Below are 114,136 nucleotides of genomic sequence, written 5' to 3' on the forward strand. Positions count from 1 at the left end.
CCGCTGCCCGGTGGCGGCAAGAACCCGGAACGCTCGGCGATCAAGCAGGTCGCCTCGGGCCGGTTCGGCGTGACGGCCGATATCTGGTCAACTCCGATGTCATGCAGATCAAGGTCGCGCAGGGAGCCAAGCCCGGCGAGGGCGGCCAGTTGCCCGGCCACAAGGTCGACGCGACCATCGCCAAGGTCCGGCATTCGACGCCGGGCGTCGGCCTGATCTCGCCGCCGCCGCATCACGACATCTATTCGATCGAGGATCTGGCGCAGCTGATCTACGATCTGAAGAACGTCAATCCGGCGGCCGACGTGTCGGTCAAGCTGGTGTCGGAAGTCGGGGTCGGCACGGTCGCGGCTGGCGTCGCCAAGGCGCGTGCCGACCACATCACCATCTCGGGTTACGACGGCGGCACGGGTGCCTCGCCGCTGACCTCGCTCAAGCATGCCGGTTCCCCATGGGAAATGGGCCTGGCCGAGACGCACCAGACGCTGGTGCTGAACGGCCTGCGTTCGCGCGTGGCGCTGCAGGTCGATGGCGGTTTGCGCACCGGGCGTGACGTCATCATCGGCGCGCTGCTCGGTGCCGATGAGTTCGGCTTCTCCACCGCACCTTTGATCGCGGCCGGCTGCATCATGATGCGCAAGTGCCATTTGAACACCTGTCCGGTCGGTGTCGCCACCCAGGACCCGGTGCTGCGCAAGCGCTTCAAGGGCACGCCTGAGCATGTCATCAACTTCTTCTTCTACGTGGCGGAAGAGGTTAGGGCGCTGCTCGCCGAGATGGGCTACACCCATATCGACCAGATCATCGGCGATACCGACCTTCTGGAAAAGCGCGAGATGATCCAGCACTGGAAGGCGCGCGGGCTCGACTTTTCAAAGATGTTCTACAAGCCCGATGCGCCGCACGAAGCGGTGCACAGGACCGAGCGGCAGAAGCACCCGATCGATGACGTGCTCGATCGCAAGCTGATCGAACTGGCCAAGCCCGCGCTGGAGGCCAAGCAGCCGGTCAAGATCGAAGTCGACATCCGCAATGTCGACCGTTCGACGGGGGCCATGCTGTCGGGTGAAGTCGCCAAGCGCTTCAAGCACAAGGGCCTGCGTGAGGACACGATCCAGGTGAAGCTGACCGGCACCGCCGGCCAGTCCTTCGGCGCCTTCCTGGCGCGCGGCGTCTCGTTCGAGCTCGTCGGCGCCGGCAACGACTATGTCGGCAAGGGCCTGTCGGGCGGGCGCATCGTCATCCGGCCGCCGGAAGAGGCCAGGATCGTCGCGGCCGACTCCATCATCGTCGGCAATACGGTGCTTTACGGCGCGACCGAGGGCGAAGCCTATTTCGCCGGTGTCGCCGGCGAGCGCTTCGCGGTGCGCAATTCGGGCGTCGCGGCCGTCGTCGAAGGCGTCGGCGACCATGGCTGCGAATACATGACCGGCGGTGTCGTCGTCGTCATCGGCAAGACCGGCCGCAACTTCGCCGCCGGCATGTCGGGCGGCGTCGCCTATGTGCTGGACGAGGCCGGCGATTTCGCCGAGCGCTGCAACATGGCGATGGTCGAGCTGGAGCCGGTTCCGGAAGAAGACGACCTGATGGAGAGGCTGCTGCACCATGGCGGCGACCTCGACCACAAGGGCCGTGTCGACGTGTCGGGTGACATGACCAGCCATGACGAGGAACGGCTATACCAGCTGATCTCGAACCACGTGCACTATACGGGTTCGGTGCGCGGCCGCGAGATCCTCGACGACTGGACGACGTTCCGGCCGAAATTCCGCAAGATCATGCCGGTCGAATACCGCCGTGCGCTGATCGAGATGGAACGCATGCGCATGGGCGTCGCGGCCGAATAGACTTGTGAGAATTGCCGGGGAGCCCGGGCTTCCCGGCCCCCTTCATCGACAGTTTGACCTCGGGCGCAAGCTTGCCATGGCTGCCTCAAGAGGTTAACGGGTGCGGCGAAAACCGCACCATCTGGACAGCAGGAACTGGACTATGGGCAAGGTAACAGGCTTTCTCGAAATCGACCGGCAGGTGCACAAGTACCAGCCGGCCTCCGACCGCATCCGGCACTTCCGCGAGTTCACGCTGCCTATGTCGGACAAGGAGGTCGAGAAACAGGCCGCGCGCTGCATGGATTGCGGCATCCCGTTCTGTCACGGGCCGACAGGCTGCCCGATCCACAACCAGATCCCCGACTGGAACGACCTCGTCTATAACAGGGACTGGGACAACGCGATCCGCAACCTGCACTCGACCAACAATTTCCCGGAGTTCACCGGCCGCATCTGCCCCGCGCCCTGCGAGGAAGCCTGCACGCTGAACCTCGAGGACATTCCGGTCGCCATCAAGACGGTCGAGCAGGCGATTGCCGACAAGGCTTACGAGACCGGCCATATCAGGCCCTATCCGCCGGAGAAGAAGACCGGAAAGCGGGTCGCCATCATCGGCTCCGGCCCGGCCGGCATGGCCGCCGCCCAGCAGCTCGGCCGCGCCGGCCACGACGTCCACGTCTATGAGCGCGAGAGCCGCCCGGGCGGGCTGATGCGTTACGGCATCCCCGACTTCAAGATCGAAAAGCACTATATCGACCGGCGCATCGAGCAGATGCAGGGCGAGGGCGTGACCTTCCATTGCGGCGTCAATGTCGGTGTCGACAAGCCCGTCGCCGAACTGCTCGCCGAACATGATGCCGTGCTCTATTGCGGCGGCTCGGAGACGCCGCGCGCGGCCAACATTCCGGGCGACGATCTCGGCGGCGTGCATGACGCCATGCCCTATCTGGTGCAGCAGAACCGCCGCGTCGGCGGCGAGCCGATCCAGTCGGTGGCGTGGCCGTCGCATCCGATCATTGCCGGCGGGCAGCATGTCGTCGTCGTCGGTGGCGGCGATACCGCCTCCGACTGCGTCGGCACCGCCTTCCGCCAGGGTGCGGTGCGCGTCACCCAGCTCGACATCCGCCCGCAGCCGCCCGAGAAGGAAGACAAGCTCGCCGTCTGGCCCTATTGGGCGACCAAGATGCGCACCTCGTCCTCGCAGGCCGAGGGTGCGGAGCGCGAATTCCAGGTGGCGACGCTCGAATTCATCGGCGAAGAAGGCCAGCTGACCGGCGTCAAGTGCTGCGAGGTCGACGAGAAGCGCAAGCCGATCGCCGGCACCGAATTCGTCATCCGTGCCGATCTCGCCTTCATCGCCATCGGCTTTGCCGGACCGGCCGCAGCCGGCGTGGCGAAGGAACTTGAGGGTGAGATGAAAATCACCACCGACAGCCGCCGCTCCCGGAATGTCGAGGCCAATGACCGCGACTACAAGACCAGCGTCGACAGGCTCTATGCGGCGGGCGACGTGCGCCGTGGCCAGTCGCTGGTTGTCTGGGCGATCCGCGAAGGCCGCCAGGCGGCACGCTCGATCGACGAGGCGTTGATGGGGACGAGCGTCCTGCCGCGTTAAGGGGTGATCGCCGTCGTCGTGTCGGTCGCTGCGGCTGTCGCCGGCGGCTCGGCCTTCGGTGGCCAGGAGAAATCGTCGGCGCGTCCGGGTGAAGCCTCCGGCGCCTTGCCTTCGATCACCAGTTTTTCCCCAGGGAGAGCCGGATTGGCTTTTACCGGCGGGGCGGCGCCGAGCAGTTCGGTGCCACCGTCGAGTGCCGGATCGCTGAGCAGCATCGGTACGGTGCGGTCGATGACAATGGGTGCGGCGGCAGGCGCCGGCGCTTCGACCGGCGCGCCTGCCGGTGCTGTGGCCGGGGCCACGCTGCCGGGCGCGGCCAGGCCCAGTATCTTCATCAGCGGCTTTTCGGTGTAGAAGGCAAGCTTGCGCTTGCCGGCCTTCGAGACGTTGATGCCGTCATCGGCGCGCAGCCGCACCGGCTGGCCGTTCATGTCGGGGCCGGTGGTGATGAAGGCGCCGTTCTCGTCGACGAAGCCGTCCCAGACATCGACGAATTCGCCGCCATGGCTTTCGGCGGCTTTGTGGTAGATGTCGTTGAAGGCCAGCATGTCGGACGTCATCTTCGGCACCCGGAATGCCGGCATGCCGACCCACAGGAAAGGCACCTTCGCGGTGGCGATGGCCTTGCCGAGTTCGTCGGTGCGGCGCTCATATTCCTTGGTCCAGTTCTCCGACCGGGGCTGCTCGCGCACATCGCCCACTTTCATCTGCTGGCGATCGTTGGAGCCGAGCATGACGACCACAGCGGCCGGTTTCTCGGTCTCGATCAGCGATTTGATCTGTTCTGGCCAGTTGTAGAAATCATCGCGCACAAAGCCGGATGAACCATTGGAGCGGACGACGATCCTGACGGCCGGGTTGTCGGCAAAGGCGGTGTCCAGGCCTTCGGCGAGACCGGACGCCATGAAGTCGCCGACCACCAGGACAGTGCGGGCGTCCGGCGCCTTCTCAACTATCGGCACTTGTGGTTCGACCGGCGCACGTGGCACCCGGGGTTTGCGAGGCTTCGGCTTTGCCTTCTGAATGTCGAGCGGCGGCTCGACGCGTTCGCTGCGGCGCGGGAATAGAAGATCGCGCAAAGACCAGCCACGATTTTGCTGCGGCTGCTCCTGCGCCATGGCCGGCACCTGGAAGGTGCCCGCCACGGCAATAGCGAGCACGGCGATGGCCAGGACAAGCACCGGCATGCGACGAACGAACGTCCCAATGCGCCTAGCCCAGACCAAACATTCCTCCCTAGTCCATAACAGGCTCTATTTTTGTCTGAGCCATTTGAGCACTTCCATGCTCGGATAGCCGTCCTGGGTCAAGCCGACCTTTGCCTGGTAGGTCATGATGGCGGTTTTCGTGCCGTCACCGATCTTGCCGTCGAACTTGCCGTCATAAAGCCCGTGCTGTGAAAGCCGCTTCTGCAGCTCCTGCCTTTCCTCGAAGGTCAGCTTGGTGAAAGGCCGCTGCCAATCCTGGACAAGGCCGCTGCCACCGGCGATCTCGTCGGCAAGAAGGCCAACCGCCAGCGCATATTTGTCGGCATTGTTGTAGGCCTTGATGACCGAGAAATTCCTGACCATCAGGAAGGCCGGCCCGCCACGGCCATCCGGCACTTTCAGCGTCGCCTTGTCAGTGAGGGTCTTGAACGGCTTGCCGCTGGCTCTGACGACGCCGAGCGCCTGCCATTGTGCCAGCGTCTTCGATCCGGCGGGCAGTTTGCCGGCCGGCAGCGTGACCTCGTAACCCCAGGTCTTGCCGGCCTGCCAGCCGTTCTTCTTCAACAGATTGGCTGATGTCGCCAGCGCATCGGGAATGGAATTCCAGATGTCGCGCTTGCCATTGCCATCCATGTCGACGGCATAGTGCTGGTAGCTGGTGGGGATGAACTGGGTCTGGCCCATGGCGCCGGCCCAGGAGCCCATCAGGTGGCTTTCATCGATGTCGCCGGTCTGCAGGATCTTCAGGGCCGCGACCAGCTGGGTGCGGGCATATTTGGACCGCTTCGGGTCGCCATAGCCCAAAGTGGCCAGCGAACGGATGACGTTGCGCATGATGTCGTCGCGCTTGAGGATCTCGCCATAGTTCGATTCCATCGACCAGATGGCGAGCAGAATGTAGCGGTCGACGCCGAAGCGCGCCTCGATCTTGTCCAGCCACGGCTTCCACTTTTTCGCCATCTGCTGCCCGACGGCGACGGACTGGTCATGGACGCGGTTGTCGAAATAGTCCCAGGCGGGTGCGGTGAATTCGGGCTGCGTGCGTGCCTTTTCCAGCACCACCGGATCGGGCTCTTTGATGTCCCGGAAAGCCTGGTCGTAGACAGCGCCGGAAACGCCGCCCGCGACAGCGGTGGCGCGGAAGCCTGCGACCCATTGCCGGAAACCGGCGTCGGCGAAGGCGGGTCCGGCAGGCATCAGCAGAGCGAGCGAGAGGCTGGCGGCCGTCATGACGCTGGTGAAACGTTTTGCGGCATTGCGAACGGACATGTTTTCCTCCTTCTCTGTCTCAGGAAAGACCATTCATCGCCGAACCGGGTTAGGAATTAGTTTACCATAGGTGTCGCCTGGAACGAAAAGACACCCTCGATGCTTTAACCGGTGGAAGTTTCCCTCGCCCGCCCCAGTAATCTTCAATTCCGGCGTGAAAATGTCGCGAGACGGGGATTGCGGAGCCGGCCAGCAAACGGATAATTGAAAGCATGAAGAGAGTTCGCAAAGCAGTTTTCCCGGTCGCCGGTCTCGGCACGCGGTTCCTCCCGGCCACCAAGGCTGTTCCCAAGGAAATGCTGACCGTCGTCGACCGGCCGGTCATCCAGTATGTGGTGGATGAGGCGCGCGAGGCCGGTATCGAGCATTTCATTTTCGTGACCGGCCGCAACAAGGCGGTCATCGAGGACCATTTCGATATCCAGTTCGAGCTCTATGACACGCTGGCACAGCGCGGTAAGGACGAGCAGCTTGCCCGCCTGCAGCGGCTGCAGCCGGCGCCGGGACAGACCAGCTTCACCCGCCAGCAGGTGCCGATGGGGCTCGGCCATGCCGTCTGGTGCGCGCGCGAACTGGTCGGCGACGAGCCGTTCGCGCTTCTGCTGCCCGACATGATCATGCAGTCGGAAAAGAGCTGCATGAAGTCGATGGTCGAGCTCTACGAGGAAACCGGCAACAACATCATTGCCGTGCAGGAATGCGACCCGGCAGAGGCTCACAAATACGGCATTGTCGGCCGCGGCGAGGACACGCATCACGGCTTCCGCATCACCGAGATGGTGGAGAAGCCGAAGACCGGCACGGCGCCCTCCAACCTCTACATCAACGGCCGCTACATCCTGCAGCCCGAGATCTTCAAGATACTCGAAGGCCAGGAAAAGGGCGCCGGCAATGAGATCCAGCTCACCGACGCGATGCTGAAGCTGGAAAAGCAGCAGGCTTTTTACGGCTACCACTATCAGGGCCGCACCTTCGACTGCGGTTCGCCCGAAGGCTTCGTCGAGGCCAATGTCGCTTTCGCGCTGTGGCGCAGCGACATGAACGAGAACATGGCCGGTGTCATCCGAACGCTTCTCGACGAGATGAAGCCGTCACAGCGCCGCGGCGCGGCTTTTTAGGATATGCCGATATTCAGGTGAGGCCGGCCTGCGAATGCCGGCTTCCTGCGCTTCCGGTGCTCACGTACTTTAAGTACGCTCCGCTCCGGTTCTCGGAACCCACCATTCTCGGCGCGGCCTGACCTGAATCTCAACATATCCTTGGTGTTGGTGCGCAAGCACCTCAGCGCTGCACTTTCAGGCCGAGATAGATGCTGTTGGCGGTGTAGTCGCGGCCGGGCAGATTGCTGGTCAGCTTCTCGGTTCTCACCCTTGTGGTGAGGCCGGCATAGCGGTTCAGCCACCAGGTCAGCCCGGTCTCGGCGCTCAAGATCCTGTCATGGCCATCGATGCCGACATAGTGGCGCCAGTCGAGGCCGAGCGCCGCATTTGCGGTAAGATTGGCGCGGATCTGGCGTTCACCGGTCAGGCGGCCGGAATAGAGGATGTCGCCGCTTTCCCCTGATGTGGTCGTGGTCTCGACGGTGGTCTTGCCGGTCAGGCCGATCGTGGTGCCGCGCTCCGGCGACCATTTGAGGTCGGCGTTGACGGTGGCGCCTGAAATCGCCTCCAGGCTCTTGTCATCGATCGCTTCCCGCAGCCAGCCGGCCGAGAATTCACCCGACAGTTTCTCGCCCATGTCGAGTTGCACGCCGGCGCGAGCGCCGAGCCGCGTCGAGGAGCGCTCGAAGCCTTCATTGTCGATGCGCTGATCATAGGCCCGGCGGCCGACCTCGATTTCGGTGAACGGGGTGAGGGCCGGGGAGATTTCGTAGCCGGTGCGCAATGTCGCTGTGTAAAGTGTGTTGTCCTGATCCTTCTGCGACAGCGTGGTGCCGTCCGAAAGCTCGGCGTCGCCATAGAAGTCGTGCGAGACCGCGCCGGTCAGCGTGTACTGCATCTTGCCGATGTGCTTTTCGACGCCGAGGCTGCCGTCGATCGTCTGCCGCAGCGGCTGCGTGCTGACGCCGGCAATGGCATTGGGTGATGACGCCGTCTCCGGTACGGCTTCATAGCCGAGCTTGGCGATGGCGCGCAGCTCGTTGTCGAGGTCGACATTGAGCTGGCCTTCGATGCGGCCCTGCGCATTGTGAACCCGGTAGCCCGACAGGGTTTCGCGGAACAGGCCATAGCCGTCGATGGTGGCCGAGTTTTCGCGCCAGTCGGAAACGGCGGTAAAGCGAAGCGCTGTCTCCGACAGCAGCGCCGATGTCCCGGCACTGCTCGAATCGCCATTCGTGGTGGCGGTCAGCCCTTGTTCGATCGACGGCCGGATGACGAAGGAGCCCCATTTGACGCCGTTGGGCGCGAACGGATCCTCTTCGGCCTTCTTGTTCTGGCCTTCGATGGCGGCGGTGCGCTCGGCGCCGGGGTCGAGCTTCTGCCTGTCGGCGCTGTCGACGGTGAGGGCACGGCGGTTGGCCGTCTCCTCATCCGTATCGGTCGTAGCGGCAGCGTCCGTCGTGGAGGCCGTCGTTGAAGCGGTGGTGTCGGTGGTTGCAGCCGTCGTTTTTCTCTTCTTTTTCGATTTGTCGGCCGTCTTGGTGCCCGCTTTGGCCTTGTCCTGATCCGTCGCGTTCTGCCCGGCGCTCGATGGGCGGCGGCGAGGCTTGGGCGGCGTCGGAGTGTCGGTGGAGGTGTCGTCGGTCGCCTGCGGTGGATCGAAGATGCTGCCAGTGGCGGCATCGGTGCCCGTGTCGTCGGGGACGGCGCCGGCGCTGGCCGGCAAATAGGTGCGCGCCGGCGTATCGTCCTGCGCGGCATTACCCGGCGCCTGCTGGCCCTGGGCGGCAAGAGCGAGCTGCCTTGCCTTGCGCTGCTGGTCGGACAGGATCGCCGATTCGGACACTTCTCCGCGCAGCTCCGTTTCCTGGGCATGGAGCGGCATCGGGCGCGCCAGCGCAAAGATGCTGGTCGCCAGCAGCAAGGCACATACTGCCTTGCCCTGTCGTCCTCTTGATTTTTCTGGCTGGGCCCCGGACATCGCCACCACTGCTTGCGCGGCGCTGTGCGCGCCATACTTACCGAACCGTAAATGGGGATGGTTAACGGAGGGTTGAGGCGTCGATCGTTCGCCCGGTTAAAGAGCTGCTGTTTGCGGGATCGAGTGGCGCGTCCGAGGTCTCTGCCCACTGGGCGTCACAGCCATTTCTGTTGGACAGGCGGGCGGCAAAGCGCTAATCGCATCACCCATGCACGCGAAATCCCTCGATAAGAAGCCCCTGGACAGGCAAGCGTCGATTGATTCGGCACTGAGAACGGTGGCAACCGAGCAGGCCGGGATCGCCGCCCTGGCCGAAGCCCTCGAGAACGGACTGGCCGCGCCTTTCGCGCAGGCCGTCGACATGATCTCGAACATCGAAGGCCGGCTGATCGTCACCGGCGTCGGCAAAAGCGGCCATATCGGCTCGAAGATCGCAGCGACGCTGGCTTCGACCGGCACACCGGCCTTCTTCGTCCATCCCGTCGAGGCCAACCATGGCGATCTCGGCATGATCGCCAAGGACGATGCCATCATCGCCATGTCGTGGTCGGGCGAAAGCCTCGAGCTCAAGGGCATCATCGCCTATTCCAGGCGCTTCTCCATTCCGCTTATCGCCATAACCGCTGGGGAGACATCGGCGCTGGCGCGTGCGGCCGACGTCGTGCTGCTTTTGCCGCGCACCCCGGAGGCCTGCCCGCACGGCCTGGCGCCGACGACATCGACATTACTGCAGCTGGTCATCGGCGATGCGCTGGCGATCGCGCTGCTCGAGGCGCGCGGCTTCACGCCGGACCATTTCCGCACCTTCCATCCCGGCGGCCAGCTCGGCGCCAACCTGACGCTGGTCTCCGAGATCATGCGGGTCGGCGACCAGATTCCGCTGGCGCTTCTCGGCACCAAGATGCCGGAAGCGGTGATGACGCTGTCACAGAAGAAGGTCGGCTGCGTTCTGATCGTCGACACAAATGGCGAATTGGCCGGCATTATCACCGACGGCGATGTCGCGCGCAATTTGCACCGCCACCTGGCCGACGTCATCGTCGACGAGGTGATGACCCGCACGCCCAAGACGGTCGACCCGCAGACGCTTGCCGGCACGGCGATCGCGCTGCTCAACGAGCACAATATCGGCGCGCTGGTGGTGACCAGGAACAATGTGCCGCTCGGCGTGGTGCATTTCCATGACCTGCTGCGCATCGGCGCAGCCTGAGGTGCATTGATATTCAGGTGAGGCCGGCCTGCGAACGGCGGCTTTCTGCGCCTCCCCGTTCTATTGCGTCGCAATAGAACTGTGCTCACGTACTTAAGTACGCTCCGCTCGTCGCAAGGGCGACCCCATCGCTTTCGGCTCGGCCTGACCTGAATCTCAATACACCTCGCCGCCGTGCAGTGTGTGCTGTGAAAATTCAGACCCGTTCCACCGTCAGTTCCAGATCGGTATCCGCCGCACTCGTCACGCGCACCTGCGTGCCTGCCGGCAGGTCCGGCCGGAGACGCGCCATAGCGTGTCGCCGAGCTTGATGCGGCCGCGGCCGTTGGCGATCGGTTCGGCAAGTGTCGCCATGCGGCCGACCATCTGGGCGCCGCGCCGGTTGAGCAGCGGCTGGTCGGTCGGATCATTGCGGCTGCCGACCAATCTCTTGCCGACATAGGCCGAGACCAGCGACAGCGCCAGGAAAGCGAGAACCTGGACCTGCCAGGTCCAGATCGCCGCGTCCCAGATCAGCAGCGACACCGCGCCGATGATGAGCGCGGCGATGCCGATCCACAGCATGAAGATGCCGGGGGCGATGATTTCCATCACCAGCAGGACAAAGCCCAGAACCATCCAGCTCCACGGGCCGAGTTCGGAAATGACACGATCGATCATGGTGTTCTCCTCTGTTGGAGACTTCAATTATCGGTCGGACGCACGACCGGCGGGCGGGCGGACTGGCGCTGCGCACCGGTCGTGCCTTCGCTGCGGAAGACCTCCTTGGCGATTTCGCCGATGCCGCCGAGCGAGCCGATCAGCGACGATGCCTCGAACGGCATCAGCACGATCTTGCTGTTGGTGGCGGTGCCGATCCTGCCAAGAGCTTCGGTGTATTTCAGCGCGACGAAGTAGTTCAGCGCCTGCACGTCGCCCTTGGAAATCGCTTCCGACACCACCTGGGTCGCGCGGGCTTCGGCCTCAGCGGAGCGTTCGCGTGCCTCGGCGTCGCGGAAGGCGGCTTCCTTGCGGCCCTCGGCTTCGAGGATCTGCGACTGCTTGAGGCCTTCGGCGGCCAGGATCTGCGCACGCTTGTTGCGCTCGGCGGTCATCTGGCGGCCCATCGATTCGATGAGGTTGGCCGGCGGGTTGATGTCCTTGATCTCGACGCGGGTGATCTTGATGCCCCACGGATGCGCCGCCTCGTCGACGACGCGCAGCAGACGCTCATTGATGGCGTCGCGGTTGGACAACAGCTCATCGAGGTCCATCGAACCCATCACGGTACGGATGTTGGTCATCGTCAGGTTGAGGATGGCGTTCTGCAGGCCGGCAACCTGATAGGCGGCCTGTGCCGCATTGAGGATCTGGTAGAAGGCGATGCCGTCGACACCGACGATGGCGTTGTCGCGGGTGATGATCTCCTGGCTCGGAACGTCGAGCACCTGTTCCATCATGTTCATCTTGGCGCCGATGCGGTCGACGAAGGGCGTAATGATGTTGAGACCGGGGCTCAGTGTCCTGGTGTAACGACCAAAGCGTTCGACGGTATAGTTGTAGCCTTGCGGAACTGTCTTGATGCCTTTGAAAAGCACCAGTACGACAAGCGCGACAAGAACAATGACCGCAATATCGAAACCACTGAAATCCATTTGGCTCTCCCTCAGAAGCAGGCCGCGAGAGCCATTCCCGCGCAGCCGACTTCACCAAAGACTTAAGTGTGTTTCAGATGCGTTACAATCAGGTGATGATGGATTGTTTCTGGGTCTGCACTCAGCGGTTGAAAGTGAAGATCTCTGCATCCGCGTCGGCGAGTCCTTTTATCGAGGCCGAAATAATTTCGGAAGCGACACGCGAGAAGGTGATGCCATTGCCACCGTAACCCATGACTGCATGAATGCGCGGGTGCCTGGGAATGGCGCCGATATAGGGCAGTCCGGTGGACGTGGTGCCGAAGGAACCGGTCCAGGCGAACTCAGGACTGACGTCGAGATGTGGGAATAGCCGGCCGAGTTTTTCGGCAATACGGGCACTCTTGTCGGCGATCAGCTCGTCGCGCCTTGTCTCGTCGACAAAATCCTCGTCCTCGCCGCCGCAGATGACGCGGCCGTCGGCCGTCGCGCGCATGTACAGGTAGGGGTCTGACGCCTCCCAGATAAACGCAGCACCCGGCCAGAGTTTTCGCGGTTGCGGGCGTGTCGCGATCGCCCAGGTCGAGATGATCCGGTGGGCGGTGGCCGGCACGATGTCGACCAGTTCGTAGCCGGTGGCCAGGACAACATGCCGTGCCACGATGGTCGGGCCATCCTTCGTTGTCACGACCACCTCGTCGGCACTGTCCTTGATCCCTGTCGCTTCAACGGGCGTGTAAAAACGCGCCTTGCGTTCCAGCGCCTTGAGCAGCAGTCCGGCCGTCAGCTTGCGCGGGTCGAGCGCTATATTGTCATGGCTGAGGATGCCGCCGCCGCGGTCGATGCCGAATGTCTCCGCCAGCGGCTGCGGCGTCAGATAGGCGGCGGCAATGCCCGCTTGACGCCGCGCTTCGGCTTCATCGCGCAGTTCCGCCGGGCCGAGCACCGTGCCGGCCAGATAAAGCGACTGGGTGGGGCGCAGGCGACACTCGATTGCGAGATCCTCGATCCGGCCAGCCAGGTTGGAAACGGCGAGCCGTGAGCGTCGCCAGGCCTGCTGTGCCTTGGTCTTGCCGATCATCTTTGAGAGCGTTGAAAGCGGCTGGTCGATTTCGAATTGCACCAGCGCCGTGGTCGCGGCGGTCGAGCCTTTCAGCGGCCCGCGCCGGTCGATGCAGATCACGGCATGACCGTCCGCTGTCAGCGCCTCTGCCATCATGGCGCCGCTGATGCCCATGCCGATGATCAGCACGTCGGTCTTGACGTCCCGGGTCAGGCTATCCGTCGGCACGGCAGGGGCGCGATAGGCGGACCAGACGGGCCGGCCAGTTCTGAGGTCGAGTTTGCGGGGCATCAAGTTCTCCGGAAGGTGCGCCTCAACGCCCCGGAGTGGCCGTTGTTCCGGTGTCAGACCCAACCTAACAGTTCGCGCCGCACCATCGCCTCGATCACCGCCATGCCCTCGGCGCTGTCGTTCAGGCAAGGGATGTGGGCGAAGTTCTTGCCGCCAGCGTGATGAAAAGTCTCGGCCGCCTCGCGACCGATTTCGTCCAGCGTCTCGATGCAGTCGACGGAAAAACCGGGATTGACGATGGCTATGGATTTCACCCCGTCCTTGCCCAGTTTTTCGACGGTCTTGTCGGTGTAAGGCTGCAGCCATTCCTGCGCGCCGAAGCGCGACTGGAAGGTGGTGATCAGCTTCTTCTCGTCCCAGCCGAGCCTGTCGCGCAACAGCCGCGTCGTCTTGAGGCAGTGGCAATGATAGGGATCGCCCTTTTCGAAGTAGGGCCTTGGGATGCCGTGGTATGAGGCGAGGACCACTTCCGGCTCGAAATCCAGCGTTACGAGGTTCTGCTCGATCGAACGCGCCAGCGCCTCGATATAGACGGGCTCGTCATAGTAAGGCGGCACGCTGCGGATAGCCGGTGCGGCCCGCATCTTCATCAAGGCGCGAAACAGCTGGTCGTTGGCGGTTGCCGTGGTGGTCGCCGAATATTGCGGATAGAGAGGGAACGAAAGAATGCGGTCGCAGCCTTGCGCGACCAGTCTTTCGGCGACGCTCGCGGTCGAAGGGTTGCCGTAGCGCATCGCCCAGTCGACGACGACATCGGCAGGTCGCGCAGCGCCTCGGCCAGCTTCTCGCTCTGTGCGCGCGTGTAGGTGCGCAGCGGCGACTCGTTCTTCTCCCGGTTCCAGATCCGGGCGTAGTTGGCGCCGGACTTCTTCGGCCGCGTGGTGAGCACCAGGCCGTACAGAATCGGATACCAGACCGCCCTGTTGAGCTCGATGACGCGCGGATCGGACAGGAATTCCCTGAGATACCGCCACATCGGCTTGAAGTCGGTGCCGTCAGGCGTGCCGAGATTGACCAGCATGACACCGACCTTGCCGGACTTGACCGGCGGGTGCCCGGCCGGCCGTGGGCCGAGGGCCTTCGCGGCTTTGAGATCGACAGGAGTGGAAAGCGTCATAAGGGTTCTCCGGACACGGCGTGAAACTAGCGATGGCGCGCCGGTTTTCAATGCAGCGTCTGGCCGCACCTTAGCTTGAAAATGCAAAGCCCGCCCGGTTTCCCGGACGGGCTTGATGTCGAAACAGACGAAGTGACTTTACTTCGCCGGGATGGTCAGCGTCGCGCCAGGCATAAGCCGATGCGGCCGTTGACCCTTGTTGGCTTCATAGATCAGCTTCCACTTGGTCGCGTCGCCATAGGCCCTCTTGGCCAGATCCCAGTAGGTATCGCCGGTGACGATGACATGACTGCCCGTGGCGGGTGCGGTTTCAGCGGGCTTTGCCGGTTCGGCAGGCTTGGCGGGTTCTGCCGGCGCAGGTGCTGCTTCTGCGGGCTTTGCCGGTTCTGCGGGCTTGGCGGGTTCTGCCGGCGCAGGTGCTGGTTCGGCGGGCTTTGCCGGTTCTGCAGGCTTCGCGGGTTCGGCTGGTGCAGGTGCTGGTTCAGCGGGCTTCGCCGGTTCAGCCGGTTTGGCTGCCTCGGCCGGTGCGGGCGTCGGGGTTGCCGGCGCTGTCTCGGCCGGCTTTGCCGGTTCGGTCGGTTTGGCGGGCTCGGCGGCGGGGGCCGCCGCGACAGTCGCGGCGATCTCGGTGATGCGGCCGTCGAGCTTCGGCGTGTAGGGCCGGTGGGCGCCGAGATAGTCGGCGACGACCTGTTCGAGACCGGGGCCGTAGTCGTAAGCGTTCTTGGCCTTTTCGGCGAAGATCTTGTAGCCGTCGCCGCCCTGGCGGACATAATTGTTGGTGGCGACGAGATAGTCCTTGTCGGGCTTGATCGGCGCCCAGGCTCCGTTCTCCATCACCTCGACCGACTTGACGCGGCCGGCATTGGGCGCGACCGACTTGTCGAAGGCGTACTTCAGGCCGGCGACTTGCGGGAAGCGGCCGGCGCCGTCCTCGATCTGGCTGAGACCGCCCTCGAGACCGGCGACCAGGTCCTTGCCGGAAATCTGGAAGGTCGCCAGCGTGTTCTGGAACGGGAGCACGGTCAGCACCTCACCCATGGTGACGGTGCCCTTGTCGATCGAGGCGCGCAGGCCGCCGCCATTGGAGATGACGATCTCGACGCCCTGTCCCTTGACGCGGTCGAGTATGGCGTCGGAGACGAGGTTGCCCATCGCGCATTCCCTGGCGCGGCAATTCTCGCGGCTGCCGTCGATGACATCGGTGGTCTCGGCCACTTCCTTGTTCTTCAGAGCCTCGATCGGCGCGCCGAGTTCCTTGATGCGGGCGAGCACGGCAGGATCCGGCGTGATCGACTTGTCGAGAAAGATCGGGTCGCCGCTCGCCGATTTGACGACGCCATTGTCGTCGAACACCACCTTGAACTCGCCGAGATATTTCGAATAGGAGGCCGCCTGCACCACCGGTACCTTGTAGCCGCCGGGATTGTCGACCATCGTCGGATAAGGCCCCGCCGCCTTTGGATCGGTGTTCGACAAGAGCGTATGGCTGTGGCCGCCGACGACGACGTCGATGCCCGGGATCTTGGCGATGATATCGCGCTCCCTGTTATAGCCGATATGGGTCACCGCGATGATCTTGTTGACGCCTTGCGCCTTGAGCTTCTCGACTTCCGCGGTGATCGACTTGACGTCGTCCGCGATGGCGATGTTGGGGCCGGGTGAAGCGAGTTCGGGCGTGTCGTTGGTGACGGCGCCGACAATGCCGATCTTCTGTCCGCCGACTTCCACGACGATCGACGGCTTGATCTTGCCGGCTGCGCCGGACTTGTCGTTGGGCACGACATTGGCACTGACGATCGGGAACTTCGCCTTGTCGAGGTAAGGCACCAGCGCGCTCTCGCCGTCGTCGAACTCGTGGTTGCCGAGCGTCACCGCGTCGGGTTTGATCTGATTGAGGAATTCCTCTTCCACGGTGCCCTTGTAGGTGGTGTAGAACAGCGAGCCCTGGAAGCTGTCGCCCGCATTGAGCAGCAGCACGTTCTGCCCTTCGAACTTCTTGCGTTCCTGGGCGATCGCCGTGATCAACCGGCCGGCGCCACCGATGCATTCGCCCTTGGTCTCCTCGTCGGCCGAACAGGTCGACTCGTATTTGTTGTTGCCCTCGATGCGGCTGTGCCAATCGTTGAAATGCAAAATGTTCAATGTGTAGTCGGCAAAGGATGCGCCGGCCGACAGGCCAAGCGTCGATACGGACAGGGCGGCAATAGCGGCAAGCTTCTTCATCTTCGTCTCCCGGTAGGCTGATCAGAGGCGTTTAATGCCTGTGCTTGACTGGGATATAACAGCCAGCGTTTTGACCATGTTCCCATCGCGTTCCGGCTGACGCAAGCGGAAATGCCACCTGTATGTGCAAGGGCAAAACCGGGGATATTTGCGAGTGCAAAATCCGGGGTATTTCTGACGAAGAACCCGGGGGATTTGCCGGCGCAAAAAGGACGGCGGCCTGTGGCCGCCGTCCTTGATGAGTCCGATGTTCGCCGGTTCAGGCGCGTCGCGTCAGGACAAAATTCTGGCCGGACGAACTGGTGCAGTTCAGCTGGCTGGTGGAGATCAGCAGGCAGTTGAAGCTGACCGGTGTCTGGCGGATCAGCGACGTCCCGTTGATCTCGACCGATGTGGCGCCGGTCATCGTGTAGCTGCCGTCGGCAAGCTTCTGGCCGGTGTCGGTGGCGACGGTCGTGAACTTTCCACCGGTGAAGGTCGACAGGCCGGTGCCCTTGGCATCGATCCACGAGCCCTCGACGCCTTTCGGCGCGGCTGCCATCGGCGGCTGGTCAGGACCGCTGGTCGTGCAGGCAGCGAGCATCATGGCAAAGGAACCCGCCACGCCCATCGAAAGAACTTTGCGCGCAATAGTCATCTGAAATCCTCTCCAAACGCATCGGCCCAAAAATCGGTTTCGATTTTGGCAGGCACGAGGCGAACGTCCAAAGTGCTGGAACGGGCGGACGTCCCGCAAGACGCACGCTGCCCCAGGCCGCATCTCTTCAATCGCCCGATTTCCGGGCGATTGCAAGGCAATGGCGCATGGTGCGCAGGGTGCTATCGGACGAGGATGTTGCGGAATTGCCACGGGTCGCTGCGGTCGAGGTCCTCCGGGAAGAGCCCCGGGCGCCTGTCGAGCGGCGTCCAGTCGGTGTAATGGCCTTCGACCGGTCCGAGATAGGGCGACTGCACTTCCAGGCAGCGCTTGTAGTCCATCTCGTCGGCCTCGACGATGCCGGCATCCGGGTTTTCCAGAGCCCAGACCATGCCGGCCAGAACCGCCGAGGTGACCTGCATACCGGTGGCGTTCTGATAGGGCGCCAGCTTGCGCGCCTCGGCGAGCGAGAGGTGCGAGCCGTACCAGTAGGCATTCTTGTCGTGGCCGTAGAGCAGGACGCCGAGCTCGTCGACGCCGTCGACGAGTTCATTCTCGTCGAGCACGTGGTGCACCGGCTGAGGCTTGCCGGCAGCGCCGAACATCTCATCCAGCGACAGCATCGCGTCGTTGCAGGGATGGTAGGCATAGTGGCAGGTTGGCCGGTACTGCACCTTGCCCTTCTTGGAGCGCACGGTGAAGAAATCGGCGATCGAGATCGCCTCGTTATGCGTCACCAGCAGGCCGTATTGCGGGCCCGGCGTCGGGCACCATGAGCGCACGCGCGTGTTGGCGCCGGGTTGCTCCAGATAGATCGCGGCCTTGGAGCCGTGCTTGTGCTTCTTGGCGTTCTTCGGCATCCACTTCTCATGCGTGCCCCAGCCGAGTTCGGCCGGCTGCAGGCCCTCGGAGATGAAGCCCTCGACCGACCAGGTGTTCCAGAACACATCCATCGGCTTCGGCTTCTTGGTACGCTGGGTGTCGCGCTCGGCGATATGGATGCCCTTGACGCCGGCCTTCTTCATCAGTTTCGCCCAGCCCTCGCGGTCTTCCTGCGCCGGCTCCGAGAACTCAAGGCCAAGATCTGTGGCGAGGTTGACCAGCGCCTGCTTGACGAACCACGAGACCATGCCGGGATTGGCACCGCAGGTGGAGACGGCGGTGGCGCCGCCTGGTTTGTCGTGCTTCTCCTTGATCATCGCCTCGCGCAGCGCATAGTTGGTGCGGCTGGCATTGTCGGCCTTGGCGTCGAAATAGAAGCCGAGCCAGGGCTCGACGACGGTATCGATGTAGAGCACGCCGAGCTTGCGGCAGAGCCGCATCAGGTCCACCGAGCCGGTATCGACCGACAAATTGACGCAAAAGCCCTGGCCGCCGCCATTGGTCAAAAGCGGCGTCAGAAGCTTCTTGTAGTTCTTCTCGGTCACCGCTTCCTGGACGAAGGCGATGCCGCGCTCGTCGAGCAGCTTGCGGTCGGTGTCGCGTGGGTCGAGGACCGTCATGCGCGACTTGTCGAACTTGAAATGGCGTTCGATGAGCGGCAGCGTTCCCCGTCCGATCGAGCCGAAGCCGATCATCACCACAGGGCCGGTGATCTCACCGTAAACGGGCCAGTTTTCATTCGCCATTTTATCGAGCACTCCTCAAAAAACACTCCGGAACAGCCGCTTGGCCGCGGCGCGACAAACCATAGATCATTGTCACAATAAAGGGAAAAGCAGCGAAACGCCTGGGAACGCCGCTGTTGAGGTGCTCGGCGATGCCACCGGGAGGCCATGGCCTGCCCGATGGCGGATGTTGAGCCGGCGTCGTATCAGCGAGCGCCGCCGGACGCGCTGATGCGCTCGCCGGTCAGCCACGCCGCCTCGTCCGAGGCGAGGAAGGCCACTGTCGGGGCGATGTCATCCGGCTTGCCGAAGCGCTGGCCAAGCGGGACACCGGCGATCAGCATATTGCCGAAATCGGTGCCAACCATGCCCTCGGTCATTTCGGTATGGGTATAGCCAGGCGCCACGATGTTGACACGGATGTTGCGGGCTCCGAGTTCTCTCGACAAGCTAAGCGTCAGCGTGTCGATCGCCGCCTTGCTGGCGGAATAGAGGCTGGTGTTTGGCACCGGGTTCCAGCTCGAGATCGTGCCGATGTTGACGATGCTGCCGCCGCTCTCGGGAAAGTGCCGCATCGCCGCCTTGGTGGTCAGGATGGTGCCCAGCACGTTGGTGTCGAACAACCGGCGATAGTCCGCCTCGCTCGCTTCCTCGAAGGTGCCGAAGACTGCCGTGGCAGCGTTGTTGACCAGAATGCTTGGCTTGCCGAATGTGATCCTCGCAGCCTCGAACATCTTTTCGACATCGGCGGCCTCGGCCACGTCGCCCTGAACCGCGGTCGCCTTGCCGCCGCTGGCGACGATCTCCTTCACCGTGCGTTCGGCGGCCTCATGGCTGGTGGCGTAGTTGACGACGACGGCGGCGCCTTCCGCCGCCAGCCGCTTGGCGATGCCCGCACCGATGCCGCGCGCGGCGCCGGTGACGATGGCGACCTTGTTGTTGAGCTTGCCCATTTTGGTTCTCCGAATGGCTGGATGGATATGACAATCCGCCAATTGGCTATTCCCAAACGGGTCAGGTAGAGTGAATATCACCATATAACTAATTCCGAGGTGGAATAGATGGACAGGCTCATGGCGATGAGCACCTTTATAAGGGTCATCGAAACCGGCTCGTTCTCGGCGGCCGCGCGGCATTTGCGCGTCGGGCAGCCAGCCGTCTCGAAGGCCATCGCGCAACTTGAGGAACGGCTCGGCGTTCGCCTGCTGTCGCGCACCACCCGAGGTCTATCACCGACCGATGCCGGCCTCAGCTTCTATGAAGGCGCCAAACGCGCGGTCGACGAAGCGGACGAAGCCGAGAACGCGGCGCGGGGCGCGGCGGCGGCACTCACCGGCCTGCTGCGCATAGGTACGTCGGTAACCTTCGGCCGCCTGCATGTCGTGCCGAGGCTGAAAGCCTTCCTGGACGCTCACCCGAGGCTCGACGTCGAGGTGGCTATGGACGACAGGAATGTCGACCTCGTCGAGGAAGGGGTGGATGTCATGCTGCGTTTGGGTGAAAGCTTCGCCGCCGCCCATGTCGGGCGCAAGATCGCCACCTGTCGTCGTCTCGTGGTGGCGACACCCTCCTACCTTGCGCGCGAGGGCGAACCCATGGCGCCGGATGAGCTGTCGCGGCACGAGGCGATCCTTTTCGTCCAGTCAGGTGTTTCCAATCGCTGGACGTTCCGGCGAGGCGCCGAAGAGGTTTCGCTTGCCGGGCAGGGGCGGTTGCGCGTGACTTCCGCCGAAGGGGTGCGTGAGGCAGTCGTTGCCGGCATCGGCTTCACGGTCGGCTCCGAATGGATGTTCGACGCGGAACTGCGCAGCGGCGCCGTGCGGCCGATCCTGGTCGACTGGGCGCTGCCGCCTGTTGAACTGTGGGCGCTGTTTCCGGCCGGACGCAAGGCCAGCGTCAGGGCAAGGACATTCGTCGATTTCCTGGCGGGCAGCCTGTAGGCGCTTCAGCCGGCCATTGTCTTCAATCGTTTGATCAGCCGGTCGCGGTCCGATGTCAGGCCCTTGTAGTCGAGCTGGTCGAGATCGAGCGCTTCGAGTTGGGCAGCGAAAGACATTGCGAGCTTCGCCCGGTCAGGGTGCAGCTCCAGCACGGCGAGCGGGTCGAGATGGATGCGGATGGTGAACAGGATGTCGCGTGAGGACGGCAGCTTGCGGAGCGTCTGGCGTTCGACGCGGATAAAGGCATGCGTGTTGACGTCGCCGTCGGGGAAGCGTGTCGGCCGGTTGGTGGCGCGGTCGATGCGCTCGACATTGGACAGTGGATGATAGAGCGCATTGTCGGCCTGGATCGACCAGTTGAAGCGCTCGACCGCCTGGCCCTGCAGGCCGTCGAACATGCGGTTGATCAGTTCGGCGGGACGCGTGCCCGGACCGAAGCCCGGCACGGGCTCGTGGATCTGCTGCAGCGGCTTGCCGAACTTTTCGGTGAGCGACCAGGACGAGGGAAAGCACAGCGAACCGGCGGCCAGCCGCCAGCCGCTGTCGTCGCGGCGCATCAGGATCAGGTCTTCCTGGACCAGCAGCGAGGCCGCGACCAGCGGCGCGTCGGCAAGACCCGGAGGCAAAGCAGGGTGGTTCGCGGCGCCCACCACCTCGTTGCCCACATCGGTGCGGTGATGGGTGTCCGGAAATCGCTCCGGAAGATAGGCGCCGAGCAAGTCGAGCACTTCCCGCTGGGCGTCGCGCGTGCCATCTTCCTCGACGAAAACCCGCTCCGGGATTTCGCCGTAGAGTCGACGCTTCTCGGCCAGATAGGGCAGCAGATGGCCGTCGACCTCGATCCAGTTCGCCGGCTCAAGCGGCTTCAGCCCGATGTTGAACAGCTTCGACGAGCCATCATAAGGGGTGTGGGTGGGCAGGGCCTTGGCCAAGCTCATGCTTCCTTGAAAGCGTCGAGACCGGTGGCGGTCATTCTGGCCAGGAATTCGGTGACTTCGTAGTCCGCGGCGCCTGCCTTGGCGAAGGGGTCGGCAGCCAGCCTGGCGTCGAGGATCTCGCGCGGGCATTGCGCGATTATGAGGCCGCCGGTCCGCGGTTTCTTCGGCCCGGAGGCGATGAAGACGCCCTCCGCATAGCAGGCCTTCAGCCATTCGATATGCGCCGCCTGCAAGCGGTCGATCTCGGTCAGAGGCACCTTGTAATTCAGCGAAACGACGAACATGGCGTTCTCCTGGTCACACCAGCCTTGCGGGAATCAGGCCGCGCAGCGAATTGCCGACAAAGAGTGCCTTGGCCGACTTCAGATCGTCATACCTGTAGATCGCTTCCTGGGCGCGGCCTTCATCCAGAAGCGCGGCGCGCAATACGCCAGGCAGCAGGCCGCAATCGAGCCGGGGCGTTGCCAGCACGCCGTTGCCGAAATCGGCGAAGATATTGGTGATGGTGCCTTCGCAGATTTCGCCGCGCTCATTGGCCAGGATCACCTCGTCGGCCTGGGTGACGAGATATTCGGAACGGGCATGGGTGTAGAGCTGGCGCCGGCTGGTCTTGTGGCGCAGCAGCATATTGCCCGAATCGAGCCGCGTCCGCGCCAGCCGCAATATCCAGACCTTGTCGGCGGCGAGCGGTTCGTAGGGTTGTGCCGAGGCCGTCGCTTCGCCGTTGCGCGCCAAAGCGAGCCGCGTGCGCATGGCGGTTCGACAGCCATCGACCGCCTTGCCCAGCAAGGCGCCCACTCTCTGCGGATCGCAGGCAAAGCCAAGCTCCGCCGCCGAGCCATAGAGGCGTGCAAGGTGACGATCGAAGCGCAGGAAGCCCGTCTCGGGCTGCCAGCGCATGGTCTCGATCAACTCGAAATCGGCGGTGTCCCCGTCGCGAAGCGGGCTTTGAGCAGACACTCCTGATACTCCTCCTCAGGCGTCGAATCGAAGACGATGCCGCCGCCGACATTGTAGACGGCCTCGCCGCTGGCAAAGAGCGAGATGGTGCGGATCGCCACGGAAAAGCGCATCGTGCCGCCGGGTGCGATCCAGCCGATGGCGCCGCAATAGACGTCGCGCGGCGTGCCCTCCAGATCGTGCAGGATCTCCATGGCGCGGATCTTTGGCGCGCCGGTGATCGAGCCGCAGGGAAACAGCGCGGCAAAGACCTGGCGGATGGTGAGGCCCGGCAGCAGCTTCGCCCTGACGTCGCTCACCATCTGGTGGACGGTCGGGTAGCTCTCGATGCGAAACAGTTCCGGCACTTCCAGCGTGCCGACCTCGCTGATCAGCGAGATGTCGTTGCGCAGGAGGTCGACGATCATCCGGTTCTCGGCTTGGTTCTTCTCGTCATTGCGCAGGAAATTCTTCTGCCGCTCGTCCTCTGCCTTGGTCGCGCCGCGCGGTGCAGTGCCTTTCATCGGATGCGTCTCGATCATCCCCGCGGCATTGATCTCGAAGAACAGTTCGGGCGAGCGCGACAGCACGATCGGGTCACCGAGCGCGACCAGCGCGCCGTACTTCACCGGTTGGCGCTCGGTCAGCGCGTCGAAAGCGGCAAGCGGATCGCCGGACCATTGCGCCTGCACCGGAAAGGTCAGGTTGCCCTGGTAGCAATCGCCTTGCCTGATGTGTTGGTGCAGTCGCGAGAAGCGTTTTTCGTAGTCCTCGAACGACCAGGCTGCCCTTGCATCGAAGATCGGGCCGTTGGTCGCCGCTGCATTGCGCGGCGGCACCGCTTCTTCGGCCGGAGCATCGAAGACGCCGAGGCAGATGAGCGGCGCGCGACGTCCCTTCGGCAGCAAGGGAACGAGTTTCGGTTCGAGCAGATAACCGGCCTCGTAGGAGAAATAGCCGGCCAGCCACTTGCCGGCGTCGTGCGCGGCCTGCGCTGCCTCCAGCGCCGGCCGGAAATCCCGGGCCCCATGCGCCACGATGATGTCGGCCGGCCGCTCGAAAACCAGCTGGCGCGCGCTTTCGTCGTTGCGGAAAATTGCGGCGGGCAGGGACATGGGACTCGGGTGCTGCGGTCAATGAAGCCGTTGATCGCTCTATATGGGGGGCCGCCCGCGCGCAATCGAGGGAACGGCACCTTGCCCCTCAAAGCCGACCTTTGGGCCGACCTTTGGGCCGACCTTTGGGCCGACCTCTGGGTCAACCTTGCCGGCAAAACAAACCGGCGGCGCCATGGCGCCGCCGGCTGTGGTCCTGGTTCACCGTTCAGGTGTTGCTGGAGGTTCCCGCGCTCGGAAATTGCTTGGCGAACTCCGCTTCATTGCCTGCAGCCAGCAGCTTCGCCTGTTCGACCCAGCGCTCACGCTCGACGCGTCCGCCGAATTGCAGGGCGTGCTCGATCCGCTCGATGTCGGCAGGGGTCCAGGCGGCGATCTGGGCGAAGGTGGTCACGCCTTGCCCCTTGAGCAGTTTCTCGTTGACCGGGCCGATGCCGATCAGCCGGCGCAGATTGTCGGGCTTGCCCGCCGCTGGCTTGGCTGCAGCCGGTGCGGCCGTCTTGGCGGCTGCCGGCTTGGGCGCGGCGGAACTCTTGGCTGCCGAGGCTGTGGAGGCCGCTGGTTTGCTCGCGGCGGTTTTGGCTGGAGCCGCTGCCTTTGTCGCGGCGGTTTTGGCCGCGGCGGGTTTGGCGGCGGTGGTTTTCGCCGGCGCTGCCTTCGCGGCGGGTTTGGCAGGCGTAGCCTTGGTTGCCGCCGGAGCGGACTTGGCCGCGGCCGGCGTCGACAACAGGGCTGCCGGCGGCTGACTGGCGGCCTTTGCTCCGCCACCCGTGGAGGCCTGCGCCTCGCGCAACTGGCGCTCGAGGTCGGTGCGGGTCTTGCCGCATGCACTGAGTTCGCCGGTCAACCGGTCACTGTCGGCACGCAGCCTGTCGCGCTCGCTGCGGGTGCGGTCGAGGTCGCCGCGCAGACTGTCGAGTTCACCGCGCAGGCGACCCCAGATGAACCAGCCAACCAACACGCCTACCAGGAACGCCAGGACCACGTAGAAAAAAGTGCCCATTGTCTCTCTCCAGTCAGATCCGTCTGCCGTGGGTCATGACCTTCGGCGATGGACTACTCGATGATGGTTCCGCGGGTTCGCAGAACAGCCGGCTTCGGTTCGAGCTGTCGGCGATCGGCTTTGCTTGCCCAAGGCCAACGGCCGTTGTCGCGTTCGCCTGAGCGTCACGGCCGGCTGAGATTTTCCCTCGCCGATCCGCATGCGCTCCGGCTGAGCTTGAGCGAAGGCTATCATAGAGCTTGTGGAAAGCTATGGGAAAAACTTCTGCCTAGAGTTCTTCAAGAACAAATATTTAGCGCAAGAATAGTGCGATCCCAACATGCATTCCGGCTAAACTGTTCTGCCCATGCGAGAGGCATCTAAGCTGTCGAGGGATTCCAGTTCGTCGATCAGGCCACTGATCACGCCGAGCCCGATCTGCCAGAAGGCGGGATCGGTAGCGTCGAGCCCGAAGGGCGCCAGAAGCTGCGAATGATGCTTGGTGCCGCCGGCGCGCAGCATCTCGAAATACTTGTCCTGAAAACCGCGCTCGGCGTTCTGGTAGACAGCGTAGAGCGAGTTCACCAGGCAGTCGCCGAAAGCATAGGCATAGACGTAGAAGGGCGAGTGGATGAAGTGCGGGATGTAGGTCCAGAACACTTCGTAGCCCTCGCGCAATTTGATCGCAGGTCCAAGGCTTTCGGCCTGCACTTCCAGCCAGAACTGGCCGAGCCTGTCGGATGTCAGTTCGCCGTTGCGGCGCTCGGCATGCACCTTGCGCTCGAATTCGTAGAAGGCGATCTGGCGGACCACCGTGTTGATCATGTCCTCGACCTTCTGGGCGAGCATGGCCTTGCGCTCGCGTCGGTCTGTGGTTTGCTCCAGCAGCGAGCGGAAGGTCAGCATCTCGCCGAAGACGGACGCCGTCTCGGCCAGCGTCAGCGGCGTCGAGGCCATCAGCGCGCCCTGGCCGGCGGCCAGCACCTGATGCACGCCGTGGCCAAGCTCATGCGCCAGCGTCATCACGTCGCGCGGCTTGCCCATGTAGTTGAGTAGCACATAGGGGTGGGCCGACGGCACGGTCGGATGGGCAAAGGCGCCGGGCGATTTGCCCGGGCGCACCGGCGCGTCGATCCAGTTGCGGTCGAAGAAGGTGCGCGCGATCTCGGCCATCTCGGGCGAGAAGCGCTGATAGGCGGACAGCACCGTGTTCCGGGCCTCATCCCAGCCGATCACCGCCTGCGGCGTCTCCGGCAGCGGTGCGTTGCGGTCCCAGTGGTTCATCACCTCCATGCCGAGCCAGCGCGCCTTCATCGCGTAATAGCGATGCGACAGCCGCGGATAGGCCTCGCGCACCGCGGTGGCGAGGGCATCGACCACGCCGCGTTCGACACGGTTGGCGAGATGGCGGGAATCGGCAATGTCCTCGAAGCCGCGCCAGCGGTCGGAAATTTCCTTGTCCTTGGCCAGCGTGTTGGTGATTAGCGTGAAGGTGCGCAGGCTCTTGCGGAAGGTCGCGGCTAAGGCTTCGGAGGCGCGGCGGCGCACTTCGCCATCGGCATCTTGCAGGCGGTTGAGGGCCGGCTCCAGCGTCAATTCCTCGCCATCGATGTGGAAGCGAAGGTCGGTCATCGTCTCGTCGAACAGGCGGTTCCAGGCGCCGCGTCCGGTGATCGACTTCTCGTGGAAAAGTTGCTCGACGCGGTCCTCGAGCTGGTATGGCTTGTCCATTCTGAGGTCGAGCACCCAGGGCCGGTAGTGGCCGAAAGCGGAATCGGCGGCCAGCGCACTTTCGATCGCGGCGTCCTCGATCAGGTTCAGTTCGAGCGCGAAGAACAGAAGATGTGCACTGGCGTCGGTCATCTTCTCCTGGATGTCGCCATAGAGCTTGGCGCGCTGCGGATCGGCAGTGTTGCCGGCATAGACCAGGCCGGCATAGGAGACGATGCGGCCGATCAGTTCCTCCAGCCTCTCGTAAGCGACCAGCGCCTCGCCCAGCCGGCCGGCGCCGCCGCGCCCGGCCTCGGCGGCGAGCGTGCCCTTCCAACGGGTCTCGAAAGCGATCGCGTCAGCGGCGGCCTTGGCGATGTCACGCTTCAGTTCCGGAGCTTCCATGCCGGCATAGAGGTCGGCAAGGTTCCATTCCGGCAGATCGCCAAGCTCGGCCGCGCCCTGACCGGACGCCGGTGCCGCAAGCCGCCGACCAAACATCATGCGCATCGACAATACCTTCTGTGAATTATGGGGTCAGAATCAAGCAGCAGAATCAGGGGGAACAGGGAAGCCGGTCAAATCCTAAGGAATTCGTTCACCGGGTTTTTTGAAACCTTATTTAGAACCCTGTGCCAAGATGATCCATGGGGATTTCGAGCGCGGGCAGTTCAAGACAGTCATGACAGGTTCCATACTCATAGTCGATGACGATCCCGTGCAGCGCCGGCTGCTCGAGGCGGCGGTGACGCGGTTCGGCCACACGGCAATCGTCGTCGACGGCGGTGCCGCCGGCCTCGAAGTGCTTGACGGGACTGGTGCCCGCGACGTCTGCGTGGTCATCCTCGACCTGGTCATGCCCGGTCTCGACGGCATCGGCGTGCTGAAGGCGATGCGTGAACGCGACATCACCGTTCCGGTCATCGTCCAGACCGCCCAGGGTGGCATCGAAACCGTGGTGTCGGCGATGCGCTACGGTGCCTTCGATTTCGTCGTCAAGCCGGCTTCACCCGACAGGCTGCAGGCGTCGATCGCCAATGCGCTCAAGGTCGAGGCGGTCGAGGGCGAGGTCAAACGCACGTCGCGCAAGCGCGGCGGCCTTTTGACCTTCAAGGATATGATCACCCACAGTCCGGCCATGGACAGGGTGATCCGCCTCGGCCAGAAAGCGGCCGGATCCAACATCCCGATCCTGATCGAAGGCGAATCCGGCGTCGGCAAGGAGCTGGTGGCGCGCGCCATCCAGGGCAGCGGCGACCGCCGCTCGAAACCCTTCGTCACCGTCAATTGCGGCGCGATTCCCGACAATCTGGTCGAATCGATCCTGTTCGGCCATGAGAAAGGCTCGTTCACCGGCGCCACCGACAAGCACACCGGCAAGTTCGTCGAGGCGCATTCGGGCACGCTGTTTCTGGACGAGATCGGTGATCTGCCGCTCGACGTCCAGGTCAAGCTGCTGCGCGCCGTGCAGGACGGCGAGGTCGATCCGGTCGGCGGCCGCGCCACCGTCAGGGTCGACATCAGGTTGATTTCGGCGACGCACCGCAACCTGCTGCAGCAGGTCAAGGACGGCAAGTTCCGCGAGGATCTGTTCTACCGGCTCAACGTCTACCCGATCTTCGTGCCGCCGTTGCGCGACCGCCGCGACGACATTCCGCATCTGGTCACGCATTTCATGGAGAAGGTGGCGCCTGCCGATCCGCGCCATCGCCTGCAAGGCATTTCGGCGGCAGCGCTTGGCGTGCTGCAGGCCTATGACTGGCCCGGCAACATAAGGCAGCTCGAAAACGCCGTCTTCCGCGCCTCGGTGCTGTGTGACGGCGATGTGCTCGACGTCGATGACTTTCCGCAGATCCGGGCGCAGGTGGAAGGCACCGTCAATCTCGAAACGGACGACACAGCACCTCATTTTGTGTCGCCTCCAGGGCTCCGCGATGAGGAGGTCCCAGCCGGCGATACCGCTCCGCTGGCCGAGCCGGATCGGCCGGCCGTGCTCCAGCCCAGATTCGGCACGCTGCGGGCGCTCGACGAACGCGGCAATGTGCGGGCGCTGGCCGACGTCGAACTCGAGATGATCAAGCTCGCCATCGATCACTACAATGGCCAGATGAGCGAAGTCGCGCGCCGCCTCGGCATCGGCCGCTCGACGCTTTACCGCAAGCTCAAGGAATACGGTATCGATCCGGAAACCGGCCGCGTCGATCGTCTCGCCTCCTAAGGTGTGTTGATATTCAGGTGAGGCCGGCCTGCAAACGGCGGTTCCCTGCGCTTCCGGTGCTCACGTACTTCAAGTACGCTCCGCTCCGGTTCTCGGAACCCACCATTTTCGACTCGGCCTGACCTGAATCTCAACACACCTTGGGAGCGTTTGATCTCTTCCGAAAATCGGGATCACGCTCCCGCCGCAAGGCCCGGACCAGCTTGCAATGCCAGATTTGGCCCTGTATCGGGGGTTTCGGTTGGAATATGGCAAGCCTGTGGACAGCTCTGTTCACGCATTAAGGCTAACGGTAACAGATCGTGTTCGGCCAAAGCCGGAATCCTGATCTAAACCAGCGGTTTACCAAGAAGTCTTGTGAACAATTTTTGACGGGATATCGCCATGGTGTTACCGCATTTCGGCTTCAATAAGCGATGATTAACCATTAGGATCGATATTCGGATGTGAAAACGACACATCCGTTTGGGCAAATCCGGGGACAAACGGCAGCCTGCAAGGCCTTTTGATTTGAACAGAATCGAACGACTCAGAAACGGGCGTCATGATCATTTGAGCGTCTGGCCGAGATGGCTGGCAGCGATGATTGTCGCTTTTGGTTTTGTTGCCGCGGCCGCCACCGGCGCCCAGGCCGAAGTTCGTTCGCTGAAGCTCTACCACCTCCACACGCATGAGAAGGCGGAGATCGTGTACAAGCGCAATGGCCGCTACGATCCCGAGGGCCTGCGCAAGATCAACATCATCCTACGTGACTGGCGCCGCAACGAGCCGACCAAGATGGATCCGCGCCTGCTAGACCTGGTCTGGGAGGCCTATCGTGAAAGCGGCGCCACCGACTATATCCAGGTCGTCTGCGGTTACCGTTCGCCGGCGACCAACTCGATGCTGCGCAGCCGCAGCCGGGGCGTCGCCGAGAAGAGCCAGCATATGCTCGGCAAGGCGATGGATTTCTATATTCCCGGCGTGCCGCTGAAGAAGCTGCGCAACATCGGCCTCAAGATGCAGGGCGGTGGCGTCGGCTACTATCCGACCTCCGGTTCGCCTTTCGTCCATATGGATGTCGGCAATGTGCGCCATTGGCCCGGCATCAGCCGCCAGGAACTGGTCAGCCTGTTCCCCAGTGGCAAGACGCTGCATGTGCCGAGCGACGGCCGGCCGCTGCCCGGCTATGAACAGGCAATGGCCGCCTACAAGGCACGCAAGGGTTCGGGCACGCCCAATGTCGAGATGGCCAGTGTCGGCGGCGGTAAGAAGTCGGGTGGGTTCCTGTCTGCTCTCTTCGGTGGCGGCGGCTCCGACGAAGCCGACGACAGCGCCGATGTCGAGACCGCTTCCGCCGAGCCCGCGCCCAAGCCGAGAAGCCTGAAGCCGGCCGCGACCGCTAAGAGCAGCAACCTGCCGGGCATCGCCATCGTCGCGCCGGAGAAGGCGCAGCGCGCCAACATTCCGCAGATTGCCGACGAGCAGACTCCGGAGCCGGAACAGGATACGCCGGAAACGATCATTGCGGCGCTGCCGGCCAAGGAGATTCCGCTGCCCGATTTCGCACCGCGGCCGAAGGTCGATGTCGGCGCGCAGCCTGAGAATGTTCCGTTCGCCACGGCGGACGCGACGTCGACCACCGAACAGGCCGTGGCGACCGCGCAGGCGCCGGCGAACATGCCTTTCGGCAAGGCTGACCCCGTGGCGGTAACGGCGGCTGCCGCGGCCGATCCGGCACAGGTTGCCGTCAACAACATCCCCGTGCCGACATGGCGTCCCGAACGCACGCTGCCGGCGGAACTCGCGCCGCCGCCCAGCAAGGATGTGCTGATGGCGCTGGCGGATACGGCCGAACAGGGCAAGACCGCGACCGATGCGTTCTCGGTCCTGCCTTCGGCGCGGCCCGAGCCGGCCAAGCCGGACGCCGTCAAGGCCGTGCTCGACGAGGCCAACGCCCAGGTCGGCAATGCCGTCGAGTACAAGCAGGTCGGCAATGCCGACGAATACAAGGTTGCGTCGCTGGCCGAAGAGCCGCGCTCGGCCTTCAACGACCCGTCTGATGTCAATGCCGCGTCGCCGCGCCAGGCGGTTGCCGCCCGTCCGGCGGGTTCCGATCCGGCCGCCGCGATTGGCGCCGGTGTGAAGACGACCCGCAAGGAAGCCAGGGCCACCGCCCGCGATCAGAAACCCGGCCCCAGGGCCATGGTGGTTGCCGCGGCACCCCAGGCCGCCCGCTGGGCGCTGACCAGCGGCGATAACGTCGCCACCGTTTCGAGCGCGACGACGGCGCCGGGCTACGCCTACAATATCGTGCATACGCCGCCGAGCGAGGTCTATACGGCCGGTTTCCAGACCGACGCCCAGGCGCCAGACCCCAGCCGCTTCACCGGCAACGCCGTCAAGTTCCTGTCGGTTGCCCGCTTCCAGACGAAGTAGCCGGCTGTCCAGATAAAGCAGAAGCCGCGCAGCGCAACCGGCGCGGCTTTTTGCTTTTCAGGGTACGGCAGATGCGATGCCGCGATCCTGCGGATCACACGCGGCTGAACTTCTCGTGAAGCCGGAACGGCTCCCTCATTTCCGGGTTAGTGTGCGTACGTTCCAACCTGGGGATATTCATGAAGAAGATTCTACTGGCATCCGTTCTGGCATTGGTTGCAGCATCGGCCGCGATCGCTCCATCGCAAGCCGAAACCGTGATCATCAAGAATGGCCGGCATCATTGCAGGACCAGGCTGGTCACGCATTGGGTTCACCATCATCGGGTGACCGAGCAGGTCAAGGTCTGCCACTGATCCGGAACCGAAAGGATCCGGAGAATGGCCCGGTCGGCGAGAGTCGGCCGGGCTTTTCATTGGTAGCGTGTAGCCACTTTTGGGCGATATGCATCAGTCGATTTCCAGGGTGGCGGCTTCGCCCCTGGCCAGAAGCCGCGCGGCGTCACGCGCCGGCGGCAGTCCGAAATGGCGGGCATATTCCCGGCTGAACTGGGATGCGCTTTCATAGCCGACGGCAAAGGCGACACGCGCGGCGCTGCCCGGCTCCGCGATCAGCAGATGACGCGCCTCCAGCAGACGGACCTGCTTCTGGTACTGGATCGGGCTCATCGCGGTCGCCGCCTTGAAGTGGCGGTGAAACGAAGCGTTGCTCATATGCGCGAGCGCGGCCAGCTCCGTCACATCGATAAGCTCGTTGTAGTGCGATCGTATCCAGGCGGTGGCGCGGCGGATCTGTGACAGGCGGCCATCGGCGCGCGCGAGCTGGCGCAGCTTCGCGCCTTGCGGACCTTGCAGCAGGCGGAATGCGATCTCGCGTTCGAGCATGGGCGCGAGCACGGGAATCTCGGTTGGCCGGTCGAGCAGCCGCAGCATGCGGCGCCAGGCATCGAGCAGTTCGTCATCAGCCCGGTTGGTCACGAAGCTGTCGCCGTCGACCGCCGGTCTGTGGTCGATAAGCAGGCTGGCGATCAGCTCGATATCGAGGGCGAAGGCGATGGCCATGTAAGGGCAGGCGGTGCTCGCCTCGATCAGCTGGCTGGTGGCGGGCGTCTCCACCGCATAGACGAAATAGCTGCCGGCGCCATAGCGCAGCGTGCGGTCGCCGATCAGCACTGTCTTGGTCCCCTGCAACACGAACAGCGCCGTCGGTTGGCAAAGCTCGGGCAGCGGCGGGGTCGCAACCTCGCTGCGGCCGATGGTGACACGCGGGATGGCCGTTTTGGTGCGCCGCCCATGCGCATGGCGGCCGGCGATCGAGATCAATTCCTGCAAGGCTTCTTCCATGTCTTCAGCATTGCCGATCCATGCACGGCGCGCAACCGGTTGAGAGGATTAGGCAAGAGGACGCGAGTATCCGGCGTGCGAAACTGGCCGGCGCACGTCATATCCAGGTCACCAAGAAGGAGACACGGACATGACGCCGAAAATGAATGCGCTGGTCACCGGCGCCAACAAGGGCATCGGCCTTGAAACCGCTCGCCGGCTGGGGACAAAAGGCTTCAAGGTCTGGCTCGGTGCCCGCGATGCCGAGCGCGGGGAGGCCGCGGCAAAGGCGTTGCGCAACGAAGGGCTCGATGTCGAATGGCTCGAGCTCGACGTCAGCAGCGATGACAGCGTGGCGGCCGCGGCCAGAAGCTTGACGACGCGGCTATCCAGCCTCGACGTGCTGGTCAACAATGCCGGCATTGCGCCTGGCTATGTCGACGCGCTCGGACCCGACGGTCGTTATGAACGGCCGCCGAGCCGCGAGAACATCGCTGACATGAAGGCCACTTATGACGTCAACGTCTTCGGCCCGGTTCGCGTCACCCAGGCCTTCCTGCCGCTGCTCCTGGCGTCGCCCGCCGCCCGCATCGTCATGGTCAGCAGCTCTCTCGGCTCGATCGCGCGCGCCGCTGATAACAGCCAGTCGCCCAATGTCATGGGCTATGGCAGTTCGAAAACAGCGCTCAATGCCATCACCGTGGCCTTCGCCCGGGAGCTTTCGCCGCGCGGCATCATGGTCAACGCCGCCGCACCCGGCTACACCGCGACGGACCTCAATGCGCACAAGGGTGGCCGCACCGTGCAGCAGGCCGCCGGGGTCATCGTGCAGCTGGCAACGCTGAAGGCCGGCGGCCCCACCGGCGGTTATTTCGACGAGAACGGTCCGTTGCCCTGGTGAGCGAAGACCCGATTATTTCCGGAGCTGGCTGGCAGCGCATGCGAGCGCTTCGATCTCGTCCCATTTGCCGGCCTTGACCATGTCGTCGGGCGCAACCCAGGAGCCGCCGACACAGATGACGTTGGGCAGGCTGAGATACTCGGCGGCGTTCTTGCCGGTGATGCCGCCGGTCGGGCAGAATTTGACGTCGGCCAGCGGTGAGGCGAAAGCCTTCAGCGAGGCGATGCCGCCGGACTGCTCGGCCGGGAAGAATTTCAGGAAGCGCAGGCCGGCCTCGCGCGCGGCCATGATCTCGCCGGGCGTGATGGCGCCGGGCAGCAGCGGAACCTCGCTGTCGGCGGCGGCGGCCAGAAGCTCACGCGTGATGCCGGGGCTGACGATGAAGCGCGAACCGGCGCTGGCTGCTTCATCGAACTGCTTGCTGTCGAGAATGGTGCCGGCGCCGACAATGGCTTCCTCGACCTCGGCCGCAACGCGCCGGATCGCTTCCAGCGCGTCGGCGGTCCGCAGCGTGATCTCGATCGCCGGCAGGCCGCCGCGCGCCAGGGCGCGGGCCAACGGCACGGCGTTGGCGACATCAGTGATCTTCAGCACCGGAATGACCGGCTGGCCGTTGAGGAGGGACAGGAGTTTTTCGGTCTTGCTGGGCATCTGTCTCTCCATAGCTAAGGGTGATTTCAACCGATTAGCAGACGGGTGTTTGCCTGTCCACGAAACCAAGCGTGTCGCGATGTCACGCGTTGCGGGGTTACCATACCAGCCATTACTATCAAACAGGGTGACGGGCTGATGAAACCCGCTCCGCCTTGAATCGGCGGCCATGAGCGTCTAGTTGCTCTGGTGATGACACCGTCCGCTCCATCCCAGCCTGTCCGCGTCGCCGCGCTTTACCAGTTTGCCAGGCTCGATGCCTTTGACGAATTGCGCGCGCCGCTCGCAGCCTTCTGCTGTGGACGCGGCATCAAGGGCACGCTGCTTCTGGCACATGAAGGCATCAACGGCACCGTCGCCGGCAACGAAGCAGCGATCGCCGAACTCATCGACTACATCGAGGCCATCGACGGGGTGGCGGGCCTTGAAGTCAAGTACAGCACAGCCGCGGATATGCCGTTCCACCGCATGAAGGTGCGGCTGAAACGCGAGATCGTCACCATGGGCGTCGGGGACATCGACCCGGTGGCGAGCGCCGGCACCTATGTCGTGCCTGCGGATTGGAACGCGCTGATCTCGCAGCCCGATACGATCGTCATCGACACGCGCAACGCCTACGAGGTCTCGATCGGCACGTTCAAGGGCGCGGTCGATCCGGCGACGGCGAGCTTTCGCGAATTCCCGGCCTGGGTGGAAGCGCACCGGGCTGAGCTCGAAGGCCGCAAGGTGGCGATGTTCTGCACCGGCGGCATTCGCTGCGAAAAGGCGACCGCCTATGTCAGGTCGCTCGGCTTCGAGGATGTGTTCCACCTCAAGGGCGGCATCCTCAAATATCTCGAAGAGGTCCCGGCCGAACAGAGCTTGTGGCAAGGCGAGTGCTTCGTCTTCGACGAGCGGGTTTCGGTGTCGCACGGTCTCGCCGAGGGCGATGCGGAACTGTGCCGTGCCTGTCGCCATCCACTGACGCCCGGCGGGCTGGCGTCGCCGAAATATGCCGCCGGCGTCTCTTGCCCGCATTGTTTTGACGCCCGTACCGACGAGGACCGCCAGCGCTATGCCGAGCGCCAGCGGCAGGTCGAGCTTGCGCAAGCGCGGGGCAAGGGGCCGCATATCGGATCCTGATCCAGGCTACGGAACCCCGGCAAAGCGGCGTCCTGTCATTGCAATGTCAAGTTTCGGGACCTACGTCTTCGGCGTTCGAAACCTGCCCGTTCGGCCGGGCACATGCTGGAGGCACTGAATGTTCGATCCCAAGAAGCTTCTCGACGATCTGCTCGGCTCGCAAATTCCCGGCACCAGCGGCACCGTCCGCGACAAGGCGGGTCAGGCGGTGCAGATGGCCAAGGACAATCCGCTGGCCGCCGGCGCGCTTGCGGCGGTGCTGCTTGGAACAGGGGCTGGCCGCGAAGTGACCGGTGCAGCGGTGAAGCTTGGCGGATTGGCCGCGATCGGCGGCCTCGCCTACAAGGCCTACCAGAACTATAAGGCCGGCAATCCGCCGGAGCCGGCGCCCGCCGCTGGTGAACCGGAATTGCTGCCGCCGCCCAAGGACACCGCCTTCCATCCGTCACAGGCGCCGCAGGGCGAAGACGAATTCACGCTGACGCTCGTTCGCGCGATGATCTCGGCGGCCAAGGCTGACGGCCATGTCGACGACGAGGAGCGCAAGAAGATCGCCGGCAAGCTCAGCCTTGCGGGGATCGGGACCGATGCCGAGAAATTCCTGATGGCGGAGCTGGAAAGCCCGCTCGATCTCGACACGCTGGTGGCGGAGGCCAAGACCGATGCGCAGAAGCTCGAACTCTACACGGCGTCGCGCCTCACCATCGATCCCGACACGCGCGCCGAACGCGGCTATCTCGACCTGCTTGCCGGCCGGCTTGGCCTGCCGGACGCGCTGGTCGACCATGTCGAGGCGACGGTTTCGGCGGCCAAGGTGCCGGCCAAAGCAGGGACCTCGCCCAATCCGCGCTGGTAGCGTCAGATCGGGACAGGCCGTCTTTCCCGCGTTAACCTTTCGTTAACTCAGGAAGCGCATGGTTCTACACAGTCGGATCGGCTTTTCCTCCTCCCAAGCCCGGTTCAGATCAGGGCGGTCGCCAATGACCGCCCTTTTTGTCGGCCCTTTGCTGGGGCTTTATCCGAAAACCGGATTCCACTTTTTGAGGCATGCCCTGGCGGCTAAGCTTGCCATCGCTGCCGTCATTTGCGATGCCTTCTGCCGAGCCAAATCCCTGAAAATCAGTCGGGCACGCGCGGCGCTGCCGGAGGATATCTGCCATGACCGAGGAAAGAACCGCCATCGTCACCGGCGCCGGCACGGGCATCGGCAAGAGCGTTGCCACGGCGCTGCTCAAGGCCGGCTGGAACACGGTGTTCTGCGGCCGCCGCAAATCGGTGCTGGACGCCGCGGTCGCCGAGGCCGGTCCGGCCGAGGCCAAGGCATTGGCGGTGGCCTGCGACATCAGCAAGGCCGGCGAGGTCGATGATCTGTTCGAGACTGTGGCGGAAGCCTTTGGCCGCGTCGACCTGCTCTTCAACAATGCCGGCATGGGTTACAAGTCGACGCCGATCGACGAGATCCCGGTCGAGGTCTGGAACGATATCGTCGGCGTCAATCTCACCGGTTCGTTCCTGTGTGCCCGCGCCGCCTTCGGCGCCATGCGCAAGCAGCGGCCGATGGGCGGGCGCATCATCAACAACGGCTCGGTGTCGGCCTATGCGCCGCGCCCGGGCTCGGTGCCCTATACTGCGACCAAGCATGCCATTACCGGGCTGACCAAGACGCTGGCGCTCGACGGCCGGCCCTATGACATCGCCTGCGGCCAGATCGACATCGGCAACGCGCTGACCGACATGGCCCAGCCGATGACCGTCGGCGTGCCGCAGGCCAATGGCTCGATCGCCGCCGAAGCGGTGATGGACGTCCAGCATGTTGCCGATGCCGTCGTCCACATGGCCAGCCTGCCGCTGGATGCCAATGTGCTGTTCATGACCGTCATGGCGACCAAGATGCCGTTCGTCGGGCGTGGATGAGCAGCGGACACTGGCGAGGCTTTCGCCGCTGGCTCATTTGCCTGCCAGCGGCACGCCGGGCTTGAACAGCAGGATGGGCCTGATCTCGTAAACCGCGGTCGGATTGACGCGGCGAAGGTCGCGGGCGATCGCGATGGCCTCGTCCCGCGTGACGCAGTCGACGACATAGAGGCCGAGCAATTGTTCCTTGGTCTCGGCGAAAGGACCGTCGATGATCACGCCGTCGCCCGGGCCGCGCAGCGTGAAGGCATCCTGTGTCGCCCCCAGACGCGCGGACGGTCCAAGCGTGCCTTCCTCGTGAAGCCGTGTGTTGATCTTCAGCAGCTCGGCCATCAATGCCGCATCTTCCTGCGGCGTCAGCGCCTTGATCGCATCTTCCACGTGATAGGCAAGGATTGCATAGAACATCTAGGGCACCCCGGTTCGATCCCAATCTCCGGATCGTAACCGGTCCCGACATGGAGGCACAGTCTTGCCCGCGAGCCTCCCGACGGATCATGACACCGACATGGTGGCTGGCCGCTAATTATCCGGAAAGGTTCCGGCCTGCCTTGATGTCTATTTGGCCAGGAACGCCCCGATCCGTTCCAGCGCGCGCAAAATGTTTTCCTCGGAGTTGGCGTAGGAGAGCCTGACATAGCCTTCGCCGAGAATGCCGAAATCGGGGCCGCCGATCAGCGCCACGCCGGCCTCGTCGAGCAGTGCTGAGGCAAGCTTCTTTGCCTTCCAGCCGGTCTTCGAGACATTGGGGAAGGCGTAGAACGCGCCCTTGGGCGTGATGCAGGAAATGTTGGGCAGAGCGTTCAAGCCCTCGACCACGACCTTCCGGCGGCGGTCGAAGGCGCGCATCATGGTGTCGACGTCGTCCTGCGGGCCATCGATGGCCGCGATGCCGGCGAACTGGCTCGGCGCGTTGACGCAGGACCAGCAATTGACCGCCAGCTTGCGCACCTTGTCATAGAGATGCGCGCCCTTGTCGCCGTTCGGCCAGATCGACCAGCCCATGCGCCAGCCGGTCATCGCCCAGGTCTTGGACCAGCCATTGAGGACGATCAGCCGGTCGCGGATTTCGGGGTAGGCGAGCAGCGAGCAATGCGTTTCGCCGTCATAGGTCATGACGTCGTAGATTTCGTCGGAGAGGATGGCGACATCAGGGTGCTTCTCCAGGCCCTTGACCAGCTTCTCGATCTCGGCGCGTGGCGTGACGCCGCCGGTCGGGTTGGCCGGCGAGTTGAGGATCAAGAGCCTGGTCTTCGGGGTGATCAGCGCCAGCGTCTCTTCGGCGGAGAAGGCGAAGCCATTTTCCTCGCGCATCGGCACCGGAATGGGGGCCGCCCCGGTGAACTCGATCATCGAGCGGTAGATGGGAAAGCCGGGGTCCGGATAAAGGATCTCGGCGCCGGGCTCGCCGAACATCAGGATCGCCGCGAACATGGTCGGCTTGCCGCCGGGCAGGATCATCACCGTCTCGGGCGAGACCTCGACGCCGGTGGTGGTCAACGTGCGCCGAACCACCGCTTCGCGCGTTGCCAGCAGCCCGTTGGCCGGCGTGTAGCCGTGGTGGCCGTCACGCAGCGCCTTGATCGCCGCCTCGACAATGTGCTGCGGCGTCTTGAAGTCGGGTTGGCCGATGCCGAGATTGACGATGTCGCGGCCCTGTTGGGCAAGTGCTGTCGCCCGCGCCAGCACCGCGAAGGCATTTTCCTCGCCGAGACGGTCGAAGGCCGAAATCGTGTGGAGCATTTTTCCCGTCCGTGTGGTTCTTACTGTGGGGTTGCGTTTTTGTGAGCGTCGGCCTGCAAAAGTCAAACGGATTGGAGTGTTTGGTGTCGGAAAATCTCGCGAATTGGCAGCCACGCCCGCGTCCGGAGCGCAAGGCGATCGACGGCCGCTATGTCAGGCTTGAACCGCTGAGCGCCGCAAAGCACGGTGATGGGCTCTATGCAGCGTCTTCCGTGTCCGATGTCGACGGCCGCTTCGCCTGGCTGCCCGATTATCCGCCGGAAACCCGCGCCGCCTTCCAGCCCTGGCTGGACAAGGTCGAGGCCAGCGAAGATCCGCTGTTTTTTGCCATCATCGACAAGGCGAGCGGCAAGGTCGCCGGACGACAGACGCTGATGCGCATCGATCCTGCTTACGGCGTCATCGAGATCGGCAACATCTATCGGGGACCGCTGATCTCGCGCAAGCCGGCGGCGACGGAAGCGCAGTTCCTGTTCATGAAATACATCTTCGACGAATTGGGTTACCGCCGCTACGAATGGAAGTGCAACAACCGCAACGAGCCGTCGAAGCGGGCCGCGGAGCGGTTCGGCTTCAAGTTCGAGGGCATTTTCCGCCAGCACCTCATCGTCAAGGGTGAAAACCGCGACACTGCGTGGTATTCGATCATCGACAAGGAATGGCCGGCTTTGCGCAAGGCCTATGAAGCGTGGCTCGATCCGGCCAATTTCGACGGCGCCGGCCAGCAGAAGCGACGGCTCGAGGATTGTCGCGCGGAATTCGGCGCATAAGCCTCGGCGCGTAACGGAGTTTGCCATTTGGCGCATACCCATTCCCACGACCACAGTGGCCATGATCACGGCAGCGCCGGTCACGTACATGGCTCGACCGACAAGAAGCGCGTGCTGATCGCGGCCTGTCTGACGGCGGGATTCATGGTGGCGGAAGCGCTTGGCGGGCTCTTCACCGGGTCGCTGGCGCTGCTGGCCGATGCCGGCCACATGCTTGCCGACGCCATCGCACTCGGCCTTGCCTGGTATGCCTTCCATCTTGCCGGGCGGCCGGCGACCGGCCAACTCACCTATGGCTTCGGCCGGGTCAAGACCCTGGTCGCCTACACCAACGGCATCGCCATCTTCGTCATCGCGCTGTGGATCGTCTACGAGGCGTGGGAGCGCCTGCTCACACCGGCGCCGGTGCTGGGTGGGCCGATGCTGGTGGTGGCGATCCTCGGCCTGCTGGTCAATATCGGCTCCTTCCTGGTGCTGCATGGCGGCGACCGCGAAAGCCTCAACATGCGCGGCGCCATCCTGCATGTGCTGGGCGACCTGCTCGGCTCGGCGGCGGCGATCGTGGCGGCACTGGTCATCCTGGCAACCGGCTGGACGCCGATCGACCCGATCCTGTCGGTGCTGGTCTCGCTGCTGATCCTGTCGACGGCCTGGTCGCTGATGCGTGCCGCCGCCCATGTGCTGCTGGAAGGCGTACCGCCAAGCCTCGATCGGGACCTGGTTGCCAAAGATTTGGAAACGACGATCCCGGGCGTGCGCGAAGTGCACCATATGCATGTCTGGTCGATCGATGGGTCAAGCAACATGGCGACGCTGCATGCCTGCCTTGACGAGGGCGTCGATGCGCATCAGGCGGTCAGCACCATCAAGAAGCGGCTTGCCAGCGAGCACGGCATCAGCCATGCCACCGTGGAACCGGAATTCGGCCAATGCGCCGATGAGGGTGACGACCACGATCACCAGCATGAGCACGATGCGGCCGCGCATCACAGCCACCATCACTAGGCCCGATTGATGACCATTGATCGGACCTGCCTCAGGAGTTCTCCAGCTTTGAAACTCAGCCCGACGAATGACCGCCGCTCCGGTGCGGCATGATGGACCGTGACACGCGCAATGCGGCCATCGCGGCGGTCTGGATCTTGCTGCTGTTCGGCATTGCCGCCTTCTATCTGCCGACGGTGATGCTGGCACTCGGCAGTTTTTCGACCGTGCTGGCCGGCATCTTCGGCGTTGTCTTCGTGCTGGCGTTCTTCTTGGTGTTCTGGCTGCGCGCGCGCACCCAGCGCAAAAATCAGGGCAAGTAAGGGATTTCGGACATGCGCATTCTGATCACTGGCGCCGCAGGCATGGTCGGCCGCAAACTCATCGCCCGGCTGGCAAAGGACGGCACGTTGCGGGCCGAAAAGATCACCGCGCTCGATCTGCACGACATCGTGCCGCCGCAGGCGCCGGCGATGGATGGCGTCAGCATCAGCACCCATACCGGCGACCTTGCCGAGGCAGGTGCCGCCGAAAGCCTGGTCGCGTCGCGCCCCGACGTCGTCTTCCATCTCGCCGGCATCGTGTCGGGCGAGGCGGAAGCCAACTTTGATCTCGGCTACCGCGTCAATCTCGACGGCACGCGCGCCCTGTTCGACGCGATCCGCCTGGCGGGCTTTGCGCCGCGCGTCGTCTTCACCTCGTCGATCGCGGTGTTCGGCGCGCCGTTCCCGGATGTTATCCCCGATGAATTCCATCCGACGCCGCTGACCTCCTACGGCACGCAGAAGCAGATGAGCGAGGCGTTGCTCGCCGATTATTCCAGGCGCGGCTTCTTCGACGGCATCGGCATCCGCCTGCCGACGATCTGCGTGCGGCCCGGCAAGCCGAACAAGGCGGCCTCCGGCTTCTTCTCCGGCATCATCCGCGAGCCGCTGAGCGGGCAAGAGGCGATCCTGCCGGTGCCGCGCTCGGTCGTGCACACCCATGCCAGCCCGCGCTCAGCGGTGAATTTCCTGATCCATGCGGCCGGCATCGACGGTGCTGCCGTCGGGCCGCGCCGCAATCTGACGATGCCCGGTGTCGCCGTCACTGTCGGCGAGCAGATCGAGGCGCTGGAGCGCATCGCCGGATCGAAGACGGCAGGCCTGATCCGCGAGGTGCCGGACGAAACGATCTGGGCGATCGTCAAGGGCTGGCCGACCCGCTTCGAGGCGCGGCGGTCACGAGAACTCGGCTTCAGCGCCGAGAAGAGCTTTGACGAGATCATCCGCGCGCATATCGCGGATGAGCTGGGCGGCAAGATCGCGGGTCAAGCCTGACCCGCTTCTATCAAACGCTGCCCGTCAAACTCGCCGACAGCAGCAGCAGTCCGAACAGGAAGACGAAGGCGGCGCCGCCGATCTCGACGATCGAATGGATGCGATTGCCCATGCGGCCGTCGCCGGCGAAATACACCGCCCAGTTCTTGGCGGTCACGGCAAGCGTTGCCAGCGCCGAGACGGTGATCGCGGTTCCCAGCGACATCGCCAGCACCGACAGCAGGCCACCGAGCCAGAGCCCGTTGAGCAGCGCGAAGCTCAGCACGATGAGCGCGCCCGAGCAGGGGCGGATGCCGACGGCGGCAACTGCCGACCAGGCGGTGCGCCAGTCGAAGCGGTCGCCCGACAGCAGCGCCGGATCGGGCGCATGCGAGTGGCCGCAGGTTTCGCAGACCTCGCCATCTGCATGATCGTGATGCGCGTGATCATGATGCGCATGATCGTGCGCGCCGTGATCGTGGTCGTGGTGATCGTGCGAATGCTCATGCACGTGGTCGTCGTGCACTTGCAGCGCATGCGAATGGGCATGTGCCGAATGGCTGTGCGCGGCATGCGAATGGCCGGCGTGGGAATGCCCGGCATGAGAGTGGCCACCGTGCGAATGGCCGGCGTGCGCTGCCGACAGGCTGTAGGCCGGAGCCATGCCGAACAGGCGCAGGATGGACGGGCCGAGCTTGCGCCACAGCAGCCAGGCACCGAACAGGGTGACGAGGGCAAAGCTCGTGATCTCCATGAACCAGGCCGCGTCGGTCATCGAGATGGTGGTGCCGCGCAGGACGAAATAGGCGAGCAGCATGACCGCGATCGCCGTCAGGCCCTGCAACAGCGCCGAGACGAAGGACAACAGGACGCCGCGCCGCAGCGCCACTTCATTGGCGACCATGTAGGACGAGATCACCGCCTTGCCGTGGCCGGGGCCGGCGGCATGGAAAATGCCATAGGCGAAGGACAGGCCGATGAGCACCCAGAGCTTGCTGTTATCCTGGCGCATTGCCTTCATCGCCGTGGCAAGCGCGCGGTAGAATTCCTGCTGCCGCAGGTTGATCCACATCAGGATGTGGGCGAACGGACCGGTGGTCGGCGCCATGCCGTCATTGACGCCGATGCCGAGCGAACTCTGGGCGTGCGCGACATCAGCGAAGTGCATCGCGGCAAAGGCGAGGGCCAACAGGCCGAATGCCAAACGCAGGGACGGTTTCGTCACCGGCTTCATCCTTCTGGCTGACAGGTCAGTTCGAGCTTGGTGGCAAAGATCTTGCTCATGTCGGTGCCCGTCGGGTCGTTGAAGAAGGCATCCGTCAAGGTCTTCTGGTTTTCCTTGATGGCCTCATCCGGGTCCGGACGGATCACCTTGCTGGTGCAATTCGACGGCAGGCCTGTAACCGTGATGTTGGAATCCTCGGTGAAGTCTATCGCCGTGTAGAAAGTCGGATCGTAGACACCGATGTCGATCGTGCCGGTCAGCTTGAGCGGCGCCTTGGGCTCGGACTCGAACAGGATGATCAGCTGGTCGTTGTCGAAATTGGCCATCAGATGTGGCGGCGGCACCATCGTTACATCCTTGCCGTTCTGCGTGACGAGCTGGAAATAGTTGAATTCGGCCAGCGAGGCATGAACGGTGTCGGCGACCTCCTTCAGCTCCTTGTCGTCAAGCTTCAGGTCGGAGTTCTTGTCGAACTCCATCATCACCGTACTCGAAAACAGGTCGTCGAAGCGCCAGAGATGACGCAGCGCTTTCACACTTTGGTGATCCGGGGAGAGGATCACGTCGAGGCGTGCCTCGGCGAAGACGTGCGGATGCACGTAAGCCGGTCCGGTGCCGGCAAAGGTCGCCGCCAAGGCCGAAGCCAGTATGATTGCGTTCCGTTTGAGTTGCATTCCCGGTCGCGATTCCCTTGGCTTTGGAGAGGAACCGAAGGTTACCAGAAAGGGGGCGAAATTGGGACCGCCCGTGCGTGTCACCCAAAAGTGCGCAGCGGTTTTGGGACTACGACACGCACGCGGCAAGAACCCGAGGCAGGTCAAGCGGCCTCACGCGTCCTGAACCATTGCACCAGGAAGTCGACGAAAACGCGGACCTTGGCCGGCAGATAGCGGCGGTGCGGGTAGACGGCGAAGATGCCGCCGCCGGACAGGATGCGGTCGTCGAGCACCGTCACCAACTGGCCACTCTTGAGGTCGGGCGCGGCAATGAAATCCGGCAGGATGCAAAATCCGAGTCCTGACAAGGCGGCGGCGCGCGCCGCCATCGGGCTGTTGACCTCGATCGGGCCGGACACGGCGACGCTCAGCTGATCGTTGTTGTCGCCCTTGAACGCCCAGTTGTTCAGGCCGCGGCCATTGGTGTCGACGATGCAGGGCATGTGGCCGAGATCCTGCGGCCGCGTCGGCATGCCATGCTTGGCGATCAGTTCGGGCGAGGCGCAGAGCCTTATCGAAAACGGCGCCAGGCGTCTCGCGATCAGCGACGAATTCTCCAGGCGCGATATGCGCACCGCGAGGTCGAAGCCTTCCTCGACCAGGTCGACGAAGCGATCGTCGAGCTGGATGTCGAGCACGATGTCGGGGTGCTGCTTGGCGAAGTCGATCAGCGACTGGCCGATCGGCGCGTCAGCGAAAGTGCGCGGCGCCGACAGTTTGATCCTGCCGCGCACGTCGCCGGAGGATTCGCGCACGGCGTCGGCCAGGCTGTCGACCTCGCGCACGATCTCCGAGGCGCGCCGGTAATAGGTGTGGCCGGCCTCGGTCATCGAGAACTGGCGCGTCGTGCGGTTGAGCAGCAGCGCGCCGAGTTCGTCCTCCAGTTCGCGCACATATTTCGACAGCAGCGCCTTGGAACGGCCGATCTTGCGCGCCGCTGCCGAAAAGCCTTCGGCCTCGACGACGTCGATGAAGGCGCGCATGCGGGTCAGTGTGTCCATGGGTTCAGGCCCTTTGTGCTGCGTCGAGAAGTTTTCGGCCGAGCCGTATCAGGGCAATGTCGCTGCCGGAAGGGCCAAGCAGTGACAGGCCGAACGGTGCGCCGGCGACCGAGCCGATGGGCAAGGTGATCTGTGGAAAGCCGGAGAGGCCGGCGAGGCATAGAAGATGCAGCGCCCGCTCGCGATAAGCCTGGAACTGCTCCGGCGTCGAGTCGACATAGGGTGCCGGGCCAGGCACCGTCGGCAGGACGAGGAAACCATCCTTGCCGAGCAGGGCGTTGAGTTCGCCGCGGAAGGTCAGCCGCCGCACTTTCTCGGCCTGCACTGTCCGGTCATCGACGGCACGGCCAAAGCCGAAACGCTCCTCGACGCCGGGGCCGAGGTCGCGCTCGCCGCTGATGATCCAGTCGCCATGCACGCCCAGGCTTCCCTGGCCTGCAGCCGGCGAAAGCACCAGTAAAGGTCGTCAGGGGAAGAGCTGAAGCGCATGGTTGACGTCGCCGGCGTACCGAAAACCGCGCTCGCCAGCCCCTTCATCCCGGCATATTCGGCAAGCGCCGGGCGGGCGACCATCTCGTCCAGCCAGGGGAGCGATAGCGGGCGGTCCAGGGAATGCTGGTGCGGGTCGCGGCCAAGCAGCAGTTTGCCGACCGTCTCGTAGGTCTCGATGTCGTCGGCGAACCAGCCGAACGTGTCGAAGCTCGGCGCCAGCTTCATCGTGCCATCGAGCGAGATGCGGCCATGCGTGGTGCGCAGCCCGATCAGCCCGCAAAAGCTCGCCGGCGCGCGGATCGAGCCGCCGGTGTCGGAGCCGGTGGCGATGTCGGCCAGCCTGCCCGCCACCGCCGCCGCCGATCCGGACGAGGAGCCGCCGGTGACACGGTCGGGTGCGGCCGGGTTCACGGGAAACGGAAAATGCGCGTTCTGGCCGAACAGCGCGAAGGCCAGCTCGTCGGTCTGCGTCTTGCCGGCGAAGCGCGCGCCGGCATCGAGAATCGTCTGCACGGCGGGCGCGGTGCGCGAGGCGGCATTGCTTTCGGCGAATTTCCGAGAATTGCCGCAGCCGGTGCGGTAGCCGGCAACGTCGTAAATGTCCTTGACGGCCAGCCGCAGGCCGGCGAGCGGACCGAGCTCGGCATGAGCCACCGGCATCTGGCGAAGATCGAGGAAGGCGTTGTAGGGGCCGTGCGTGCCTGTCATCGTTCGATATCCGGATACGGTCCTCCCAACATTGTTCGATGCCAGAAATTTTACAACCTTGGATACGATTTTTATTGATTGTGACGGCAACCAGCCATATATCGCGCTTGCCCAAAGTCGCACGTGCCTGTGGGTGTCCGCCGATCCTCGAATGGTGAGGGAAATCGGTAAGGTAACTGGAGCCAACCCCTCCAGTCGGTCTAGCGGCCAACCGCCAGCCCGAGGACACCTTGAAGCAACGACGGTGCGGGCCTTTCTGGTTCTCTGCCGGTTGTCCAAAGACCGGGGTTACTGAAGAGGCACACCTTCATTGCCGGTAGTGCGGAACGGGGTTCTCCCAATCCAAGCCAAGGCAGACAAAGCGGACCGAAGCCGGGCAAGGCCAAGGTTCATCGCCGCGAGACGGCGTTTCATGGTTCCGGGGTCTCCACCGGCTGGTTCCATGGAATTTTCGTCCCGCCTTTGTTTGATCGCGTGTTCGCGAGGCCGACAGCCCGCGTCCGCACCCTTGTGCGCGCCGAAAGGCGTGTTTGGAGATACAAGATGGCTACCCAGCGCATCCTCGACTTCCTCGCCACCCGACGTCCGTCCGGCCCCTGCCTCGTCGTCGACCTCGATGTCGTGCGCGACAATTTCCGCGCCTTCGAGAAGGCGTTGCCCGATTCCAAGATCTACTATGCGGTGAAAGCAAACCCGGCGCCGGAAATCCTGCGCCTCCTTGCTGCGATGGGCTCGTCCTTCGACACCGCTTCCGTTGCCGAAGTCGAGATGGCGATGGACGCGGGTGCGCCCGCGGACCGCATCTCCTTCGGCAACACCATCAAGAAGGAGCGTGACATTGCACGCGCCTATCAGCTCGGCATTCGCCTGTTCGCGGTCGATTGCGTCGAAGAGGTCGACAAGATCGCCCGCGTCGCTCCCGGCGCGCGTGTGTTCTGCCGTGTGCTGACCGATGGCGAAGGCGCCGAATGGCCGCTGTCGCGCAAGTTCGGCTGCGTGCCTGCGATGGCTGTCGACGTGCTGCGCCATGCCAAGGGCCTTGGCCTCGACGCCTATGGCGTGTCGTTCCATGTCGGCTCGCAGCAGACCGACCTGACCGCCTGGGACCGTGCGCTGGCCGACGCCAAGAAGGTGTTCGCGACGCTCGCCGAGGAAGGCATCGTCTTGAAGATGGTCAATATGGGTGGCGGTTTCCCGACGCGCTATTTGCGTGATGTGCCGGCGGCCCAGGCCTATGGCCAGGCAATCTTCTCGGCATTGCGCAAGCATTTCGGCAATGCCATTCCGGAAACCATCATCGAGCCGGGCCGTGGCATGGTCGGCAATGCCGGCGTCATCAAGTCGGAAGTCGTGCTGATCTCGAAGAAGGCCGAGAACGACAATGTGCGCTGGGTGTTCCTCGACATCGGCAAGTTCGGCGGTCTGGCCGAGACCATGGATGAGGCGATCCGCTACCCGATCGTTACCCACCATGACGGCTCGGAGACCGCGCCTTGCGTGCTCGCCGGCCCGACCTGCGATTCGGCCGACGTGATGTACGAGAAGACGCCGTATCCGCTGCCTCTGTCGCTGACGATCGGCGACGAGGTGCTGATCGAAGGCACCGGCGCCTACACGACCACCTACTCGGCGGTCGCGTTCAACGGCTTCGAGCCTCTCCGATCCTACGTGATCTGACGGTTCGAAAGAACCGGTCAGATCATCCCAGGTGGGCGCCTGTCGCCCGCCCGGGCTCGCTTGTGGAACAGATCTCCGCTCGTGAAGGGATCGTGGAAATGGAAATGTCAGTTGAAATCGTAGCTCATGCGCCGGCCTTCGCAATGGTCGCCGAAAGCGTTGCCGACATAGCTGCGCGCGAAGCCTTGCTCGATCGTGCCATGGGGCCGATGCGGCGGAAAAAATCGTCGGAGAAGCTGCGGCGCGGCCGTCGGCCCTCGGAAGGGCTGGCCTTCGTCGCGCGCGATGCATCGGGCGGTGTCGCCGGCACGGTGCGGCTGTGGGATGTCAGGCTGGGCGAGGGCGGTCCGGCAGCGCTGCTGCTTGGCCCGCTCGCCGTCGATCCGTCGCTCAAGAATGCCGGCATCGGCTCGGCGCTGATGCGCCACGCCATCGCCGAGGCGGCACGTCTCGGTCACGCGGCAATCCTGCTGGTCGGCGATGCGCCCTATTATGGACGCTTCGGCTTCTCGGCCGACAAAACAGGCAGGCTGGCGATGCCAGGCCCCTATGAGCGGCACCGGCTGCTGGCGCTGGAGCTGGTGGACGGGGCGCTCGATGGCGTGCACGGGACGCTGAAGGCTTCCGGCCGCAAGCTGTCAGTTCCAGCCGAAGTGCAACGCGCTGGCTGAAACCAGCGCGGCGTACTCCGTCGCCACGGCATCCAGGCTGGTCACCGCCGGTGAACCGGCGCCTCCGAGGCGGGCCAAATAGTCCTCGCCCCTGGGGGCCTTGTCCCAGTCGTTGCCGATGAAGCGGGCCGCCGCCGTTCCGGAGTCCGATACTTCCGGAGCCGGCGGCCCGAACGCGGCCGCTGTCCGCTTGAGCCCATCCAGAAACGCGGCATTGTCGAGGCCGCTATAGGGCTTGCCGTTGCCGTCCACGACATTGAGGAATATCTGCTCGTCGCCAAAGGCGGTGTAACCGCCGCCCAGGCCTTTTTCCGTGGCATCGGCCTTTTCAAAGAACCGCTGTGCGACAGTGGAATCGAGCGTGTCCTTGGGGAAACGGACTGTGACGAAGCCGGTGCTGCCGCTGCTGTCGTCCAGTCGGGAGACGAGCACGCTGTGCTGGTGGAAAATGTAGCCGAAGGCGGCGGCCAGACGATCGGCGGTCGCGTCGTCGAGCGTGGCCTCGGTCTGCAGCGAGGCGTTGGTCTTGAGGAGGTAGCCACCCGGCGTGACTTCCGTCTCGATCACGGCCGGATCGACGCCTATGCTGGCGACAATTTTGGGCACGATTTTCTCAAGCACCTCAGCCGAAAAGGCGGCCCGTTCAGCGTAGCCGGCCGTCTTCAGTTTTGGCAGGTCGAAGCCGAGGGAAGGTGTGGCCTCGTAGGAAATCAGGACACGTTCGTCAGCGGCTGCCGCCGCCGTCACCGAAACCAGGGCAGCGATCAGAACCGCCCTCGCCGCTGCTCGAAAACTATGGAAATTCATTACCGACCTCGCTGCTTTGCCGCTCTTCTGGAGCCGAGGTCAGACTAAATGGTTGATTTCACAATCAAAGGTATGAGCGGCTTGCGGTTCTCTGCCGCATGAAGATTTCGTGCCAAGATTGCCGAAGCCCGTGGAACGAAAGTGCCGTCTTGAAGACGGTGTCCCGACAAGGCCCAAAGCGCGCCCAAATGGATCATCTGGCGCGCTTTAGTCCTGTCTAATTTCTCGTCTGTACAAGCCGCCATACGGCTCGCGACAGCCGTCAGCCGATCAACTGGCTGAGCGCCATGGCCACCGTCATGTCGCCTTCGACTTTGATCTTGCCGGTCATGAACGCCATGGTCGGGTTCAGGTCGCCAGCGATCAGCGAATCGAGATCGTCGAGCGAGAGCTTGATGGTGCAGTCGGTGGGGGCATCGGTGTTCGAGACGGTTGCGCCGTCGATGACGATGACGCCGTCGCTACCGGTGTCGAACTTTACGGAACGATCAAACCCGCTGCTGGCCACGCGCGACTTGATCTTCTCGGCAATCTCCTGAACGCTCACGCTGTTCTCCTGTCTGGTTGCGTCTGTCGCGCAGGGCATTTCGGTCCGGCCGAAGCCCTGCGGCATCTCTGGCGATCACGGTCGCTGCCGCATATAGCTTCGGGTTGACGTTTACGTCAACGCGAATCCTGGAGGCTGGTTCCTATCGCCGCACCAGGCATCTGTCTGGGGCACCGGTGGTCAGTGGGCAGGCGGCGCATCCGCTTCGGCCGGCTTGGCCGTCTCGGGCGCCGTGGCGGAATCCTGCCGGTGGCGCAGCCAGTTGTCGCGGATCTCGTCCTTGCTCAGGAAATTGACCTGATCGATCAGAACCTCATGCACCAGGGTTGCGCCGACGCGGGCGTTGACGGTGTCGCGGATCGCGGCGCGGAAGGCATCGAGGTCGATCGTCGCCTTCTTGGTGAAGTCGATCTGGGGATTGGAATAGAGGTAGCCGTAGACCTGATCGGTGATGAGTGCTTCGGCCGGAATCGACAGTTTCTTTATCTGTTCCGGCTCGACGGTGTAGACGAGCTTGGCCAGGAAATAGCCACCGATCTTGGAGTCGCGGATCAGCGGCACCGAGATGACGTCGGTCTTGACGTAATCCAGCCCGCCCAGCATCGGCTTGGGTTTCTCGCCGACGCCGCTTTGGCCGGCGGCCTGGAACGAATAGAACACCGCGCCGAGCGTGGCGGCGCAGACCCAGACCGCGATGGCGATGACCTTGATCATTCAGAGCCCGAGCCCAGCGTCATTGCCCGCTAACCCTTCATCCGGCCGAATTCGCCGGCGGAGTAGGTGCCGTCGGTTTCGGCGCGCTGGATGGCGCTGCGCAACAGGCTGGCGACCTCGTTGACGGCGCTCAGATGCGCCAGGATCGCCGCCTCGTTCTTCGCCAGTTTCTGGCGTAGCCGGGTCAGGCCTTCGCGGTGCTGTTCGAGGAACTCGGCTTCGCTGCCGCCCTTCATGGCGCGGGTCAGTTCGTAGAGATAGCGGCTCTTGCGGGCGTTCGACGCCTTGAGGTCGTAGCCGGTATCGCGGCGGATGCCGGCGGTCTCTTCCTCGACCACCTCCTCGATGCGGCCGATGATGGCGGCAAGGTTTCCCGGCCGCGCGAACGGTATAGGAGCCTCCGACGCGGTGGCGCGCGCCGGCAGGTTGGCGGTGAATTCGGAAGAGTCGGCCATGGCGTTTCCCAGTCTAGATCTTGATGTCTGTTTTTATGGTTGTCTCGTCGCCGGTCATCGACCTGGCGGCCTTGCGCTGCAATTCCTGGACGAGCGAGGTGGACAGACGGGTTTGCTGATCGATCTCGGTCTTTTCCGGTCCGTTCGAGACCGGTCCGATCGGCACCTTGCGCTTGCCGTCCATATAGTGGTCGGCGAGCAGCGACTTGGCGATGCCGATGCCGCCGCGCTCGGCCATGACGTCGGCGACGCGCTCGGCGAGCTGCGATTTCCACATGTCGCCGGCAAGACCCGTGCCGTAGACGCCCTCGGTGTCCTTGGGCAGCATGTTCTGGATGAAGGTCTGCAGGACCATCGCTTCGAACTTCTTGAATTTCTTGGCCGGATCGGCTGTCGCCGCCGCCTTGTCAGCCGTGGCGCGTGACAGGATCGAGCCGGCATCGACGGACGCAGCGGTATCGACCGAGAACGTGCCCGCGGCACCGCCCGCACGCTTCGTCAGCGCGGCGCGGGCAGCCTCGATATCCATCGGATCGGCAGCTCGGGCGACATCCATAACGATGTCGCTGGGTGGAGAAATTGCCAAGAAAGTCCGCCTTTTGCCGGTTTTCCTTAGCCAGACCATGCCTCAACAAGCTTGTGGCAGGCTTGCGGGGGAGAGGAGGGCGGAATGCTCGGGACGGGATCGGATATCGCTTTGCGCCGCAAGGGTATGTGCCGAGGGGTCCGGTCTGGTGTTCAGGCCACTGCCGACCCTTACACATTCCGCTTCTGCCAAAGCCTGCTGTTAAATTCTTGCAGCTTTATTGTCGGCCGTGGGTTATCCGATTGCCGACAATGTTCCACACGGAGGCCGATCATTGAGCGTAGCATTTGCCAAGGAGGAGAGTGCCGAGGCCGCATCGGAAACCATCTTGCCGGCTCGCCCTATCTCCGATCGGATCAACCTCGTTACGGAGGTGGGCTTCAAGATGCTGATGGATGAGTTGGCTCGCGCCCAGCAGGCGCTCGAGGCCGCCAACATGCTGGGAGATGTCGACGAAAGGCGACGGCAATCGGCGGTTCCGGTTCGGGATATGCGCTATTATGCCGAACGCGTCCGTACGGCCCAGCTTATGTCGATGCCGACGTCCAATGAAGTGATCGCCTTCGGCCACACCGTCACCTTCGAGCGTGATGATGGCCGCACCCAGACCTTCCGCATCGTCGGCGAGGATGAGGCCAACCCGTCTCAAGCTTCCATATCGCACGGGTCACCAGTTGCGATCGCGCTGATTGGCAAAACCGTTGGCGATGTTGTCCATGTAGGACAGCGTGAGCTTGAGATCCTGTCCATTTCTTAAGTTGGACAGGATGGTGAGACGATGCACGGCATTCGAGTTGTCGGCAGCTAGACAACAGTGGGGTCGGCTGTTGTCACTGGGTTCAACATCCAGTCTCGCATGGAACCCATTCTTGTTGGCGCCCAAATCGCCGGTGAGAGGCGCGGACTAGCCATGCGCACTTCACCTAGAATGCCCCACCGAGGTTCATAGCCTGAATTCCCGCCGCTACTCCTCGTTCCGCTTCTGCGCGATCAGATCCAGCCGCTCGCGGTCGGAGCGTTCGCGTTCGTCGCGGTTGCGCACGTCCTTGTAGGCGCGTTCGACCATGTTGGTGCGGGCGTTTGCCGTGGCGATGAGACCGGCCTCCTGCCTGGCGCTTTCCAGGCTCTTCTCCTGGCGCACCACCGCCTGGGCGATGCGGCGGTGATAGAGGTCGGGGAACAGGCCGGACAGCGAATTGTCCTGGTCGAAATGGCCGATCAGTTCCCTGGCTTCGGCTTCCGCCGCGTTTGCCGCCGCGAGGAAGGTGGCGTGGCGGGTCTCATGCAGCGCCGTCAGCTGTTCCTGCACCTTGACCAGTTTCTTCAGGCGGTCCTTGCGTGTGGTCATCGCTACCTCGCCAGAGTCAGGTCGACGAAGCCGTCGACGAAGAGCGTCAACATGGTGCCGATGGCGAAATAGAAGATGATCATGCCGCCGGCGATGACGAAGGGCTGGGAGATGAAATAGATCGGGATCTGCGGGGTCAGTTTGTTGACGAAGCCGATCGTCAGATTGACCAGAATGGCATAGGCGACGAACGGGCTGCCGAGGCGGATGACCAGGAAGAAGGTATCCGACACGGTGTCGGTGATGTCGACGAGTGCGGCCTGCGGGTTGAAGAAGACGTTGACCGGCGCCACCGTGTAGGACGCCACCAGGGCGCGGACGATCTCGTGGTCGAAATCGAAGACGAACAGCATCAACAGCGCCGAGAACGAGATGATGGCGGCGAGCGCCGCCTGCGGTTCCGGCTCCTCGATCGCCGGGCCGCCGGAGCCGCCATAGCCGATCAGCATGGCGATCGCCGAGCCCATGAAGCGCAGCGCTTCCATGTAGAGCCTGGTCATGGCGCCGATCAGCCCGCCGACCAGAAGTTCCGAGATGATCATCGGCACCAGGATCTGCGGGCGCGGATCGACGAAGGGAATGATGCGATCCCACAGGAAGGCGAGCAGGCCGCCGGTGGCGGCAACCGCCACGAACAGCCTGACCTGCACCGGCACGCGGGCGCTGGACAGGCCCGGCATCAGCATGAAGCAGGCGCCGATGCGGCAGAAGGCGAGGAACGCCGCGATGACGACGCTCTGCGAGAGAACGCTCACGATATGGTCCCGAGCACCCTGATCTCGACGCCCTTGGCGATTTCGACATGGGAGAGCACCGGCAGCGTGGTGAAAAGGCGCTCGATGATCATGCGCACATAGGGGCGGGCGTCGGGCGCGGTGACGAGGACGAAGCGCTCACCGGCTTCGAGGAATTTCTTGATCGCCTTGGTGGCGTCCTGGCCGAATTCCTCGAGCTGGCGCGGATCGATGTCGAACTCGCGCACCTCGCCCTTGGCGTCGCGCTTGAGGCTCTGGTGGAAGGCGAGGTCCCAGCGGTTGCCGAGGCGTAGCACCTTGAGTACGCCGCCTTCCGAAAGGTCGCCACAGATCTGCTGGGCCATGCGGATGCGGACATGTTCGACGATCTGCTCGGTGCGGCGCACATGCGGTGCGATCTCGGCGATGGCCTCGATGATCAGATGCAGATTGCGGATCGAGACGCGCTCGGCGAGCAAGAGCTTCAGCACCGCCTGCAGGCCGGGATAGGAGATGTGCGTGGTGCAGATCTCGTCGGCGAGCTTGCGGTATTCCTGGTCCTGGCGCTCGAGCAGCGCCTTCATGTCCTTGTAGGACAGGAGTTGCGGCAGGTTGTTGCGGATCACCTCGGAAAGATGGGTGAGCAGCACCGACATGTTGTCGGCGAAGGTGTAGTTCTCGCGTTTCAAATCCTCGGCGAAGGTTTCCATGACGGAATACGCGCGCATGCCGAAGGCCGGCTCGCGGATCTCTTCGCCGGGTATTTCGGGCACCTCGCGGTTGCCGAGCAGCACCATGATCTCGCCGACGCGCATCGAATATTCGGCAACCACCGTGCCATGCACCTTGATCTGGTAGCTCTTCGGCGGGATGGCGAAATCATCGGCGACGCGCACTTCCGGCACGACGAAGCCGTATTGCTGGGCGAATTTCTTGCGCATCTTGCCCATGCGGAAGACCAGCTCCTGATGCGACACCAAGAGCCGGGTCGACAGTTGCTTGCCGATCAGGAGTTCGATCTCGGCGGTGGCGAGCGAGGCCTTGACCGAGTTCTTCTCTTCCTCGGCCTTGGTCGCCTTTTCCTGGGTCTTCAGCGCCTCGGCCGCGGCGAGGACGCGGTTGGCGCGCATCGGAATGACATAGCCGAGGCCGGCCATGCCACCTGCCAGCGCAAAGAAGGGGAACAGCGGTAGGCCGGGCATCAGGCCGAGCAACACCAGCAGTGCCGCCGCCACGTAAAGCGCGCGCGGGTGCGCGCCGAGCTGGCCGAACACGGCCTGGTTGGTCGAGCCGCGGGTGCCGCCCTTGGAAACCAGCAGGCCGGCGGCGAGCGAGACGATCAGCGCCGGGATCTGGGTGACCAGGCCGTCGCCGACCGACAGCTTGATGAACACGTCGGCGGCCTCGCCCATGCCCATGCCGTGCCTGATATAGCCGATGGCGATGCCGCCGACGATGTTGATGGCGGTGATGATGAGGCCGGCAATGGCGTCGCCGCGCACGAATTTCGAGGCACCGTCCATCGAACCGAAGAACGAGCTTTCTTCTTCCAGTTCGCGGCGGCGCAGCTGCGCCGTCTTGTCGTCGATCATGCCGGCGGAGAGATCGGCGTCGATCGACATCTGCTTGCCGGGGATGGCGTCGAGGGTGAAGCGGGCCCCGACTTCGGCGATACGTGTGGCGCCCTTGGTGATGACGATGAAGTTCACCACGATCAGGATCATGAAGACGATCAGGCCGATGACGAAGTCGCTGGCCATCACCAGCTTGGAGAAGCCGGCGATGACATAGCCCGCGGCGTGCGTGCCCTCATTGCCATGCGACAGGATCATGCGCGTGGTGGCGATGTTGAGCGACAACCGCAGCATCGTGGCGATCAGCAGCACAGTCGGGAACGACGAGAAATCGAGCGGCCGCTGGATCCACAGCGCCACCATCAGGATCAGCACCGAGAGCGCGATCGAGAAGGCGAGGCCGATATCGATGAGAAAGGCCGGGATCGGCAGGAACAGCACGGCCAGGATGATGACGATGCCGAGCGCGAAGAAGACATCGCGGCCATTCTTGGCCACCGCGCCGGGCTGGATGCTTTCGCTGATCGCCATTTAAGTCCTCGAACCATAGACTGCCGCGCATAGGACAGCCCGGCGAGGGTAGCTGGCCAAGCTTGCGCGAGGGTGGGAAAGTGGCTGGATTTGATGTCGCGAAGGAAGGGAAACCCATGCTCCTGATCATCGGCACGATCCGCTTGCCGCCCGACAGGTTCGAGGAGGCGAGGCCGGTGATGGAGCGTATGGTTTCAGGCAGCCGCGCCGAGGATGGCTGCCTGGAATATTCCTATGCAAGCGACGTGCTCGACACCGGGCTGATCCGGGTCACCGAAGTGTGGCGCGACAAAGCGGCGCTCGACGCGCATTTCCGCTCGCCGCACATTGCCGAGTGGCGCGCGAGCTGGCCGGCGCTGGGCATCGGCGAGCGCAATCTTGTGCTCTATGAGGCCGGCGGACCCACGCCGACCTGATCGGCCGCTGCTTCGGGTCTGCCGAGCCGCATCGGTGTTTCGCAGAAACCACAACGAAGTCTACATCCGCCTGCTTCGTGCGGCGCTCGTCAGATCAATTCCGCTACTCTGTGGGAGGATAGCTAAGAAGGCCTAGCAGGCATTGACCTGTCTGCAGGACCAACCGCCGCCATCGGTATCGTGGCAATCTTCATAGCTGCCGTAACACATGTTCGTTGAATTGCGGTACCAGGGATAGCCGCCGGGACAGCAGACGTCCTGCTGCGCGGTCCGAAGAAATTCTTCTGTCGGCCGGCTCTGTTTTTCCGTATTGCCTCCCGACGAGAAAGACATCGGGTATGAAATACTCTGCTTAACTGGCATATCCACGTTTGAGCTGCTCATTGCGGACGAACTCAAAAAAATCGTGCAAGCAGCCAATGAAAGGAACCCCCGCGCACTCATGTTCTCCTCCTTGAGGGAAATAGTGACGGGCTAAAATACCACCTCTCATGCGGTGCGTCGATTGCGCAGGCGAGATGGCGGAGGGGCATCGCTGCGAAATCCGTTGTCGGATTTCAGATGACCGGCTCGCTTATGCCTTTTGGGCTCTGGATCGATCAAAAGACGCCTCTAAACTGTTCGAGAACGATCCTCACAGGGGCAGCCGGTATCGCGGTTGCCATGCCGCGTCGCCAGGCGTATCAGCCTTCCACGTCCCTTTTGATATCGGCGAGCCGCCTGGTGCTTTCCAGAAACCAACCACAAGTCTACGCCCGCCGGCTGCGCGCGGTGCTGCTGAGATCCATTCCTCTGCTCGAAGCACGCGGCATCGCCGTGGTTATCCTGGCCGGCGTCGTCGGCGTCATGGCGGGCATACTGGTCACGGCGATGAGCCAGATCGTGCAGGATCTGCACGGGCTGTTGTTCGGCGTTCAGCCCGGCGGTCGGCTGTCCGGCATGTTCTCGCTCGCCAATCCCATGCAGGCGCTGATACCGGCGGTCGGCGGTGCCCTGCTCGGGCTGACGGTGATCTGGCTGCGGTTGCGTAAGTTCCGCACCCCGGTCGATCCGATCGAAGCCAACGCGCTCTATGGCGGGCGCATGTCGCTGACCGACACCTTCATCATCGCCGGCCAGACCATGATCTCCAGCGGTTTCGGCGCTTCGGTCGGCCTGGAAGCCGGCTACACGCAGGTCGGATCCGGCTTGGCGTCGCGGCTGGCGCGCATCTTCCGGCTGCGCCGCAACGATGTCCGCGTCCTGGTCGGCTGTGGCGCGGCCGGCGCCATCGCCGCCGCCTTCGACGCGCCGCTCACCGGTGCCTTCTACGGTTTCGAACTGGTCATCGGCATCTACTCGGTCGCCAATGTCGCGCCGGTCATGACGGCCGCGATCTCAGCCTCGCTGACGGCGGAAATGTTCGGCGGCGTGCCGTTTCCGCTCGAGCTATCAGGGCTGCCGCAACTGACCCCCAGCCAGTACGTGCCGTTCCTGCTGCTCGGGCTGTTGGGCGGCGCCGCCTCGATCGCCATCATGCAACTGGTGACGCTGATCGAACGCGGTTTCAACAGGCTCTCGATCGATGCCTCGCTGCGCCCCGTCATCGGCGGCGTCATCGTCGGCCTTTTGGGGCTGATCACGCCGCAGGTGCTGTCCAGCGGCCACGGCGCGCTGCACCGCGAATTCGCCATGAACTATGGTTTGACCGTGGTCGCCAGCGTCTTCGTGCTCAAGCTGGCGGCGTCAGCCATTTCACTGGGCTCGGGCTTTCGCGGCGGCTTGTTCTTCGCTTCGTTGTTTCTCGGCGCGCTGCTCGGCAAGGCATTTGCCGGCGTGATGGCGCTGGTCTCGCCGGCGACTGGCATCGACCCCTCGGTTGCCGCCGTCGTCGGCATGACGTCGCTTGCCGTCGGTGTCGTCGGCGGCCCGCTGACCATGACCTTCCTGGCGCTGGAATCGACGCGCGACCTGACGCTCACCGGCGTCGTGCTGGCCGCCTCGATCATGGCGGCGATCCTGGTGCGCGAAACCTTCGGCTATTCGTTCTCGACATGGCGCTTCCATCTGCGCGGCGAAACCATCCGCAGCGCCCACGATGTCGGCTGGATGCGCAGCCTCACCGTCGGCTCGATGATGCGCAAGGACATCAAGACCATCGATGCCTCGACGGCGCTGGCGGATTTCCGCAGGCAGATCCCGCTCGGATCCGCCCAGCGTGTCATCGCCGTCGACCCGGGCGATCAATATGTCGGTGTGCTGATCGTGGCCGAACTGCACAGCGATCCTTCCGGCGGCGAGGTGCCGGTGCGCGATCTCGCCCAGTACAAGGATGCCGTCCTGGTGCCCAGCATGAACGTGCAGGCCGCCGCCGAGACGTTCCAGCGCGCCGGCGCCGAGGAACTGGCGGTCGTCGAGGATTTCACCGACCACATCGTGCTCGGTCTGCTGACCGAGGGGCATCTGATGCGGCGCTACGCCGAGGAGCTTGAAAAGGCGCGCCGGGATTTGTCGGGCGAGGGGTAGGGGATTCTCCTCCACGTTCGCTTTGTCGACCGGCAGGCACGGCTGCTCCCATGGATGCACCTTCTGATTTGAGCAAGCCCGGCCTGGATATTGGCGCGCTCCTGGCGTCACGCGCGGCTTGCCAGATGTACAGTGGTACTGTACAGAATGTTAAGTGCGGTGAGGAGACGGCATGCGCAAGGGGTCCGGCCAGGCTTCCGTAAAAACCGGTGAAGTACCGGCCGCGACGCATGCCCATCAGGTTCTGGGGATGCGCCTCAAGAGCCTTCGCCTCGCCCGCCGGCTGTCCTTGCGGGAGCTTGCGGAGGCGACCGGAACCAGCGCCAGTTTCATCAGCCAGCTCGAACGCGGACTGACCGGCGCCAGCACCGCCTCGCTCAACCAGATGGCTTCGGCGCTCGGCGTGAGCGTCGCCATGCTGTTCGAGGAAAGCACAGCGCAAAACCATGGCGTTCTGAGACGGAGTGAACGGCCGAGCCTGCCGCCCAGCGACGGCTGCCGCAAGATGCTGTTGTCGCGCCCGCCGTTGAGCGACATGGAAGTCTATGTCGGGGAATTCGACATTGGCGGCTCGACCGGGCCCGATCGCTACACCCATGGCGACGCGCACGAGATGCTCGTCGTGCTGCGTGGGGTCGTCGAGGTTTCGCTCGGCGAGGCGCGCCACGTGCTCGAGGAGGGCGACAGCATCGAATACACGACGTCGACACCGCATCGCTCAGAGAACATCGGCAGTGGCCGAGCCGAAGTGATGTGGATCATCGCGCCGCCGACCTCGGTGCGCGCCGAACTCGATCAATACACGGCCTGGAAACCGCTCGCGGCCAGGTAGGTTCGATCCAAAACGCGGGCATGAATGGGAGAGTTAGTGTGATGTTTAAGTCGAGATTTGCAGGCCTTGGCGCTATTCTGGCGCTCGGCGTTGTGGCCGGCGCGGCCTTTGCGCAGGACAAGCCGGTCGCAGGTGAGGTCAAGGAAGGTTCGCTCAAGGGCAAGACGCTGACGTTCGTTTCCTATGGCGGCATCTACCAGGACGGCCAGACGGCGGCGCTGAAGGAATTCGTCGACAAGTCCGGCGTCAAGCTGCTCAATGACGGCCCGACCGAGATCGCCAAGCTGCAGGCGCAGGTCGAGTCCGGCAATGTCACCTGGGACGTCGTCGATACCGACGACCTGCCGCCTTACGTCTATTGCGGCAAGCTGTTCCAGAAGCTGGATCTGACGAAGCTCGACGTCTCGAAAATCCCGGAAGGCCAGGTCGGCGAATGCTCGGTGCCGGCGATGAACTACGGCGTCGTGCTGATGTACAACAAGGAGAAGTACAAGGATAATCCGCCCAAGAGCTGGGCCGACTTCTTCGACACGGCGAAATTTCCGGGCGTGCGCGGGATCGACGGCTCCGGCAGCCCGACGGGCGGCTTGCTCGAACAGGCGCTCAAGGTTGCCGGCGGCGACCCGAAGGCAATGACGGTGGCAGATATCGACAAGGCCATCGATGTGGTCCGCAAGCTCGGCCCCGATACCATTTTCTGGAAGACGGGAGCTGAATCGCAACAGCTCGCCGAATCCGGCGAGGCCGACATGCTGATGATGTGGACCGGCCGCGCCATGACCGCGGTCAAGAACGGCGCCAAATACGCGCCGGCCTGGCAGGATTGGCTGGTGGTGATGGACCAGATGACGATCCCGGTCGGCGTCAAGGATACGGACGCATCCTACGCGCTGCTCAACGCCTATCTCGGCAAGCAGTCGCAGGAAATCCTGGCGGAGAAGACCTCCTACACGCCGATCAACAGCGACGCACAGCCCAAGGTCGACGCTTCCGTCGCCGCCTTCCTGACCAACACGCCGGATCGCCAGAAGCAGGGCTACAAGCAGAACTTCAAGTTCTGGGTGCCGAACTTCGCGGTGGCGCAGGAGAAGTGGTCGGCGCTGATGGCCGGCAACTGAACCAGCGAACGAGAGGCAGATCGTGAGCGCGTCCGAGCTCCCACCCCAACCCACCGCAGATGTGCGGCCGGGACGGGCATGGCGGCCGTTCGCGCTCACGGCGCCGGCGCTGATCCTGCTCGTCGCGGTGATCGGCTATCCGTTGTTCACCATCGTGCTGCGCAGCCTGTCGGAGCCGGAATGGGGCGTGCAGAACTATGTCTGGTTCTTCGGCGCGCCCATCAATCTCACCGTGCTACAGCGCACTTTCACAATCTCGGCCTGGGTGACGATCGTCTGCGTCATCTGCGCCTATCCTTACGCCTATCTGATGACCGCCGTCGGGCCGCGCGTGCGGCTTGTCCTGGTGCTCTGCGTGCTTATCCCGTTCTGGGTGAGCGGGGTGGTGCGCACGCTCTCCTGGGTGATCCTGCTGCAGGATTCGGGCGTCATCAATTCGCTGCTGAGGGCGGCCGGTTTTGACGGCATCCGGCTGATCCGTACCCAGACCGGCGTGGTGATCGGCATGGCGCAGGTGCTTCTGCCCTTCATGATCCTGCCTCTCTATTCGGTGATGAAGGGCATCGACCTCAGGCTGATGCGGGCTGCGCAAAGCCTGGGTGCACGACCTTCGCGCGCATTCTTTACCGTCTACCTGCCGCTGTCGCTGCCCGGCGTCTATGCCGGGGCGATCATCGTCTTCATCCTGGCGCTGGGCTTCTACATCACCCCCGCTTTGCTCGGCGGACCGCGCTCGACCATGTTGTCGACGCTGGTGCAAACGCAGGTGCTCAGCCTGCTGCAATGGGGTCGTGGCGGTGCCATGGGCGTGGTGCTGCTCGTCACCACTTTTGTACTTCTGGCGCTCGCGGCACCGGTGATGCGCACGCGATACCGGGAAGCGGGGCGGCGCTGATGGAGATCAAGCCGCTCACCCGCGCGATCCTCGGCCTCATCTGCCTGCTGGTGGCGATATGGCTGGTGGCGCCGACGCTGGTCGTCGTGCCGATGTCGTTCAACGAGAACAAGTCGCTGGCGTTTCCGCCGCAAGGCTTCTCCTGGCAGTGGTACCAGAACTTCTTCACCAATCCGGACTGGTCGTCGAGCTTCCTCAACTCGCTGAAGGTCGCCTCGGTGGTGGCGGTGCTGGCGACGGTGCTCGGCACGCTCGCGGCCTTCGGCCTTGACCGCATGAAGGCCGGGCCGGCCAATCTGTTGCGCATGCTGATGCTGACGCCGATGGTGGTGCCGGGCGTGGTGCTGGCCATCGGCATCTATGCCGTCTATCTCGACACCCACCTCGTCGGCACGCTGCTGGGCTTCGTGCTTGCCCACACCATCCTTGCGCTTCCCTTCGTGCTGATCGCCGTCTCCGCCAGTCTCGAAGTGTTCGACAGGCGCCTCGAGACGGCGGCGGCGAGCCTCGGCGCCGGAGCGCTGACCGCGTTCCGCACGGTGACGCTGCCGTTGATCCTGCCCGGCATCCTGTCCGGCCTGCTGTTCGCCTTCGCCACCTCTTTCGACGAGATCGTCGTGTCGCTGTTCATCACCAACCCCTACCTCAAGACCTTGCCCGTGCAGATATTCTCCTCGATCACCCGCGACGCCGACCCGACGGTGGCCGCGGTCGGCACCATCCTGTTGTTCGCCACCACGATCCTGATCGGCGGCGGCATGCTGCTTCTTGGTCGCGAGCGGAAAGGACGCCAATGAAGCCGGCACAGCAGAGCAAGGGCGCGGCGATCGATCTCGAATCGGTCAGCAAGGCCTATGGCGGCTTCAAGGCGCTGGACGGCGTGTCGTTGCGCATCGAGCCCGGCGAGTTCATGACGCTGCTCGGCCCGAGCGGCTCCGGCAAGACCACGACGCTGAATGTCGTGGCCGGCTTCACCGACCTGACCAGCGGCAAGCTGCTGGTCGGCGGCAAGAACGTCGTCGGCGTGCCGGCGCACAAGCGCAACATCGGCGTTGTCTTCCAGCACTACGCGCTGTTCCCGCATATGAGCGTCGGCCGCAACGTCGCCTATCCGCTGACGCTGCGCGGCGTCGACCAGGCCACGCGGCAATCGCGCGTGGCCAGAGCGCTCGACATGGTCAAGATGGGCGACTTCGCGCATCGCTATCCCAGCGAACTGTCGGGTGGCCAGCAGCAGCGCGTGGCGCTCGCCCGTGCCATCGTCTTCGACCCTCCGCTGTTGCTGATGGATGAGCCGCTCGGCGCGCTCGACAAGAAGCTGCGCGAATGGCTGCAGCTTGAGATCAAGCGCATCCACCGCGAGCTCGGCACCACCTTCGTCTATGTGACGCACGACCAGGAGGAGGCGCTGGTGCTGTCGGACCGCATCGCCGTGTTCAATCGCGGGCGCATCGAGCAGGTCGGCACCGGCCGCCAGCTCTATGACGAACCGGCGACGCTGTTCGTCGGCCGCTTCATCGGCGATTCCACCGTGTTGCGTGGCGAGGCGCGAAGCGATGGCACAAGCACCGCGCTGACCATAGCCGGCGAGACCGTAACGGCATCAACGCGCATCAATGGGGATGCCAGGCCGGTGATGCTGCTGCGTCCCGAAAAGCTCGCCATCCGCCGACCCGGCCAAAGTGCTGCCGATGGCACCAACCGCCTGTCTGGGACGATCGCCGAGGCCATCTATCTCGGCTCGGAATCGAAATATGAAGTGAAGTTGGCCGATGGATCCGCCGCAATCGTGCGCTCACCGCTAACCGGCGAAAGTTTTGGCCTGGGCGAACCAGTGGAGCTTTGCTTTCACGGCGCTGACGCCAAGCTGCTGGCCGACGACAGCACCGCCGACACCACGCTCACCTGATCCCGCTCCCCATCTGAAAGTCATCCCATGCAGGCCAAGCGAAACGGCGACATATCGTTCTGGTATGCGGATCTGGGAGGGGTCCCCGCGCCCCGGCCCCCTTTGCCCGGCGATATCGAAGCCGATGTCGCGATCGTCGGCGCCGGCTATACCGGGCTGTGGACCGCCTACTATCTGAAGAAGGCCAGACCGTCGCTGCGCGTCGCGCTGATCGAGCGCGAATTCGCCGGTTTCGGCGCGTCGGGCCGCAACGGCGGCTGGCTGTCGGGTGGTTTCAGCTGGTCGCGTGAAAAGTACCTCAAGACCTCGACCCGGCAAGGCGTCAGCGCCATGCAGGCGGCGATGGCGGGCTGTGTCGACGAGGTGATCCGGGTGGCGAGCGCGGAAGGCATCGATGCCGACATCCGCCGCGTCGACAATCTGACGGTGGCCACCAACCCCGCGCAGCTCGAACGCGCGCGCGAAGAGTGCGAGACGATCCGCGCCTGGGATGTCGATCCGGACCGCGTCGAGATGCTGGATCAAGCGGCGACGCGGGCACGCATCAATATCCGCAATGTCATGGGTGGTTTCGTCGTCCACGGCCAGGCGCGCGTGCAGCCGGCCAAGCTGGTGCGCGGGCTTGCCGCCGCCGTCGAGCGCCTGGGCGTGCCGATCTACGAGCAGACGACGGTGACGTCCATCGCCAAGGGCAGCGTGACGACGAACCGCGGCACGGTGCGGGCCGAAACCATCATCCGCGCGACGGAGGGTTTTACATCAGGCATCCCCGGTGAGGAGCGAACATGGCTGGCGCTCAACAGCGCGCAGATCGTGACCGAGCCGCTGTCGGAGGCGCTTTGGCGCGACATTGGCTGGGAAGGGCACGAGCTTCTCGGCAACGCCGCGCACGCCTATTGCTACGCCCAGCGCACGCGCGAGGGGCGCATCACCATGGGTGGGCGCGGCGTCCCCTATCGCTACGGCTCGCGCACCGACGTCAACGGGCAGACGCAGCAGGCGACGATCGACCAATTGCATCAGATCCTGACGACGCTGTTGCCGCAGACGGCGGGCTGCCGCATCGAGCACGCCTGGTGCGGCGTGCTCGGCGTGCCGCGCGACTGGTGCACCACCGTCGGGCTCGATCCTACGACCCGCATCGGCTGGGCCGGCGGCTATGTCGGGCTTGGCGTGTCGAGCTCCAATCTTTCCGGACGCACGCTGGCCGACCTGGTCCTTGGCCAGGACACCGAGCTGACGAAGCTGCCCTGGGTCAACCGCAAGGTCAGGCCATGGGAGCCGGAGCCGTTCCGCTGGCTCGGCGTGCATTCGATGTACCAGCTCTATCGCATCGCTGATGGGCGTGAGGCCGCTGGGCTTGCGCATACATCGAAACTGGCCGCGCTCGCCGATAGCATCACGGGCCACTGATCCATGGAGTCCAATTTGATCGATCTGTCGACCTTCCACGATCTCGCCAAGACCGACATCGGAGCGTTCTCGCCCAAGCCGACTTCCCTCGAGGGAAATCAGGTCGAGGCGGTGCGCTCGCTCTTCCAGTCACCGGACGGAACCGTCGATATCGGCATCTGGGAGTGCACGCCCGGCCGCTTCACAGCCGATCGCACAGGTTCTTCGGAGATATGCCACATCATTTCGGGGCGGGTGGAGGTGAGCCGCGCCGACGGTGAGGCGCGCGAGTTGGGGCCGGGCGACCTTCTCGTTCTGCCGCAGGGATGGAAGGGCGAATGGCGGATCCGTGAAACCACGCGCAAGCTCTACATGATCCAGTCGGCCGGCTGACCGACTGATATCAGCCACACCGGGTCAGTGCTCGATCGGACCCTTGGCCATCACCAGCGTAGTGCCGGCGGTCGTCGGGCGCTCGATGACGCGGCGCACGCGCGGCGGCTCGTCGCCGCTGTGCAGCGCCCGCAAGCGGTCGCCGACCATGGCGTCGGCATGGGTGATGCGGCCATTGTGGCGCACATATTCGAGCCAGGTCGGCGTGTGATAGTGCTCGATCCAGATCGTCGGATTTTCGAGATCACGCGCCAGCGTCCAGTTGCGGGCGCCGTCGCGGCGGCGGATGCGGCCGCGCTCCGCCATGGTGGCGAGGAATTCCGCCTCGTCCTCGTGGCGGATGATGTATTCGATCATGATGGCAATGGGACCGCTGCGCGGCTTCAGGTCGAGCGCGAGGTGCGGTTCCTTGAAACGGTTGAGCGGGTCGAGGTTGAGCACCTGCTGCTGCGGCAGGGGTAGCAAGAGGCCGATGGCGCCGCCGGCCAGCATGGCGATGGCGGCTGCGATCAGCGCCGTCTCGGCGCCATGCGCGTCGGCGACGACGCCCCAGATCCAGCTGCCCAGTGCGATGCCGCCGAAGGTGGCTGTCTGATAGACCGACAGCACCCGGCCGACCACCCAGCGCGGCGTCGCCATCTGCACGGTGACGTTGAAGTGCGACAGCGCGATCACCCAGCAGGCGCCGCCGACCAGCAGGCCGAGTGAGGTCTGCCACGCGTGATGGCTGAGCGCGGCATTGAAGGCGCAGACGGCGAAGCCGGCGAAGGCACAGCGCACCATGGTCTCGCTGGAGAGCAGCTGCCGCAGCCGCACGCTGATCAGCGCGCCGCCGACGGCGCCGATGCCGAAGGCGCCAAGCATGATGCCGTAGGTCAAGGCGTCGCCCTTGACGACATCGCGCGCCACCAGCGGCAAGAGTGCCAGCACCGCGCCGGCGCTGAAGCCGAAGGCCGCGCCCCTGACCAGCACCTTGCCGATGTTGGGCGACATGGCGACGTAGCGCAGGCCGGCCCCCATGGCGGCACCCAGCGACTTCGCGCGGCAAGGTCGAAACCGGCACATCCGGTTTCCAGCGCGCCATCACGACGATGAGGCCGATATAGCTCACCGCGTTCGCGGCGAAGGCGGCCGCGGCACCGGCGGCCGCGACGATGATGCCGCCGATCGCCGGACCGACGCTGCGTGTCAGGTTGAAACCCATGGAGTTCAGCGCAACGGCCGCGGGCACCTTGTTGCGTGGAACCATGTCGCCGACGGACGCCTGCCATGACGGGCTGTTGAGCGCGGTGCCGCTGTCGATCAGGAAGGTGAAGGCAAGCAGCGTCCAGGGCGTGAGCAGATTGTAGTACGTGAACACCGTCAGAAGCAGCGAAACGACCAGCATGAAGGTCTGCGCGACGAGCATCACCTTGCGCCGGTCGAAGCTGTCGGCGATGGCGCCGGCGACAAGCGCGAACAGCATGATCGGCAAGGTGGTCGAGGCCTGGACCAAGGCGACCTGATAGGGCGACGTGGCAATCGTCGTCATCATCCAGGCGGCGCCGACGCCCTGGATCAGGCCACCGAAATTGGAAACGAGACTTGCGGCCCAGACAGCGCGGAAAATGCCATGCCGGAACGGCGCCAGCGCCGAAACGCCTTCGCTGTCCGGTTTCTCGTCAATCATGGATGGGTTCCTGCCACGGCGTACTGATCCCAGCGGTTTCTCCGCATCGTTTGCCGAAACTATGGCATCGCGCCGCAAAGGGCGAATGTCATGCGCGAAAGATCATGGTCCAACAAAGGGATAGGGGAGGGCCACGCCTGTATCGGCCCTGCGGGGACATGATTTCAGCGAGCGTCCCGGACCGCCGCGTGCAGCGCTTCGGTGAGGTGGCCGGCGGTCTGGCCGTCGGCGTGCAGGCGAAGGAAAAGCTCCATGCCGACCAGCCGCAGCCGCGACGGCTGGTCCCGCTTTGCCAGATCGATCAGGTCCTCGACCGAAGCTGCCGGCCATTTCATCACGTCACGCAGCAAGCCGCCGCGCAGCAGACCCTCGGTGCCCGCGGTGAAATTGGCCGATACCTGGAAGCCGTTCTTGCGAGCCGTCACGTTCTGAGGCGGAATGTGTTTTTCCGCGACTTTCTTCAAAAGCCATTTTCCTTGGCTATGGCGGTATTTGTGCCGCCTCGGCAGATGGATGGCGAAGTCGATCAGCCGGTTTTCGAGGAACGGCACCCTGAGTTCCACCGAAGCCGCCATGCTGAGCCGGTCATGCCTGTTCAACAGATCCTGCAAATGGGCATACAGGTCGTGAAGGCAGCAGCCCAGGAAGGCACGGTCGCTGAGCGACGCGACCGGCTCGAGCCGGTCGAAGATCTTGGTCTGAAGGAAATTCAGTTCCGGCGACAGTGCCCTGAGCACGATGTTGCGGTCCCAGCCATGGCCGCCGGCTATCGATGTCCGGAAGGGGGCATGGCGCTGGCGCTCGAATCTGCGGGCAAGCCGGGCCTTGGAGCGAAACAGCCGTCCCGGCCACGACCAGGGCCGCCACGGCCGCATGCTGGCTTCCTGCCAGTCGTAGCCGCCAAACAGCTCGTCGGCGCCTTCACCGGTCAACAGCACCTTGATGCCGTCGGCCCGGCACTGCTCGGCAAGCGCCAGCAGGCAGGCATGGCTTGCATGCCAGCCATCGCTTTCCAGGTGCCAGATGGTTCGTGGCCAGAGTTCAAGGAACCGGTCCTTGTCGACGGCCACCCTGTTCAGCGGCACGCCGGCATGGCGGGCGGTGCGTTCGGCGTCTTCCGCCTCGCTGTGACCGAGGCGCGGATCGACGACATAGGCTGTCATCTCCGGCCTGAACCGCTTCGCCAGTGTCGTGACGAGACCGGAATCGACGCCGCCACTGCAAGCCGCTGCCAGGCCGGTATCGGCAATGCAGTGCAGCCTGACACTGTCTTCGATCAGCGCTTCCAGCGACGCCATGTGCTCGGCGTCGGTGGCGGTGTCGCCGGCGATGCGGGCGGCGTCGAGCACATCGAGGACATGCCAGAAACAGCGCTTCTCGATGCCGGCGTCGGTGATCTTCCACAGGCCCGCGGGCGGCAGCCGCTCTATGCCCGCGAACAGGCTGGAGCTGGAGTCGCGGCTTTGCCAGGCAAGACGCAAGGTGATTTCGCGCGCGTCGATGGTCCGCGCGGCGCCGTCACAGGCAAGGATCGCCTTGTCCTCGGAGGCGAAGAGGATCCGCTCACTCGTCTCGGCCACCGACATCGGCTTGATGCCGAGGCGATCGCGCGCCAGCCAGAGCGCGCCGGCTCGTGCATCGAAATAGGCGAGCGAGAACATGCCGTCGAACAGCGGAATGGCATTGTCCGGCCCCCAGTGATGCAGGGCTTCGAGAACCACTTCGGCATCCGAGACCGTACGGAACCGCCTGCCTCCAGCCTCAAGTGTCGCGCGCAGTGCCTGGTAATTGTAGACCTCGCCATTGTAGACCAGCACGCCCTGGCCACAGGCGGTGAGCATGGGCTCGCGCGCCTGCGCCGAGAGGTCGATGATCGACAGCCGCCGGTGACCGAGCGCCAGCCGGCTGTCGTTCCAGCTGGCATGATCGTCGGGGCCGCGATGCGCCAGTGCCTGCATCATGCGGCCGACATCGGCGAGATCGCCGCAGCCGATCGGGTTCCGCTTGCGCCAGACGCCGGCTATGCCGCACATGGTCCGCCGGTCGGTCTGGGTTGGTTCAGGGGATTTCGACAGGCCATTGTGACAGAAGGATCGCCTGGCCGGGAGTGGCCTGCACGGCAATCTAGCCGGAACCGGGTCAACCGCAAGCGGGCCGCTGGTTTCGGGCAATTCCGGACGGGAAGCCGCCGCACGCTCCCTCGCAGGGTTTCAGAATCCGTTCTGGATGCGCTGGAAGATGACGTTGGTGAAGGCCGATATCTGGCCGCCGATGAACGGGCCGGTGAGCGCCACCACCAACATGATTGCGACGATCTTCGGCACGAAGGTCAAGGTGATTTCCTGGATCTGCGTCAGCGCCTGGATGAGGGCGATGCCGATGCCGACAGCCATGGCGACCAGCACCACCGGAGCGGACGCGGTCAGCACCGTCCACACCGCGTACTGGACGATGTCGAGTGCGTCGGCCTCGTTCATGTCAGAGGTTGGCCTAGCTTGCCGGCTTGATCGACACGCCTGCGCCGACGGGGACCTGGGTACCATCCTGCAGCACCGCGATCAGTCCGCTGCTCGCGAGCGTCACCGAAGCCACTGTTCCGGTGGTCTTGCCGTCGGCCGACGTGATCGAGCGGCCAATAATCGCATCGGCCTGCGACAGCGCCGAGGACTGCATGATCTGGTCGAGCTTGGTGTTGCTCTGCACCGATTGTTCGACCTGCGAGAAGGTGGCGAGCTGGGCGACATATTGCGTTGAATCCATCGGCTTGGTCGGATCCTGGTTCTTCATCTCGGCGATCAGAAGCTTCAGGAAGGACTGGTAGTCGACCGCTGTCTTGGAGGTCGAGGTGGTGGTCGAATTGGCGCCAACCGGTATCGTCGTCGTCATGTCCACGGTCATCAGTAGCGTGCTCCCACGGCCAGTGGGCGCGGCGCGCCCGGAACATCGTCATTGCCGCCAAGCGCGCGGCGTTCGAGAGGATAGAGCGAACGGATCGCCTTCAATGCCTCGTAGATATGATCCTCGCCGACCATGCGGTCGATCTGCTTCAGTGCGCTGCAGATCTCGGCGTCCTCGAAACTGGCGATGAGCAGCGGCAGCGAGCGGCGGAACATTTCGCGGGCCTCATCGGCGCCAGCGGGATTGATCAGCATGACCTGCACGACGAAGTAGAGCTGCCTGAGCGGCGTCGATGCCTGGTCGGCCTGGATCACATGGCTTTCGAGCAGGAACTGCACGTCGTTCATCAGTTCAATGGTGACCTTGCGGTCGACGCGGATGACGGCGCCGTTGATGTAGATCTTCTCGTTGGGCTTCAGCGATATCTTCAGCGTGTTGGTCATTGAATGCCGTCGCGGATGATCTGGGATACTTCGATCAGCCCTTCGAAATTGTTGGTGCGGCCCTGGCGGATGTCCTCCGCCTCGCGCAGCAGCCACAGGCCGATGGAAATCAGGTTGGCGCGCAATTCCTTGGGAAGCGCATTGTCGCTGGAGCCGAGATCCTCGACGAAGACGGTCCAGACACGGTTGGTGAAATTGAGCGCCTCCACGGCCTCCATCGAATCCAGGCCGGCCGCGGCGGCCGCCGACAGCATGTCGATCGAGCGGGTCAGAAGTTCGCGCTCACGGTCCTTGGCGTCCGAGACGGAGGTGCTTTGGACGTCGGCGTAAGAGAATTGGTACATCGTCGGCTCTACCGTTCCGCTGGAAGTTGTCAGGTCAGGTAATTCAACAGGCTGAGCTGCTGCAGGCGCGCTGTCAGAGCGAAGGACGTCTCGATATGCTGCGTCAGGTCCGCGACCTTGGTGGCGGCCGTGGCCGGGTCGACGGCTTCGAGATCGAGGATATGGCGTTCGAACAGGTCGATCTGCGTCTTCATGCGGTCGCTGGCATCGGAGACGCGCTTCTGGACGATGCCGGTCTCCGACTGGACCTGGGCGATGCCGCTCAGCGCCTCGCCGACCAGCGTCTGCGAGTGGCTGACGATGCTGTCCTTGGCCGCCTGACTGATGTTGGTGGACATCAGGCTTGAGACCATTGCGGCGGCCATGGCGAGCTTCTTGATGCCGTCGCTGTTGGCGCTGGTCGACGTCTCGGTGGTTTCGTTGAGCGCGATGCGGCTGACGATCTGCTGGTCGGTGGCGTTCGACATGTTGGTCTGCCAACCCGTGCCGAGGAACTGCGGCGTGACATAGTTGGTGATGAAATCGTCCATCTGGGCGGTGGTAATGTTGGCCGCGGCAGGATCGCTGGGCGTGAATCCGAATTTGGCGACGAAGGAGGCGTCGAAGGCGGCCTTGGCCGGTGAGCCGGCGGCGGTGAAATCGTTGATCGGCTTGACGTCGGTGTTGGTGCCGGCAAACAGATATTCGCCGTTGACGCTGGTGTTGAGGATCGAGGTAAGCTGCTGGATCGTCGTCTGGCCGGTCGATTGGGTCAGGCTGTCGGAGTTGTCGCCCGACGACGCGGTGGTCAGGGCGGACAGGAAGGTCTGCGCCACGCCGGAGAGCTGGCCGAGCGAGGTCTGGGTCGACGCAAGCCTTGCCGTGACCAGCCCGTTGGAATCGACGATGACGTTTAGCCGGTCGAGGTCGCGCTGGAAGGTGACGGACTGGGCGGTGCGTCCGCCCAGTGCCAAGCCGACATCGGCGACCTTGCCGGTCGAGGATTCCTTCGTGGCTTTGACGAGGTCGGCCTGCATGCGCATCTGTTGATAGCGCATGGCGTTGGTGAGGGCGGCCGAGGAGACTGAGGTCATGGATTATCCCACCGCATTCAACAGGGCCGTCATCATGTCGTCGACGGTCTTCATCATCCGGGCCGATGCCTGATAGGTATGTTCGAGGTCGAGCATCAGCGACATTTCCTGGTCGACATTGACGCCGGTCGCATTGGACAGCGCCTCGGAGCTGCGCTGTGCCAGCGCTTCCTTGGCATCCGCGGCGGTCGAAGCCTGCTGGCGCATGCCCTGGAGCCAGCCGATCGAATTGGCGGCGTAGTCGGAAACGCTGGACGTTGCCGAAATCCCGGCTGCGGGGTCGAACGTCATCGGCTGGTCGAGCCGGTCGCCATAGGCAACGAGAAGGTTGGAATAGGAAGCGCCGCCGGTGGTGTTGGCGACGTAGGCAGCGCCATTGGCGCCGCCGTCGCGCAACAATGTCGGATTGCCGCCGGCGCTTGGATCCATCGCCGTATTGATGCTGATCGTGCCGGCCAGGCCATTGACCAGCGTGCCTGCGGCCGGCACCGCCGGGGCGCCGGACCAGGTGAACAGACCGGCGGCGTTGGGCATTGAGGGCGCGGTCTCGGCAAAGGCCGTGATGAGGCCGCGCGCGGTCTCGTCGAGCTGGCTCTGCATGGTCGAGGCGACGCCGTCGCGCAACTGCAGCAGGCCGGCAAGCTTGCCGCTGGCGGTGGTGTTGCCGCCGCTTCCCGCCGAGACCGGCACGTTGTCGATATAGACGGTGTTGCCGGCGGCGCCGGCGGCATAGCCGGCCGATGGCGTGAAGCTCACCGTGCGCGGTATCGTCTCGAACAGCGTGGTGCCGTCACCGGTGGTGATGACCATGTCATTGTCGCCGCGCGTGAAGGTCGATATCGGAACGTAGTCCGCGATCTTCTTCAGCAGCGCGTCGCGCTGGTCGAGTGCATCGGAAACATCGGTGCCGGAACGGGTGCCGGAAATGACCGCCTGGTTGGCGTCCTGGAACTGGCCGAGCAGCGAGTTGAGGTCCTTGACCGCCGTGTCGATCTGGCCGTCGGTCTGGGTGCGGAAATCCTGAATGGCCTGGGAGCCTTCATTCAGGGAGCGCACGACCTGCTTGGCGGCGTCGATGACGCTGGAGCCGAGATTCTGGTTGGACGGCGAGGTGGCGTAGAGCTGCAGCGCCTGCTGCAGATTGGCGATGGCCGTCGAGGGCGAGGAGGCGTTGTCGACGCCGTTGACCGAGACGTCCAGCTGATCCATGCCGCTGTAGCGCGCGTTCTGGCCGCTATAGGCCGACAAGGCGCTGAGATTCTGCCGGAACAGCAGGTCGTTGGTGACGCGCTGGATATCAACCGAACGCGCGCCGGGCGCCGTGCTGGTGACGACGGCGATGCGGCGCGTATAGTCCGGATTGGAAGCGTCTGAGACGTTACGCGTGACAACGCTGGTCTGCCGCGCCGTACTCATAAGCGCTGATTGGGCGATGCTCAATGCGGAAGATAACGACATGCTGGTCTTTCACGGGCCACGCCCGGTTTATCTCTTCAGGTTGACAAGGACGTCCATCAGGTCGGAACCGGTCTGGAAGACTTTCGAATTGGCGGTGTAGCTGCGCTGCGCCGCGATCATGTCGGTCAATTCCTCGGCGATATCGACGTTGGAATTTTCGAGCGCGCCGGAGATGATCGAACCGGCCTTGCCTTCATTGGCAAAGCCGACACGGACCGCGCCGGATTCGGTGCCTTGCGCGTAGACGTTGCCGGGGAGCGCCTTGAGCTGGTCCGGGCTCTGCACGTCGGCCAGCGGGATCTTGTAGAGCGGCTTGGTGGACCCGTCCTTGTACTGGGCGTAGATGGTGCCATCCTTGCTGATCTGCACCTTGTCGATGGTGCTCGGCGCGTTGCCGTTGACTTGCGCGTCGGTAACGGTGAAGCCGGTGCCGAGCTGGGTCAGTGTCGACAGGTCGAGATTGAGGCTGGCGCCCCCTGGCACGGTAGATGAAACGCTGGTGGGCGTGCCGGTGAGTTTGCCGGTCGTGGTGTCGAAAGTCAGATTGGCCGTGCCGAGTGAGCCGCCGGCGGCGTAGGGGAACGATGTTCCGGCCGTGGCCTTCGACTGATCGAAGACCGATACCTCCCAGGTGCCGGTGCCGGTGCCGGTGTTGGTGAAATAGACGTCGAGCAGCTTCTTGTTGCCGAGATTGTCGTAGGCGACCATCGAGGATTTCGAGGTGTATTGCGCGCCTGCCGAGTTGGTGGAGGGCAGGTTGGCGGCGACGACCGGTGTCGCACCTGCCGGCAGATTGCCGCTGAAACTACCCGTCGTGCTCGGGGTCGCGGTCAATCCCTGGTCGGAGATGACAACCGGCTCCAGGCCTTCGAAGCCGTTGACCGTCGCCGCCGGCGTGCCATTGGCGTAGCTGTAGGCCATCAGCTGGAAGCCAGCCGCGTTGACCAGCCTGCCCTGTGCATCTGGAACAAAGGCGCCGGCGCGGGTCAGGAAAGGTGTGCCGCTCGGGTCCTGGACGACGAAGAAGCCGTCACCGCTGACGGCGAGGTCGGACACCGAGGTGGTGTATTGCAGTACGCCCGGATCGCTGACCGCCTGCCGGATCGTCGTGGTGACGCCGCCGGAATTGTAGGCGCCACCCGTCGACGGCATGATCAGCGTCGAGAATTCGGCGGAGGACCGCTTGTAACCGGTGGTGTCGGAATTGGCGATGTTATCAGCGGTTGTCGACAGGCGATTGGCTTGGGCGTTCATACCGGAAACGCCGGTCCGCATCATTCCGTAGAGGCTCATCGAGATGTCTCCGCAATATCCATGCCACTGGCAGCGAGGCTACGCGTCCTGTCTTGCGCGAGGCTGGCGCGGCGCGGCATCAGAAGACGAGCCGGTAGCCGAGGAAGCGCTTGGAATCGATCGGGTCTGTGCCCAACTTCTCGCGCAGTTTCTTGCGCAATTTGCTGATGTGGCTTTCCACCACGTTCTCTTCGACCTCTTCGTCGAAAATGCCGTAGATGGCGTTGAAGACCTGGGTCTTGGTGACGCGGCGGCCGCGGTTGCTCGCCAGATATTCGAGGATGCGGCGCTCGCGGCGCGGCAAGGGCAGTGGCTGGCCGTCGATCTCGGGGTCGCGGCCATCCATGAAGATGCGCATGGCGCCGATCTCGGTGTAGGCGACATCCTCATGGGCGCGACGGCGGATGGCGGTGATGCGGGCCAGGATCTCTCTGATATGGACGGGCTTGCGGATGACGTCATCGACGCCGCTCTCGAACAACCGCAATGTGTTCTCCAGGGAATGCTGCTCGCTGAGCGCAATGACCGGAGCGCCGGTGCGGTCGCGGATCTGGCGCGGAGAGATGGCGCCGTCGCGGCAGTCGCCGATCAGGAAGGCGCGCACTGAACGCAAATCGGTGTCGGCGGCGGAGTTCACCCACTCGCCGAATTCGCCGGGGGCGAAGCCCGCGCAGGCGACGCCCTCGCGATCAAAAAGTGAATTGTATCCCTCAGTTACGAGCTCTCGCTCGTCAACGATCACGATCATCGGCCCCGCCTTCCGAATCAGCACATCTGCCCCGTGGGGAAAGGCGTAACCGCTGGTGAGAATCCTGAACAACCGTCATTTCTTGTAACTAGTTTCTTGGGAGTCTGGAATCGCACCGGTTGCATTAGCGTGCAGCCAGATATGCTTGGCGTGGGAAGTTCTGGGCAAGTCAAAACGGCAACCCAGAGCAGCGCGGTGGGTGTATTAGAAGCAGAAAATACGCTTACGGGTTGCAGAAGGCGCGGGCGTTGGTTGTCCACTTGCCGAAACCGGTGGCGACCATGTTGGCAATCACCCGGCAGACATAGACCTTCTGCGCCGGGTTGTTGTCGGGGCCGGCATGATAGCGCGCGACGGCCATCGACCAGGTTTCGTGGCGAGCATGGAGATTGGCCAGGAAACGCGCCGCGTAGTCGACATTCTGGCGCGGGTCGAGCATGTCCTCGACGCTGCGGAAGTGCGAGGAATGGTAGTGATGGTTGATCTGCATGCAGCCGAGATCGATCAGTGTCTTGCCCTCGCGCTGCGCATTGGCGAAGGTGGCAAGCGCCTCGGCGCGGCTTTTTGGAAAGACGGCTTTTCCTTCTATATTCAATGCGTTAGGCTGAAGACTGCCTTTGTTGCCGGTCTCGGTCAGGCCGACGGCATAGAGGATGCCGGCGGGCACGCCATAGCGGTCGGCGGCGCGCAGGATCTCGGGCTCGCAGGGATTGGTGGCGGCAGCCGCGGTGTTGGCGAGGCTAGATAAACATATCGCCGCCAGCGCGCTCGCGAGAAGGCGAAGCGGCGCGGCCGAGTGCTTGCGCGTCATCATGGTTGCCCCTTGCGGACTGCTGGCCTGGTTGCTGACCGCCGGCTCCGCTGTTGCCGCCGCTGGAGTTTCCGGGCTGAAAGGCAGACTGGTCGCGGCCAGGTGCGGTGGAGAGAGTGGCGGTTGCATCCGTCCGGGTTGTAGCCGGAACGGCCACTGACGGTTGCATGATGGTAACCTTATCAACCTCGAAGCCCAGCCCGCGCAGCGACTTGACGATTGCTTCGCTGTCGCTGGAAAGCCGGCGGTAGGCATCGTGTGTTTCGGGCTTAAGTTCAATCGAGAGTTGTTCTCCGGAGAGGCGAAGATGGGCCGTGACCATGCCCAGTTCGGCCGGGTGAAGTTCGATCTTCAACACATGTGTCGGAACGGCAACAGAGCCGGCCAGCTGGCTGGTCGCGGAGGCGGTCGAAAACGCCTGCTGAGGGCTAACATCGGCCGCTACGGCATTGATTACGTTGAGTGCTGCCTGGCTGATCGGTGCCTGCGGCGGGGCAGGGAAGCTGCGCTCGGAAACCACGTCGACGCGCGCCTGCGCCGAGGGCGGTTTTCCTGGCTCCGACCGCAACGAGGACTGGACGTCGGCGATCGACTTCAGCTGCGGCGCCACCTGTTTCGGCTCAACGCCCGGCACCTCGGCGGCCGCCGTCTCGGGCAACGGGCCGGCGGCGATTGCATTGGCACGCCGCGGCGTGCTGGCGCCGGCGTCGCGGGCGGACTCGAGCTTCGTCAGCGGCCCATCGACGAGCGAGACCCGCTCGGGCTTCGACATCGGTTCGAGGTCGTCCTGCCCGGCGGCGGATGTCGCCCGATAGGCCTTCGGCAGGACCTGCCCGCCGAGCACCGGTTCCTGTCCGGCTTCGCCTGCATCGGCTGACTTGGCCGATGTCGAGAAATGGCGCAAATCATGAAACGCCATCAGCAAAGGCAGATGGTCGTCGAGCGGCGTTGCGCCGGCGTCGGTCGCCGGCGTTTCGGCATCGGCGTCCTTGTCCGCCCCAACGTCCTTGCCGTCTTTCATGGATTTCGCGGTCGTCAATCCGGTCGGCGTGGTCCTTGCCTTGCCGGGCGGCAGCGGTTCGTCCTCGCCTGCCTGTGCCGCAAGACCGGCGGCAAGCTTGCTCCAGCGCGGATCGCGCCCGCCGGCCTCGGTGGTCGGCTGCTTTTCCGCCTGGCTCGCGCCGCCATGCACCATCTTGCCGAAACCGGAATCATCCTTCTTGCCGGGCGTAGCCGGCTGCTCCGCCGTACGCGCGGCGGTAAATCCTGGCAGGGCCGGGCCGAGGCTGGGGGTCATTTCGGGGCGGCTCCAAGCATCTGGTCGATCAGGTCGAGCTGTCGACGGGTTTTCATCATGGCGGCGTCGGTCGGATCGGTGGTGTCGGGACCGGCAGAGGTCGCCGGCGCTGATGCCGGCAGGACCGTCGCCGAATCGGCTGTAGGCGCCGGCGCGTTCGGCGCAGCGGCCGCTGTCCCGCCGGAAGGCGCGACGGCAGGCTGTTCGGCGACGGCGCCCTCGACGGGCGGCAATCCGGCCTCGTCGGCCGCCTGTGCGGCGGCGACCTCGGGTTTGGGCTGTGGTGCAGTGTCCGCAGACGCCGGACTTGCGGCTGGAAGGGAAGCCGGCGGCGCCACCACCTCTCCGGCGATCGCCTGGGCGGCATCGAGCAGGGCACGGTCACCGTCCGACAGCTTGCTGCGGTCGATCTTGCCGAGCTTGGTGCGCACGTCCTCGATCGTACCGGAAGTCACCGTGGACAGGCTGGAGTAAAGCTCGGCGCGCGGATCGCCCTGGTTGGTGTTGCCATCGCGGCCGTGCTCGGCCCGAGCCGAGGCGAAGGCCGACAAGTCGCTGAGACCGTCGATCGCGGCGCGGCGGGCGATGCGCAGATAGATCACCTTCTCGCGCTCGGGATCCATCATCGCGGTGATATCGGCCAGCTTGTCCTGGCTGATCGACATGTGCAGCGTGATGACGCCGGAGACGAAGGAATCGGCGAACTGGCTGGCATAGGGCGAATAGAGGTAGCGCTCGACATACTGGGTGGAGGCAAGCGCGAACCGTGCCGCGTCGCCTTGCGCCACGGCGATGCCGACCGAGCGCCGCAGGGCGGCTTCCTCGACCAATGTGCCAGGACTGAGCAGCTTGGCCTCGTCGAGCAGCGTCAGCGCCGCCGCCGGCTGATCACCGGCAAGCAGCGACCCTTTGACCAGGGCAAGGAACGCGCCGAGATCGGCGGGCAGTGTCATCGGATCGATCGGCCTCAGGGCTTCGATCGCTTCGCCGGGCCGGCCGTTCAGATAGTCGATCACACCCTTGGCGATGGCAAGGCTGCCCGGATCCGTGGTGGCGCGCGACACCGCCGCTTCGACGGTCACCGGATTGCCGCCGCTCATGCCGTAGACCAGCAGCGCGCGAAAATTCTTGGGGTCCTTGAAGTCCTCCGCATCCGCTTCGCGTAGGCGCGTATCGGTCATCTCAAGCAGCTTGGCCTGCATCGGCATCGCGGCGTGATCGCCGGCGGCGATGCGGTCCTGGACGAGCTGCAGCGAGCGCACCAGCTGGTAAGGCTGCAGCGTGTCCTGGGCGAAGCCGGCCGACGGATATCCGGCGGCCAGCAGCAACAGGCCCATTAGCCGGCTGGTGACGGCCGCCCGCATCATCCGCCGCTCGTCATCAGGATCTCGATGCGGCGGTTGGCCGCCGACATGGGGTCGGCCGGATCCTTCGGCTGGCGGTCGGCGAAGCCGGCGACCTCGGTGATGCGGCGTTCGTCGACGCCGCCGCGCACGAGCATGTAGTAGGCGGAATGCGCGCGCGCCGTCGACAGCCGCCAATTGTCGTAGCTGGCGCTGCGGAACGGGCGCGCATCGGTGTGGCCGTTGATGCTGATGGTGCCTTTCTGGCTGTTGACGATGCGGCCGATCTTTTCCATCGCCAGCACCAGTTCGCGGCTCGGCACCGCCGACCCGACTTCGAACATGCCGAAGTCGAGCTGATCGGTAATCGAAATGACGACACCCTTGTCGGTGGCTTCGACCGAGACGCCGTCGTGCAGCTTGTCGCCGGGCTTGAAGGCATCGGCCAGCTGCCGCTTGACGTCGGCCGCCGCCTTCACGGCTGCGGCGGTCGGCGGCTTCTCCGCGGCTTCAGGCGGGGTCGTCTCTTGCGCAGCTGCGGCGGCATCCGCCTTGGCGGCAGCCGCGGCCTTGCCGTCTCCAGCCTTGGCCTCATTGGCCTTGGCATCGTTGGCTTTGGTTTCGCCGGCCTTGGCCATCGTCGCGGCGGCGGTCTTGGCATCCTTCGCCAGAGGCTCGAGCGGTGCGTCGGTGACTGGCGGTGCCGGCGGCACGGCCTTGACCTTGGCGACCTGCGTCTCCGCGGCCTTGTCGCCTGATTTGAGCGGGTCGCCCTCGATCTTGGGGCGCTGGGCACTCGCCTCGGCGGCGGGTGCCGCGACCTGCTGCGACCAGAAATCGGGCTCGAAGGGATCGCGGTAGGACGCGCCGCCGGAGGCGCCCGTCGCCGGACCGGCGTTCTGCGCGCCGCCATCGCCCTTCTGGCTGACATTCTGCATGACGCCGGTGTCGGTGGCGATTTCGGAGAGCACGGCGTAAGGGTCGGCGAACAGATGCTCATCCGACTGCTCAGCCTTGTTCGGCTCCTGCTTGTCCTGCTTGCGGTTGGACGAGCCCGCCGCGCCGATGCCGTCCTGTCCGGACTTTTTGTCGCCTCCTGCGGGTCGTCGGCCGTCATCCCGGTCGCGCGCGGCCCATTGCCGAGATCCTCCAGGCCCTTGCGGCTCGACTCACGGTCGACGAGCTTGACGGGGTTGAAGTAGCTGGCGACGGCTGCCTTGGTTTGTTCGTTGGCGGCGTTGATCAGCCACATGACCAGGAAGAAGCACATCATGGCGGTCATGAAGTCGGCGAAGGCGATCTTCCAGACGCCGCCGTGATGGGCTTCGTCGTGATCGTCATGAGCCCGCCGCACGATGATGATCTCGTGCCTGCCGTGATCGGCCTCGGCGACGCTCATGACAGGACCTCGGAAAGGGTTGCCGACCATTCGGCGATGCGGGTCTCGAACACGGCCTCGTCAATGGTCACCGTCAGGTCGAAGCCGGGCGCCTCGATGAAGTCGAGATTTGCAATGCGTGGTCCAAGCGATGTCTTCAGCGTTTCGAACAGCGACAGCGGTCCGCGGACGGCGATGCGCACCGCTTCGCCATCGCCGACGGCTTCGCGAATTGCGCCGGCGAGCGCCTCGAGCGAGCGCTTTTGCAGATCGTCGCTGACAACGCCGCCGATGATACGGGCGACCGTGGAAGCAACGAGGTCCGTCACGCGCGTCTCCATGGCGTCGATGCGCAGCGAGACCGCCTTGCCGATATCGCCGCCGAAGCTTTCGAGAAAGCTCCTTGCTTCCTCGGCATTCGCCTGACGCTCCGCTTCCAGCGCCGCGTCGTGGGCGGCGACAAGCCGTTCCGCCAGCGTTGCCTCCGCCTGGGCAACCGCCTCGGCGATCAGAGTGCCGATATCGGCCGGCGGTGCGGATGCTTCCGTTCTGTGCTCGGACGCGGCCTGCGGCTGGCTGACGCGTGGCGCGCGCGTACCGAAATCAGGGAGAAGATCGAAAAGGGCTGCGGAGGCCATGGTTTACGCCGCGACTTCCTGGGCCGCCCATTTGCGCAGGATCTGCGCGGTGCGCTCCTCATTGAGGTCGACCATGCGGGCGAGCCGCTCCTGTGGCGCTGGCCTGATCTTCTGGCGAAGATCATCGAGCGGCGTGATGCCGGGCCGCGAGCCGGGCAAGGCGCCGATGGCGGCACCCGCATCGGTGGAAGCGGCTGCCTCCGGTGTCGGCAGCGAACGCTGGACTTCATCGAAATTGGGGCCCGACAAAGCGGGCGTCGCTCTTGCCGTCAGTGCCGCCGCCATCGGCCGCAGGCCGAAGAAGGCCACGAGGAAGACCACGACGATGAAAGCGCCGGCGTTGATCAGCGTGCCGGCGTGCTGGCCGATGGAATCCAGCATCCCAGCCTGCGGGATCGCCTCGCCGTCCAGCCCGTCGATGAATTCGACGGCCGAGACGTCGATGACGTCGCCGCGCTTGTCGTCGAGGCCGGTGGCGGAACTTACCATCTTCTGGATCTCGGCGACGCGCTTGGCGATCTGCTCCGGGGTTGCGTCCCTGCCCAGGATCGTCTTCAGCCGGTCCTGATTGACGACGACGGCGATCGACATCTTGGTGACGGTGTAGCCGTTGGAGACCGTGGCGATCTTCTTGGAGTTGATCTCGTAATTGGTGATCTCTTCCTTGCGGTCGTTCGCAGAAGTGGTCTGCGGACCCTCGGTGCTGGTCGCCTGGGTCTCCGGCAGGTTCTGTTCGACGCTTGCCGGGGTCGAAGCCTGCTTCTGGTTGCTGTTTTCATTGGCACGCACCGACTGCACCGAGCGCTCGACACGTGAATTCGGATCGAAAATGGTTTCTTCAGTCTGGCGGGTGTCGGTGTTGACCTCGGCCTTCACGCTGGCGCGGAAATTGTCGGGCCCGAGATAGGGGGTGAGCGCGCGGCGGATGTTGTCGCCGATCTGCGCCTCCACGGTCTGCTCGACGCCGAGCGTGCGGGCCGCGCTGGTGTTGGAGGGATCATCGCCCGCGGCCAAGAGGTTGCCGTTGGAATCGAGCACCGTCACCTTGTCGGCCGAGAGGCCGGGCACGGCGGCGGCAACGAGATGGCGGATCGACTGGGCGCTCTTCTCGGCGTCGATGCCGGCATAGCGGATGACCACCGATGCCGAGGGCTGCTGTTCGTCGCGGCGGAAATTGGCGCGCTCGGACATGACGATGTGGACGCGCGCCGCCTTGATGCCAGATATGGACTGGATGGTGCGGGCGATCTCGCCTTCCAGCGCACGCACGCGGGTGATCTGCTGCATGAACGAGGTCAGGCCCATCGCGCCGACATTGTCGAACAGCTCGTAGCCGGCATTGGCGCTGGTCGGCAGACCCTTTTCGGCAAGCAGCATGCGCGCTTGCGCCGTGGTGCCGGCCGGCACCAGCACGGAGGTTCCGTCGGCGCCGACGTCGAAGCCGATGCCGGCCTCGCCCAGCACCAGGCCGATCTGGTTCACGTCGGAACGGTCGAGGCCGACATAGAGCGTGTCGTAGGCCGGGCGGTTGAGGTAGACCGAGGCGATGCCGATGACGCCCATCACCAGAACGGCGATGCCCGCCAGCATGGCGAGGCGCTTCACACCAAAACCGCGGAGATTCGAGATGATGCTCTGGATCTGTTCCGGCACGATAGAGCGACTCCCAGCATGATTGTCCGCCGGAACACTAGCCCTCGAAGCTTGTGCGAAAATGAAATCGGGCCGCGCTTGCGGCGCGGCCCGTGAATTGAAAGGAGGGGTATCTGTCTGCTACGGCTGGATTAGCCGTTCTTGAACAGCGACAGGATCGACTGCGAGGAGCTGTTGGCGATCGACAGCGACTGGATGCCGAGCTGCTGCTGCACCTGCAGGGCCTGCAGGCGGGTCGATTCCTTGTTCATGTCGGCATCGACGAGCTGGCCGACGCCGCGGTCGATGGAGTCCATCAGGCTCTGCGTGAAGGTCTTCTGCAGGTCGATGGAGCTCTTGGCGGCGCCGAGGATGGTGGCCTGGTCGGTCAGCTGGCTCATGACCTTGTCGATCTTGCCGATCATCTGGGTGATGATGTCGTCGGTCACGCCCGCTGCCGTGATGTCGAGATTGAAGGCGGAAACGTTGTCGATCCTGGGGACCACCGCGCCCGCGGCCGTCTGGCCAGCGGTGTTGGCGGCGATGTCCGTGCCACCACCGGCGATCGAGGTCGCATAGGCATTGTCGTAAAGGGTCTGGGCGGCCGCTGTCGCGTATACGGACGTCTGGCGGTCGAGTGTGCCCTGGTTTTTGACGGCGGTCGCGAGACCGTTGTCGAACAGTTTCGTGCTCTCGACGTCGATGTCGATCGTTCCGAGCGAGATGGCGCCCGAGGAGGAGCGGTTGAAGGACGAGACGATCTTGGCGTCGGCTTGAACGCCGTCATTGGGGGCCGCGACTTGCGTCGACGTCACCGAAAGATAGTTCGAGCCCGAGAAGGTGGCGGCATCGGCAAAGGACTTCATCTGCGCCTGAAGCGTGGTGATTTCCGTCTGCGTCTTTGCCTTGGCCGCGGCCGTCTGGCCAATGGTGGAGAGCAGCTTGGTCTTGAGCTGGCCGATCGACGTCAGAACATTGTTCATGCCGGTATAGGCGGTGTCGACCTTCGAGGCGCCGAGGCCGAGCGCGTCCTGCACCGTCGACAAGGCTGCGTTGTCGGAGCGCATCGTCGTGGCGATCGACCAGTAGGCGGCGTTGTCGGAGGCCTGGGAGACCCTGTAGCCCGTCGAGATGCGGGCCTGTGTCTGCTCAAGCGATTTGTTGGTGGCGTTGAGGCTTTGAAGTGCAGTCAACGCCGCAGCGTTTGTCATGATGCTCGCCAAGAAACTCGCTCCTTTTTCCGGGCCGGTCTTTCTCAAAAACCGGCATTGCCCTCGCGAGCCAGTCGCCCGCCCATCGATTGCCGTCGTCCCGACCGGGCCGATTCGCCAATCCGTTGTAAGCTATGGTTAACCATGACTAGCTCGTTATGGTTAACGGCCTGTTAAAGGCTCGCTTTCGAGGGTTAAGAAACGAGGGTTGCGCGGGGCTGGAGCAAACGCAAAACGGGCCGCGCTTTTGGCGCGGCCCGTTTGTCTGATGTAGCCGTTTGAGAGCGATCAGCCGCGGAAGAGCGACAGGATCGACTGCGACGAGCCGTTGGCGATCGACAGCGCCTGGACGCCGAGCTGCTGCTGGACCTGCAGCGCCTGGAGGCGGGTCGATTCCTTGTTCATGTCGGCGTCGACGAGCTGGCCAACGCCGCGGTCGATGGAGTCCATCAGGCTCTGCGTGAAGGTCTTCTGCAGGTCGATGGAGCTCTTGGCGGCGCCGAGCTTGGTGGCGGCGGTCGTCATATCCTTGAGCGCGGCGTCGACGACGTTCATCATCTGCGAGATCTGAGCGTCGCTGGCGGCCGTGGTGCCCGAGAAGATCGACAGGCTGGCGACCGAATACGTGTCGCCGGCCGCGGGAGCAGCACCCAGGGTCGGGACCTGTGCCGTGGCGGTCGTAGCGCCGGTGGTGCCGAGGCGAGCCGCATCAAGGATGCCCTTGGCGGTCGGCGCGGCGCCGGAGTCATAGAGCTTGATGCTCTCCACGTTGACGTCGATCGTCGAGAGCGAAACGGCGCCGGTGGAGCTGCGGTTGAAGGCCGAAACGACCTTGACGTCGGCGGCCGTGCCAGAAGCGGTGGACACCGACAGCATGTTGGTGCCGGAGAAGGTGGCGGAGTCGGCGTAACCCTTCAGCTGTGCCTGAAGGGCGGCGATTTCGACCTGGGTCTTTTCCTTGGCGGCGTCGGTCTGACCATAAGAGCCGGTCAGCTTCTGCTGGATCGCGTTGATGGTGGTGATCGCGCTGTTCATGCCGGTGTAGGCGGTGTCGACCTTCGAAGCGCCGAGGCCGAGCGAGTCCGAAACGGTGGACATGGCCTGATTGTCGGAGCGCATGGTGGTGGCGATCGACCAATAGGCGGCGTTGTCCGAAGCCTGGGAGACGCGATAGCCCGTCGAGATGCGGGCCTGGGTGGTCGAGAGGTTGTTCTGGGTGGCGTTAAGGCTCTGCAGGGCCGTCAATGCGGCGCTGTTGGTCATGATACTGGCCATGGCTACTCGTACCTTGCTTTTACAGGTGTTTTTTTGACATACCGGTTTGTCCGGTATGACGGAGCGGCATCATGCCAATGACCGTTGCGTTTGGGTCACCCGCCATCTGCGAGCGACTATGGCGGCGAGTTCCTACCAAAGACCTAAACTGGACGGTTAAGCAAAAATAATTGGAGAAAAAATCGACGCCTCGCGCACTGCGCGATCCTTGCGGGCAATCGTCGCTTCGGGCCGAGACGGCGAGGTCAGTTGAAGGATCGCACCAGGCTGCCGACGAGCAGGTTCCAGCCGTCGATCAGGACAAAGAAAAGGATCTTGAACGGCAGCGACACCACCGTGGGCGGCAGCATCATCATGCCCATCGCCATGGTGATGGTGGCGACGATCAGGTCTATGACCAGGAAGGGCAGCACGATCAGGAAGCCGATCTCGAAGCCGCGGCGGATCTCGGAGATCATGAAGGCGGGAACCAGGATGCGCAGGTCGACCGTCTCTTTGGCAACGACCTGGCCGCGCTCGCGGGCGAGATCGGCGAAAAGGTCGAAGTCCTTGTCGCGCACATTGTGCAGCATGAAGGTGCGGAACGGGTCCGAAATCTTCTCGAACGCCTCGGTCTGGCTGATCTGGTTGTCCATTAGCGGCTTGACGCCGGTGTTCCAGGCCTGATCGAAGGTCGGAGCCATGACATAGAAGGTCATGAACAGCGACAGCGAAATCAGGATGAGGTTTGCCGGCGTCGACTGCAGGCCGATGCCGGCGCGCAGGATCGAGAAGGCGATGACGAAACGGGTGAAGCTCGTCACCATGATCAGCAGCCCGGGCGCCACCGACAGCACGGTCAGCAGGCCGAACATCTGGATGATGTAGCCGACGGTGGTGCCGTCGGCCTTGCCGATGCCGCCAAGGTCCAGCTGCTGCGCCGCCGCGACGGAGGTGGCGGCGGCGATCAGCGCCGCGGCGAGAAGGAACTTCTTCATTCGAGCAGCAATGTCCTGATGAGAACCTGTTTGGCGTGCCCCTGGCTGCGGATCGAGGCGCGTTCCTCGATATCGGCTTTCAGGTGCTGATAACCGCTGGCGCCCTCGACCTGATGCATCTTCAGCGTGCGCACGAAGGCCAGAAGGTCCTGATGGATGTCCTCCGTCATCGCCGGTGGCTGCGGCGCGTCATAGACCACGGATACTTCCATCCTGATCCAGGTGTCGGCGGGGGATGCGATGTTGGTGGTGATCGGCGCCAGCGCGACAAGCGTCGGCCCCATGCCAGGCTGTTGCGCGGCAGCGGGTTCGGTGACCTTGCCCTCATTTTCAGGCGCAGCCGGCACCGATGACGGTGCGCCGACGCCCTTGAGATAGCCGCCGGACATCCAGCCCATGCCGATGGCGGCGGCCGTCACCACCAGCAGCGCGGCGCCTTGCACGACAAGGGAAGGACCCTTGCGAGGCTGAAGCTGTTCGACATTGGCCACGGCGCTTTGGTCTCCAATCCCTAGAACGGAAGAACCTGGTCGAGAACCTGCTGGCCGTAGGCCGGCTGCTGGATCTCGGTGATGCGGCCGCGTCCACCGTAGGAGATGCGCGCCTCGGCGATGCGTTCGTAGGGGATCGTGTTCTCGGCGCCGATATCGGCCGGCCGCACGATGCCGGCGATGGTCAGCACCCTGAGCTCGGCGTTGACGCGCACTTCCTGCGACCCTGTGATCATCAGATTGCCGTTCGGCAAGACATCGGTGACGATCGCCGCGACATTGAGCTCAAGCGTTTCCGATCGCTTGATCTCGCCATCGGCCGTTGTATCGGTGGCGGAGTTGAGCGCGCCAGCACCCTTGCCGGCGGTGCTCCACTTGTCCCACTGCGCGCTGAGGTCGAAGCCGAGCTTGCGGTTGGCGGTGCGGCTCCTGTCGTTCTGGTTCTTGAAATTGGCGCGGTCGTTGATCTTGATCTTGACGGTCAGGATGTCGCCCTGCGAGAGCGCCCGGGGATCGGTGAAGAGGCGGCTCTGGCGATCGTCCCACAGCGAGAACTTCTTCACCGGCGCCCGAGGCGGCTCGGGGTATTTGTAGAGGGCCGACGTGTTGCCGCCGTCGATGCCGGAACCGACCGGAGACATCGCCGGATCCTTGCCGACCTCCTTGAGATTGGTGCCGCAGCCGGACAGTGCCGCGACCGCGCACAGGATGAGCATTCTGCGGATCATGACGGATCTACCCTTCGGGCTGCGCTGGCCATGATGCCGGTGAGCGTCGCCGCCGCCTTCTGGTCCATTTCGTTGAGAATGACACTGGCCTTGCGTGAATCGAGCTTCATCAGGATGGCCGCGGCCAGGTCGGCGTTGACGATTGCCAGGCGTTCGGCCGCGGCATCCGGCTTCATGCCGGCATAGATCTTGACGACGCCGTCCTCGGCCCGGGCCAGGAACACCTCGCGCCGCTTCAGCCAGGTCTCGTATTCGGCCTTTTTCGCGTCCAGCGCTTTCATGCGCTCGTCGATGCCGGCCTGCAGCTGCTTCAACTCCTCGGCCTGCAAGGCATAGCGGCGGTCGCGGGCGGCGTCGGCGATGTTGGAGCAGAAGCGCTCGATCTCGCTCTGGTCCGGCGCCTTTTCCCGGGTCAACTGCTGGGGTGCCACCGCGGGCTGCGCTCCGGGCAGAACCTGGCGAACGACATCCTCGCCATGTGCGCCGCCGGAAACGGCCATGGCCGCGAGAGCCGCGGCCGCCAACAGGATTGCGCGGGAAGGGCGTCTTTCATGGGATGAGGGGGAAGAGATCATCGGCATCGCCTATTGGAGAACCAGATCGGCTTGCAGGGCGCCGGCCGACTTGATGCCTTGCAGGATGGCAATGATGCCGTCCGGCTTGACGCCGAGACGGTTGAGGCCGGAAACGAGGGTTTGCAGGTCCGGTCCGTCGAGCACGGCGACGCGGCCATTGGGCCGGCTGGCGTCGATGGCGGTGAACGGCTCGACGGCGGTTTCGCCCTTGGAGAAGGGTTCTGGCTGCACGACGCGCGGCGCTTCCGTTATGCGCACCGTCAACGTGCCGTGGCTGATGGCGACGCGCGAGATCTTGACGTCGTTGCCAATGACGATGGTGCCGGTGCGCTCGTCGATGACGACGCGGGCCGGCGTATCGGATTCGACCACCAGGTTTTCGATCTCGGCATAGAAGCGCGCGGCCGAAACGCCCTTCGGCCTTCTGATCTGCACCGTGCGGGAATCGCGCTCGCCCGCCACACGCATGCCGAAGCGCTGGCTGGTGTAATCGTTGATCGCGTCGGCGATGCGGATGGCGGTCGAAAAATCGGGATTGCGCAATTGCAGCGTCAGCGTCGACTGGTCGTCGAATTCGGCCTTCACCGAACGCTCGACAATGGCGCCGTTCGGCACTCGACCGGCGGTCGGCACACCTTGCGTCAACTGCTGGGCCTGACCCTGGGCGATGAAGCCGGAAACGATGACCGCACCCTGGCCGACGGCATAGATTTCGCCGTCCGCCGCCTTCAGCGGCGTCATGATCAGCGTGCCGCCGGCAAGCGAGGTGGCGTCGCCCATCGAGGAGACGTCGATGTCGATGCGGGCACCCGATTGCACATAGGGCGGCATGTTGGCGGTGACGATAACGGCGGCGACGTTCTTGGCGCGCGCACTGCCGCCTTCGGTGGCGATGCCGAGGTTTTCGAGCATGGCGCGGATCGACTGTTCGGTGAACGGCGAATTGCGCAGGCTGTCGCCCGAGCCGGCGAGGCCGATGACCAGGCCGTAGCCGACGAGCTGGTTGTCGCGCGAACTCTGCAGCTGGGCGATGTCCTTGATGCGCGAGGCGACCTGGCCAGGCGGCAGCGAGCTTGGCCCGGGCGAAACGCGGAACATGCGGGTGGTGGTCGCCGGATCATATTCCGGATCATTGTCGACGCCGCCGTTCCTGGCGGCGAGCTCGCGCTTGGCCTTGGGCGTCAGGCCGTCGGCCAGGGCCGGCTGCAGGCCGAGCGTGGCCGCGAGCAGAAGGGCAAGCAGGCGGATCATGAAGCGCTGACCTGGATGGTTCCGTCGGCCATCACGGTGCCGGAGAGGATCTTGCCGCTGTCGCTGTTGCGAACCTTGATGAGGTCGCCGGCCGAACCCGGCTGCAGGGTCACCGCGGTCGCGGATATCGTCAGTCCGCCGGCGATGAAGAAGACCTGCACGGCGGCACCCTGTTCGACCAGCCAGGCTTCGCGGATGGCGGTGGAGGGAATGTAGCGGCCGGGCAGCAGCGTGCGCTTGGCGACCTTGCCCTGGAGTTCTTCGGCACGGGTCGCCATGGCGTCGGGCTTGTGCTTGCCCGGGATGAGGGTCACCTGTTTCAGGGCGGTGAGCTCAATGGTCTCGCCGGGATAGATGACGCGGTTGGGGATGAGCACAACCTCGCCGGCGGGCTGATTGCTGGCGATCTGCGTTGCCGACTGGCTTGCCGATTCCTGGGCGAAAGCCGGCATGCCGCCGGCCACCAGCGCAAGGATCAGCGCGGTGCGGCGGAATGCGGAGCAGGAGATCGGTATGGCCATCATCCCTTACCTGATGTTCTTGGAGACGACGGAGGCCATGTCGTCGGCGGCCTGAATCACCTTGGAATTCATCTCATAGGCGCGCTGCGCCGAGATCAGTTCGGTGATTTCCTTGACCGGGTCGACGTTGGAGGCCTCGAGATAGCCTTGCTGGATGGTGGCGAAGCCGGGGTCGCCGGGCACGCCGACATTGGCCGGGCCGGAGGCCGTCGTTTCCTGGAAAAGGTTGTCGCCGAGCGGCGCGAGGCCTGCCTCATTGGCGAAATTGGCGATCTGAAGCTGGCCGAGGCTCTGCAAGGCCGTCTGGCCGTCGATGCGGGCAAAGACCTCGCCGGTCTTGTTGACGATGACCTCAACGGCATTGACCGGTACGGTGATGGCCGGAATGACATTGGCACCATCCACAGTCACCAACTGGCCGGTGGCGTTGGTGTTGAAGGCGCCGGCGCGGGTGTAGAGCGTGCCGCCATCGGCGCCTTCGATCTGGAACCAGCCCCTGCCGGTCAGTGCCATGTCGAAACTGTTGCCGGTGCTGGTCAGTTCGCCCTGGGTGTGCACGTTGCGCACGGCCGTCGTCTTGACGCCGAGGCCGATCGAAACGCCCTCCGGCACCAGCGAGGCATTGGAGCGGTTGGGCACGCCTTGCGTGCGGTCGACCTGGTAGAGCAGGTCGGAGAATTCGGCGCGCGCCCGCTTGTAGCCGGTGGTGTTGATGTTGGCGATGTTGTTGGCGATGACTTCCAGATTTGTCTGCTGGGCATTCATGCCGGTGGCGGCGATGGCAAGTGCTTTCATGCCCTAACTCCTCAAATACCCATTCGACTGACTTCGAGATAGGCCGAAACGACCTTGTCGCGGATGGCGACGGCGGTCTGAAGCGCCTGCTGTGCGCTCATTACGGCATCGACGACCTGGCGGGTGTCGGCGTCGCCCTTGAGCGCCTGGAGCGATACCTGCTCGGCATTCTGCAGCGTGTTGACGGTCTTGGTGGCTGCCTGGCTCACCGCTTCGGCGAAGGAAGTGCCAAGGTTGCCAGCTGTCGCCGGCGCGACCCCGCCCTGAAGCAGGTCGGTCGCCGTATCGCCCAGCCCGGGCTTCAGGTTAAGCGCGCCGATGCCATTCACGATCATTGGTTCCTCATCAGGTCGATGGTCATTGAAATGAGGTCGCGCGCCTGCTTCACGACTTGCAGGTTGGCCTCGTAGGAGCGGTTGGCCTCGGTCATGTCGGCCATTTCGATCAGCACGTTGACGTTGGGCATCTTCACGTAGCCCTTCTCGTCGGCGGCTTCGTTGCCGGGCTGGAACTCGATGGGAAAGTCACTCGGATCGCGATCGATCGAGTTCACTTCAACCGTCGAGCTGCCGGAGGCCCGGTCAAGCTCGGAGACGAAGCTGATGGTCTTGCGGCGATAGGGGTCGGCACCGGGCGTGGTGCCGGTCGACTGGGCATTGGCGAGGTTTTCCGAAACAACGCGCAGGCGCTCGGACTGGGCGCCGAGGCCGGATGCTGCGACTTTCAGGGCTGCGGTCAGTGCGTCCATGGTCAGCTCTTCACCGCCATCATCATCATCGAGTGGAAGGCCTTGACGATCGCCGTGTTGAGCTCGAAGGAGCGGCGCACCTCGCCGGCCTTGAGAAGCTGGTCTTCAAGCACGACGGTGTTCTTGGACGGCATGACCACGCCGTCATCTTCCTGCGGCTTGATGGTGAAGCCGGCATTGGTCGCGGCGCTGCCGAGGTGGCCGGCCTCGGTGGTTTGCAGCGACACCGCGGTACGGTCGAGCACCTTTTCGAAGGGCTCGACATCGTTTGCCGTGTAGCCCGGCGTGTTGGCGTTGGCGATGTTGCCGGCGATCGCCGACTGGCGCACGGAAAGCCACTGCGCTTGCTTGGCGGCGAGATCGAAAAGGGAAACAGGCTCCATGGGAATCTCCGGGCATGTGCCCAAAGACTAGGCCGCCAGTCTTGCGCGGACCTTGCGGGCGACCGCAAGGCCGTACCGCGACGGCCTCACCTGGAAAGCTGGATCACCTGGTTGGCGCTGGTCAGCATGACCCATTTGCCGTTGCGCTGCTCGATCGACGACACCGTGCTCGAATCCGGCAGCGTCGAGCCGCGCTGGACGATCCACAGGCCGGTGTCGTCCTCGATCATGGCGCGGCCGTTGGCGACATGGACCATGCGGAATTTCGCGACATCGGCGGGGAAGGGCTGGTCGCCGGGCGGCTGTGCTGGGGTGGCGTCATCCTGCACCGTTCCGGTGGCGAACAGGTCGATGCTGGTGTTGGGAAGGTCCTTGACCGTCAGCGGCGCGCTGCGCGAGGCGACCACGCCGCCCCCCTCGCGTCCCGAATTGGTGCCGGTGCCGCCGAACTTGATTGCCTGAACGCCAAACTGCTCCTGGTTGAAGAAGATATACCAGGGAAACAGGGCGCAGATCAGGCCGAGCGTGACGCCGAGAGCGGCGATGACGAAGTCGCTTCGCCGGTCCGCCTTCTTGCTCAATTTTGGAAATTGCGCCTTCGGTGGTTGCGGCCATTCGGTGACGGGAAACAGGCCGTCGATCAGCGATTCGCGGCTTGCCTGCGTCATCTCGGCAGGCTCGACGCGAGGGACCACTTGCATGGCGGGCACGGCAGCCCGAGCCGCAACAGGCTCGGGTCTGGGTAGAGCCGGCTCTGATCTGGGTAGAGCCGGCCTGGCTCTGGCCAGAGCCGGCTTGGCGGCTCTGGCCAGAACAGCCGCGGTCTTGGCGGCTATGGCGCTGGCAGCCTTTGCCCTGGCGGCTCTCTCTTCCTCGGCCCGAGCTGCCTCGGCGGCGTTCGCCTCGGCGATCATCTCGTTCAGGATGCGCTCGGTATACTGGCGTTCAGTCTCCTGATTCGGCATTCAGCTTTCCCTTGAGATGGCGGGCCAGATCGGAGAATGGATCGGCTGACGGGCGGTCCCTGGGTGATTGCGTCAGCGCCTCGTAGATCAGCGGCACCTGGCGCACCGCGATGTCGAGCTCGGCGTCGGCGCCGCCCTGGTAGGCACCGAGCAGGCGGATGTCGCGCGTGTCCTCGAAGCGCGAGATCATCGACTTCAGCCGCGTCACCAAAGCCCGCTGTTCGACGCTCCAGGCCTTGCCTGCCAGGCGCGATATGGACGACAGCGGATTGACCGGCGGATAGCGGCCCTGTTCGGCGATCGCGCGGTCGAGCACGACATGGCCGTCGAGGATGCCGCGTACGGAATCGGCGACCGGATCGTTGTGGTCGTCGCCGTCGACGAGCACGGAAATGATAGCGGTGATCGAGCCCTTACCTTCAACCCCGGGGCCCTCCACGCCCGGCCCGGCGCGCTCGAGCAGCTTGGGCAGTTCGGTGAAAACCGAAGCGGGATAGCCGCGGGCGACCGGCGGCTCGCCGGTTCCCGTCGCCACCTCGCGCAACGCATGGGCGAAGCGGGTGATGGAATCCAGCACCAGGAGCACACGGTGGCCCTGGTCGCGAAAGTGCTCGGCGACGCGCATGGCGGTGTCAGGCGCGCGCCGGCGCATCATGGCGCTCTCGTCGCTGGTGGCGACGACGGCCACGGTCTTGGCCATGCTGTCGCCGATCGTGTCCTCGAGGAATTCGCGGACCTCGCGACCGCGTTCGCCGATCAGCGCCACGACGACGGTGTCGAAGGCGTCGGCACCGGCCAGCATGGCGAGCAGCGTCGACTTGCCGACGCCGGAACCGGCAAAGACGCCCATGCGCTGGCCGAAGCACAGCGGCGTGAAGATGTCGATGACCTTGACGCCGGTCATGAAGGCTGTGCCGACGCGCTGCCGTGCCATGGCACCGGGCGTCGTGGCACTGCCCGACAGGTCGTCGCCCCTGATCAGCGGCGGACCGCCATCGATTGCCCGGGTGAGCGCGTCGACGGTGCGGCCGCGCCATGAGCCGTGCGGCGCGACCGCGAGCGGTCCCCGGCGGAACACGGCGTCACCGATACCGGCATCGGCGCTGCGTTCGAAGGGCGCGACGACGATCTCGTCACGGCTGATCTTGACGATCTCGCCGTGGCGCGCGCCGGCCTGGCCACGCTGTTCGACCATGTCGCCCAGCCTGGCGAAATCGGAAAGGCCGCGCACCTTGTAGTGCGTGGGCGTGACTTCGGTGACGAGGCCGCCACGCTTGACCAGCCCGTCGGTGTTGCTGAAGCGCCTGATAACCCGTTCCAACGCGGCCAGCCGATCCTCCGGCGCCGGCTGGACTTGTCTTTCGGGTGCACGGATGGAGGACCGGTCGAGCGACATTCTACGACTTCGAGCCGAGCGTCTTGATCGCCTCGTCGGTGGAGGAATCCGTCTGCCGCATCAGGGCGGCGGTGTTCTCGAAGGCCCGCTGGACCATGATCAGCCGGGTCATCTCCAGCACCGGATTGACGTTGGATTCCTCGACGAAGCCCTGGGCGATGCCGACATCGGAACGATCGGTGACCGGCTCGGGGGTGCGCGCAGGCACGATGCCGGAATTGCCGTAGCGCACGAAATTCTCGCCCGGATCGAAATTGTAGAGGCCGATCGAGCCGACGAGCTGGTCGTTCTGGCGCAGCGAGCCATCGGCGCCGGCCTTGGGCGGGCCGTTGCGGGGGTCGAGCTGGATCGGCGCGCCGCCCGCGTCGAGCACCGGATGGCCTTCGATCGACATCAGCTCGCCATTCTCGTTCATCGAGAAGCGGCCGTCGCGGGTCATGACGGTGCCGGCCGGCGTGTCGATGGCGAACCAGGCGTCGCCCTGGATGGCGAAGTCGAACGGATTGCCGGTCTCGGTCAGGGGGCCATGGGCGCCCGAAAGATAGGTCTTGCCCGACGAGGCGAAGGACACCGATTTCTGCCCGGTGCCCGACACCAGGTCCTCGAATTTCACGCCGGTGGCACGAAAGCCGACGGTGTTGGCGTTGGCGACATTGTCGGCGATCGTGTCGAGCCGGCGCTCGAGCGCCATCTGCGCGGAAAGGGCGACGTAGAGACTGTCTTGCATGATCAGAACTTCAACTTCTGCATGGCCATCATCAGGTCGGTGGAAATGCCCACCGTGACCGGCTGAGCGAAGAGCACGCTGACCGACGTCACGGCCGTCGAGGTTGGGTTGTTGATCTCGTACATGCTGGTGAAGCGGGTGAGGAACTTGGTGAGCTTCGCGGGATCGGTGAAATCCGTGAGGTCGAGCTTCTGCTCGAACAACTGCGCCTGCTTGTCGATGTCGGCGGTGGCGAAGGAATCAGGCAGCCCCAGCGCGGTGCGCACGACGCTTGCAAGGGCCGTGTCGGCCAGCACGTCGTACCAGCTGGTGATGTCAGGCGCCTTGCGCTGGAAATAAAGCGCCAGCCGCACGCCCTCATTGGTCTGACCGGCATCCTCCTCAAGGGTCTGGCGCAGGTACTTATCGACGGTCGGCTGCTGCGCAGGATTGATGGTGGTGGCGTTCTCGCCATTGGCTTCGAAATTGAAGGCCACAGCCAGTCCTGCGTAAGCTGGGTTCGTCTGCTTGTTGGCGACGCTGTCAGGGTCGCTCACCTTACTTTGTAGGACCTGCTTGATCAGGTCCTTGTCCTCGGTCGCCGAGTCCAGACCGTATGCGGCCAGGGCATAGGTGTAGAGCCGGCTGTTCGACATCAGATCGTCGACGGACTTCACCTTGGTGATGTTGGCGAGGTAGTAGGTCGTCTCGCCCTTCACATAGTCCGAATTCGGGTCGAGGCCAGCGATCTGCGCCTGCGTGGCGTAGTTCTTCGTCACCAGCTGCTGCGCCTTGTTGTAGATGGTGGCGTCGGCGCCGTTGGCGGCGAAATTGAAGGCGCTGACGAACGCGGCATAGCGCTTGTCGGTCAGCTTGTTGGCAAAGCTGTTGGAATCCGAAACGCCTTCCTTGAGCGCCTTGACCATGAAGGCCTTGGCGTAATCCATGTCCTCCAGTCCGTAGGCCTTCATGGCATATTTGAACAGCCGGTCATTGTTGACGAAATCGTCGATCGATTTCACCTTGGTAATGTTGGCGAGATAATATTGGGTGTCGCGATCGACCGTCGGCTGCTGCTCGATGCGGTCGATAGACTTGGCGATGTCCTTGGTGATCAACTGATAGCTGGTAAAGGTACTGAGCAACGTCATGCCTCCGGCCGAAGCTTAATGTCGCGACAATAACCTCACTTCCTTGCGCGAAACTGAATCGCCCAACATTCGGCTCCATGGCCGCCCGGATTCAAGCCTCACACAAGGCACGGGGACTATCCCTTGCAGCTGACGTGAAATGCGGAAGGACCTGCCGTGGGCATTCTCATTGGACTTGTGGTGACGCTCGGCTGCGTCCTTGGCGGCTTCATGGCCATGGGCGGGCATCTGCACGTGCTGGTCCAGCCTTGGGAAGCCGTGGTCATCTGTGGCGCCGCGCTGGGCACCTTCCTGGTCGCCAACCCGATGAAGACGGTCAAGGATACCGGCAAGGGCATTCTTGAAGCCTTCAAGCAGGCGGTGCCGAAGGAACAGGATTATCTGGAAACGCTCGGCGTGCTGCACAGCCTGATGCGCGAATTGCGCTCGAAGTCGCGCAGCGAGGTCGAGGCGCATATCGACAATCCGGAAGAATCAGCCATCTTCCAGGCCTTTCCGACGGTGCTCAAGAACCACGATCTGATGAATTTCATCTGCGACTACTGCCGCATCATCATCATCGGCAATGCCCGCTCGCACGAGATCGAGGCGCTGATGGACGAGGAGATCCAGACGATCCGCTCCGACAAGATGAAGGCCTATCACGCGCTGGTCGCGGTCGGCGACGGCCTGCCGGCGCTGGGCATCGTCGCCGCGGTGCTCGGCGTCGTCAAGGCGATGGGCGCACTCGACCAGTCGCCGGAAATCCTCGGCGGCCTGATCGGCGCCGCCCTTGTCGGCACCTTCCTCGGCATCTTCCTGTCCTATGCCGTGGTCGGGCCCGTCGCCACCAAGATCAAGACGGTGCGCGAGAAGAAGAACCGCCTCTACATCATCGTCAAGCAGACGCTGCTCGCCTACATGAACGGTGCGCTGCCGCAGGTGGCAATCGAATTCGGCCGCAAGACCATCTCATCCTATGAGCGGCCAACCATCGACGCCGTCGAGCAGAGCACGATGAACACCGGCGGCGCCGAGAAGAAGGCCGCTTGAGCGATGCACGACAGATCGGTGCCGACACGGTCATGACCAGTCCAGGCAGCCCCGCGCAAGCGCGTTCGTTGATCATCGAGCGTCTGGTCGGCGACAGCGGCGAGGCCGCCCAGGTCATCGGTACTGGCCGGGCCATGGCCGAGCGCGCCGCGCCGCTGTTGCAAAAGAGCCTGACCAGTGAGCTCGGCGTTCCGGTCACAGTCGATCTCAGGGGTGTCGAGGTCAGCCGCGTCGCGGAGGCGCGCTCGCGTGCCGGCGATACGTTTGCCATGACCATCGTGGCATCATCCACGTCTTCTGATGCCATGACCTTGGTGATCGATGCGTCGGCGATAGCGATCATGGTCTGCACGCTGTTCGGCGGCGACCCGGAGACGCCGGCATCGCCGATCGAGCGTGATCTGTCGCAGATCGAGGTTGATGTCTCGACGATGCTGTTTCAGCAGGTCGCGCAGGCCCTGAACGGATCGGGGCGGCGCTCGCTCGACCTGCGTCTGCCCGTACCGCGGGCGATGTCGGGCGCCGAAGCCAAACGGCACGTTTTACGAGATGGCGCGGCACTGCGCATCGTTCTTGGCATATCGACGCCAGCCGACAGCGGCACCGTCACGGTGACAATGCCGCAGCGTATCGTGCTGGCCAGCCGCGACAGCGCTGCGAACGCCGGCGGGGATGACCACGGCCCGAGCTGGCGGGAGCGCTTTTCGGAAGAGGTGATGCGCTCGACGGTGGCGCTCGAAGCCACCATGCCGCTGGCGCGGCTGACGCTTGGCGACCTCGCCAGTCTCGAAGTGGGCCAGGTCATCGACTTCGACGAAACGGCGCAATCACGGGCGCGCCTCAGCGCGCGCGGCCAGACGCTGTTCGTATGCGAGTTCGGCAAACTGGGGCAGAATTACACCGTCCGAATCAGGCATCCTTTCGATGCCGGGCAGGATTTCATCGATGGGCTCATGCCGGCCGGTGCCGGGCGCGCCTGAGCTTTTGGAGACGACGCATGGCCAAGACCAAAGTGGAAGCAGAGCTCGACCAGCCGGACGAGCAGCTCGATCGCGCCATCGAGGAATTGCGCGGGGTTCTGCATGAGGAGGAGCAGCGCCCTGACGCGGCGTTCAGGGCGGCCGCGGGCGCCAATTCGAACGTCATCATGAACATCCCCGTCGATGTCCAGATCATCCTCGGCAGCACCGAGATGGCGGTTGCCGACCTGATGGCGCTGCAGAAGGGCTCGACCGTGGCGCTCAACCGCCGCATCGGCGAACCGGTCGACGTCGTGGTCAACGGCCGCAAGATCGCGCGCGGCGAGATTACGGTGCTTGAGAGCGACCCGTCGCGCTTCGGCATCAGGCTGACCGAAATCATCGCCGGCACGAAGGGCGCCTAAACATGGCTGGTGGGGCTTGCCGGTTGCAGCGGAGGCGAGAGGCAGCATGACGCCGCTGACGACCCTGACGCGCGCGCAGAAGGCAGCCGCCATATTGGTGGCGATGGGCAAGCCGTCCGCCAGTCGCCTCTTGAAATTCTTCAAGCAGGAAGAGCTGAAGGCGCTGATCGAGGGCGCCCGGCTGCTCAGGACCATTCCGCAGAGCGATCTCGAGCGCATCGTCGCCGAATTCGAGGCCGAGTTCACCGAAGGGGCTGGCCTGCTCGATTCCGCCGACAGGATGGACACCATCCTCAACGAATCGCTGTCGCCCGAAGAGATGAGCGCCATCATGGGCAACAAGAAACCGGAGGCGGCACCAGAAGGGCCGCCGCCGATCTGGCCCGATCTCGAAAAGCTCGAACCCTCCCGGTTGGGCACCTTCCTGACCGGCGAACATCCGCAGACGGCGGCCATGGTCCTGTCGAAGCTGGCGCCGCAGGCGGCGGCGAGCGTGCTTTTGACGCTGACGAAGCCGATGCGCGGCGAAATCATCAAGCGTATGGTGACGATGGCCAATGTTCCGGACGCCGCCGCCCGGATCGTCGAGAACCGGCTGCGCGCCAGCGTGCTGGCGGAAACCTCGACCAAGGACACGTCAGCTGGGCAGGCGCGCGTCGCCAGCGTGCTCAACGAACTGGACAAGCCGCTGCTCGAGGAGGTCATGCAGGACCTGGAAGCCGCCGGCACGCCCGACCTTGACGGCGTGCGGGCCCGGCTGTTTGCTTTCGACGACCTGCCGCTGCTCACCCAGAAGGCGCGCGTGCTTTTGTTCGACGGACTGTCGACCGAGCTCGTCACGCTGGCGCTGCGCGGTACCCCGGCCGCGCTCGCCGAATCGGTGCTGTCGGCTATCGGCGCGCGGTCGCGGCGCATGATCGAAGCCGAACTCGGACAGGGATCGGAAGGGATTCCTCTCGCCGACATCATGACGGCGCGCAAGACAATCGTGACGACGACGATCCGGCTGTCACGTGAAGGCGCATTCGAACTTCCCGCGACGCAGAACGCCGCCTAGGGCATGTCCGACGCCACCGACAAGGACTCCAAAACCGAAGAGGCAACGGAAAAGAAGGTCCGCGACACCATCGAACAGGGCAAGCTGCCCCATTCGAAGGAAACCGCGATCCTCGCTTCCTTCGTCGCCATACTGGTTTTCACCGTCTTCTATGCCAAGGACGCGGTCATCAACCTCGGCATGTTCCTGTCGATGTTCCTCGAAAAGCCCGAGGCCTGGCCGATGGACACCGAGACCGATGTCATCGAGCTCTACAAGATCGTCATGCTGGAAGTGGGCCGCGCCGTCGTCAGCCTGCTGGTGCTTTTGACCGTCGCCGGCATCGGTGCCTCGGTGCTCCAGAACATGCCGCAATTCGTCGGCGAGCGGATCAGGCCGCAGCTCTCGCGTATTTCGATCACCAAGGGCTGGAACCGGATGTTCGGTGCCCAGGGCTGGGTCGAGTTCCTGAAATCCCTGGCAAAGGTCGGCTTCGCCATCGCCGTGCTCACCTTCACGCTGTCGGAGGATCACCGCAAGCTGCTCGCCGGAATGATCACCAATCCGGTCGCTTTCGGCCTCGTCATCCGCGGCATTGCGGTCGACATACTGGTGGCGATCGTCTTCGTCATGGGCCTGATCGCGGCGATCGACATCGTCTGGTCGCGCTTCCACTGGAAGCAGGACCTGCGCATGAGCAAGCAGGAGGTCAAGGACGAATTCAAGCAGTCCGAGGGTGACCCGATCGTCAAGTCGCGGCTGCGCTCGCTGGCGCGCGACCGCGCACGCAAGCGGATGATGACGGCGGTGCCGCGCGCGACGCTGATCATCGCCAACCCGACCCACTTCTCGATCGCGCTGAAATATGTGCGCGACGAGGATTCGGCGCCGCTGGTGGTGGCCAAGGGGCAGGATCTGGTGGCGCTGAAAATCCGCGAGATCGCCAAGGAGCACAACATCCCGATCTTCGAGGACGTGGCGCTCGCCCGCTCCATGTACAAGCAAGTTTCGGTCGATAATGTGATCCCGTCGCAATTCTACCAGGCCGTCGCCGAACTGGTGCGGATCGTCTACTCGAAAAAGGCTGAGCGCAGACAGATTTCATGAACCGCCAACCGCACGCAAAATCCCGCGAGATCATCGTCGCCAGCGCCATCGAGCAAGTGGTCGGCGAACTGAGGCTGATCGATGTCGCCGACTACATCGCCTTCATCCGGCTGGAGCATTTCGCCTGCCTGTCGGATTTGGTCGATTCAGCGGTGGAGCTGTTCTTCATGCCCGGCACGCTCAGGCTCGGCCATGGCGGCGAGGCGCATGTCGACTGGAGCGGCAGCCCGCGCATCGTGCTCGATCTGGAACTCAGGCCACCCGGTGTGACTGTCTATTTCCAGCTGACGCTGAGCGATACCGGCAATTCGGTCGCGGTCAATTATGTGTCGTTCGAAAAGCCCGGCGAGGACCCCGAGCACAACACGGCACTGCTCGAGGCGGTGATCGAACAGGCCCGGATCCGTAGAGTCGAGCCTCTGGCTTTCTGAAGCGCCTTTGCCAGGCGACAGTAACTACTCGATCAGACCGAGTCGCAGCGCCTTGGCGACCGCCTGGTTGCGGTTGACGGCGTTGAGCTTCTGCGTCGATTGCGTCAGATACTGGTTGGCCGTGTGCACCGACAGTTTCAGGAGCCGCGCGATCTCCTCGCTGGTGTTGCCGTTGGCGGTCAGCTTCAGGCATTCGAGTTCGCGCTTGGAGATAGCGCGCATCCTGCCGGTGTCACCGGGACGGATTCGCGCGACAGCGGCGAACAGGGAAAAGCAGCGGGCGTGGATTTCGTAGAGCGTATCCTGCGGCAGCGCGATCTCCGACCCCAGGAAGACGACGAGGCCGCATTGGCCGCGATCGGCGTGGACGGGAAAGGCTATGCCGCTGGTGCCGGGCGCCAGCGGCGCCATCTGTGCGGTCCAGGCGAGATTGCCGAACATTTCAGCCATCGCCGCCATGCCGTCATCCGTCCACCAGCGCGGCTCCGTCGAGTTGTGGGTGTGGCGCACGATCTCCTCGCCATTGGCGCCCGAGATGAACTTGCTCGCCACGGCAATGCCGGGATAGTCGGAATCGAAACACGGCACCAGCCGCGCCCGCTCCGGCGACGGGCTGACGAAGTACAGGCCGAAGGCCGAGGCGTTGATGTCGACGGATATCCAGCGGCAGCGGCGCACGGCATCGGGAACGGTGACGGCGTGATGCGTTTCGGAGCCGAGCGAGAAGGCACCGAAGGGGCTGCGCTGCTCGTTGAAAAGGGCCTCTGCGGCGTCCTTGATGTCGGCGTGTTTCAAATGATGCCACTCCTGATCGCCGTGGCGATGGCCATCGCACGGTTCGAGGCCGCGAATTTCTGGATGGCGTGGGTGATGTAGCTGTTGACGGTGTTGGAGGAGACGCCAAGGATGACGGCCACCTCGTCGGTGGTCTTGCCCTCCGAGACCCAGAACAGGCATTCGCGCTCACGATCCGACAGTGGATCCTGCATCGCAGCCGCGGCGATCAACTGCGGGATATGCGAGAGCGCGTAGCAGCATTTCAGCTGTGCCCTCATCAGCGCCGGCTGGTCGATCTGGCCAGCCGTCGCCGCCGAGAACAGGGCGAACAGGCGCTGGCGGCCGACATTCAGCCTGAGCGAGTAAATCTCGGCATGGCCGAGCACGTCGAGAAGGCGGGCCTCTTCGCCGGAGACCAGCCCGTCGGCATCGGGTGCCTCTGCCGCCACCAGCGGCCGCGGTCGGATGCCGGGCGCGACGGTGAGGGCCCCCTGGGCAAGGCTGGCGATCAGCCGCTTGCCGGTCAGTTCGATGGCGTCGAAGATCCAGTTCGACGAGACGATGCGCGCGTCGTTGCGATCCTGGTCGTGGACGATGGCAACCAGCATGTAGCTGTCGGCGCCGATCTCGGCGGTCAGCTCCATGAAGAAGCTGGTCAAATCACCGCGCGACGTCAGGCGCGAGCCCAATGTATCGTATTGAAGAAGCGCGGCGGGACTGCTCATTTGCTGCTTTTGGCCGGAATCGTTTCTGCTGTCCGGATGCTGGAGGCCAGCCGCCGAAACCGAAAACGCGTTACTTTCACGAGACGCACACGAGGCGCGGGGCCGCGCCAATCAGACGGAATCCGTTTAGGGAACGCGAAGACATCCGCGTCTGGCGCCGGAACATTCCGGAACGTGAGACTTTGGGTGGTCGCCGCGCCCCCCGAGGACCGGCTGATTCGGGTCTAATCTACCCGCAGATGAATCCGACATCAAACGCGATTTGACAAAATCGAATCCGGTGGACTCGCGTGCGACTCAGAAGCGGGCAAGCGGGCCGGTTTCATCGTTTCAGGGCACTTCACTCGCCGACATGAACCCGACATCAAAAAGCCAGAGGGTGTTGTGAGACTGCCGTATCGAGGGCCGACCGATTCCGGTAGGTTTTCGCTGATCAACAGGGGTGGGCTTCCCTTCGATCGGACTGGGCAGGGGTGGCGGCGCTTGTTTCGCAGCCATCGGCATGGGGGTGATCATGAAGCAGGTTTTCCTGGCGTTCACGGTGATGCTTGTGGTTCTTGCCGGTGCGGCAGCGCCCGCCAAGGCCGAGCCAATCGTCACCTATGCGCTCGACAACGGGCTGCAAGTGGTGCTGGTGCCGGATCATCGCGCGCCGAAAGTGGTGATGAACCTGCGCTATCGCGTCGGGTCGATGAATGAACCCGCCGGTCGCTCTGGCTTCGCGCATCTGTTCGAGCATCTGATGTTTTCCGGAACACCGGCCTGGCCGAACGTGTTCGGCGCCCACGCCGCATTGGGCAACGAGATCAATGCCTGGACCACTGAGGACGGCACCGTGTTCTATGTCGACGGGCTGTCGTCGTCGCTGCCGATGATCCTGTCGCTGGAAGCAGACCGCATGGCCAATCTCGGCCGCTCGGTGACACAGGCCAAGCTCGACCTGCAGCGCTCGGTGGTCAAGAACGAGATGCGCCAGAACGTGCTCGACAAGGCCGGCGCATCGGGCTGGGAAGCGTTCTGGTCCGGGCTGTTCCCGAAGCCGCACCCCTATAGCCGCATGGTCATCGGTTCGGTCGCCGACCTCGATGCGGCGACGCTCGACGACGTCAGAGGCTTCTTCAACACCTACTATCTGCCCAACAATGCGGTGCTGGTGCTGGTCGGCGACCTCAAGGTCGATCACACCAAGGCGCTGATTGCCGACACGTTCGGCCGGGTACCGCGTGGCGCCGACGTGGCACGCCCAGCCGTTCCGGAACCTACCCAGGCCCGCCTCAAGCTGGTGCTCGAGGATCGCGTGCCGAGCCCCGTCGTCGTGGTCGGCTTCAGCGGCCCGGCGGCGCAGTCGCCTGACAATGGCGCGCTCAGCATTGCCGCCGAACTGCTCGGCAATGGCGACTATGGATTTCTGCGCAACCGGCTGGTCTCGCAACAGGGCATCGCCACCTATGCCAGCGCGAGCTGGACGGGCGGCCTGCTTGGCGGGCGCTTCACCTTCGAGGCGGGTGCGGCGGCAGGCGTGACGCCGGAAGCGCTCGAGAGCGCGATGAAAGCGGCCTTCGCGGATTTCCAGAAGACGCCGCTCGATCCGGCTGATGTCGAACGCGCGCGCAACGGCATATTGCAGGCGGCGCGGCTGGGCAACGAGGCGCTGAAGGATCGCGCCGGCACCGTCTCCTACAATGCCGATATTCTCGGCGACGCGCAGAGCGCGCTGGTCGACGATCCGCGCGTCAAGAATGCCAGCGTGGCGGAAGTCGAAGCGACGATCAAGCGGCTGTTGAAACCGGAAGACGCCAGCGTGCTGGTGCTGAAGCCGGGCCCGCGCGGCGGCTATCCCGACGCGCTGATCGGCTCGTCCGGAACGCCACAGCCTTTTACGGCACCTGAGCGGGTGGCGCTCGACATTCCGAAGCATCCGGCCGGGCAAGCGCCTTCGGCGGCGTTGCCGGTGATGGAAACGGCGACGCTCTCCAACGGCATCAAGCTCGTCCATTACACCATGCCGGAAGCGCCGATGGTCTATGTGGCAGCGAGCGCCGAAGGCGGCTGGAACAGTGTGCCGGAAGGCAAGGAGGGGCTGCTGGAGCTGGCCGCAAGCATGGCGACGCGGGGTGCGGCCGATCGCGGCGCGGCCGACTTCGCCAAGGCGACCAGCGATATCGGTGCGGGGATCGGCTATCAGGCCGGCGCGCTGGCCACCACGATGACGCTTGGCGTGCCGCCGGAAAAATTGGATCAAGGTCTCGGCCTGCTTGCCGACGCGGTGCTGAAGCCGCGTTTCGACAAGACTGAATGGACCGTGCTGATGGCGCAGACGGTCGACTGGCTGAACGGGCGCGAGGCGGATCTGCCTGGCGTTGCCGGCCGCGCGGCAAAGACGGCGCTTATTCCGCAGGTACCGGGCAAGGCCGCGGTCGACTGGTCGGCGAAGGCGCTGGCGTCGATCTCGCTCGACGAGGCCAAAGCCGCGTTCAAGGCGGAGTTCACGCCCAAGGCGGTGACCTTCTACAGCGTCGGCCCGATGCCGGTCGCCACCGTCGCGGCCGGCCTTGAAAAAGCATTCGGCACATGGACAAGCGATGCCATCGGCTATGCTGTCGAACCGTCGCCGGCGGCGCATTTCAACAGCGGTCAGAAGGTGCTGCTGGTGCCTGAACCCGGCGCCAGCCAGTCGGCGCTGTTCGTGGCGCGGCCGGCGCCCGGCACCGACGAAGGCGAGCGCGCTGAATCGACCGCGGTCGCCAATCTGCTTGGCGATGATTTCTCCAGCCGGCTGAATTCGGTGATCCGCGAGGAGAAGGGCTATTCCTATGGCGTGTCGAGCTATCTCATGAGCCCGATGAAGGCCGGCTCGGGACTGGTCGTGGCAACCACCGTCGAGCGGGCCAACACCGGTCCGGCGATCACCGAGATCCTGAAAGGGTTTGCCGGCCTGACCACCTTGCCGGTGGCGCAGGACGAGGTCGACCGCACGGTAACGGTCTATCGCCGGGCACTGGCCGGGTCGGCGGAGACCTCGGCAGGTCTGTTCGGTTCGCTGATCTCAGCAGTCGGCAGCGGTTCGACGCTCGAAGATCAACAGAACCGCATGACGGCGCGTACCCGGCTGACGCTCGATGCCGTGCAGAAACAGGCGCTGGCATTGTCGTCGCTCGACCCGTCGCTGATCGTCGTTGCCGGTGATCCCGACGTGGTCATGCCACAGCTTGCCGCGATCGGCCTCAAGGAGGTCGAGGTCGTCAAGCGTGACGAGGCGGGCGAGCAGACGGCCATGCGGGCGCTCGACCTTCTCGGCGGCAACAGCCAGGCGCCGCTATCCGCTTCACCGTGGCGGGTCGGCGATGGCGGCACCACGCGAGCGGTGCACACTTGCGCTGGCGCCAAGGACTGCGGCGCGCAAATCCATGCCGATTGATCGGCTCGATGCGCGGCCGCCGGCCGCGCTTAAATCTTGTTATCTTTGGTTTCGGGGGAAACGATGAGCGATTCATTTCGGGAAGTTACGTCAGTCTCGTGGTTCGGGCGGATCAAGCGCGCGGTCGGCGGGGTCATTTTCGGCCTGCTGCTGGTCGTGCTGATGGTGATCGGGCTGTTCTGGAACGAGGGTCGCGCCGTGCAGACGGCGCGCTCGCTGGCCGAGGGCGCCGGCGCCGTGGTCTCGATCAATGCCGACAGCGTCGATGCAGGCAATGACGGAAAGCTGGTGCATGTCAGCGGGCCGGTGACGGCGGATAGCGGCCTGTCGGATCCGGATTTCGGCATTGCCGCGCAAGGGCTGCGCCTGTCGCGCAGCGTCGAGATGTATCAGTGGAAGGAAGAATCCAAATCCGAGACCACCAAGAAGCTTGGCGGCGGGGAGGAGACGGAGACCACCTACAGCTATTCGAAAGTGTGGGACGACAAGCAGATCGATTCATCGGATTTCAAGAAGCCGGACGGCCATCAGAATCCGCCGATGGCGATCCACAGCCGCGCCTTCCAGATTCCGCAGGGCAAGCTCGTCGCCTTCGATCTCGACACGCCGGTGCTCGACCGCATCGACGGCGACAAGGACTATTCGCTGTCGTCCAATCAGTCGGCGGCGATCAAGGCCGCCTATGCCGGGACGAAACCGCTCAGTATCGTTGACGGCAAGATCTATCTCGGCAGCGACAACACAACACCTGCGCTGGGCGACTACCGTATCAGCTACGAACTGGCGCCGCTCGGCGTGGTCAGCATCGTGGCGCGCCAGGCCGGCAGCCGGTTCGAGCCCTACCAGACGCAAGCGGGCGATGCGCTGCTGATGGTCGATACCGGCCAGGTGCCGGCCGACAAGATCTTCGCCGAGGCTGTCAGCGCCAACACGCTGATCACCTGGCTGCTGCGCGCCGGCGGCCTTTTGTTGCTGACGATCGGCTTTGCGCTGTTCCTCAGCCCGATCGGCGTGATCCTCGACGTCATCCCGTTCCTTGGCAGCATGGCGCGGATGGGAACCGGCATCATCGCCTTCTTCCTGGCGATCCTGGTCGGCACGACGACAATCGCGATTGCCTGGTTCTGGTATCGGCCGGTGCTGGCGGCGGGCATATTGGCGGCGGGCGTCATCGCAGCGGCGGCAGTCTACTATCTCGGCCGCTCACGCAGGGCTGCCGCACCAACGGCCGCGCCGAGCACCGGCGCCGCAACGTAGCTTGCAAAAAAGGGCGGTCATGCCGCCCCCTTTCTTCGCTATCAGCCCTTGGTTTGCGAGCCGGCTTACCGGTCCTCGAAACCGGTCAGTACGCCGACGGCGTTGATGCCGATCTCCTCGACGGCATAGCCGCCTTCCATGACGAACAGCGTCGGCAAGCCGAGCTTGGCGATGCGGCGGCCGATCTTGGGATAGTCCGGGCTTTTCAGCTTGAACTGGCTGATCGGATCCTTCTCGAAAGTGTCGACGCCGAGCGAGACGATGACGATGTCGGGCGCGTAGGCGGCGAGCCTGGCGCAAGCGTCCTCCAGCGAGGCGTTCCAAGCGTCCCAGTCGGTACCGAACGGCATGGGATAATTGATGTTGAAGCCTTCGCCCGCGCCCGCGCCACGTTCATCGGTATGGCCGAGGAAGAACGGGTATTCGACCATGGGATCACCATGCAGGTTGAGGACCTGCACGTCGGCGCGGTCGTAGAAGATTTCCTGCGTGCCGTTGCCGTGGTGGTAGTCGACGTCGAGGATGGAGATGCGTTTGGCGCCCTGGTCGAGGAACCATTGCGCGGCGACGGCGGCGTTGTTGATGTAGCAATAGCCGCCCATGAACCCGGCGCCGGCATGGTGGCCGGGCGGGCGGCAGAGCGCGAACGCCGACCTCTCGCCGCCCTTGACCAGGCCGGCTGCGGTCAGTGCCACGTCATAGGATGATTTAATCGCGGCCCAGGTGCCTTCGACGAAGGTGGCGCCGGCATCGAAGGAATAGTAGCCGAGCAGCGCATCGACACGCTTTGGCGGCACGTCGCCGCGCAGGCCGCGCGTCGGCCAGGTGAAAGGCATGGCCGTGCCCTCGTGACCGGAGGCCACCCATTGCGGCCAGACCGTCGGCAGGAAGTCGATATAGTCTGATTTGTGGATACGCTTGGCGGCGGCAAGGTCATGCTCGAGCGGCAGGACGATCGGTCCGAGCTTCTCGCTTTCGACCCGTGCCTTGATGAATTCGGCCCGAGAGGGCTTCTCGAAACCCGGCACGATGGCCGATGTGACCAGTTCCATCTGGCCGGCATGGCCAGCATGAAGCGGCGAATAGACAGTCTTCATAAAATTCCTCTCGAAATGCGAAATCAGTCAAGGTTGAGATAGGGGTTCACCAGAGCCAGCCACATGGCTTCGACATCGTCCTCGATGAGGTCGAATGTCCTGCGATCTCTCTTCAGTCCGACAAGCCGGCAGGCGTGCCCGACCTCCATCATCACCAGGCCGAGCCGTTTGGCGATCTTGTCTTCGAGAGCAGGATTCACATGCCGCAGCCAGGCGGCGTAAAGCGCGATGATCTGCTCGTCATATTCGTCCTGGATAGGCCTGAGATCGGCGTTGCCGGATATCGCCTCGATCACCGGCATCAGGGTCGCGTTTTCGAGATAGATGCTGGACGTGTCGATGAAAAGCTTGCGCACCTCGCGCCGGAATTCTTCGCGGTTGGTGGGCCGCGGGACCTTGATGCGCTTCTCGATCACCTCGGGAAAGGAGGACAGCCAGCGCCTGGCGAGGTCCAGAAGAATGGCTTCCTTGTTGGGAAAGTATTGGTAGACCGAACCGACCGACAGGCCGGCGCGCTGGGCAATGGCGAGCGTCGTCGGCGTCCTGGTTCCTTGCTCCCGCGTCAGGATAAGCGCCGCGTCGAGAATGCGGTCGACCACCTTGCTCGACCGTTGCTGCCGCGGCTGCTTGCGCGGTTCGAGCGCTATTTTGGTTTTGCGGTCGAGACTGCGCTTCACTGCTTGATGCCCTCGTTCCCCGCTCGGTCTGAACACAGGCGCAGGGTGCTGTCCACAATACATTCTAAATTCGGCATGTTGACAAACGCGAATAATCAGTCGCATTCTTTATCCACGCTGTCCCCAGGGATAACAAGGGGAATTTCGAGGGCAGCGCGCTGGCATTTGATTTTTGTCCGATGGCGCCACTCCGGTGGGGTGGCAGGCTGTTGGGCGCAGGATTGCCGGTTTCAGTCAGTCGTCAAAAGCGCGGAGTCGCGATGTCTGTCACGGGTGCGGGTCGTAGTGCGGATCTGATCGTCATCAATGGTCGTGTGCTGACCATGGACGATGACAATCCCGCCGCCGAGGCCGTTGCCGTCAAGGACGGCGCCATCGTCGCCATCGGCAGCCGCGCCGCCATCGAAGAGCTCAAGGGATCGGCCACAAAGGTGATCGACGCCAAGGGCGGTTCGGTCCTGCCCGGTTTCATCGAAGCCCATATGCACCTGTTCTCAGGAGGGGCCGAGCTCGCGCATCTTCAGCTTGGCGGTGTCCATGGCTTCGAGGCGCTGCAGAAGGCGATCCGTGACTATGCGTCGGCTAAGCCCGACGCAAAAATGCTGGTCGGACAGGGCGTCGACTACACCGTGCTCGGCAGCGAGCGGGTGACGCGCCACCATCTCGACGCCATTTTGCCCGATCGCCCGTTCTGCATGGCGGCGCCCGATCACCACACGATGTGGGCCAATACCAAGGCGCTTGAAATGGCCGGCATCCTGCAGGGCCGCGCGCTTGGTCCGGGCAATGAAATCGTCATGGGCGAGGATGACCTGGCAGCGGGCGAACTGCGCGAAGGCGAGGCCTTCGGCCCGGTGCTCGACCTTGCCGGCGAGGGCCGGGTGCGGCTGGGGCTGGCGACCGGCGGCGAGCCGGATCCGATGCCGTCCGCCGCCGAACGCGCCGCCGATCGCGACATCATGCGGCGCGGGCTCGCCTGGTGCGCGCGCCATGGCATCACCTCCATCCAGAACATGGACGGCAACCTCTACCAGCTCGAACTGCTGGCCGAGATCGAGGCCGAGGAAGGCTTGCCCTGCCGCGTGCAGATCCCCTTCCACTACAAGAATTTCATGACGCTCGACATACTCGACAAGGCGTCCGTCATGGCCGAGCGCTACAACAGCGAGTGGCTGTCGTCGGGCATGGTCAAGGTGTTCTATGACGGCGTGCTCGATTCCTGGACGGCTGTCATGGTCGAGCCCTACGCCGACCGTCCGGACTGGGTCGGCGAGCCGCTGTTCACACCACAGCAGTTCATCGATCTGGCGGTCGCCATCGACAGGCGTGGCCTGCAGATCGCGGTGCACTCGATCGGCGATGGTGCCGTGCGGGCCGTGCTCGACGGTTACGAGGCAGCGCAAAAGGCCAATGGCAAGCGCGACAGCCGGCATCGCGTCGAGCACATCGAAGTCACCACCACATCGGACGTGCCGCGTTTCGCCGAACTCGGCGTCATCGCCTCGATGCAGCCGTCGCATCCGCCCGGGGCCATGGATTTCCCGCTGGAGCCGACCGTGTCGCGTATCGGGCCGGCCCGCTGGCCGCTTAGCTATGCCTGGCGAACATTGAAAGACGCCGGCGCCCATGTCGTGTTTGCCTCGGACTGGCCGGTGGCGCCGATCGACCCGATCCTGAGCATCCAGGCGGCAGTGATGCGCAAACCATGGGCAGAGAGCGACCCCGACCAGAGTTTCTCGCTGCATGAATCGCTCGCCGCCTACACGGTCGAGGGCGCCTATGCCGAATTCGCCGAGCACCGCAAGGGCACGCTGAAATCGGGCTATATGGCCGATCTGGTGGTCCTGTCTGATGATATCGAGAAGACGGCGCCGGACAATTTGCACAAGCTGCGCCCGGTGACGACGATCTGCGGCGGCAAGGTCACCTACCAGGCCTGACGATGACACGAGACTTGCCGGCCAAATGACTGACTGAACTGTGATTCAATGCCGGGCTTGCCAACCTACCGGGCGTGTGGTCACATCGAACAGGGGAACAGCTCCGCCAGCAAGAGCGGGGTCAACAGTGAGGCGTAATCGTGCCGGACAAACCGGATCGGAATGCGATTGAAGTAGTAAACGTCAGTAAAATTTTCGGATCGGGTGAGGGGCAGGTCGCTGCCCTCGACAAGGTCTCGGTATCTATCCGCGAAAACGAGTTCTTCACGCTGCTGGGACCGTCCGGCTGCGGCAAGACCACCCTTTTGCGACTGATCGCCGGCTTCGACTTTCCAACCGCCGGTGAAATCCTGCTCTACGGCCAGGACATCGCGCCGCTGCCGCCGTTCAAGCGGCCGGTCAACACCGTCTTCCAGTCCTATGCCCTGTTCCCGCACATGACGGTGGCCGACAATATCGGCTTCGGCCTGGAGATGCTCGGCAAGCCCAAGGCCGAGATCAAGGCGCGGGTCGCCGAGATGCTCAAGCTGGTCAAGATGGAAGCGCTGGCGGGCCGCCGCACGGCGCAGATTTCCGGTGGCCAGCAGCAGCGCGTCGCCCTGGCCAGGGCGCTCGCGCCGCAGCCGAAAGTGCTGTTGCTCGACGAGCCGCTCTCGGCACTCGACTACAAGCTGCGCAAGGAGATGCAGATCGAGTTGAAGCGGCTGCAGCATGAGACCGGCATCACCTTCATCTTCGTCACCCATGACCAGGAAGAAGCGCTGACCATGTCGGACCGCATTGCGGTGATGTCGTCGGGCAAGATCCTGCAGGTCGGCTCGCCCTGGGATATCTACGACAAGCCGGCGGAACGCTTCGTCGCTGACTTCATCGGCGAAACCAATTTCCTCACCGCCGCCATATCGGGCACCGGCAACGGCAAGACGCGCGCGACGCTCAAATCCGGCACGACCATCGAGGCGACCGTTGCCGAAGGGTTCCAGCCGAAGGACAACGCCACCGTGGTGGTGCGGCCCGAGCATGCCAAGCTGACCAAGGACAAGGGCGACCTGTCGGGCACGGTCGAGAACATCGTCTATTTCGGCACCGACACGCATATCCATGTCCAGCTCGACAGCGGCGAGGCCTTCACCGTGCGCCAGCAGAACACGCGCAGCGCCGGCTGCGGTTTCGAGCGCGGCGACAAGGTCGGCATCCTGATCGGCAACGACGCCGCGCAAGTGCTGAGGGACTGATGGCCACCGCGGAAGAAGTCGCCAAGGCCGCGGAACGGCGTGATGTCCGTGACCGCTGGCTGTTGTCAGCCCCAGCGCTGCTGGTCATCCTGCTCGCCGCGACCGGCCCGTTGCTGATCGTGCTCGTCTATTCGTTCCTGACGCCCGGCGCCTATGGCGACGTCAAATGGCAGTTCTCGCCCGATGCCTGGACATCGGTGTTCCTGGAACGCGACATTTTCGACGACACGCTTTCGCTCGCGGCAGCGCATGTCACCATTTTCTGGCGCTCGATCAAGCTTGCTGTAGTGACGACGCTGGCGACCTTGGCGCTCGGTTTCCCGACCGCCTATTTCATGGCGACGCGCAGCGAAAAGACCAGGGATCTCTGGCTGTTCCTGATCACCATCCCGTTCTGGACAAACCTCCTGATCCGCACCTTCGCCGTGCTGCAGATCATCCGCAACGAAGGCATCATCAACACGATCCTTTTGAAGCTCGGCATCATCTCGGCGCCGATCCAGATCCTCTACACCGACACGGCGATCCTGATCGGCATGGCCTATGTCTACCTGCCGCTGATGGTGCTGCCGATCTACGCCAGCATGGAGAAGCTCGATTTTCGCCTGGTCGAGGCGGGCTATGACCTCTACGCGACACGCTTCAAGGTGCTGCGCAAGATCATTTTCCCGCTGGTCAAACCCGGCGTCATCGCCGGCTCGATCCTGGTCTTCATTCCGGCCCTCGGCGCCTATGTGACGCCGAGCGTGCTTGGCGGCGGCAAGAACATGATGCTGTCCAACCTGATCGAATTGCAGTTCGGGCAGGGCCGCAACTGGCCGCTCGGCTCGGCGCTGTCGATCACGGTGATGATCATCGTCATGGTGGCGCTGCTTGCCTATGTGCGCAATGCCGGCAAGTCGGGGGTGCGTCATGGCTAGCAACTTCTCCATCAAGCACCAGCCGGGCTTCACGACGATCGCGGCGACCTGCTTCGTCGTGCTCTATCTGCCGATCGTGGTGCTGGTGATCTATGCCTTCAACGCGGCGACCTCGACCTCCGAATGGGGCGGCTTTTCGCTGAAATGGTTCCAGTCGGCATACCAGAACACGCAGGTCATCGATGCGACGCTGCGCTCGTTCCAGATAGGCTCCATCGCGGCGGTGCTGTCGACGATTTTTGCCACCATGGCGGCGCTCGCCACCACGCGCACCGCCTCCTATCCCGGCCTCACCTTCAAATACGCGGCGATCAACCAGCCGCTGATGGTGCCCGAGATCGTCACCGGCGTGGCGCTGCTGATCTTCTTCTCGCGCATCAAGATCTTCACCGGCTATTCCGGCATCGGCTACCTGGTCGCCGCGCATACGGCGTTCTGCATTCCGTTCGCCTATCTGCCGATCAGGGCGCGGCTGGAGAATATGGACCTGACGCTGGAACGCGCCGCCGCCGATCTCTACGCCACGCCGTGGAAGACCTTCCGCCGCATCACGCTGCCGCTTTTGTGGCCCGGCATCCTCGCCGGCCTGATGCTGGCCTTCGTCATCTCGCTCGATGACGTGGTCATCACCGAATTCGTCAAATCGGGCGGCCAGGACACGCTGCCGACTTACATGCTCGGCCAGATCCGCCGCGGCATCACACCCGAGATCAACGCGATATCGACCGCTTTCCTGCTGCTTTCGGTCGCGATCGTCACGTTGTTTTTCTTCGTCAGCAGGAAACGAGACTGAAACCGATAATGGGAGTTAGAACGATGAACTGGAAGACAACAGCGACCGCCATGGGGTTGGCGCTGCTCGCTTCGACGGGCCTTGCCCGCGCCGACGGCGTGCTCAACATCTACAATTGGGGCAACTATACCAGCCCCGATGTGATCAAGAAGTTCGAGGACAAATACAACATCAAGGTGACCATCACCGATTACGATTCCAACGATACCGCGCTCGCCAAGGTCCGCCAGGGCGGCACCGGGTTCGACATCGCGGTGCCGTCGCAGACCTACGTGCCGATCTGGATCAAGGAAGGTCTCGTGCTCGAAACCGATCCCGGCAAGATGGAGAACTTCAAGAACGTCGCGCCGGAATGGGCCAATCCCGACTTCGATCCCGGCCGCAAATATTCGGTGCCGTGGGCGCTGGGCACCGTCGGCGTCGTCGTCAACACCGATACCTACAAGGGACCGGCCGACAGCTGGGGTATCATCTTCAACACGCCGGACGAGTTGAAGGGCAAGGTCAATGTCGTTCCCGAGATGAATGACGTCATCTTCGCGGCGATCAAATATGTCGGCGGCCAGCAGTGCACCACCGACAAGGCGGTGTTGAAGAAGGTGCGCGACACGCTGGTCGCAGCCAAGCCGAACTGGATCGCGATGGAGTACAACACCATCGAGAAGATGGGCGCCGGCGACTTCAAGGCCACCAGCGACTGGAACGGCTCGGCGCTGCGCCAGCGGCTGGCCAATCCGGCCATTCACTACAATTATCCGAAGGAAGGCTTTGGCCTGTGGAGCGATAACGTCGTCGTTCTGAAGGAAGCCAAGAACGTCGACAACGCCAAGCTGTTCCAGAACTTCATCATGGATCCGGAAAACGCGGCAGGCCTGTCGGCCTTCCACCGCTACGCCAACGCCATCACCGGCTCGGACAAGTACATGCCGGCCGACATGAAGGACGCGCCGGAAGTGGTCATCCCGGCCGACGCCAAGCCGCATGCCGAGCTGCAGCTGATGTGCCCGCCGGAGACGCAGGAACTCTACACCAAGATCTGGACCGAACTGCAGAAGTAATCGCTGCATGCCGGACTCGGCGGCCAGGGCATGATGCCGAAAAGTGTGAAACGGTTTTCTCGGACAAACGGGTA

104 protein-coding genes and 6 pseudogenes (1 of these 110 running past the window's edge) are annotated in these 114,136 nt (G+C 64.0%); 41 read left to right on the forward strand and 69 right to left on the reverse strand.

All coding sequences use genetic code 11. From position 1 onward, the window contains the following. Together gltB and AC0V8S_RS10900 are read left to right on the forward strand one after the other, a co-directional pair. A pseudogene (gltB, locus tag AC0V8S_RS10895) lies at positions 1-1,847 on the forward strand (glutamate synthase large subunit) (it extends 2,913 nt beyond the left edge of the window). A 142-nt stretch (positions 1,848-1,989) separates the two neighbouring features. Then, on the forward strand, positions 1,990-3,444 hold the full coding sequence (locus AC0V8S_RS10900) for a glutamate synthase subunit beta (protein WP_475437671.1): 1,455 nt from the start codon (positions 1,990-1,992) through the stop codon (positions 3,442-3,444). On the opposite strand, the gene AC0V8S_RS10905 is transcribed toward AC0V8S_RS10900, so the two are convergent. Together AC0V8S_RS10905 and AC0V8S_RS10910 are read right to left on the reverse strand one after the other, a co-directional pair. Continuing rightward, positions 3,441-4,670, reverse strand: a complete 1,230-nt coding sequence (locus AC0V8S_RS10905) for an SGNH/GDSL hydrolase family protein (RefSeq protein WP_475437672.1) — start codon at positions 4,668-4,670, stop codon at positions 3,441-3,443. The two genes, AC0V8S_RS10900 and AC0V8S_RS10905, sit on opposite strands and share 4 nt — an antisense overlap. Before the next feature lie 27 nt (positions 4,671-4,697). Further along, positions 4,698-5,921, reverse strand: a complete 1,224-nt coding sequence (locus AC0V8S_RS10910; protein ID WP_475437673.1) for a lytic murein transglycosylase — start codon at positions 5,919-5,921, stop codon at positions 4,698-4,700. A 212-nt stretch (positions 5,922-6,133) separates the two neighbouring features. Here AC0V8S_RS10910 and galU point away from each other — a divergent pair, with 212 nt between their 5' ends. Next, the gene (gene galU / locus AC0V8S_RS10915) at positions 6,134-7,039 is read left to right on the forward strand and encodes a UTP--glucose-1-phosphate uridylyltransferase GalU (protein ID WP_095199400.1); all 906 of its coding nucleotides are present in this window, start codon (positions 6,134-6,136) and stop codon (positions 7,037-7,039) included. A 163-nt stretch (positions 7,040-7,202) separates the two neighbouring features. On the opposite strand, the gene AC0V8S_RS10920 is transcribed toward galU, so the two are convergent. Next, entirely contained in the window at positions 7,203-9,002 is a 1,800-nt protein-coding gene (locus AC0V8S_RS10920; protein WP_475437674.1) for an outer membrane beta-barrel protein, read from the reverse strand. 208 nt (positions 9,003-9,210) lie between these two features. On the opposite strand from AC0V8S_RS10920, the gene AC0V8S_RS10925 reads away from it, so the two are divergent. Continuing rightward, entirely contained in the window at positions 9,211-10,212 is a 1,002-nt protein-coding gene (locus tag AC0V8S_RS10925; RefSeq protein ID WP_475437675.1) for a KpsF/GutQ family sugar-phosphate isomerase, read from the forward strand. A gap of 196 nt (positions 10,213-10,408) precedes the next feature. Here AC0V8S_RS10925 and AC0V8S_RS10930 read toward each other — a convergent pair. The 8 genes and pseudogenes from AC0V8S_RS10930 to AC0V8S_RS10965 form a co-directional block, all read right to left on the reverse strand. Next, positions 10,409-10,872 (reverse strand): annotated as a pseudogene (locus AC0V8S_RS10930) (NfeD family protein). 23 nt (positions 10,873-10,895) lie between these two features. Further along, positions 10,896-11,846, reverse strand: a complete 951-nt coding sequence (locus AC0V8S_RS10935) for an SPFH domain-containing protein (protein WP_258581632.1) — start codon at positions 11,844-11,846, stop codon at positions 10,896-10,898. Between the two features lie 121 nt (positions 11,847-11,967). Next, complete coding sequence (locus AC0V8S_RS10940; protein WP_475437676.1) at positions 11,968-13,179, reverse strand: NAD(P)/FAD-dependent oxidoreductase; 1,212 nt, start codon at positions 13,177-13,179, stop codon at positions 11,968-11,970. 53 nt (positions 13,180-13,232) lie between these two features. After that, positions 13,233-14,296, reverse strand: a pseudogene (gene hemH / locus AC0V8S_RS10945) (ferrochelatase). Positions 14,297-14,434: 138 nt separating this feature from the next. Next, on the reverse strand, positions 14,435-16,522 hold the full coding sequence (locus tag AC0V8S_RS10950; RefSeq protein WP_475437677.1) for a 5'-nucleotidase C-terminal domain-containing protein: 2,088 nt from the start codon (positions 16,520-16,522) through the stop codon (positions 14,435-14,437). A 259-nt stretch (positions 16,523-16,781) separates the two neighbouring features. Next, complete coding sequence (omp10, locus tag AC0V8S_RS10955; RefSeq protein ID WP_095199393.1) at positions 16,782-17,159, reverse strand: outer membrane lipoprotein Omp10; 378 nt, start codon at positions 17,157-17,159, stop codon at positions 16,782-16,784. A 182-nt stretch (positions 17,160-17,341) separates the two neighbouring features. Further along, positions 17,342-18,787, reverse strand: coding sequence for a homospermidine synthase (locus AC0V8S_RS10960; protein WP_183462868.1), 1,446 nt, complete (start codon positions 18,785-18,787; stop codon positions 17,342-17,344). Positions 18,788-18,972: 185 nt separating this feature from the next. Further along, positions 18,973-19,719: an SDR family NAD(P)-dependent oxidoreductase gene (locus AC0V8S_RS10965; protein WP_475437678.1), complete on the reverse strand. Its 747-nt coding sequence runs from the start codon at positions 19,717-19,719 to the stop codon at positions 18,973-18,975. Positions 19,720-19,827: 108 nt separating this feature from the next. On the opposite strand from AC0V8S_RS10965, the gene AC0V8S_RS10970 reads away from it, so the two are divergent. Next, positions 19,828-20,706: a LysR family transcriptional regulator gene (locus AC0V8S_RS10970; RefSeq protein ID WP_475437679.1), complete on the forward strand. Its 879-nt coding sequence runs from the start codon at positions 19,828-19,830 to the stop codon at positions 20,704-20,706. A gap of 5 nt (positions 20,707-20,711) precedes the next feature. Here AC0V8S_RS10970 and AC0V8S_RS10975 read toward each other — a convergent pair whose 3' ends face one another. The 6 genes from AC0V8S_RS10975 to AC0V8S_RS11000 form a co-directional block, all read right to left on the reverse strand. Then, positions 20,712-21,644, reverse strand: coding sequence for a heme-dependent oxidative N-demethylase family protein (locus AC0V8S_RS10975; RefSeq protein ID WP_475437680.1), 933 nt, complete (start codon positions 21,642-21,644; stop codon positions 20,712-20,714). Beyond that, positions 21,641-21,928: a YciI family protein gene (locus tag AC0V8S_RS10980; RefSeq protein WP_183462860.1), complete on the reverse strand. Its 288-nt coding sequence runs from the start codon at positions 21,926-21,928 to the stop codon at positions 21,641-21,643. Before AC0V8S_RS10980 ends, AC0V8S_RS10975 begins: the two co-directional genes overlap by 4 nt. 13 nt (positions 21,929-21,941) lie before the next feature. Continuing rightward, complete coding sequence (locus AC0V8S_RS10985; protein ID WP_183462858.1) at positions 21,942-22,604, reverse strand: aminotransferase class IV family protein; 663 nt, start codon at positions 22,602-22,604, stop codon at positions 21,942-21,944. Beyond that, positions 22,553-23,698 (reverse strand): aminodeoxychorismate synthase component I, encoded by a 1,146-nt coding sequence (locus tag AC0V8S_RS10990; protein WP_183462856.1) that lies wholly within the window; start codon positions 23,696-23,698, stop codon positions 22,553-22,555. Before AC0V8S_RS10990 ends, AC0V8S_RS10985 begins: the two co-directional genes overlap by 52 nt. A 208-nt stretch (positions 23,699-23,906) precedes the next feature. Next, a complete protein-coding gene (locus AC0V8S_RS10995) occupies positions 23,907-24,701 on the reverse strand; it encodes a proton-conducting membrane transporter (RefSeq protein ID WP_475437681.1) in 795 nt (264 codons plus the stop codon). Between the two features lie 330 nt (positions 24,702-25,031). Then, positions 25,032-26,900: a M3 family oligoendopeptidase gene (locus AC0V8S_RS11000; protein ID WP_183462853.1), complete on the reverse strand. Its 1,869-nt coding sequence runs from the start codon at positions 26,898-26,900 to the stop codon at positions 25,032-25,034. Between the two features lie 172 nt (positions 26,901-27,072). On the opposite strand from AC0V8S_RS11000, the gene AC0V8S_RS11005 reads away from it, so the two are divergent. The 3 genes from AC0V8S_RS11005 to AC0V8S_RS11015 all read left to right on the forward strand — a co-directional run bounded on the left by AC0V8S_RS11005 (position 27,073) and on the right by AC0V8S_RS11015 (position 31,382). Continuing rightward, complete coding sequence (locus AC0V8S_RS11005; protein WP_475437682.1) at positions 27,073-28,608, forward strand: sigma-54-dependent transcriptional regulator; 1,536 nt, start codon at positions 27,073-27,075, stop codon at positions 28,606-28,608. Positions 28,609-29,190: 582 nt separating this feature from the next. Next, entirely contained in the window at positions 29,191-31,026 is a 1,836-nt protein-coding gene (locus AC0V8S_RS11010) for a peptidoglycan L,D-endopeptidase MepK (protein ID WP_475437683.1), read from the forward strand. A 179-nt stretch (positions 31,027-31,205) separates the two neighbouring features. Beyond that, positions 31,206-31,382 carry a hypothetical protein gene (locus AC0V8S_RS11015; RefSeq protein ID WP_183462847.1) on the forward strand — a complete coding sequence of 59 codons (177 nt, stop codon included), beginning with the start codon at positions 31,206-31,208 and terminating at the stop codon, positions 31,380-31,382. 93 nt (positions 31,383-31,475) lie between these two features. Here the strand turns inward: AC0V8S_RS11015 and AC0V8S_RS11020 are convergent, their stop codons facing one another. Beyond that, the gene (locus AC0V8S_RS11020; protein WP_475437684.1) at positions 31,476-32,369 is read right to left on the reverse strand and encodes an AraC family transcriptional regulator; all 894 of its coding nucleotides are present in this window, start codon (positions 32,367-32,369) and stop codon (positions 31,476-31,478) included. A gap of 130 nt (positions 32,370-32,499) precedes the next feature. Between AC0V8S_RS11020 and AC0V8S_RS11025 the strand changes: the two genes are divergently transcribed. After that, positions 32,500-33,249 carry an SDR family oxidoreductase gene (locus AC0V8S_RS11025; protein ID WP_475437685.1) on the forward strand — a complete coding sequence of 250 codons (750 nt, stop codon included), beginning with the start codon at positions 32,500-32,502 and terminating at the stop codon, positions 33,247-33,249. A 12-nt stretch (positions 33,250-33,261) separates the two neighbouring features. On the opposite strand, the gene AC0V8S_RS11030 is transcribed toward AC0V8S_RS11025, so the two are convergent. Beyond that, positions 33,262-33,900 carry a 2-dehydro-3-deoxy-phosphogluconate aldolase gene (locus AC0V8S_RS11030; protein ID WP_475437686.1) on the reverse strand — a complete coding sequence of 213 codons (639 nt, stop codon included), beginning with the start codon at positions 33,898-33,900 and terminating at the stop codon, positions 33,262-33,264. 192 nt (positions 33,901-34,092) lie between these two features. Between AC0V8S_RS11030 and trhO the strand changes: the two genes are divergently transcribed. The 3 genes from trhO to AC0V8S_RS11045 all read left to right on the forward strand — a co-directional run bounded on the left by trhO (position 34,093) and on the right by AC0V8S_RS11045 (position 36,936). Then, complete coding sequence (gene trhO / locus AC0V8S_RS11035; RefSeq protein WP_475437687.1) at positions 34,093-35,022, forward strand: oxygen-dependent tRNA uridine(34) hydroxylase TrhO; 930 nt, start codon at positions 34,093-34,095, stop codon at positions 35,020-35,022. Positions 35,023-35,140: 118 nt separating this feature from the next. Further along, positions 35,141-35,878: a tellurite resistance TerB family protein gene (locus AC0V8S_RS11040; RefSeq protein WP_475437688.1), complete on the forward strand. Its 738-nt coding sequence runs from the start codon at positions 35,141-35,143 to the stop codon at positions 35,876-35,878. A 302-nt stretch (positions 35,879-36,180) separates the two neighbouring features. Then, positions 36,181-36,936 (forward strand): SDR family oxidoreductase, encoded by a 756-nt coding sequence (locus tag AC0V8S_RS11045; protein ID WP_475437689.1) that lies wholly within the window; start codon positions 36,181-36,183, stop codon positions 36,934-36,936. 33 nt (positions 36,937-36,969) lie between these two features. Here the strand turns inward: AC0V8S_RS11045 and AC0V8S_RS11050 are convergent, their stop codons facing one another. Both AC0V8S_RS11050 and AC0V8S_RS11055 read right to left on the reverse strand, forming a co-directional pair. Continuing rightward, entirely contained in the window at positions 36,970-37,344 is a 375-nt protein-coding gene (locus AC0V8S_RS11050; protein WP_475437690.1) for a YciI family protein, read from the reverse strand. Positions 37,345-37,494: 150 nt separating this feature from the next. After that, a complete protein-coding gene (locus AC0V8S_RS11055) occupies positions 37,495-38,679 on the reverse strand; it encodes a pyridoxal phosphate-dependent aminotransferase (protein WP_183462832.1) in 1,185 nt (394 codons plus the stop codon). Positions 38,680-38,762: 83 nt separating this feature from the next. Here AC0V8S_RS11055 and AC0V8S_RS11060 point away from each other — a divergent pair, with 83 nt between their 5' ends. From AC0V8S_RS11060 to denD, 4 genes are all read left to right on the forward strand, one after another. Further along, complete coding sequence (locus AC0V8S_RS11060; RefSeq protein ID WP_475437691.1) at positions 38,763-39,449, forward strand: GNAT family N-acetyltransferase; 687 nt, start codon at positions 38,763-38,765, stop codon at positions 39,447-39,449. A 27-nt stretch (positions 39,450-39,476) separates the two neighbouring features. Then, positions 39,477-40,454, forward strand: coding sequence for a cation diffusion facilitator family transporter (locus AC0V8S_RS11065; protein ID WP_183462827.1), 978 nt, complete (start codon positions 39,477-39,479; stop codon positions 40,452-40,454). Between the two features lie 89 nt (positions 40,455-40,543). Then, positions 40,544-40,756, forward strand: coding sequence for a hypothetical protein (locus AC0V8S_RS11070; protein WP_183462826.1), 213 nt, complete (start codon positions 40,544-40,546; stop codon positions 40,754-40,756). Between the two features lie 12 nt (positions 40,757-40,768). Next, a complete protein-coding gene (gene denD / locus AC0V8S_RS11075; protein WP_183462824.1) occupies positions 40,769-41,752 on the forward strand; it encodes a D-erythronate dehydrogenase in 984 nt (327 codons plus the stop codon). Between the two features lie 10 nt (positions 41,753-41,762). Here denD and AC0V8S_RS11080 read toward each other — a convergent pair whose 3' ends face one another. From AC0V8S_RS11080 to AC0V8S_RS11095, 4 genes and pseudogenes are all read right to left on the reverse strand, one after another. Further along, positions 41,763-42,965, reverse strand: coding sequence for a nickel/cobalt transporter (locus AC0V8S_RS11080; protein ID WP_183462822.1), 1,203 nt, complete (start codon positions 42,963-42,965; stop codon positions 41,763-41,765). Continuing rightward, positions 42,962-43,630 carry a DUF1007 family protein gene (locus AC0V8S_RS11085; RefSeq protein WP_183462820.1) on the reverse strand — a complete coding sequence of 223 codons (669 nt, stop codon included), beginning with the start codon at positions 43,628-43,630 and terminating at the stop codon, positions 42,962-42,964. Before AC0V8S_RS11085 ends, AC0V8S_RS11080 begins: the two co-directional genes overlap by 4 nt. A gap of 143 nt (positions 43,631-43,773) precedes the next feature. Beyond that, positions 43,774-44,673 carry a LysR family transcriptional regulator gene (locus AC0V8S_RS11090; RefSeq protein WP_475437692.1) on the reverse strand — a complete coding sequence of 300 codons (900 nt, stop codon included), beginning with the start codon at positions 44,671-44,673 and terminating at the stop codon, positions 43,774-43,776. Positions 44,674-44,677: 4 nt separating this feature from the next. After that, positions 44,678-45,873, reverse strand: a pseudogene (locus tag AC0V8S_RS11095) (amidase). A gap of 543 nt (positions 45,874-46,416) precedes the next feature. On the opposite strand from AC0V8S_RS11095, the gene odc2 reads away from it, so the two are divergent. Further along, positions 46,417-47,550, forward strand: coding sequence for an ornithine/lysine decarboxylase (gene odc2, locus AC0V8S_RS11100; protein ID WP_475437693.1), 1,134 nt, complete (start codon positions 46,417-46,419; stop codon positions 47,548-47,550). A 98-nt stretch (positions 47,551-47,648) separates the two neighbouring features. After that, the gene (locus tag AC0V8S_RS11105) at positions 47,649-48,221 is read left to right on the forward strand and encodes a GNAT family N-acetyltransferase (protein WP_183462814.1); all 573 of its coding nucleotides are present in this window, start codon (positions 47,649-47,651) and stop codon (positions 48,219-48,221) included. Here AC0V8S_RS11105 and AC0V8S_RS11110 read toward each other — a convergent pair. The 5 genes from AC0V8S_RS11110 to AC0V8S_RS11130 form a co-directional block, all read right to left on the reverse strand. Further along, on the reverse strand, positions 48,189-48,968 hold the full coding sequence (locus AC0V8S_RS11110; RefSeq protein ID WP_475437694.1) for a hypothetical protein: 780 nt from the start codon (positions 48,966-48,968) through the stop codon (positions 48,189-48,191). The two genes, AC0V8S_RS11105 and AC0V8S_RS11110, sit on opposite strands and share 33 nt — an antisense overlap. A gap of 322 nt (positions 48,969-49,290) precedes the next feature. Further along, positions 49,291-49,575 carry an SCP2 sterol-binding domain-containing protein gene (locus AC0V8S_RS11115; RefSeq protein ID WP_013529756.1) on the reverse strand — a complete coding sequence of 95 codons (285 nt, stop codon included), beginning with the start codon at positions 49,573-49,575 and terminating at the stop codon, positions 49,291-49,293. Between the two features lie 180 nt (positions 49,576-49,755). Further along, on the reverse strand, positions 49,756-50,289 hold the full coding sequence (locus tag AC0V8S_RS11120; protein ID WP_183462812.1) for a hypothetical protein: 534 nt from the start codon (positions 50,287-50,289) through the stop codon (positions 49,756-49,758). A gap of 29 nt (positions 50,290-50,318) precedes the next feature. After that, a complete protein-coding gene (locus AC0V8S_RS11125) occupies positions 50,319-50,744 on the reverse strand; it encodes a hypothetical protein (RefSeq protein WP_183462810.1) in 426 nt (141 codons plus the stop codon). A 13-nt stretch (positions 50,745-50,757) separates the two neighbouring features. Next, positions 50,758-51,369: a rod-binding protein gene (locus AC0V8S_RS11130; RefSeq protein WP_183462808.1), complete on the reverse strand. Its 612-nt coding sequence runs from the start codon at positions 51,367-51,369 to the stop codon at positions 50,758-50,760. 235 nt (positions 51,370-51,604) lie between these two features. Between AC0V8S_RS11130 and greA the strand changes: the two genes are divergently transcribed. Beyond that, a complete protein-coding gene (gene greA / locus AC0V8S_RS11135) occupies positions 51,605-52,087 on the forward strand; it encodes a transcription elongation factor GreA (protein ID WP_475438601.1) in 483 nt (160 codons plus the stop codon). A 207-nt stretch (positions 52,088-52,294) separates the two neighbouring features. Here greA and AC0V8S_RS11140 read toward each other — a convergent pair whose 3' ends face one another. The 3 genes from AC0V8S_RS11140 to flhA are packed head-to-tail and all read right to left on the reverse strand — an operon-like array spanning position 52,295 to position 55,517. Beyond that, complete coding sequence (locus AC0V8S_RS11140) at positions 52,295-52,678, reverse strand: hypothetical protein (RefSeq protein WP_183462805.1); 384 nt, start codon at positions 52,676-52,678, stop codon at positions 52,295-52,297. Positions 52,679-52,680: 2 nt separating this feature from the next. Then, a complete protein-coding gene (gene fliR, locus AC0V8S_RS11145; RefSeq protein ID WP_095199361.1) occupies positions 52,681-53,433 on the reverse strand; it encodes a flagellar biosynthetic protein FliR in 753 nt (250 codons plus the stop codon). Then, a complete protein-coding gene (gene flhA / locus AC0V8S_RS11150) occupies positions 53,430-55,517 on the reverse strand; it encodes a flagellar biosynthesis protein FlhA (protein ID WP_475437695.1) in 2,088 nt (695 codons plus the stop codon). The genes fliR and flhA overlap by 4 nt, the downstream gene beginning before the upstream one ends. A 116-nt stretch (positions 55,518-55,633) precedes the next feature. Between flhA and AC0V8S_RS11155 the strand changes: the two genes are divergently transcribed. From AC0V8S_RS11155 to AC0V8S_RS11195, 9 genes are all read left to right on the forward strand, one after another. Continuing rightward, a complete protein-coding gene (locus AC0V8S_RS11155; protein WP_183462803.1) occupies positions 55,634-55,933 on the forward strand; it encodes a putative quinol monooxygenase in 300 nt (99 codons plus the stop codon). A gap of 723 nt (positions 55,934-56,656) precedes the next feature. Then, positions 56,657-58,438: a chloride channel protein gene (locus tag AC0V8S_RS11160; RefSeq protein WP_475437696.1), complete on the forward strand. Its 1,782-nt coding sequence runs from the start codon at positions 56,657-56,659 to the stop codon at positions 58,436-58,438. A 172-nt stretch (positions 58,439-58,610) separates the two neighbouring features. Next, positions 58,611-59,270: a helix-turn-helix domain-containing protein gene (locus AC0V8S_RS11165; RefSeq protein WP_475437697.1), complete on the forward strand. Its 660-nt coding sequence runs from the start codon at positions 58,611-58,613 to the stop codon at positions 59,268-59,270. A 41-nt stretch (positions 59,271-59,311) separates the two neighbouring features. Continuing rightward, on the forward strand, positions 59,312-60,388 hold the full coding sequence (locus tag AC0V8S_RS11170) for an extracellular solute-binding protein (protein WP_475437698.1): 1,077 nt from the start codon (positions 59,312-59,314) through the stop codon (positions 60,386-60,388). Between the two features lie 22 nt (positions 60,389-60,410). After that, positions 60,411-61,283: an ABC transporter permease gene (locus AC0V8S_RS11175; RefSeq protein ID WP_475437699.1), complete on the forward strand. Its 873-nt coding sequence runs from the start codon at positions 60,411-60,413 to the stop codon at positions 61,281-61,283. Continuing rightward, positions 61,283-62,080, forward strand: coding sequence for an ABC transporter permease (locus AC0V8S_RS11180; protein ID WP_475437700.1), 798 nt, complete (start codon positions 61,283-61,285; stop codon positions 62,078-62,080). The genes AC0V8S_RS11175 and AC0V8S_RS11180 overlap by 1 nt, the downstream gene beginning before the upstream one ends. Continuing rightward, positions 62,077-63,192, forward strand: coding sequence for an ABC transporter ATP-binding protein (locus tag AC0V8S_RS11185; protein WP_475437701.1), 1,116 nt, complete (start codon positions 62,077-62,079; stop codon positions 63,190-63,192). The genes AC0V8S_RS11180 and AC0V8S_RS11185 overlap by 4 nt, the downstream gene beginning before the upstream one ends. A 27-nt stretch (positions 63,193-63,219) precedes the next feature. Beyond that, a complete protein-coding gene (locus AC0V8S_RS11190; protein WP_475437702.1) occupies positions 63,220-64,605 on the forward strand; it encodes an NAD(P)/FAD-dependent oxidoreductase in 1,386 nt (461 codons plus the stop codon). A gap of 3 nt (positions 64,606-64,608) precedes the next feature. Then, positions 64,609-64,977 (forward strand): cupin domain-containing protein, encoded by a 369-nt coding sequence (locus AC0V8S_RS11195; RefSeq protein ID WP_475437703.1) that lies wholly within the window; start codon positions 64,609-64,611, stop codon positions 64,975-64,977. 24 nt (positions 64,978-65,001) lie between these two features. On the opposite strand, the pseudogene AC0V8S_RS11200 reads toward AC0V8S_RS11195, so the two are convergent. The 32 genes and pseudogenes from AC0V8S_RS11200 to AC0V8S_RS11355 form a co-directional block, all read right to left on the reverse strand. After that, positions 65,002-66,646: pseudogene (locus AC0V8S_RS11200) on the reverse strand (MFS transporter). A 164-nt stretch (positions 66,647-66,810) separates the two neighbouring features. Next, the gene (gene asnB / locus AC0V8S_RS11205) at positions 66,811-68,679 is read right to left on the reverse strand and encodes an asparagine synthase (glutamine-hydrolyzing) (protein WP_475437704.1); all 1,869 of its coding nucleotides are present in this window, start codon (positions 68,677-68,679) and stop codon (positions 66,811-66,813) included. A gap of 177 nt (positions 68,680-68,856) precedes the next feature. Further along, positions 68,857-69,123, reverse strand: a complete 267-nt coding sequence (fliQ, locus tag AC0V8S_RS11210) for a flagellar biosynthesis protein FliQ (protein ID WP_010911298.1) — start codon at positions 69,121-69,123, stop codon at positions 68,857-68,859. 13 nt (positions 69,124-69,136) lie between these two features. Beyond that, positions 69,137-69,544, reverse strand: a complete 408-nt coding sequence (gene flgD, locus AC0V8S_RS11215) for a flagellar hook assembly protein FlgD (protein ID WP_183462782.1) — start codon at positions 69,542-69,544, stop codon at positions 69,137-69,139. Continuing rightward, positions 69,544-69,987 (reverse strand): flagellar biosynthesis repressor FlbT, encoded by a 444-nt coding sequence (gene flbT, locus AC0V8S_RS11220; RefSeq protein ID WP_475437705.1) that lies wholly within the window; start codon positions 69,985-69,987, stop codon positions 69,544-69,546. The genes flgD and flbT overlap by 1 nt, the downstream gene beginning before the upstream one ends. Beyond that, complete coding sequence (gene flaF / locus AC0V8S_RS11225) at positions 69,984-70,331, reverse strand: flagellar biosynthesis regulator FlaF (RefSeq protein WP_183462780.1); 348 nt, start codon at positions 70,329-70,331, stop codon at positions 69,984-69,986. The genes flbT and flaF overlap by 4 nt, the downstream gene beginning before the upstream one ends. 29 nt (positions 70,332-70,360) lie before the next feature. Continuing rightward, positions 70,361-71,404, reverse strand: coding sequence for a flagellar hook-associated family protein (locus AC0V8S_RS11230; RefSeq protein ID WP_095199345.1), 1,044 nt, complete (start codon positions 71,402-71,404; stop codon positions 70,361-70,363). A 3-nt stretch (positions 71,405-71,407) separates the two neighbouring features. Then, on the reverse strand, positions 71,408-72,862 hold the full coding sequence (gene flgK / locus AC0V8S_RS11235; protein WP_475437706.1) for a flagellar hook-associated protein FlgK: 1,455 nt from the start codon (positions 72,860-72,862) through the stop codon (positions 71,408-71,410). Between the two features lie 27 nt (positions 72,863-72,889). Beyond that, complete coding sequence (locus AC0V8S_RS11240) at positions 72,890-74,155, reverse strand: flagellar hook protein FlgE (RefSeq protein WP_475437707.1); 1,266 nt, start codon at positions 74,153-74,155, stop codon at positions 72,890-72,892. Positions 74,156-74,234: 79 nt separating this feature from the next. Further along, positions 74,235-74,903 (reverse strand): response regulator transcription factor, encoded by a 669-nt coding sequence (locus AC0V8S_RS11245; RefSeq protein ID WP_010911291.1) that lies wholly within the window; start codon positions 74,901-74,903, stop codon positions 74,235-74,237. Between the two features lie 223 nt (positions 74,904-75,126). Further along, entirely contained in the window at positions 75,127-75,714 is a 588-nt protein-coding gene (locus tag AC0V8S_RS11250; protein WP_475438602.1) for a transglycosylase SLT domain-containing protein, read from the reverse strand. Next, entirely contained in the window at positions 75,644-77,011 is a 1,368-nt protein-coding gene (fliK, locus tag AC0V8S_RS11255; RefSeq protein ID WP_475437708.1) for a flagellar hook-length control protein FliK, read from the reverse strand. Before fliK ends, AC0V8S_RS11250 begins: the two co-directional genes overlap by 71 nt. Continuing rightward, a complete protein-coding gene (locus AC0V8S_RS11260) occupies positions 77,008-78,378 on the reverse strand; it encodes a chemotaxis protein MotC (protein WP_475437709.1) in 1,371 nt (456 codons plus the stop codon). Before AC0V8S_RS11260 ends, fliK begins: the two co-directional genes overlap by 4 nt. After that, positions 78,375-79,753: pseudogene (locus AC0V8S_RS11265) on the reverse strand (MotB family protein). Before AC0V8S_RS11265 ends, AC0V8S_RS11260 begins: the two are co-directional and overlap by 4 nt. Next, a complete protein-coding gene (locus AC0V8S_RS11270; RefSeq protein ID WP_475437710.1) occupies positions 79,750-80,370 on the reverse strand; it encodes a hypothetical protein in 621 nt (206 codons plus the stop codon). Before AC0V8S_RS11270 ends, AC0V8S_RS11265 begins: the two are co-directional and overlap by 4 nt. A gap of 3 nt (positions 80,371-80,373) precedes the next feature. Further along, positions 80,374-82,023: a flagellar basal-body MS-ring/collar protein FliF gene (gene fliF, locus AC0V8S_RS11275; protein ID WP_475437711.1), complete on the reverse strand. Its 1,650-nt coding sequence runs from the start codon at positions 82,021-82,023 to the stop codon at positions 80,374-80,376. Between the two features lie 131 nt (positions 82,024-82,154). Next, positions 82,155-83,225 (reverse strand): flagellin N-terminal helical domain-containing protein, encoded by a 1,071-nt coding sequence (locus AC0V8S_RS11280; RefSeq protein WP_095199337.1) that lies wholly within the window; start codon positions 83,223-83,225, stop codon positions 82,155-82,157. A 276-nt stretch (positions 83,226-83,501) separates the two neighbouring features. Then, positions 83,502-84,488, reverse strand: a complete 987-nt coding sequence (locus AC0V8S_RS11285) for a flagellin N-terminal helical domain-containing protein (RefSeq protein WP_095199336.1) — start codon at positions 84,486-84,488, stop codon at positions 83,502-83,504. 245 nt (positions 84,489-84,733) lie between these two features. Then, entirely contained in the window at positions 84,734-85,465 is a 732-nt protein-coding gene (gene fliP / locus AC0V8S_RS11290) for a flagellar type III secretion system pore protein FliP (RefSeq protein WP_475437712.1), read from the reverse strand. Then, positions 85,462-85,956, reverse strand: a complete 495-nt coding sequence (locus tag AC0V8S_RS11295) for a flagellar basal body-associated FliL family protein (protein ID WP_095199334.1) — start codon at positions 85,954-85,956, stop codon at positions 85,462-85,464. Before AC0V8S_RS11295 ends, fliP begins: the two co-directional genes overlap by 4 nt. A 20-nt stretch (positions 85,957-85,976) precedes the next feature. After that, positions 85,977-86,684, reverse strand: a complete 708-nt coding sequence (flgH, locus tag AC0V8S_RS11300; RefSeq protein ID WP_183462768.1) for a flagellar basal body L-ring protein FlgH — start codon at positions 86,682-86,684, stop codon at positions 85,977-85,979. After that, positions 86,681-87,265 carry a MotE family protein gene (locus AC0V8S_RS11305; RefSeq protein WP_475437713.1) on the reverse strand — a complete coding sequence of 195 codons (585 nt, stop codon included), beginning with the start codon at positions 87,263-87,265 and terminating at the stop codon, positions 86,681-86,683. Before AC0V8S_RS11305 ends, flgH begins: the two co-directional genes overlap by 4 nt. A gap of 3 nt (positions 87,266-87,268) precedes the next feature. Further along, a complete protein-coding gene (locus AC0V8S_RS11310; RefSeq protein WP_475437714.1) occupies positions 87,269-88,510 on the reverse strand; it encodes a flagellar basal body P-ring protein FlgI in 1,242 nt (413 codons plus the stop codon). Further along, positions 88,507-89,031 (reverse strand): flagellar basal body P-ring formation chaperone FlgA, encoded by a 525-nt coding sequence (flgA, locus tag AC0V8S_RS11315; RefSeq protein WP_475437715.1) that lies wholly within the window; start codon positions 89,029-89,031, stop codon positions 88,507-88,509. Before flgA ends, AC0V8S_RS11310 begins: the two co-directional genes overlap by 4 nt. Positions 89,032-89,037: 6 nt before the next feature. Then, on the reverse strand, positions 89,038-89,826 hold the full coding sequence (gene flgG / locus AC0V8S_RS11320) for a flagellar basal-body rod protein FlgG (protein WP_475437716.1): 789 nt from the start codon (positions 89,824-89,826) through the stop codon (positions 89,038-89,040). 11 nt (positions 89,827-89,837) lie between these two features. After that, on the reverse strand, positions 89,838-90,161 hold the full coding sequence (fliE, locus tag AC0V8S_RS11325; RefSeq protein ID WP_475437717.1) for a flagellar hook-basal body complex protein FliE: 324 nt from the start codon (positions 90,159-90,161) through the stop codon (positions 89,838-89,840). Further along, positions 90,158-90,574, reverse strand: a complete 417-nt coding sequence (gene flgC / locus AC0V8S_RS11330; RefSeq protein ID WP_027045477.1) for a flagellar basal body rod protein FlgC — start codon at positions 90,572-90,574, stop codon at positions 90,158-90,160. Before flgC ends, fliE begins: the two co-directional genes overlap by 4 nt. 2 nt (positions 90,575-90,576) lie before the next feature. Next, positions 90,577-90,957: a flagellar basal body rod protein FlgB gene (gene flgB / locus AC0V8S_RS11335; RefSeq protein WP_019860948.1), complete on the reverse strand. Its 381-nt coding sequence runs from the start codon at positions 90,955-90,957 to the stop codon at positions 90,577-90,579. 86 nt (positions 90,958-91,043) lie between these two features. After that, complete coding sequence (locus AC0V8S_RS11340; RefSeq protein WP_475437718.1) at positions 91,044-91,922, reverse strand: hypothetical protein; 879 nt, start codon at positions 91,920-91,922, stop codon at positions 91,044-91,046. Then, complete coding sequence (gene fliI / locus AC0V8S_RS11345; RefSeq protein WP_475437719.1) at positions 91,903-93,318, reverse strand: flagellar protein export ATPase FliI; 1,416 nt, start codon at positions 93,316-93,318, stop codon at positions 91,903-91,905. Before fliI ends, AC0V8S_RS11340 begins: the two co-directional genes overlap by 20 nt. A 1-nt stretch (position 93,319) precedes the next feature. Further along, on the reverse strand, positions 93,320-94,045 hold the full coding sequence (flgF, locus tag AC0V8S_RS11350) for a flagellar basal-body rod protein FlgF (protein ID WP_183462761.1): 726 nt from the start codon (positions 94,043-94,045) through the stop codon (positions 93,320-93,322). Between the two features lie 2 nt (positions 94,046-94,047). Beyond that, on the reverse strand, positions 94,048-95,175 hold the full coding sequence (locus AC0V8S_RS11355; RefSeq protein WP_432421240.1) for a DUF1217 domain-containing protein: 1,128 nt from the start codon (positions 95,173-95,175) through the stop codon (positions 94,048-94,050). 156 nt (positions 95,176-95,331) lie between these two features. Between AC0V8S_RS11355 and motA the strand changes: the two genes are divergently transcribed. Genes motA through AC0V8S_RS11385 form a run of 6 tightly spaced genes read left to right on the forward strand, consistent with a single transcriptional unit; the run spans position 95,332 to position 100,165 of the window. Further along, positions 95,332-96,207 carry a flagellar motor stator protein MotA gene (gene motA / locus AC0V8S_RS11360; RefSeq protein ID WP_183462759.1) on the forward strand — a complete coding sequence of 292 codons (876 nt, stop codon included), beginning with the start codon at positions 95,332-95,334 and terminating at the stop codon, positions 96,205-96,207. Next, positions 96,204-97,187 (forward strand): FliM/FliN family flagellar motor switch protein, encoded by a 984-nt coding sequence (locus AC0V8S_RS11365; RefSeq protein WP_475437720.1) that lies wholly within the window; start codon positions 96,204-96,206, stop codon positions 97,185-97,187. The genes motA and AC0V8S_RS11365 overlap by 4 nt, the downstream gene beginning before the upstream one ends. A 17-nt stretch (positions 97,188-97,204) precedes the next feature. Continuing rightward, the gene (fliN, locus tag AC0V8S_RS11370; protein ID WP_019860938.1) at positions 97,205-97,591 is read left to right on the forward strand and encodes a flagellar motor switch protein FliN; all 387 of its coding nucleotides are present in this window, start codon (positions 97,205-97,207) and stop codon (positions 97,589-97,591) included. Positions 97,592-97,637: 46 nt separating this feature from the next. Next, positions 97,638-98,648 (forward strand): flagellar motor switch protein FliG, encoded by a 1,011-nt coding sequence (locus AC0V8S_RS11375; RefSeq protein ID WP_475437721.1) that lies wholly within the window; start codon positions 97,638-97,640, stop codon positions 98,646-98,648. Positions 98,649-98,651: 3 nt separating this feature from the next. Further along, positions 98,652-99,734 (forward strand): flagellar biosynthesis protein FlhB, encoded by a 1,083-nt coding sequence (flhB, locus tag AC0V8S_RS11380; protein ID WP_475437722.1) that lies wholly within the window; start codon positions 98,652-98,654, stop codon positions 99,732-99,734. Continuing rightward, the gene (locus tag AC0V8S_RS11385; RefSeq protein WP_475437723.1) at positions 99,731-100,165 is read left to right on the forward strand and encodes a hypothetical protein; all 435 of its coding nucleotides are present in this window, start codon (positions 99,731-99,733) and stop codon (positions 100,163-100,165) included. The genes flhB and AC0V8S_RS11385 overlap by 4 nt, the downstream gene beginning before the upstream one ends. A 24-nt stretch (positions 100,166-100,189) precedes the next feature. On the opposite strand, the gene AC0V8S_RS11390 is transcribed toward AC0V8S_RS11385, so the two are convergent. Continuing rightward, a complete protein-coding gene (locus AC0V8S_RS11390; RefSeq protein WP_183462751.1) occupies positions 100,190-100,960 on the reverse strand; it encodes a helix-turn-helix transcriptional regulator in 771 nt (256 codons plus the stop codon). Beyond that, positions 100,957-101,667: a helix-turn-helix transcriptional regulator gene (locus AC0V8S_RS11395; protein ID WP_475437724.1), complete on the reverse strand. Its 711-nt coding sequence runs from the start codon at positions 101,665-101,667 to the stop codon at positions 100,957-100,959. The genes AC0V8S_RS11390 and AC0V8S_RS11395 overlap by 4 nt, the downstream gene beginning before the upstream one ends. Positions 101,668-102,181: 514 nt before the next feature. On the opposite strand from AC0V8S_RS11395, the gene AC0V8S_RS11400 reads away from it, so the two are divergent. Continuing rightward, complete coding sequence (locus AC0V8S_RS11400; RefSeq protein WP_475437725.1) at positions 102,182-105,085, forward strand: M16 family metallopeptidase; 2,904 nt, start codon at positions 102,182-102,184, stop codon at positions 105,083-105,085. A gap of 63 nt (positions 105,086-105,148) precedes the next feature. Continuing rightward, positions 105,149-106,342 carry a TMEM43 family protein gene (locus AC0V8S_RS11405; protein WP_475437726.1) on the forward strand — a complete coding sequence of 398 codons (1,194 nt, stop codon included), beginning with the start codon at positions 105,149-105,151 and terminating at the stop codon, positions 106,340-106,342. A gap of 65 nt (positions 106,343-106,407) precedes the next feature. On the opposite strand, the gene AC0V8S_RS11410 is transcribed toward AC0V8S_RS11405, so the two are convergent. Continuing rightward, the gene (locus AC0V8S_RS11410; protein ID WP_475437727.1) at positions 106,408-107,439 is read right to left on the reverse strand and encodes a histone deacetylase family protein; all 1,032 of its coding nucleotides are present in this window, start codon (positions 107,437-107,439) and stop codon (positions 106,408-106,410) included. Between the two features lie 23 nt (positions 107,440-107,462). Then, complete coding sequence (locus tag AC0V8S_RS11415) at positions 107,463-108,116, reverse strand: TetR/AcrR family transcriptional regulator (protein WP_183462740.1); 654 nt, start codon at positions 108,114-108,116, stop codon at positions 107,463-107,465. 260 nt (positions 108,117-108,376) lie between these two features. On the opposite strand from AC0V8S_RS11415, the gene AC0V8S_RS11420 reads away from it, so the two are divergent. From AC0V8S_RS11420 to AC0V8S_RS11440, 5 genes are all read left to right on the forward strand, one after another. Next, positions 108,377-110,056, forward strand: coding sequence for an amidohydrolase (locus AC0V8S_RS11420; protein WP_183462738.1), 1,680 nt, complete (start codon positions 108,377-108,379; stop codon positions 110,054-110,056). A 140-nt stretch (positions 110,057-110,196) separates the two neighbouring features. Then, positions 110,197-111,291, forward strand: a complete 1,095-nt coding sequence (locus AC0V8S_RS11425; protein WP_183462736.1) for an ABC transporter ATP-binding protein — start codon at positions 110,197-110,199, stop codon at positions 111,289-111,291. Beyond that, positions 111,291-112,211 carry an ABC transporter permease gene (locus AC0V8S_RS11430; protein WP_183462734.1) on the forward strand — a complete coding sequence of 307 codons (921 nt, stop codon included), beginning with the start codon at positions 111,291-111,293 and terminating at the stop codon, positions 112,209-112,211. Before AC0V8S_RS11425 ends, AC0V8S_RS11430 begins: the two co-directional genes overlap by 1 nt. Continuing rightward, the gene (locus AC0V8S_RS11435; protein WP_095199313.1) at positions 112,204-113,004 is read left to right on the forward strand and encodes an ABC transporter permease; all 801 of its coding nucleotides are present in this window, start codon (positions 112,204-112,206) and stop codon (positions 113,002-113,004) included. The genes AC0V8S_RS11430 and AC0V8S_RS11435 overlap by 8 nt, the downstream gene beginning before the upstream one ends. A 23-nt stretch (positions 113,005-113,027) precedes the next feature. Then, positions 113,028-114,062 carry an extracellular solute-binding protein gene (locus tag AC0V8S_RS11440; protein WP_475437728.1) on the forward strand — a complete coding sequence of 345 codons (1,035 nt, stop codon included), beginning with the start codon at positions 113,028-113,030 and terminating at the stop codon, positions 114,060-114,062. Positions 114,063-114,136: the final 74 nt, after the last annotated feature.

It is taken from the genome of Mesorhizobium oxytropidicola, from assembly GCF_056174625.1.

Coding starts and splice junctions, on each gene's coding strand:
- flaF (WP_183462780.1), bottom strand. CDS start 70,331: ATGTACCAATTCTCTTACGCCGACGTCCAAAGCACCTCCGTCTCGGAC.
- AC0V8S_RS11245 (WP_010911291.1), bottom strand. CDS start 74,903: ATGATCGTGATCGTTGACGAGCGAGAGCTCGTAACTGAGGGATACAAT.
- AC0V8S_RS11430 (WP_183462734.1), top strand. CDS start 111,291: ATGGCCACCGCGGAAGAAGTCGCCAAGGCCGCGGAACGGCGTGATGTC.
- AC0V8S_RS11420 (WP_183462738.1), top strand. CDS start 108,377: ATGTCTGTCACGGGTGCGGGTCGTAGTGCGGATCTGATCGTCATCAAT.
- flhA (WP_475437695.1), bottom strand. CDS start 55,517: ATGGCGATCAGCGAAAGCATCCAGCCCGGCGCGGTGGCCAAGAATGGC.
- AC0V8S_RS11085 (WP_183462820.1), bottom strand. CDS start 43,630: ATGCAACTCAAACGGAACGCAATCATACTGGCTTCGGCCTTGGCGGCG.
- AC0V8S_RS10970 (WP_475437679.1), top strand. CDS start 19,828: ATGGACAGGCTCATGGCGATGAGCACCTTTATAAGGGTCATCGAAACC.
- AC0V8S_RS11440 (WP_475437728.1), top strand. CDS start 113,028: ATGAACTGGAAGACAACAGCGACCGCCATGGGGTTGGCGCTGCTCGCT.
- AC0V8S_RS11165 (WP_475437697.1), top strand. CDS start 58,611: ATGCGCAAGGGGTCCGGCCAGGCTTCCGTAAAAACCGGTGAAGTACCG.
- AC0V8S_RS11125 (WP_183462810.1), bottom strand. CDS start 50,744: ATGGCCGACTCTTCCGAATTCACCGCCAACCTGCCGGCGCGCGCCACC.
- AC0V8S_RS10900 (WP_475437671.1), top strand. CDS start 1,990: ATGGGCAAGGTAACAGGCTTTCTCGAAATCGACCGGCAGGTGCACAAG.
- AC0V8S_RS11340 (WP_475437718.1), bottom strand. CDS start 91,922: ATGCCGAATCAGGAGACTGAACGCCAGTATACCGAGCGCATCCTGAAC.
- AC0V8S_RS11155 (WP_183462803.1), top strand. CDS start 55,634: ATGCTCCTGATCATCGGCACGATCCGCTTGCCGCCCGACAGGTTCGAG.
- AC0V8S_RS11130 (WP_183462808.1), bottom strand. CDS start 51,369: ATGGTCTGGCTAAGGAAAACCGGCAAAAGGCGGACTTTCTTGGCAATT.
- AC0V8S_RS10995 (WP_475437681.1), bottom strand. CDS start 24,701: ATGGGCACTTTTTTCTACGTGGTCCTGGCGTTCCTGGTAGGCGTGTTG.
- AC0V8S_RS11230 (WP_095199345.1), bottom strand. CDS start 71,404: ATGACCTCAGTCTCCTCGGCCGCCCTCACCAACGCCATGCGCTATCAA.
- AC0V8S_RS11260 (WP_475437709.1), bottom strand. CDS start 78,378: ATGATGCGGGCGGCCGTCACCAGCCGGCTAATGGGCCTGTTGCTGCTG.
- denD (WP_183462824.1), top strand. CDS start 40,769: ATGCGCATTCTGATCACTGGCGCCGCAGGCATGGTCGGCCGCAAACTC.
- AC0V8S_RS11190 (WP_475437702.1), top strand. CDS start 63,220: ATGCAGGCCAAGCGAAACGGCGACATATCGTTCTGGTATGCGGATCTG.
- fliI (WP_475437719.1), bottom strand. CDS start 93,318: ATGTCGCTCGACCGGTCCTCCATCCGTGCACCCGAAAGACAAGTCCAG.
- AC0V8S_RS11030 (WP_475437686.1), bottom strand. CDS start 33,900: ATGCCCAGCAAGACCGAAAAACTCCTGTCCCTCCTCAACGGCCAGCCG.
- AC0V8S_RS11355 (WP_432421240.1), bottom strand. CDS start 95,175: ATGACGTTGCTCAGTACCTTTACCAGCTATCAGTTGATCACCAAGGAC.
- AC0V8S_RS11240 (WP_475437707.1), bottom strand. CDS start 74,155: ATGAGCCTCTACGGAATGATGCGGACCGGCGTTTCCGGTATGAACGCC.
- omp10 (WP_095199393.1), bottom strand. CDS start 17,159: ATGACTATTGCGCGCAAAGTTCTTTCGATGGGCGTGGCGGGTTCCTTT.
- fliP (WP_475437712.1), bottom strand. CDS start 85,465: ATGAAGAAGTTCCTTCTCGCCGCGGCGCTGATCGCCGCCGCCACCTCC.
- AC0V8S_RS11185 (WP_475437701.1), top strand. CDS start 62,077: ATGAAGCCGGCACAGCAGAGCAAGGGCGCGGCGATCGATCTCGAATCG.
- trhO (WP_475437687.1), top strand. CDS start 34,093: ATGACACCGTCCGCTCCATCCCAGCCTGTCCGCGTCGCCGCGCTTTAC.
- flgD (WP_183462782.1), bottom strand. CDS start 69,544: ATGACCGTGGACATGACGACGACGATACCGGTTGGCGCCAATTCGACC.
- AC0V8S_RS11170 (WP_475437698.1), top strand. CDS start 59,312: ATGTTTAAGTCGAGATTTGCAGGCCTTGGCGCTATTCTGGCGCTCGGC.
- odc2 (WP_475437693.1), top strand. CDS start 46,417: ATGGCTACCCAGCGCATCCTCGACTTCCTCGCCACCCGACGTCCGTCC.
- AC0V8S_RS11405 (WP_475437726.1), top strand. CDS start 105,149: ATGAGCGATTCATTTCGGGAAGTTACGTCAGTCTCGTGGTTCGGGCGG.
- AC0V8S_RS11270 (WP_475437710.1), bottom strand. CDS start 80,370: ATGGCCTCCGCAGCCCTTTTCGATCTTCTCCCTGATTTCGGTACGCGC.
- AC0V8S_RS11010 (WP_475437683.1), top strand. CDS start 29,191: ATGATTGTCGCTTTTGGTTTTGTTGCCGCGGCCGCCACCGGCGCCCAG.
- AC0V8S_RS10950 (WP_475437677.1), bottom strand. CDS start 16,522: ATGAAGAAGCTTGCCGCTATTGCCGCCCTGTCCGTATCGACGCTTGGC.
- fliE (WP_475437717.1), bottom strand. CDS start 90,161: ATGATCGTGAATGGCATCGGCGCGCTTAACCTGAAGCCCGGGCTGGGC.
- asnB (WP_475437704.1), bottom strand. CDS start 68,679: ATGTGCGGCATAGCCGGCGTCTGGCGCAAGCGGAACCCGATCGGCTGC.
- flgA (WP_475437715.1), bottom strand. CDS start 89,031: ATGGCCATACCGATCTCCTGCTCCGCATTCCGCCGCACCGCGCTGATC.
- AC0V8S_RS11375 (WP_475437721.1), top strand. CDS start 97,638: ATGACGCCGCTGACGACCCTGACGCGCGCGCAGAAGGCAGCCGCCATA.
- AC0V8S_RS11310 (WP_475437714.1), bottom strand. CDS start 88,510: ATGATCCGCCTGCTTGCCCTTCTGCTCGCGGCCACGCTCGGCCTGCAG.
- AC0V8S_RS11025 (WP_475437685.1), top strand. CDS start 32,500: ATGACGCCGAAAATGAATGCGCTGGTCACCGGCGCCAACAAGGGCATC.
- fliK (WP_475437708.1), bottom strand. CDS start 77,011: ATGACCCCCAGCCTCGGCCCGGCCCTGCCAGGATTTACCGCCGCGCGT.
- AC0V8S_RS11045 (WP_475437689.1), top strand. CDS start 36,181: ATGACCGAGGAAAGAACCGCCATCGTCACCGGCGCCGGCACGGGCATC.
- AC0V8S_RS11090 (WP_475437692.1), bottom strand. CDS start 44,673: ATGGACACACTGACCCGCATGCGCGCCTTCATCGACGTCGTCGAGGCC.
- AC0V8S_RS10975 (WP_475437680.1), bottom strand. CDS start 21,644: ATGAGCTTGGCCAAGGCCCTGCCCACCCACACCCCTTATGATGGCTCG.
- galU (WP_095199400.1), top strand. CDS start 6,134: ATGAAGAGAGTTCGCAAAGCAGTTTTCCCGGTCGCCGGTCTCGGCACG.
- flbT (WP_475437705.1), bottom strand. CDS start 69,987: ATGACCAACACGCTGAAGATATCGCTGAAGCCCAACGAGAAGATCTAC.
- flgK (WP_475437706.1), bottom strand. CDS start 72,862: ATGTCGTTATCTTCCGCATTGAGCATCGCCCAATCAGCGCTTATGAGT.
- AC0V8S_RS11050 (WP_475437690.1), bottom strand. CDS start 37,344: ATGTTCTATGCAATCCTTGCCTATCACGTGGAAGATGCGATCAAGGCG.
- AC0V8S_RS10990 (WP_183462856.1), bottom strand. CDS start 23,698: ATGTCCCTGCCCGCCGCAATTTTCCGCAACGACGAAAGCGCGCGCCAG.
- AC0V8S_RS11005 (WP_475437682.1), top strand. CDS start 27,073: ATGACAGGTTCCATACTCATAGTCGATGACGATCCCGTGCAGCGCCGG.
- flgG (WP_475437716.1), bottom strand. CDS start 89,826: ATGAAAGCACTTGCCATCGCCGCCACCGGCATGAATGCCCAGCAGACA.
- AC0V8S_RS10925 (WP_475437675.1), top strand. CDS start 9,211: ATGCACGCGAAATCCCTCGATAAGAAGCCCCTGGACAGGCAAGCGTCG.
- flgC (WP_027045477.1), bottom strand. CDS start 90,574: ATGGACGCACTGACCGCAGCCCTGAAAGTCGCAGCATCCGGCCTCGGC.
- AC0V8S_RS11080 (WP_183462822.1), bottom strand. CDS start 42,965: ATGAAGCCGGTGACGAAACCGTCCCTGCGTTTGGCATTCGGCCTGTTG.
- AC0V8S_RS11120 (WP_183462812.1), bottom strand. CDS start 50,289: ATGATCAAGGTCATCGCCATCGCGGTCTGGGTCTGCGCCGCCACGCTC.
- AC0V8S_RS10920 (WP_475437674.1), bottom strand. CDS start 9,002: ATGTCCGGGGCCCAGCCAGAAAAATCAAGAGGACGACAGGGCAAGGCA.
- AC0V8S_RS10940 (WP_475437676.1), bottom strand. CDS start 13,179: ATGCCCCGCAAACTCGACCTCAGAACTGGCCGGCCCGTCTGGTCCGCC.
- AC0V8S_RS11140 (WP_183462805.1), bottom strand. CDS start 52,678: ATGACCACACGCAAGGACCGCCTGAAGAAACTGGTCAAGGTGCAGGAA.
- AC0V8S_RS11055 (WP_183462832.1), bottom strand. CDS start 38,679: ATGCTCCACACGATTTCGGCCTTCGACCGTCTCGGCGAGGAAAATGCC.
- AC0V8S_RS11305 (WP_475437713.1), bottom strand. CDS start 87,265: ATGCCGATGATCTCTTCCCCCTCATCCCATGAAAGACGCCCTTCCCGC.
- AC0V8S_RS11435 (WP_095199313.1), top strand. CDS start 112,204: ATGGCTAGCAACTTCTCCATCAAGCACCAGCCGGGCTTCACGACGATC.
- flgB (WP_019860948.1), bottom strand. CDS start 90,957: ATGGAGCCTGTTTCCCTTTTCGATCTCGCCGCCAAGCAAGCGCAGTGG.
- AC0V8S_RS10965 (WP_475437678.1), bottom strand. CDS start 19,719: ATGGGCAAGCTCAACAACAAGGTCGCCATCGTCACCGGCGCCGCGCGC.
- fliN (WP_019860938.1), top strand. CDS start 97,205: ATGGCCAAGACCAAAGTGGAAGCAGAGCTCGACCAGCCGGACGAGCAG.
- AC0V8S_RS11105 (WP_183462814.1), top strand. CDS start 47,649: ATGGAAATGTCAGTTGAAATCGTAGCTCATGCGCCGGCCTTCGCAATG.
- AC0V8S_RS11410 (WP_475437727.1), bottom strand. CDS start 107,439: ATGAAGACTGTCTATTCGCCGCTTCATGCTGGCCATGCCGGCCAGATG.
- AC0V8S_RS11400 (WP_475437725.1), top strand. CDS start 102,182: ATGAAGCAGGTTTTCCTGGCGTTCACGGTGATGCTTGTGGTTCTTGCC.
- AC0V8S_RS11020 (WP_475437684.1), bottom strand. CDS start 32,369: ATGGAAGAAGCCTTGCAGGAATTGATCTCGATCGCCGGCCGCCATGCG.
- AC0V8S_RS10910 (WP_475437673.1), bottom strand. CDS start 5,921: ATGTCCGTTCGCAATGCCGCAAAACGTTTCACCAGCGTCATGACGGCC.
- AC0V8S_RS11385 (WP_475437723.1), top strand. CDS start 99,731: ATGAACCGCCAACCGCACGCAAAATCCCGCGAGATCATCGTCGCCAGC.
- AC0V8S_RS10935 (WP_258581632.1), bottom strand. CDS start 11,846: ATGGATTTCAGTGGTTTCGATATTGCGGTCATTGTTCTTGTCGCGCTT.
- AC0V8S_RS11285 (WP_095199336.1), bottom strand. CDS start 84,488: ATGGCCAGTATCATGACCAACAGCGCCGCATTGACGGCCCTGCAGAGC.
- AC0V8S_RS11000 (WP_183462853.1), bottom strand. CDS start 26,900: ATGCGCATGATGTTTGGTCGGCGGCTTGCGGCACCGGCGTCCGGTCAG.
- AC0V8S_RS11070 (WP_183462826.1), top strand. CDS start 40,544: ATGATGGACCGTGACACGCGCAATGCGGCCATCGCGGCGGTCTGGATC.
- AC0V8S_RS11250 (WP_475438602.1), bottom strand. CDS start 75,714: ATGACGCGCAAGCACTCGGCCGCGCCGCTTCGCCTTCTCGCGAGCGCG.
- flgH (WP_183462768.1), bottom strand. CDS start 86,684: ATGATCCGCAGAATGCTCATCCTGTGCGCGGTCGCGGCACTGTCCGGC.
- AC0V8S_RS11015 (WP_183462847.1), top strand. CDS start 31,206: ATGAAGAAGATTCTACTGGCATCCGTTCTGGCATTGGTTGCAGCATCG.
- flhB (WP_475437722.1), top strand. CDS start 98,652: ATGTCCGACGCCACCGACAAGGACTCCAAAACCGAAGAGGCAACGGAA.
- AC0V8S_RS10980 (WP_183462860.1), bottom strand. CDS start 21,928: ATGTTCGTCGTTTCGCTGAATTACAAGGTGCCTCTGACCGAGATCGAC.
- AC0V8S_RS11195 (WP_475437703.1), top strand. CDS start 64,609: ATGGAGTCCAATTTGATCGATCTGTCGACCTTCCACGATCTCGCCAAG.
- AC0V8S_RS11395 (WP_475437724.1), bottom strand. CDS start 101,667: ATGAGCAGTCCCGCCGCGCTTCTTCAATACGATACATTGGGCTCGCGC.
- AC0V8S_RS11040 (WP_475437688.1), top strand. CDS start 35,141: ATGTTCGATCCCAAGAAGCTTCTCGACGATCTGCTCGGCTCGCAAATT.
- fliQ (WP_010911298.1), bottom strand. CDS start 69,123: ATGAACGAGGCCGACGCACTCGACATCGTCCAGTACGCGGTGTGGACG.
- AC0V8S_RS10960 (WP_183462868.1), bottom strand. CDS start 18,787: ATGGCGAATGAAAACTGGCCCGTTTACGGTGAGATCACCGGCCCTGTG.
- flgF (WP_183462761.1), bottom strand. CDS start 94,045: ATGCAAGACAGTCTCTACGTCGCCCTTTCCGCGCAGATGGCGCTCGAG.
- AC0V8S_RS11180 (WP_475437700.1), top strand. CDS start 61,283: ATGGAGATCAAGCCGCTCACCCGCGCGATCCTCGGCCTCATCTGCCTG.